Source organism: Pantoea sp. XY16 (genome assembly GCF_025153065.1).
Classification (GTDB): domain Bacteria; phylum Pseudomonadota; class Gammaproteobacteria; order Enterobacterales; family Enterobacteriaceae; genus Pantoea; species Pantoea alfalfae.
The window spans coordinates 114682-227119 of record NZ_JANZNP010000010.1 but is presented as its reverse complement, the minus strand read 5'-3'; the positions used below and the strand labels follow the sequence as shown (position 1 = coordinate 227119).

Genomic DNA, 112438 nt, shown 5'->3' with positions numbered 1-112438 from the left:
CCAGAACGTCTTGATCTCCTGCGGGGTAAAGTCATTGGCCATCGTGATGGCTACGGCTTCCTGCGGGCAGAAGGTCAGAAAGATGACCTCTACCTCTCCGCAGAGCAGATGAAATTCTGTATGCACGGTGACGTAATCCTGGCGCAGCCGCTGGGTGCCGATCGCAAAGGCCGCCGCGAAGCGCGCGTGGTCCGCGTGCAGGAACCGCGCAACAATCAGATCGTTGGCCGCTACTTTACCGATGCGGGTGCCGGCTTTGTGGTGCCTGACGACAGTCGCCTGAGTTTTGATATCCTCATCCCGCCTGAAGAGACGATGAATGCCCGCATGGGTTCTGTGGTGGTGGTTGAGCTGGTCCAGCGTCCGAACCGTCGCACCAAAGCGATCGGTAAAGTGGCTGAGATACTGGGCGATGATATGGGCACCAGCCTGGCCGTTGATATGGCGCTGCGTACCCATGAAATTCCGCACACCTGGCCGCCAGAAGTGGAAGCTCAGGTCAGCAAGCTGAAAGAAGACGTCCCGGAAGAGGCCAAAAAAGGCCGCGTCGATCTGCGCAAACTGCCGCTGGTCACCATAGATGGTGAAGATGCCCGTGACTTTGATGATGCGGTCTACTGCGAGAAAAAACGCGGTGGCGGATGGCGTCTGTGGGTCGCTATCGCCGATGTGAGCTATTACGTCCGTCCGGGTACGCCACTGGATGACGAAGCGCATCAGCGCGGCACCTCAGTCTACTTCCCGTCGCAGGTTGTGCCGATGCTGCCGGAAGTCTTGTCGAATGGCTTATGCTCGCTTAACCCGCAGGTCGATCGACTCTGTATGGTGTGCGAGATGACCATTTCGACTAAAGGTAAGCTCACCGGCTTTAAGCATTACGAAGCGGTGATGAACTCCCATGCGCGTCTGACCTATAACAAAGTCTGGAACATCCTGCAGGGCGACAAAGAGTTGCGTCAGCAGTATGCACCGCTGGTCAAAGATCTTGAAGAGCTGCACAACCTCTACCAGGTACTGGATGCTGCACGTGAAGAGCGCGGCGGTATCTCGTTTGAAACGGAAGAAGCGAAGTTCATCTTCAACGCCGAGCGCCGTATTGAACGTGTTGAGCGCGCGTCACGTAATGACGCCCACAAGCTGATCGAAGAGTGCATGATCCTGGCGAACATCGCCTCAGCACGCTTCGTTGAGAAAAATCAGGAACCGGCACTGTTCCGCGATCACGATCGCCCGACCGATGAGAGCATCAAGAGCTTCCGTACCGTGCTAAACGAGCTGGGACTGACTCTGCCAGGCGGCAACAAACCGCAGCCTGTCGACTATGCGGCGCTGCTGAAGCAGGTTGCCGATCGTCCTGATGCAGAGATGCTCCAAACCATGCTGCTGCGTTCGATGAAGCAGGCGGTTTACGATCCGGAAAACCGCGGTCACTTTGGTCTGGCACTCTCATCGTATGCGCACTTTACTTCGCCAATTCGCCGCTACCCGGATCTGACGCTGCACCGCGCCATCAAATATCTGCTGGCAAAAGAGCAGGATGAAGGTAAAGGCCTGGTACAACGCGCCATCAAATACCTGATGCCGAGAGAGCGCAGCGTCGCCAAAGATATGACGACAGCAACCGGCGGCTATCACTACGAGATGCCGGAGATGCTGCAACTGGGTCTGCACTGTTCCCTGACCGAACGTCGCGCCGATGAAGCAACCCGCGACGTCGCGGACTGGCTCAAGTGTGACTTCATGCAGGACCAGGTTGGCAACGTCTTCAACGGCGTTATCTCCAGCGTGACCGGATTTGGCTTCTTTGTCCGCCTGAGCGATCTGTTCATCGACGGACTGGTCCACGTTTCAACCCTCGACAACGATTACTACCGTTTTGACCCGGTAGGTCAGCGTCTGATTGGTGAATCGGGCGGCCGTACCTATCGTCTGGGTGACACCGTTGAAGTACGTGTCGAAGCGGTCCATATGGACGAGCGTAAAATCGACTTCGCTCTTATCTCCAGCCAGCGTCAGGTGCGTGGTGAGGGTAAAACCGCGCGTGATCGGGCGAAGCGTGAAGACAACGCGCCAGCGAAGCGTCGTCGTAACGTGAACAAAAAGTCCAACTTCGAGCCGGATGCTGCATTCCGGGGTGACAAGGGCAAACCAGCCGTGGCGAATACCGAGAAAAAAAGTAAAAACGTCTCGGAAAAAACCCGTAAAATCGCCGCCGCCACCCGGGCGAAGCGCGCCAGAAAAAAAGCTGAGCCTGAAGGCTGAGCGTAATAGAGTGCGCATACCCGCCCTTTATTTCCGCAGAAAGGGCGGTCATTTATTCATTTCCAACCACTGAGCAGATCGATGAGCGAAATTATTTTTGGTATCCATGCCGTGCAGGCGCTGCTGGAACGTGATCCACAACGTTTCCAGGAAGTCTTTATCCTCAAAGGCCGCGACGATCGTCGCCTGCAACCCGTGGTCACCGCGCTGGAAGCTCAGGGGATCGTGATTCAACTGGCCGAGCGTAAGTGGCTCGATAGCCAGGTTGAAGGCGGTGTGCATCAGGGCATCGTGGCACGGGTAAAACCGGGTCGTCAGTATCAGGAAGGCGACCTGCCGGATCTGCTGCAGAGCCTGGAGAAGCCTTTCCTGCTGGTGCTGGATGGGGTTACCGATCCGCACAACCTGGGTGCCTGCCTGCGCAGCGCCGATGCGGCCGGTGTTCATGCGATTATCGTGCCCAAAGATCGTTCTGCTCCCCTGAATGCCACGGCCAAAAAAGTGGCCAGCGGTGCGGCAGAGAATGTGCCGTTGATTCGCGTCACTAATCTTGCGCGTACACTGCGCCTGCTGCAGGAGTACAACATCTGGGTGGTCGGCACCGCAGGTGAAGCGGACCATACCGTCTTCCAGAGCAAAATGACCGGTCCGATGGCGCTGGTAATGGGCGCGGAAGGCGAAGGCATGCGTCGTCTGACCCGCGAGCATTGCGATGAGCTGATCAGCATTCCGATGGCGGGCAGTGTTTCTTCACTCAACGTCTCGGTCGCAACCGGTGTCTGCCTGTTTGAAGCAGTGCGTCAGCGCAACGCCTGATCCCCGATGTGATCCTCGCCACAAATTAGTTTCTGTACCAGGCATAACTGCGCGTCATTCGTATATACCCAAAGGATTTCGGGTTGCATTGAGGCGGCAAGAGAACGAATCCCGATGAGCTTACATGAGTAAGTGATCCGGGTGAGTGAACGCAGCCAACAAAAATGCAGCTTGAAAGACGACGGGTATACTTACTGAGTGACATCCGCGAGGAGTGGTTATGACCTGGACAACACACACCGTTTTTAATCAGCCCCATCCTCTGAGCAACAGTAACCTGTTCCTGTCCGACACGCCGCTTGGTGAGGCACTGTCACGCGAAGGCGCCGGATGGGATGGGGAATGGCTGGCGTCAGTCGGCCGCCAGCTGGGCAGCGCCGAGTCGCTGGAGCTGGGCCGACTCGCCAACGCTGAACTGCCTGAACTGCTGCGCTACGATGCCCGTGGCGTGCGCCTGGATGAGATTCGCTTTCATCCTGCCTGGCACCTGCTGATGCAGGGCGTCTGCGCCAGTCGTCTGCACAATCTCAGCTGGCAACCGACGGTGCGTGAACAGGCCAGCGTAGCGCGCGCTGCACGCTTTATTCTGCACGCACAGGTAGATGCGGGTACGCTCTGCCCGGTGACCATGACGCACGCCGCCATTCCGCTGCTGCAGACTTATCTGCCCGCCGCGTTTGAAAGCTGGCTCGATCCGCTGCTCAGCGACCGCTACGACACGCATACACAGCCTGGCGACCAGAAACGCGGATTGCTGATCGGGATGGGCATGACAGAAAAGCAGGGCGGCAGCGATCTGCTTACCAGCACCACCCGTGCCGAGCCGCTGGGTGCGCGCGGCGCGGGAGAAGCCTACCGACTGACCGGTCACAAGTGTTTCTTCTCAGTGCCGCAGAGCGATGCGCATCTGGTCCTGGCCCAGACGCCCGAGGGATTAAGCTGTTTTTTCCTGCCGCGTCTGTTGCCCGATGGGTCACGCAACGCCATCCAGCTTGAGCAGCTCAAAGATAAGCTGGGCAATCGCTCAAATGCCAGCTGCGAAGTGGAATTTCGCGACGCGACCGGCTGGCTGCTGGGTGAGGAGGGCGAAGGCGTACGACTGATCCTGAAAATGGCCGGTATGACGCGCTTTGACTGCGCGCTCGGCAGTCATGGCCAGATGCGGCGTGCCTTCTCAGTGGCGATCTGGCATGCCCATCAGCGTCAGGTCATGGGAAAAAATCTGGTGGATCAGCCACTGATGCGTCAGGTTCTGGCACAGCAGGCGCTGCAGCTTGAGGGGCAAACCGCCTTGCTGATGCGGCTGGCTCGTGCCTGGTCACAACCGGCCAAACCGCATGAGGTCGCCTTTGCCCGTTTATTTACGCCAGCGGCAAAATATGTGATTTGCAAAGCGGGTGCGCCGTTTGTGGCGGAATCGATGGAAGTGCTGGGGGGCATCGGCTACTGCGAAGCGAGTGAGCTGCCGCGCCTCTATCGTGACATGCCGGTCAACAGCATCTGGGAAGGATCGGGCAATGTGATGTGTCTTGACGTTCTGCGCGTACTCGCCCGTCACGCAGAGGTGACTGAGATGCTGAGTCAGGAGTTTGAGGCGGTAAAAGGGAGTAATCGTCATTTCGATACGCGCTGGCGTCAGCTGCGACTGAGGCTTAAGAACGTTCCCGAAGAGCAGGCGCGCGACGTCACCCACGCGCTGCTGCAGCTGGCGACAGGCGCTCAGCTACTGAAATACAGTGAGCCACCGCTGGCGGATGCGTGGTGCCAGCAGTGGCTCGACCAGCGGGGTTCACACCCGTCTGAGGCTGCAGTAACTGACCGGTTACTGGCCCGCGCCTGTGGCCGGTGAGGCACCATACAGAATTGCGCTGGCGTACCATAAACCGGGCATCACGGTTTCGCTTAGCATCACGATCTGATAGTAAGCCGCGCCAGCCTGATTAGCCTGGGCGGCGATGGCCCGCTGGGCATCATCCGGTGAGCCATGCACGTTAACGGTAATGTTACCCAGCTTCGGCAAACCGCCACTCTGTGCCCGTGAAATTTCCTGCGCCTGTTGGGTTGGCGCAGGCGGGGCTTTTGGCGTGGTTTCAAGCGCGGAACAGCCTGCCAGCAACAGACTGATTATCAGTAAGTAAGCGGAACGCATAGCCAAACCCCTGTTCAGGACGAAACAATAAGTGTATGTCATCGTCCTGAATGACGTCAGGATTTAAGGCTGAAAACGCTGACCAGCTGAGTCAGGTGATGCCCTTTATCACTCAGGTTCTGTGCGCTGTGTTCTGCCTGTGCCACCAGTTCACTGTTCTGATGGGTTGCCTGGCTGATCTGGTTCATCGCCAGATTCACCTGGCCGATACCCGCCGCCTGCTCCTGCGCTGCCACGTTGATCTCGCCCATCAGCGCCTGCACCTGTTCGATGTGGGTCACAATGTTGGTCATCGCATCACGCGTCTGCTCAGAGAGCTGGTGTCCCTCCGCCACGTTGCTGATAGAGGTGGCAATCAATCCATCAATCTCTTTGGCGGCCTGCGCGGAACGCTGTGCCAGCGCACGCACTTCTGCAGCCACCACAGCAAAGCCACGGCCCTGTTCACCGGCTCGTGCCGCTTCAACGGCCGCATTCAGTGCCAGAATATTGGTCTGGAAGGCGATCGACTCAATCACATGGGTGATATCCGCAATGCTTTGCGATGACACCTTAATGGCCGACATGGTGTTAACCGAGTGCACCACCGTCTGGCTGCCATGACTGACGATATCGCTGGCTTCGGCCACCAGTGACATCGCCTGACGCAGGCTGTCAGCGGTGTGTTCGACCGTGGCACCAAACTGCTCCATGCTGGCAGAGGTCTGCTCCACGCTGCTGGCCTGACGCCCGATCTGCTCGCTGATGTTATGGCTGCTGGCCGCGATGGTGTCCGTGCCGTCGCTGATCTCCTGCGCCGCGCCGCGCACCTGGCCGACGATTTTTTCCAGCCCATCGCCAATGCCGTTAATCGCAATAATCAACTGACCGACTTCATCACGACGGCGGGTATCCATATGGACCTGCAGATTTCCGGCGGCATACTGCTCCGCCAGATGGATCACCTGCTGTAGCGGACGGGTAATCGCCCGGCGGCTGTACCAGACAAACCCCAGTGCGAAGATCACCACCAGAATCAGTCCGGTAATCAGGAACAGGTTACGGCTGTGGGTAATCGGGGCGAGCAGGCTGGCACGGTTAACTTCACCGGTAATCACCCAGTTCCAGCCCGGCAGCTGCTGCCATGCCAGCATCTGCTGTTTACCGTTGATCTCCACCTGCTGCATACCCTGCGGCTGCGTCAACAGGGGCTGAAGTGTCGCGTCATCCCAGTCTGGCCGTTTCCCTTCATTTTGCTGATCGAACAGATACTCGCCCTGATTCTTGCCTGGCGTGCCGTTGAGCACATAGAAATGGCCGCTGTCGCCCAGCCGTCGCGCCAGGATTTTCTCGCGCATCAGGGCATACTGCTTATCAATGCCAACACCGACAAACAGGATGGCGACGACTTTGCCACTCTCATCTTTTACCGGCTGATACTGCGTGATGTAGCGATGGCCGAACAGCGTGGCCAGGCCGCGGTAGACTTCGCCCTGGTGAACACTCTTCCAGGCGGCACCGCTGCGGTCCAGCTGCGTACCGATGGCGCGACTGCCATCTTCTTTTTTCAGCGAGGTTGAAACACGGACAAAATCATCACCATCGCGCACGAAAATGGTCGCCACAGCGGCAGTGCGGTCGGTGAAATCGTCAACCGCGGTCTGATCGAGGTTCAGCGTTTTTAATCCGGCACGCAGCACCGGCGTCGAAATGGTACCCACCTGCACCCGCGAGCTTTCATCCAGGCTAAAGCGCCTGGGCAGGAAACTGGTAAATAAATCGGTGTAGTGAGCCACCTCTTCGGTGAGGGTGGCGTTAAACATGGTAGTCATTTCATAGATGCCCTGCACCTGGTTGTGCATGTCATCAATGGCGAGATTTTCCAGCTGGCGCGAGGCGTTGTGGCTTTGAGTCAGGGTCAGTACCAGCAACAGCAGCGCTACGCTGAGAGACGTCAGTACAGACAGCTTAACTCCGAGACTCAGTCCGCTGAGAGAGAGACGCTTCATAAATTACCTTTGATCAAGTTAGGGGAATACACGATCAACGGCACGCTGCGGAAAAAGTTTAGCGTGGAAAAGCATAACTAAGCGCAGCGGGGAATTTCGCAAATTAACCCGCAGAACGTACACTTGAACGGCACGCCTTGCCCCCGCTCAGGAGAGACCATGATTGAACTCACCACAGAAACGCTGGCCGGTATCGAATGCCTGCACGCCACGCCTGCCGGACAGCGGAATCAGCCGCTGCCGACCGTACTGTTTTATCACGGCTTCACCTCATCAAAAGAGGTCTACGCCTACTTCGCCGTTGCGCTGGCGCAGGCGGGATTTCGTGCAGTCATGCCGGATGCCGAGCTGCACGGCGCGCGTTTTCACGGTGACGCCGAAGCACGCCTGGGCCACTTCTGGGAAATACTGAAGCAGAACATTGATGAGCTGCCGCTGCTGGAGACTGCGCTGCGTAATAAGAATCTGATCGCTGACGGGCATTTCGCCGTGGCAGGTGCGTCGATGGGCGGGATGACGGCGCTGGGTGCGATGGCGCGTTATCCACAGATTCAAAGTGTCGCCTGCATGATGGGATCGGGCTATTTTATGCAGCTCAGCGAGTCGCTCTTTCCGCCGCTGGTGGCCGACACGCCAGAGCAGAAGGCGCAGTTTGCGGCCCGCATGGCACCGCTGGCGGACTATGATCCCTGCAATCGTCTGCAGGCACTGGCAAACCGACCGCTGCTGTTATGGCACGGCGAGGCGGATGAGGTGGTGCCCTGGGCGGAGAGCGTCCGACTGGAGCGCGCACTGCGTGAAAACGGGCTGGCGCAGCATCTGACCACGCTATCGGAAAAGCAGATTGGGCATAAGATCACCCCATCCGCATTGACGGCGCTGGTCAGCTTTTTTAAAGATCAGCTTTGAAAAATGAACGGGCGTAGAAGAACTCTGCCGCCCGTAAACTTACCGGCACTTACCAGTGTGCAGACGATTTTTCTGCTGTTCTGGCAGGCGCATTGACCGGGTTTCTTTCCGGCGTATCCAGACGGTTAACGTAGACATAACCCGATGCCGCTTCGCTGCTGTGACTTCTCATCTGCTGCGCACAGTCAGCATAGCTGGCAAGAGCGGGTGGAGACAGGAAGAGACCCAGTAAAGTGGCGATGACGAACGTTTTCATGCCCGACTCCTCACTTCAGGGAACACACTCTGAATGACGCCACGAAGCGAATCGTCGCGTCTTTATTCAGTTTAGCGACTGAGCATAGTATCGCCAGATCGTTCTTCTGAACCTCTTCGTCAGCGTTTTTGAACAAAGCGGCATTAACCCGCTGTATTCACGCCATTAGCACAAAAAGCCACGGTATCTGGCACGCTATCGGCAATTTGTTTAAATGTGCGCTTGAGTTCACGGGCCGTCACCAGTATGATTACGCGTCAATTTTTCAGCCGCATTCTCAGGCTGTGTCCCACAAACGCTCGTCACAGCGAACCTTTGTGGGACACAGCCTATAACGTTCCTTGCTTCCATGGGCCGCGGTTGACCCCGACAGGAGGCTGAATAATCCGTAAGGAGCAATTTCGATGCGTCATTACGAAATCGTATTTATGGTTCATCCTGACCAGAGCGAACAGGTTCCTGGCATGATCGAGCGTTACACTGGTGCTATCACTGGTGCAGAAGGCACGATTCACCGTCTGGAAGACTGGGGCCGCCGTCAGCTGGCTTACCCGATCAACAAACTGCACAAAGCGCATTACGTTCTGATGAACGTTGAAGCGCCGCAGGAAGCGATCGATGAGCTGGAAACGAACTTCCGCTTCAACGACGCCGTTATCCGTAGCATGGTTATGCGCGTTAAAAACGCGGTAACTGAAGCATCGCCGATGGTTAAAGCGAAAGATGAGCGTCGTGATCGTCGCGAAGATTTTGCTAACGAATCCGCTGATGAGTCAGATGCTGGGGATTCTGAAGAGTAATCCATCGTGACGGTCAATCGACTTCGCCTGTCAGGCACTGTGTGCAGGACACCGGTTCGAAGAGTTAGCCCGTCAGGAATTCCTCACTGTCAGTTCGTGCTTGAGCACCGCTCAGTGCAGGAGGAGGCCGGGTTTCACCGGCAAGCCTGGTGTCGTATGCCTGTTATTATTAGCGGCAGCGCCCATCAGGTGATTACTCAACATATAACGGTCGGCACGCAACTCACACTCGACGGTTTCATTAGTTGCCATCAGGCACGAAATGGCCAGAGCAAAGTGGTGTTCCATGCCGAGCAGATTGAATTGATAGATTCTGGAGACTAGCCTAATGGCACGTTATTTCCGTCGTCGCAAGTTCTGCCGTTTCACCGCGGAAGGCGTTGTTGAGATCGATTACAAAGACATCGCAACGTTGAAAAACTACATTACCGAAAGCGGTAAAATTGTCCCGAGCCGTATCACCGGTACTCGTGCAAAATACCAGCGTCAGTTGGCTCGCTGCATCAAGCGTGCGCGTTACCTGTCTCTGCTGCCGTACACTGATCGTCATCAGTAATCGGCAACTGTCCATTAACGACTTTAAGAGGATAAGGTAATGCAAGTTATTCTGCTTGATAAAGTAGCAAACCTTGGCACCCTGGGTGATCAGGTTAACGTTAAAGCGGGCTACGCTCGTAACTTCCTGGTACCACAGGGCAAAGCTGTTCCTGCCACCAGGAAAAACGTTGAGTTCTTCGAAGCACGCCGTGCTGAACTGGAAGCCAAACTGGCTGACGTTCAGTCTGCAGCAACTGCACGCGCTGAGAAAATCAATGCACTGGGCACGGTAACCATCACGTCTAAAGCAGGCGATGAAGGTAAACTGTTCGGTTCAATCGGTACCCGCGACATCGCTGATGCAGTGACTGCAGCAGGCGTTGAAGTTGCTAAGAGCGAAGTTCGTCTGCCGAACGGCGTTCTGCGCACTACCGGTGAACATGAAGTAAGCTTCCAGGTTCACAGCGAAGTCTTCGCTAAACTGAACGTGAAAGTTGTTGCTGGTTAATCCTGATTAACTAAGCACGACATCAACGCCGGCCCTGTGCCGGCGTTTTTGTTTTTATACCTTTGTTTATCCGCTGTTCGCATTACTGCGCGCGAATAAAGCTGCCATCGGGCTGACGGGTAAACAGCACCGGGCCGTTAGCGCCCTCCACCGTCAGACCTGTTACTGCACCCTGCGCATCCTGACGGATTTTTACCTGCTGACCACTTTTCAGTGTGCTGAGCGGCTGATCGCTACCCTCTACCCGCGCCATCGCAAACACATCATTGACCGGCAGACTGTTGTCACGGAACAGCTGCGCCAGCGTCTGACCGGAAGCGATGGTGAGGTTACGCCATTCCCCCTGAGAATCGGCTTTTGGCGTCTGCTGAGATTGTGAGGATGAAGGCTGGCGGGTACCGTTGTTTTCATAAATATCCGCCTGCATCGGTACCTCCTTCTCAGCCGAGGGTGTAACAGGCTGCTCAACCGGATAGCGCAATGTACTGGCGGGCCAGAGAAACGCCACCAGTATCACCAGCAGGGCAGCTACGATGCCCCGGCGGTGCGACGCTGGCAGCGGATCCATCCAGCGAATGTGGTCGGTAAAATGCCAGATACGCTGTAGCCAGCTCGGCAGGCGGGATGACGCGTCTGAAGCCATTCGGGGTTCCTCCTCTCCGGCAGGCTGCTGCGGCCTGCGTGCGGCCAGCCAGGTCTGTAGCCGGGTTACAATATGTTGTGCACGCATCCTGCGGCGGCGTGGGGCAATCTGGCCCATGTTTACTCTCTTATTCAGGTGCTACAGACGGGGTGATCCCCATCGATAGTTATAGTATGGGCAATACCGGCGCGAAGTGCCTGCCAGCATTGATAAATTTGACGGCTCTATTGTTTCTCTTTCATCAGTAAAAGTCATCTGCGACGCAGGGCATTTTACGCCAGCGGCCTGCACTGCTATGCTGCCGGTTCGAATTTATCCGAGAGTGAAAGGAACGAAGATGACTACCCCTTCTTTCGACAGCGTCGAAGCACAAGCAAGTTACGGTATTGGTTTACAGGTTGGCCAGCAGTTGCTGGAATCTGGTCTGCAGGGTCTGCAACCAGAAGCACTGCTCGCGGGTCTGCGCGACGCGCTGGAAGGGAACTCACCGGCCGTACCGGTTGACGTGGTTCATCGCGCACTGCGTGAAGTACACGAACGTGCAGAAGGCGTGCGCCGTGAGCGCACCGAAGCCATGGCAGCAGAAGGTCAGGCGTTCCTGCAGGAACATGCGCAGCGTGAAGGCGTGAGCAGCACCGAATCAGGCCTGCAGTTCAGCGTGATTACTCAGGGCGAAGGTCCAATCCCATCACGTCAGGATCGCGTACGCGTTCATTACACCGGCAAACTGATCGACGGCAGCGTATTCGACAGCTCGGTTGCCCGTGGCGAACCGGCTGAATTCCCGGTAAGTGGTGTTATCCCTGGCTGGATCGAAGCACTGACCCTGATGCCGGTTGGCTCAAAATGGGAACTGGTGATCCCACAGAACCTCGCGTATGGCGAGCGCGGTGCGGGTGCCTCTATCCCACCATTCAGCACCCTGATCTTCGAAGTCGAACTGCTGGAAATTCTGTAATACCCGGACGCTGCAACCAATCCGGTTGCAGCGTTTTTCTCCCGCCTTATTTTTGCTGTAAATTCACCTGCCACAGCGCAAAGCCAATCGCATCTGTGCCTTTGGGCTGAAGCGGATATTGCGCATGCTGCTGAATAAAGTTGGTCGCCTTATCACCCGGTGCCGTTTCAAACTGAATATTGAGCGGGGTGGATGCGGTAATCGGTGCCAGACGCCAGTTATTGTCCGCCTTCGGCTGCACTTCACCGTGTGCTTTGGTTTCCGCGCTGATATAAGCCGCAACCACTGCCCGGTTCTCGTCCGGCGAAGCAAAGGCAATGTACTTATCCCCGGTGCCAGCAAACTTGCCGCCGTAAGCGCGATAGTTATTGGTCGCGACCAGGAAAGTGGCCTGCGGATCGACGGGCTTACCCTGCCAGGTAAGCTGGCGGATACGTGAAGCATCCGGGTGGATCAGTTTACACTCCGCGTCGTAGCGCGCGGGTTGAGTCACATCGATCTGGTAATATACCCCATCGATCACATCGAAGTTATAGGTGCGGAAATCCCAGTTGATCAGCGACTGCGTTTTGCTGCTGTGTGGATCGATCTGGTTAAACTGGCCCGCAGAACACTCCAGCCACTCTTTGACCTGTGCGCCTGTGACTTTCATCACCACCAGCGTATTGGGATAGAGATAAAGGTCGGCGGCGTTACGGAAGGTCAGCGCGCCTTTCTCCACTTCGGTGTAGCTTGATGGGTCGTTTTTACGTCCGCCCGCTTTAAACGGCGCAGCAGCGGAGAGTACCGGCAGTCGGCCCAGATCCGGATCGCCCTGAATAAAGTGCTCCACATAGGCGCGTTGAGCATTATTGACGATCTGCACGGTTGGGTCGTCCTGAACCAGCGACAGATAGCTGTACATCACATCGGCGGACTTGCCGATGGGTTTCGCCACAAACTCCCGTGTCGCGCGGTGATCGTCAGCGAGCACTTTTACCAGCGTCGGATCCTCTGCGGCCAGTGATTTCTTTGCGGCGATGTCATAAATTGGCCGCGCCTGTGCTTTGCCGCTGCTTACCTGCCAGTGTCCATCTTCATTGCTCAGCACCAGATCGACCACACCCAGATGATCGCCCCACATGCCTGGCATCACTGCCGGAATCCCGTTCAGCGTGCCGTTAGCGATGTCTGCACCCTTAATGGCGGCGAACTCCTCACTGGGGAAGACTGCATGTGCATGACCAAACAGGATGGCATTGATGCCTTCTACCTGGCTGAGATAGTAAACCGAGTTTTCCGCCATCGTGTGATACGGCTCGCTGCTCAGGCCGGAGTGAGGGATAGCAATAATCAGATCGGCACCCTGCGCACGCATCTCAGGCACGTAGCGGCGTGCCGTTTCGGTGATGTCATCGACCCGTACCTTGCCCTGCAGGTTGGCTTTATCCCACACCATGATCTGCGGCGGCACAAAGCCGATATAGCCAACTTTCAGGGTCTGTGTTTTCCCCTCACGATCAACCACCGTGGTGGATTTGATGATATATGGGGTAAACAGCGGCTTGCCGCTCTTCACATCAATCACGTTGGCGTTCACATAAGGAAAGCGGGCGCCTGCCAGCGCTTTTTTCAGGTAGGGCAAGCCATAATTGAATTCATGATTACCGAGGTTGCCGACGCTGTAATCCAGGGTGTTGAGCGCCTTATAAACCGGATGAATCTCGCCATCACGTAACCCTTTGGCCGCCATATAGTCACCCAGCGGGCTGCCCTGGATGATGTCACCATTATCGACCAGCAGACTGTTCTTCACCTCCTGGCGCGCAGTGTGAATCAGCGTGGCGGTTCGCACCAGCCCAAACTTCGCGGTTGGCGTGTCTTTGTAATAGTCGAAATCCATCATATTGCTGTGCAGATCGGTGGTTTCAAGTATCCGCAAATCCACCGTTGCGGCCTGGGTGGCGACGGAAACGCTCAGGGCCAGTAACATCATTCCGGGCTTAGACATGCTTGCTCCTGCTGCAAATTAAATTAAGGCTCTCAAAATAATGTAAAAGCATGACAGATAGTCATTTTAAATCGTGATGGATATAACGTTTTGGTGCATCAGCCAGCGGCGGATTCTTATACGCCGGAGGCACATCGGCGCAGGCGTAGCGATAAGCGTATAACTATGGTATTGATATATCTATAAATTGATGGGTCAGCCTGCCTGTGCATGAGCACCGCAGGCTGAACTGCTAAAATGTCACTAGCTGGGGTGAACCTATCCCGCAGCAGACAGACACAACGAGGTGAAAAATGTTAGAGCAAATCTGCCAACTGGCACGCGAAGCGGGCGACGCGATTATGCAGGTCTATAACGATGCCGCGCCGCTTGACGTTTCTCACAAATCGGACGATTCACCGGTGACCGCCGCAGATATCGCGGCGCACCACGTTATCATGCAGGGCCTGAAGCAGTTATCGCCTGAAATCCCGGTGCTGTCAGAAGAAGATCCCCCTGCCTGGGAGGTGCGTCAGCACTGGCAGCGTTACTGGCTGGTCGATCCGCTGGATGGCACCAAAGAGTTCATCAAGCGTAACGGCGAATTTACCGTCAATATTGCGCTGATCGAAGCGGGCAAGCCAGTGATGGGCGTGGTTTACGCGCCGGTGCTGGGCGTAATGTACTCCGCAGCAGATGGCAAAGCGTGGAAAGAGGAGGGCGGTCAGCGTGAGCAGATTCATGCCCGTGACGCGCGTCCTCCGCTGGTGGTGGTAAGCCGCTCACATGGCGATGACGCCGAGATGAAAGAGTACCTGAAACAGCTGGGTGAACATCAGACCGTCGCCACCGGCTCTTCTCTGAAATTCTGCCTGGTGGCGGAAGGGAAAGCCCAGCTCTATCCCCGTTTCGGGCCAACCAACATCTGGGATACCGGCGCGGGTCATGCCGTGGCGATGGCCGCTGGCGCCCATGTTCATGACTGGCAGGGTAAAACCCTGGACTACGCGCCGCGCGAATCCTTTCTTAATCCTGGCTTCCGCGTCTCACTGTTTTAATGCTGTCTGAATTTGTAGGCTTATGAAATGCCGACGGTCGCTCTGTGACCGCCGGGATTTCAGCGATTACTCTTTCAGCAGTGAGGCCAGCAGCGCCATCACTTTTGTCACTTCATCCTGCGTCAGCGATCCATCCTTCACAAATCTCACCTTGCCCTGTTTATCCAGTACCACAATGGCGGAACCGCCCGACTGTAACTGCCAGGCATGCTGCACATTGCCCTTGCTGTCGATGACAAACTGCGACCAGGGATATTGCTGCTTGTTGGTCTCAACGCTGCTGCGCACAAACATGCCGGTGCCGGGAATGGCGTCATCGGTATTTACGATAGTGGTGGTCTGATAGCGCTCGTGCGGCAACTTCGCGGCTTTGATCGCCTCTATCAGTGCCGCATTCATCTCTTTAGCGGAGGAGCGGCCAGCAATATGCTGGACCACGCGAACTTTTCCACTAAGCTGCGCGCTATTCCAGTTTTTGTAGCTAAACTTCTTCTGCTGTAATAACAGTTCGCCCTTATCGTTGACGCCAATGGCGGGGACTCGTGATCCCAGCCTGAGGTCATGGGCCATCACGCTTGCTGGTATCAGCAAAGACAGCGCCACCGCGGTCAGAATGTTTCGCATTGCTATTTCCTTGAGTGATCGGACCAGTTAGTCATTTTACTGCAATAGTAAGCAGGGATGATGCGCCTGTCATGGAAAGGTGTCAGGTTTGTTATGGACACCACAATTCCTTAACCAATGAAGGTTTATACTGTCTTGTATGACGCTGATAACAGAGTGTTCTGTAATGATGTGTCAATTCAGTAAAAAAATTCACTTTTCGGAACACCAGTCGATTTTAGTGTTCTATAGTTATCGCGAATTCGCGCTTCATGGGCTGGAACCAAATTTGGAAACGGCGAAGCGTGCTTTAAAAATGTACAGGAGTTAGTCAGTATGAAGATCTTCCAGCGCTATAATCCGCTACAAATAGCGAAATATGTAAAAACGCTGTTCAAAGGAAGGTTGTATATCAAGGACGTTGGCGCGTTCGAGTTCGATAAAGGGAAAGTCTTAATCCCGCGCGTTAAAGACAAACAGCATCTGAGCGTGATGTCAGAAATTAACCGCCAGGTCGTTCGTCTCAAGCTTGAGTTCAACTAATATCAAGGGCGCCGATGGCGCCCTTAGTGTCTGGCCCGTCAGACTATTTTATTTGACAGTCTGAACCTGGCCCTGAGTCATTCTACTCTTCTTCGCTTTTCGTCATGCTCAGTACCGGCGGTCGTTCGTCGATGCGGGTCACCAGCAGCTGGTCGATGCGATAGCTATCAATATCCACCACCTCGAACTTGTAGCCAGCAAACTTCACAAAATCAGTACGCTTCGGAATCTTACGCAGCATATACATCATAAAGCCGCCGATGGTTTCGTAGTTGCCTGACTGCGGGAAATCATCAATGTCCAGCACGCGCATTACGTCATCAATGGGTGTGCCGCCCTCAACCAGCCATGAATTTTCATCGCGCGCCACAATCTGCTCTTCCATGCCCTGGCCCACCAGGTCACCCATCAGCGTGGTCATCACGTCATTCAGGGTAATGATGCCCACGACCAGCGCATACTCGTTCATGATCACCGCAAAATCTTCGCCAGCGGTTTTAAAACTTTCCAGCGCTTCGGAGAGGGTCAGCGTGTCCGGCACAATCAGCGCAGAGCGAATCTGCAGGCCGCTGTTCAGCGCCATACTCTGATTGCCCAGCACACGCAGCAGCAGCTCTTTAGAGTCGACATAACCGACGATATGATCGATATCACCGCTGCAGACCAGAAATTTAGAATGCGGATGCTCAGCGATTTTGGTCTTGAGGCTGGTTTCATCTTCATGCAGATCAAACCAGACGATATTCTCACGCGAGGTCATGGAAGAGGGAACGGTTCGTGATTCCAGCTCAAACACGTTTTCAATCAGTTCATGCTCCTGCTTACGCAGCACGCCCGCCAGGGCACCCGCTTCAACGACGGCATAGATGTCGTCAGAGGTGATGTCATCTTTGCGCACCATCGGCAGTTTGAATATACGGAAGAAGACGTTGGCCAGGCCGTTAAACAGAAACACCAGCGGACGCATCACCAGCAGGCAGAAACGCATTGGGTTGATGATGCGCAGCGCGATGGTTTCCGGGGCGACCATGCCGACCCGTTTCGGCGTTAAGTCGGCGAACAGGATAAAGAGGCTGGTGACGATGGTGAAAGAGCAGATAAAGCTGAGCTGCTCTGCCAGTTCTGGCGAGACAAAGCGGTTAAACAGGCCGCTGAAAACCGGTGAAAAGGCGGCGTCGCCGACAATACCGCCCAGGATGGCGACGGCGTTAAGGCCAATCTGCACCACGGTGAAGAACATGCCCGGCGTTTCCTGCATTTTAAGCACACGCTGCGCATTAACATTGCCTTCATCGGCCAGCAGTTTGAGTTTGATCTTACGGGCGGCCGCCAGCGATATCTCTGACAGAGAAAAAAAGGCACTGATTACGATCAGCAACAGAATGACAAGTAAGCTATCTAACATATGAGATCCAAAGGGTTATCCACTTGTCATTTTTGGCCTGGGCAGCGTGGGTAAGCGCAAACAGAGTTGGTTTATCCGTGAAACACAGCTATCCGTGCCAAAAATGTCTGCGCCTGTTCGACAGGAAAAAAGATGTCGGGGCAGAAATGAAAACAGGCGGAATGCCTGTGGTGGCAGATTATAGCAGGAGCGCTCATTGTGCCGCCAGAGGGCAAACCGCCGCATCGGACAGCATTAGCGTCCAGAGCAGCCGGTTATCGGCTCGGATTTATCTGGCTGAGTCATCTGAAATTGATCATTCCACTCCTCAGGAGTTGTATCGCGATCCTCATTTACCGACAATACCCTGTTATTTGACTTAGATGTCAGCGTTGCGCCGCCGTTTACCATAAAGTGCGGCTATGATGAGGGTGTTGCCGTTGCGGTAGTGCGGGCAAAGATGATTAATAAGTGCCCCGCGGAAAAGGGGCCGGCATGATTAACAGGAGTACAGGTGCCACGATTTTATGTTTATTGCATGGCTGGCCTGCTGCTTGCCGCGCCCGCCCTTGAGGCGGCGACAGTGCGATTACAGGTAGACGGCTTAACCGGGGATCTTCAGAGAAATGTCAGGGCGCGCCTGTCGACCATCGGCAGCGATGAGGTCTCTAACGATGGCCGTTTTCGCGCGCGTGTTTCTGTTGCGATAAAAGAGGGGCTACGTGCACTCGGTTATTATGAGCCCACCATCGATTTTGAATCCCGCCCCGCGCCTGCGCAGGGCGGACGCCCGGTATTAGTGGCCCATGTCACCCCTGGCGAGCCTGTCAAAATCGGCGGCAGCACCATCGTCGTTGAAGGCGATGCGCGCAATGATCCCGATTACAAAGCCTGGGTGAAGCAGGGACGGCCCAAAGTGGGCGCGCAGCTTAACCACGGGCAATATGACAAATTCAAAAGCGGTTTCTCAAATCTTGCGCTGCGTAACGGCTACTTCGACGGTACGTTTAAAAAAAGCCAGCTCGGCGTCTCGGTAGAGCGGCGTGAAGCCTTCTGGGATATTGATTACGACAGCGGCGAGCGCTATCGCTTTGGCGACGTCACGTTCCAGGGGTCGCAGATTCGCGAAGAGTACCTGCAGAATCTGGTGCCGTTCAAAGAGGGGGATTACTACAGTTCCCGCGATTTAGCCGAACTGAATCGTCGCCTTTCCGCCACCGGCTGGTTTAATTCGGTGGTGGTCGCGCCGGAATTCAGCAAGGGACGCCAGACCAAAGTCCTGCCGCTGAATGCCGTGATGTCGCCCCGCACCGAAAATACTATTGAAACCGGTGTCGGCTACTCCACAGATGTCGGTCCGCGCCTGAAAGGCACCTGGAAAAAACCGTGGATCAACGACAGCGGCCACAGCCTGGCGGCCAGCGCCTACGTTTCTGCGCCGGAACAGCAGGTCGATCTCAGCTACAAAGTGCCGCTGCTGAAAAGCCCGCTGGAGCAGTATTACACCTTCTCTGGCGGTCTGAAGCGCACCGACCTCAACGACACGAAAGCCGATACCACGACGCTGGCGATGTCGCGCAACTGGGACAGCAGCAGCGGCTGGCAGAAGGCCGTTAACCTGCGCTGGAGCCTGGACCACTTTACGCAGGGCAGCGTGACCAACACCACGATGCTGCTCTATCCCGGCGTCAGCGTAAACCGCACCCGTTCGCGTGGCGGTCTGATGCCGACCTGGGGCGATTCACAGCGCTACTCGGTGGACGTCTCTGATACGACCTGGGGTTCGGACGTTGACTTTCTGATCCTGCAGGCGCAAAACGTCTGGATCCGCACGCTGGGCGACAGCCATCGCTTTGTGGCGCGCGGCAATCTTGGCTGGATCGAAACCAACGACTTTGACAAAGTGCCGCCGGATCTGCGCTTCTTTGCCGGGGGTGACCGCAGTATTCGTGGCTACAAATACAAAAACATTTCCCCGCGTGATGACGACGGCAAACTCACCGGTGCATCCAAACTCGCCACCGGATCGTTGGAATATCAGTACAACGTCACCGGGAAATGGTGGGGCGCGGTGTTTGTCGACTCGGGCGAAGCGGTTAACGACATCAAGCAAAGTAACGTCAAAACCGGTGCGGGCGTCGGCGTACGATGGTCTTCACCGGTTGGCCCCATCAAATTTGATATCGCCAGACCTATCGGGGATGACGAGGCACATGGATTACAATTTTACGTAGGGCTGGGGCCAGAACTATGAAGCTGTGGAAAAAGGTCCTGATCGGTATTCTGATCTTTCTGGTACTGCTGTTGGGCGGCGCGGCATTTTTAATCGGTACCACGCCTGGGCTGCATTTAGTGCTGAAAGGGGCATCGCGCTGGGTGCCCGGCCTGTCAATCAAACAGGTCGATGGCGGCTGGCGTAACCTGACGCTCAACGGTCTGCGCTATGAAATGCCAGGCGTCAGCGTGGATGCCGGGCAGATTCATCTGGCGGTGGATCTCAACTGCCTGCTGCACTCCTCCGTGTGCGTTAACGACGTCTCCCTGCACGATATCAGCGTGGTCGTTGACAGCAAGAAGATGACACCTGCTGCACCTGCGCCGGAAGAGGAGAGTGGCAGCACTAACCTCAGCACGCCATACCCGATTACGCTGCGTCATCTTGGCCTGCACAACATCAATGTCAAAGTGGATGACACGGCGATCTCGCTGCTCGACTTCACTACCGGCCTGCAATGGCAGGATCGCGCGCTGACGCTGAATCCGACCCATATTCAAAGCCTGCTGATTGCGCTGCCGAAAGCGGCGAAAGTGGTCAATGACGAGGTAGTAGAACCGAAAGTCCAGGAGCCCCATCCTGCCGAGAAACCGCTGGGTGAAACGCTGCAGGCGATGTTTGCCCAACCGCTGCTGCCTGCGCTGCCCGATTTCCGTCTGCCGCTGGATATTGAGGTTCAGCAGATTCTGGGCGAACAGCTGCGCATTACCGGCGATACCGATATCTCCGTCAGCCGGTTGCTGCTGAAAGCTAAAACCGCCGATCGTCAGATGCAACTCAGCACGCTGGAGGTGGACTCGAACCTCGGCAACCTGAAGGGTAGTGGTCAGGCGACGCTGGCGGATAACTGGCCGGTCGATTTCTCCCTTAACGGTACAGTTAACACCGATCCGATTAAAGGCGAAAAGCTGGCGCTGAAACTGAATGGCGCGATGCGCGACGAGCTGAAGATGGGGCTGAACCTCTCCGGTCCGGTGAATGCGCAGCTGGACGCCACGACCCAGCTGGCGGTGGCGGGACTGCCGCTGTCACTGAAGCTGACCAGCCCGCAGCTTCGCTGGCCGTTAACCGGCCCGGTACAGTACCAGGCGGATAACCTGGACTATCAGTTCAAAGGCAAAGCCACTGACTATGTGATGTCACTGCAAACCGCCGTGAAGGGCGAGTCCGTACCACCAGCCACTATCTCGCTGACGGGTAAAGGCAATGTTGAGCAGTTCAGCCTGGATCGCCTGCGCGTGGCTGCATTGCAGGGCAACATCGATCTCACCGCGCTGGTGGACTGGAGCAAGGCGATCAGCTGGCGCAGTGAGCTGACGCTGGCCGGGATCAACACCGCGAAACAGTATCCTGACTGGCCGGCGCGGCTGGATGGAAAAATTACCACCCGCGGCAGCCTTTATGGCGGCAGCTGGCAGTTGAGTGTGCCGCAGCTTCAGCTGAAAGGAAACGTGAAGCAGAACGCCGTGACCGCTGACGGCTCACTGACCGGTAACAGCTACAACCAGTGGACAGTGCCGGGCATTAAGCTGGCGCTGGGACGCAACCATCTGGATGTCAAAGGGGCGTTGGGTGACAGTCTGGATCTCGATGCCAGCATCGACGCACCGCAGCTCGATAATGCACTGCCCGGTCTGGGCGGTGTCGTCAACGGCACCCTCAAAGCGCGCGGCACCCTGAAGGCGCCGCAGCTGCTGGCCGATCTCAACGGTCGTGGTCTGCGCTGGCAGCAGATGCAAATTAATCGCGTTACGCTGAATGGCGATGTGCGTTCCGGCGAACAGGTGGCGGGTAAACTGCAACTGCGCGTCGAGCAACTGAAGCAGGATGCGCTGAACATCAGCCTGCTGACGCTGAATGCGGATGGCAACGAGCGTCAGCATCAGCTGAAGCTGAATGTGCAGGGCAAACCGGTCTCTGGCCAGCTGGCGCTCAATGGCAGCTTTGATCGCCAGACCGAACGCTGGAGAGGCTCGCTGAACGATACCCGCTTTGATACGCCTGTCGGCGAGTGGCGTCTGACCCGCGCGATGGCCATCGACTATCTCAACAGCCGCCAGACGGCGACCATTGGGCCGCACTGCTGGCAGAACCCGAATGCACAGATTTGTGTACCAGAGCCGGTAGAAGCCGGGCCGGAAGGCAAGGCGCATGTCGTGCTGAATCGCTTTGACCTGGCGATGGTGAAGCCGTTTATGCCGGATGCGACCCAACTCAGCGGCCTGTTCAGCGGTGATGTGCGCGTCAACTGGACGGCCGACGGCGCGCTGCCGACCGGAACCGTGGCGCTGAAAGGCAATGGCGTGAAAGTGGTGCAGGATGTGCAGGGCAATAACCTGTCCATCGCCTTTGATACGCTGAACCTCAATGCCGCGCTGCGTAATGGACGCGCCCAGCTCGACTGGCTGATCCGCATCGCTAATAACGGGCAGCTGGATGGCAGTGTGCAGATCGACGATCCGCAAAACCGGCGCACGCTGGGTGGCAACGTTAACATCCGCAATATCTCGCTGGCGATGCTCAATCCGGCCCTGATGCAGGGTGAGAAAATCAAAGGCAGCCTGAACAGCAGCCTGCGTCTGGGTGGCAGCATCCAGCAGCCACAGGTGTTTGGTCAGCTGGGTCTGACGGGTGTCGATGTGGATGGCAACTTTATGCCGGTCGATCTCACTGCCGCTAACCTGAATCTGGTGTTCAACGGAATGAGTTCGACCCTGAACGGGCTGGTGCAGACCGGGCAGGGCAACATCAACCTTAGCGGTAACGCGGACTGGAGTCAGCTTGATAACTGGCGTGCGCGCATTGCGGCGCAGGGCAGCCGGGTTCGCGTGACCGTGCCGCCGATGGTGCGTATGGACGTCTCGCCGGATCTGGTATTTGAAGCGACGCCAGCCGCCTTTAACCTTGATGGCCGGGTCGACATTCCGTGGGCGCGCATCACGGTGCAGGAAGTGCCGGAAAGCGCCACTGGCGTCTCGTCGGATGAAGTGATGCTGGATAAACAGCTGAAGCCAATCGCACCGCAAACCGCCGCGATTCCGATTAACAGTAATCTGGTGATCCATGTCGGTAACGATGTGCGGCTCTCAGCATTTGGCCTGAAAGCGAAACTGAATGGCGATCTGAAAATGGTGCAGGATCGGTCAGGACTGGGCTTAAACGGTCAGATCAATATCCCATCAGGTCGCTTCCACGCCTACGGTCAGGATCTGATTGTGCGTAAAGGCGAACTGCAGTTTGCTGGCCCGCCGGACCAGCCTTACATCAACCTGGAAGCCATCCGTAACCCGGATGCGACTGAAGATGGCGTCACTGCCGGTCTGCGCGTCACCGGCCTTGCCGATGAGCCGAAAGCAGAGGTCTTCTCCGATCCGGCGATGTCGCAACAGGAAGCGCTTTCCTACCTGCTGCGCGGTCAGGGACTGGGCAGTGACGGCGACAGTAACGCCCTGACTTCGGCTCTTGTTGGCTTAGGGGTTGCACAAAGTGGGCAGGTTGTGGGTAAAATCGGGGAGACATTCGGTGTCAGTAATCTGGCCGTTGATACTGCGGGTGTTGGCGATAGCCAGCAGGTGCAGGTCAGTGGCTATGTACTACCGGGTCTGCAGGTAAAATACGGTGTTGGCATATTTGATTCACTGGCGACGTTAACCTTGCGTTACCGCCTGATGCCTAAACTCTATCTGGAAGCCGTGTCCGGTGTGGATCAGGCTCTCGATTTGCTCTATCAGTTTGAGTTTTAGCAATGCGAATAATTGTCTACGGCAGTTTACGGCGCAAACAGGGAAACAGTCACTGGATGACGAATGCGCAGTGGCTGGGTGATCACCAGATTGAAGGCTTTGAGCTTTACAGTCTGGGGCATTATCCCGGCGTCATAGAGGGCAATGGAGCGGTACAGTGTGAAGTGTACCGCATTGATGCCTCAACCCTTGCGGAGCTGGATGCGCTTCGCACCAAAGGGGGAGAGTACAAACGTTATCTGACTCAGACGCCGTTTGGCAGTGCATGGCTTTATGTCTATCAACGCTCAGTGGCAGGACGCCAGCGCATTATGAGTGGTGACTGGCTGAAGCGCGATGAGGAGCCAGAGGCCTGAACAAAAACACCGTCCAGTTGGACGGTGTTTTTTTTTTCGACTCACAAACCGGCAGCAGGATTACTTCTTCTGTGCGCGCTCGTAAGAGGCGATGATTTCGGCTTTAGCGGCTTCGGCGTTATCCCAGCCATCCACTTTCACCCATTTACCTTTTTCCAGATCTTTGTAGTGCTCAAAGAAATGGGTGATCTGTGCACGCAGCAGTTCTGGCAGGTCGTTCACATCTTTAATGTGATCGTACTCTTTAGAGAGCTTGGTGTGCGGAACGGCAACCAGTTTGGCATCTTCGCCAGACTCGTCGGTCATTTTCAGCACGCCAACCGGACGGCAGCGAATCACTGAGCCTGGGACCAGTGGATACGGGGTCGGAACCAGTACGTCAACCGGATCACCATCCAGAGAAAGGGTGTGGTTGATGTAGCCGTAGTTGCACGGATAGAACATGGCGGTAGACATGAAACGGTCTACAAACAGGGCACCAGACTCTTTATCAACTTCATATTTGATCGGATCAGCATTCGCTGGGATCTCAATGACAACGTAGATATCTTCTGGCAGGTCTTTACCTGCTGGCACCTGGTTCAAACTCATCTGGCATTCCTTCAGTAGTCGTATGTTGAGTGTCGGCTATTATAGCCAACTGACTCTGAAAGTATGCCCTCTTTTTGGCGTTTCGGAATGCGCCCAAACGCTACTTCGCCGCCACAAACAGCGAAACAATGCCTGCGGCAATCAGTGGCCCTACCGGCACGCCGCGGAAGAACGCTACGCCGATCACCGTGCCAATCAGCAGTCCCCCGATGACCGACGGCTGCACGCTCATAAAGTTCACGCCACGACCGCCCAGCCAGGCGACAAAAATCCCCACCACAATCGCCACAATCGATTTCCAGTTGGCAAACGATTTGAGCAGCGCGGAGGCGGGCAGTGAGCCGCTGGCCAGCGGGGCCATCACCGCCACGGTAAGAATAATGATGCCTAAAGTAATGCCCTGTTTCTCCACATAGGGAAAGAACTGCGCCAGTGGGGTAATTTTAATCGCCAGCAGCACCAGAATCGAAATCGTGACCGCGTTGTTGTGAACGAAATAGCTCAGTACGGCAAGGGCAATCAGAATCAATGTCGAGGCGTAAGCAGCCATGGTTTCTCCCTGAAGGTGAATGAGCGCGCTGACTTCAGCCAGCGCAAAAGCCGGTTATCGATCAGCAGTCATCGGGATTAGCACAGCTGCCTTTACCAAGTGACTGCAACATCAGTGCCTGATTGCGCACCAGGCTCAGGCTCTGAGCGCTCAGCGCCACGCTGCCCAGCGAGCCTTGTGTAGTGAGCTGGCTGCGGCTCGCCTCAAGCCAGCTGTCGCGGTAGCTCAGCCAGGCACGCTGCGCGGCACGCAGTTTGTTTTTAGGTTCACCGGAGAGGGTTTTCATCAGTGTGTTGTACTGCTTATTCATCTCCTGATCCCAGGCCCGATTGGCCGCAGCGTAGCACTGGTTCATGGCAAGGGTAGTCGAGGCGTCATTGAGGCAGCGGTCGGGCGAGGCGTCTGTCGGCAGATCCTCTGCCAGCGCCGCCGTGCTGAGGCACAGCAGCATCAGAAGTAATCCTGGTTTCATTCTTTTCTCCGGATAACGGATAAGCGGCGATTAGCTTGATGGATGTTTCCGTGATGATCAAGTTGTTAACACTAATCAGAGTTAAAGTTTCGCGCCGTTACTGCCGATACTTCATCCGTTTTAGGGCCGCTGGAAAATTCGCCTTTTCTCTTACACGGAAATTATCAGGATGAAACAGATATCACTTCGCACGGGGTTGCTGGCATTGCTGGCATTTATGACACTGCTGCTGTTGGCGGTGAGTTTTATGGGTATCGTGGCAATTAATAAAGGGAATCGCTCGCTGGATGTGATCAACCGTATTCAGGGGATCGAGCTGAACAGTCTTTACCAGAGTAATTCAGATCTGATGCGGGCCCGCGCTAATGCAGCGCTGGCGGTGCGTAAAATTGAAATCGGTATGCTGGAAGAGGGCGCGGCAGTGACAAAGCTGTCGCAGGCGGATGTGGTGTCATCACAGCGAAACCTGAAGCGCTTTGTGGATGCCGGAACGGTGACGGCGCACGGGAAAATGCTGGCGGACGCGATTTCAGCCAGTTACAAAGCCTATCTCGACCAGGGCATCAAACCGATGATGGACGCGCTTGATAAGCAATACACTGACGAATATTACCAGCTGCTGGAAGGCAACCTGGCGACGCTGGCGGCAAGCTACAACAACGCTGTCACAGACTTCAGCCAGTTCGCCGGACAGGTCACCGAGGCCCAGCTCGCACAGGCGGCCTACAATGAAACCAAAATGAAAATTCTGATCGCTGTGGCAGGCGTATTAACACTACTGCTGCTGGTGCTCGCCTGGCAACTGCTGCGCCGGATGCTGCTGCAGCCGCTGAATCTGGCGATTGTCCATCTTGAACAGATCGCGGCTGGCGACCTGTCGCAGGCGCTGCCGCCGTCCAGCAACAACGAGCTGGGCAGGCTTAATCATGCACTGAGCGGGATGCAGCAGTCACTGCGCACCTCGGTGAGTCAGGTGCGTGAAGCGAGTATGCAGATCGACATCGGCAGCCGTGAACTGGCGGCGGGTAACGTCAATCTGTCGCAGCGCACCGAAGAGTCCGCTGCCTCGCTGGAGCAGACGGCGGCCAGCATGGAGCAGCTTACGGCCACGGTCCGTCTTAACGCCAGCAACGCTCAGCAGGCGCATCAGCTGGCTAACGCGGTCTCTGATACCGCCGATCGCGGCGCTGAAGTGGTCTGCTACGTGATGGAAAAAATGCATGAGATTACCGATAGCGCCAATCGTATCGGCGACATTCTCAGCGTGATTGACGGCATCGCCTTCCAGACCAACATTCTGGCGCTTAACGCCGCCGTCGAAGCGGCGCGAGCCGGCGAACAGGGGCGTGGCTTTGCGGTGGTGGCGAATGAGGTGCGTACGCTGGCGCAGCGCAGTGCTAACGCGGCCAAAGAGATCCGCACGCTAATCAGTGATTCACAGTCGCGGGTCAAAGAGGGGACGGAGATGGCGACGCGCGCCGGGGAAACCATGGATGAAATTTCTGGTGAAGTGATGCGCGTAACGGCACTGATGAAAGAGATCTCGATGGCCTCCGACGAGCAGAGCCGTGGCATTGAGCAGGTCAATCTGGCGGTCACGCAGATGGATGCAACGGCGCAGCAGAATGCGGCACTGGTAGAGCAGGCCACCGCCGCGACCCAGTCGCTGGAAGCGCAGTCCGGCCAGCTTCAGGCGACGATGGCGCAGTTCAGATTGCAGACGGCGTAAAAGCAAAAAGGGCGCGAAATCGCGCCCTTTTTATATCTCTTATTAAACCACTACCTGATTAACCCTGACGGCAATCCGGGAACTCGGCCAGGAAACGCTCAACGTCGTTCACCATCGCCTCGTTACCGCAGTAGAACGGGCAGCGCTGATGCAGCGTGACCGGTGGAATATCCAGAATACGCTTCTGACCGTCGCTGGCTTTACCGCCCGCCTGCTCGGCCAGGAAGGCCATCGGATTGCACTCATACAGCAGACGCAGCTTGCCCTGTGGGTGGCTGGCGGTGCTTGGATAGAGGTAGATACCGCCTTTCAGCAGGTTACGATGGAAATCCGCGACCAGCGATCCGATGTAACGTGAGGTATAAGGACGGTGCGTTGGCAGATCCTCTTCCTGACAGAACTTCAGATATTTCTTCACACCCTGCGGGAAACGAATGTAGTTACCTTCGTTAATGGAGTAGGTGTAACCCGTTGGTGGATAGGTCATACGTTCGTGGCTGAGGCAGAATACACCCAGAGACGGATCGTAAGTAAACGCATGCACGCCTGCACCGGTGGTATAAACCATCATGGTGGAGGAGCCGTAAACCACGTAACCCGCAGCGACCTGCTTGTTGCCTGGCTGCATGAAGTCCGCTTCAACAACCGGCGTACCCGGTTCGCTGACGCGGCGGTAGATAGAGAAAATGGTGCCGACAGAAACGTTAACGTCGATGTTAGAAGAACCATCCAGTGGATCCATTAACACCACGTACTTACCGTTTTCTTCACCTTCAAAGATCACAAACTCGTCTTCTTCCTCAGAAGCGATACCGGCGACGATGCCGCGTGCTTTCAGTGCTGCCTTCAGTTTCTCGTTGGCAAACAGATCCAGTTTCATCTGCTGCTCACCCTGAATATTCTCGACGCCGCTGGCACCCAGAATATCCACTAAACCGGCTTTGTTGATGTCGCGGTGGATGATTTTGGCACCCAGCTTAATAGCGGAAATCAGCGCTGTCAGTTCACCTGTAGCGTGCGGAAAGTCATGCTGCTTCTCGACGATAAATTCGCCCAACGTTTTCATAACACATTCCCTGAATCTTCGATGGAGTGGCAGCACGCGTAACAGTCTGCCAACGGATGCGTACGCAGTTTAGCCGATTGAACTTCAAAAACCATAGTCCTAATCCGTTTCTTCCGTCTGCGAGCGGCGTTACACTGTGCGCCGAACTTTTGAGTAATGGATCATGTTATGCGCATTCACATCCTCGGGATTTGTGGCACTTTTATGGGTGGTCTGGCGGTGCTGGCTCGTTCACTGGGTCATCAGGTGACCGGTTCAGACGCCAACGTTTATCCGCCAATGAGTACACTGCTCGAACAGCAAGGTATTGAATTAAAAGAAGGTTATGACGCCAGTCAGCTTGATCCGGTGCCTGACTTAGTCATTATCGGCAATGCGATGACGCGGGGTAATCCTTGTGTGGAAGCGGTGCTGGAACGCAACATTCCCTACCTCTCTGGCCCGCAGTGGCTGCACGATTTCGTGCTGCGCGATCGCTGGGTGCTGGCCGTGGCCGGAACCCACGGTAAAACCACCACAGCCGGCATGGCAGCGTGGATTCTCGAGGCCTGCGGCCTGGAACCCGGCTTCATTATTGGTGGTGTGCCTGGAAACTTCGATGTCTCGGCAAAATTAGGAAAAAGTCCATTCTTCGTGATTGAAGCGGATGAGTATGACTGCGCGTTTTTTGATAAGCGTTCCAAGTTTGTCCATTACTCTCCCCGAACCCTGATCCTCAACAACCTTGAATTTGATCACGCCGATATCTTTGACGATCTGCGGGCGATCCAGAAGCAGTTCCACCATCTGGTGCGGATCGTGCCGGGGCAGGGCAAGATCCTGCTGCCGGAACATGATCCTAACCTCAAACAGGTGATGGCGATGGGTTGCTGGAGCGAGCAGGAGAGCATTGGCGAGCACGGGCGCTGGCAGGCGAAGAAGCTCACCAACGATGCGTCTCACTGGGAAATCTGGCTCGACGGCGAGAAAGTCGGGGAAGTGAACTGGGCGCTGGTAGGCGAACACAACATGCATAACGGTCTGATGGCGATTGCTGCCGCGCGGCATGTCGGTGTGAAGCCGGAAGATGCAGGCCAGGCGCTGAACACCTTTATCAATGCACGTCGCCGGCTGGAGCTGCGTGGCGAAGTAAATAACATCAAAGTCTATGATGACTTCGCTCACCATCCGACGGCAATTCTGGCGACGCTGGCTGCCCTGCGCAGCAAAGTGGGCGGCAGAGCACGCATCCTGGCCGTGCTGGAGCCTCGCTCCAATACCATGAAGATGGGCGTCAGCAAAAACGACCTGGCACCGTCGCTGGCGCGTGCTGATGAGGTCTTCCTGTTCCAGCCGCACCATATTCCGTGGCAGGTTTCAGATGTCGCAGAAGCGTGCATTCCGCCTGCACACTGGAGCGCGGATATCGATGCCCTGGTAGAAATGGTGGCAAAAGCCGCTCAGCCAGGTGACACGATTCTGGTGATGAGCAACGGTGGGTTTGGCGGCATTCATCAGAAGCTGTTGGACAGGCTGGCCTAAAAACAGGCACCCGTTTCGGGCGTTTCAGACTGATGACAAACCCTAATCAGGGTGAATCTGGCAGCAACGCAGTTGCCCAAGGCGAAGGGAATTCGGTCAGAAGAGGAAAGCGTCCCGCGCTACGGATGACGCGGGCCGGGCGTGTCATCGATGACAGCTTTTGCGTCTTTCCGAACTGACCGCGTTCTCTTTGCAGGCTCGGTCTTACCGCTACAGGGCCGAACTTTATCAACAATCTCCGACGCCCATATCGGGCGTTTTTTTAAACGTAGTATTCCCCATAATATTATCTTCTCAACAAATACCACATATTTTTGAATTTGATCTGCTCACTCTTCCTTCAGTTGCCATATTTTCTCTATTAGTGTCTGAAACAGAAAGGCCACACCTGTCGGTTATTTTTAGCATCGTCTCTGTTGTAGCCGGGAAATAAATAATAACCAGAAGGATTCAGGTTAAAAAAGAACAGGTTTTATTTATGTGGCATCTTATATTAATACGGTTTTTAAATATAAGTTAACTTTGGGTTAAATGAGTTCGGATAATTCATTGCCCTGATGACTGAGAATAAGGATGTTTTTTATGGGAAAAAGTACAACACGATCATTGACTCTGGGCGTTACGCTGTTATGCACTTCCGCAGCAGCACTGGCAACGGCCACGGTGGATTACCGGCACGAATACCGTCTTCGCGACCGCACGCACTATGACAAGCTGGGGCTGAGTACCACGCTGCCGGATAATATGTTTCTTGGCGTCGAAACCAAATTTAAAACCGGTGGCGCCGATCCAAAAGATAAATATTATAACGACACCGTGTTAAATGTGGTGGAAGTCACCTTTCTGAAGTCCTATTACTGGGGTAACTGGACGCTGTCACCTTTTATCCAGCCGGAATTTAACTCCTCGCGCACCGAATGGAAGTTTGGTGTGGCGCCCTGGTATAAAATTAATGACCGCTGGTCTGTTGGCGGATTATATCGCCTTGAACTGACCGATTATGCCCATGACGATCAATGCCGCACCGGGGGGATTGATTATTGCGATACTGACCGGCATCGCACGGCTAACCGTTTTGACCTCTATCTGCGCAATAAAACCGATCGTCTCACCACCACCTATAAGCTGGTATATAAGCACGCGGATGCGAAACTGTTTGCTAATAAGCATGATGACTATGAACAGGAATTACAGTTCGATTATGCGCTTGGCAACGATCGCGTCTGGGTGCCTTACGTCACCTTTGGCGATATCGGACGTTCTGCGACATCGAGCGAACGCCAGTTGCGGCTGCGCACCGGTATTCTCTATATCTATCGGTAAGGGCTGCCGGGAGGCGGGCGAAACTGCCCGCCATGGCATTACTGCGCTTCGGCCAGCTCGCGCAGATACTGGAAAATCTGACGGGCAGACTTCGGCGGCTTGTTGCCCGCTTTCTCTTTCTGCGCGTTACGGATCATGCTGCGTAACTGCTGACGATCGGCATCGGGATAAAGCGCAATGACGTCGCTCATCGCCTCATCGCCTTGCTCAATCAGACGATCGCGCAGCATTTCCAGTTTGTGGAACAGCGCAACCTGCTGGTTGTGGCGATTCTTTAGCTTATCCAGCGCAATGCGGATCGGCTCCACATCAATACTGCGCAGCAGTTTACCGATCAGCTGCAGCTGACGGCGGCGACCCTCTTTCTTGATGCGCTGTGCCAGTTCGATCTCGGTGCGCAGGCGTTCATCCAGCGGGATTTTATCCAGCGAGTTTTTACCCAGATCAACCAGTTCGGCTCCCAGGCGCTTTAGCTCTTCTGCATCGCGTTTAATTTCACTCTTACTGACCCAGATAATCTCTTCATCTTCTTCTTCGTCATTATCTGGCACATCGTCGAGCCACTCATCGGGCTGTCTGGTCATTTCCGGGCTCCCAAAAAAAAGAGGCTAATCCTACCAGTTTATCGGGTGACTGCGAAATTGTTCTCTGACTCTGATAGACTCAAATCATTCACACATAAGATTAGACGGCAGGTCGATGAACGTATCTACTCAGGTTGCAGAACAGCGAAAAGTACTGGAGCAGGCCATTGCGCAGGCACTTGAACTGGCTAAAGCAAGCACTGACAGCGCGGAAGTGGCTGTCAGTAAGACCACCGGCATCGGGGTCAGCACCCGCTATGGCGAAGTGGAAAACGTTGAATTTAACAGCGACGGTGCGCTGGGCATCACCGTTTATCATCAGAATCGTAAAGGCAGTGCCTCATCGACCGACCTCAGCCCGGATGCGATCAAGCGTACCGTGCAGGCGGCGATTGATATTGCCCGCTACACCTCACCCGATCCCTTTGCCGGTCTGGCCGACGCAGAACTGCTGGCCTATGATGCGCCGGATCTGGATCTCTACCATCCGTGGGAAATTGACGCTGATCGTGCCATTGAACTGGCCGCGCAGGCGGAACAGGCGTCACTGCGTGCCGACAAGCGTATTACCAACACCGAAGGCGGTAGTTTCAACAGCCACGTCGGCATCAAAGTCTTTGGCAACAGCCACGGAATGTTGCAGAGCTACTGCTCAAGCCGCCATTCGCTCTCCAGCTGCGTTATCGCTGAGCAGGATGGCAACATGGAGCGCGACTACGCCTATACCATTGGCCGTGCATTTGAAGATTTGAAAAGCCCGGATTGGGTAGGTGCAGAGTGCGCGCGCCGTACGCTCTCCCGTCTGGCCCCGCGTAAACTTCCGACCATGAAAGCCCCGGTGATTTTTGCCGCTGAAGTGGCGACTGGCTTGTTTGGCCATCTGGTTGGTGCGATCAGCGGCAGCAGCGTTTACCGTAAATCGACTTTCCTGCTGGATTCAATGGGTCAGGAGATTCTGCCGGAGTGGCTCACTATCAGTGAACAGCCACACCTGCTGAAAGGGCTCGCCTCTACGCCGTTTGACAGTGAAGGGGTGCGGACTCAGGCGCGCGACATCATCAAAGATGGCGTATTGCAGACCTGGCTGTTGACCAGCTATTCCGCCCGTAAACTGGGTCTGACCAGCACCGGCCATGCTGGTGGTATTCATAACTGGCGCATTGCGGGTCAGGGCCACAGCTTTGACGACCTGCTGAAGCAGATGGGTACCGGGTTAGTGGTGACCGAACTGATGGGCCAGGGCGTCAGCGCCATTACCGGTGACTACTCACGCGGTGCAGCCGGTTTCTGGGTTGAGAATGGCGTAATTCAGTACCCGGTCAGCGAAGTCACTATTGCCGGCAATCTTAAAGAGATGTGGCACAACATGGTGACCATCGGTGACGATATTGAAACCCGCAGTAATATCCAGTGCGGTTCGGTGTTACTGCCTGAGATGAAGATAGCGGGACAATAAAGATGAATTCCTGAAGCAGCCTGTTGGCTGCTTTTTTTCATCACAATAAAAAGGAAGTAATGATGCGTAAGCATGTGATTGCAATGTTGTCGGCTTCTCTGTTGTTCTCCAGCGTCAGTCTCTATGCGGCAGATCTGGAGCAGGATATGGACACGCTGAATGCGAACCTGAAAATCGTTAAGAAAACGGACAGTGCGCAGGAGATGCAGCAGGCGTTAACCAAAATGCGTGCCGCGGCGCAGGATGCCAAAAAGTCGACGCCCGATAAGCTGGAAGGTCAGCCTGCTGACAGTGCGCAGATCAAAGACTATCACGCTGGCCTGGACTCACTCATCGCACAGATTGATGTGGTCAGCACGCTGGCGAAAGCTAACAACGTGGACGGCGCAAAGCGCGAAGCCGCTAAATTTGATGACATCCGTAATACTAACCATAAGAAATTCCGCTAATCCGACCGCCGGTCAGCCCGACCGGCAGTTTTTACCATCACTTCTGCTTATTACCGCGCCGTAAACTACCGTCTGGCAGTCTGGTCGCCGCACAACATTACCGCCTGGCGAAGCTAACGCCATCATTTTGCGCATTTTGAGACGCAGATCGCACTAAGCATGCAGCCTGCGATCTGACGCACAACCTTCACTTCAATTTCCACTTGCTGCTGGAAATGTTGCCTCTCCACAGCCGGGGTGATGACCGCTAATTTATTTCTAACGCGAATTATCCGGTTTAACAGGAGTAGCAAGGTGAGCAATAACGGCGTCCCGGTGTATGAAGCGCCACCGGAGAAAGTGCAGCAGCTGGCTGACAGCGTAATGACGCAGATTGCGGCGATCTATCAGCAGCATGGCATTCAGCCCAATGCGGTCCAGCAGCAGATGCTGCAATCGCATGTCGGAGCCATGGCGTCACGCTCGCTGAGCGGCGAGCCGTTACCGGAAGTGGAAGCGGAGTTGTTTGAGGATATTCCGCCGGAAACGGTCGCGCTGGCGCAGCAGGTTGTCGACCTGTTTGGCAATCTCCCCCGCGAAGAGGCCTGGCTGCTGTCAGTGCATATTGAAGTCGCGCGATCAAACAAATAGAGAGGAACACACCATGGTAACAGTAGTGATTGGCGATCGTTTAGGTAAGGGCCAGAAAGTGGCCGCGGGCATCGAGAAAGCGGGTGGTCGTGCCGTCGTGGTGCCAGGCGTGGCCGCTGACATGAAGCTGGGTGACGTGATGAAGGCAGAGAACGCTGATTTCGGCATCTCGTTCTGCGGCAGCGGTGGCGCGGGTGCTATTACCGCGCAGAACAAATATGGCTACAAAGCAAAACATGGCATGCGTTCTGTCGACGAAGGCGTCACTGCCATCAATGAAGGTGCCACGGTGCTGGGCTTCGGCTTTATGGATAAAGAAGAGTTAGGCGAGCGGCTGGTGCAGGCCTGGAACAAGAAGCACGGCAGCTGATTATGAAAGAACACTACGTTACCCAGGTGACGGTCGAGGGCAAAGGCGACACCAAAGCGAAAGCCTTTGCCGATGCCCTGAGTCGGGTGCAGAACCAGGTCCTGCGCGCGACGCAAAAAATTCTGCTGCGCATTGAACCTCAGGATGTCCGGGTGCTGCGCGCGCAGGAGAGCGTCAGAACCGAGAAGTTTCTCTTCTTCTTTCTGGCGCGCCAGCGGAGGAGCTTCAGCGTCACGCTGGAGATCACCGTCAGCGTCACCGTTTTCGACACCGAACAGGTGACGTTCACGGCGGCATCATAAAACAGAACCTGTTCACATCAGCCCGCCGTTTGTCCGTTCCACTGCTGTTGCGATAGCGCGGCGGTCAGGCCAGGTCAATGCGGCGTCGCGGATAGGGCGGGTAAAAACGACAACAAGGTACAACAACATGTTTTTAATCATTTTGTTTAAGTCGTTGATCATTGGCGGGCTGGTCGGGGTCGGCGTCGGTGCGGGTGCTGCGCGCATGTTCCATGCGCCCACCACCCAGGGCATGGGCGCCTTTCGTACGCTGGGCGAGCTGAATTCGTGCGAGGGCGATCCGGCATCCCACTTCTCCTTTGGTCTTGGCTTCTTTTTCAATGCCTGGGCATCGTCTGTCGCAGCCGGTTCATTCACGCAGGATGTGGATCACCGCATCATTCCAAACTGGGGCGCGGCCGCTTTGATGGTGAAGAACCGTAATGTGGCGGAGACGCTGCACGATCCGAAAAAAATGGCCATCGCCTGCGGCATCATCGGCATGATCGTGGTCGCCTTCCTCAACTCCACTGCCTCTGCTGTGCCGGCTGCACTGCAGGTGACCGCGGTCAAAGTACTGGTGCCCGCCGCTAACCTGCTGGTGAATACCGTCATGCCGGTGATCTTCTGGCTGGCGGCGATTGATGCAGGCAAAAAATCAGGCTTCTGGGCCACCATTTTTGGCGGTCTGGCGCAGCTGATTATGGGCAACGCCGTGCCAGGTCTGGTGCTGGGTATCCTGATCGGTAAAGGCGTGGAAGAGAGCGGCTGGAACCGGGTCACTAAAGTGATGATGACCGCCATCGTGCTGCTGTTTGTGCTCAGCGGTTTCTTCCGTGGTTTCGACATGAAGCTGCTGCAGTCCTTCCAGCTCGGCATTCCCGGCTGGCTCGACATGATCCATAACGCAGTCAGCGGCAAATAAGAGGCGATGCGATGAACGAAAATAAAGGCTTCTGGTACGCCGACTGGTCTTTCCCAATCTTTGTTGGCCTGCTCTCCTCGGGCGTTTTTGCCGGAACCCACATGTATTACCTCTATGGCATCGGCGCGTTTAACGAAGTGGCGTTTGTTTCGATGCTGCGCGCGGGCATGGAGACCGGCGTCTACGGTGCAGTCGCCGCCTTCGGTGCCAGTTTCCTGTTTGCCCGCATCATTGAAGGTTCGCTGGTGGGCATTCTGGATATCGGCGGCGCGATCCAGACCGGCGTCGGGCTGGGTGTTCCGGCACTGCTGCTGGGGGCGGGCATCGTCTTTCCGGTGGCGAACTTCGCGGCTTCGCTGGCGACCGGCCTGGTGATCGGCGTGGCGATTGGCTACCTGATTATTCTGGCGCGTAAATTCACCATCAATCAGAGCGACTCGACCTACGGCGCAGACGTGATGATGGGCGCGGGTAATGCTTCGGGCCGCTTCCTGGGTCCGCTGATCATCCTGTCCGCTATGGCAGCCTCCATTCCGATTGGCCTGGGCTCACTGCTGGGTGCGCTGCTGTTCTACCTCTGGAACAAACCGATTACCGGCGGTGCCATCCTCGGCGCGATGATTCTGGGTGCGCTGTTCCCGATTGCTCTCTGAATCTCACCGGCAGCCCGGCAGCGGGCTGTCGTTAAGGAGAAACCATGTACGACTTGATTATCCGCGCAGCAAGACTCTGCGATGAGCAGGTGGTCGACATTGCGCTGCAGGATGGCCGCATTGCCGCTATCGGCAACGTGCAGGGCAAGGCCCGGCACGAGCGCGATCTGGCGGGCCGCTACTACGTCAGCGCTGGCTGGATAGACTCACACGTTCACTGCTATCCCAAATCACCGATTTACCATGATGAAGCGGACGCGATTGGCGTGGCGCATGGCGTCACCACGGTAGTCGATGCGGGCAGCACCGGCGCAGAACACATTGACGATTTCTACCAGCTGACGCGTGCGGCGCAGACTCAGGTCTATGCGCTGATCAATATCGCCCGCACCGGCATCGTCACCCAGAATGAGCTGGCCGATATGACGCAGATCGACGGCGAAGCGGTGCAGCAGGCCGTAGCACGACTGCCCGATTTTATTGTCGGCCTTAAGGCGCGCATCAGCAGCAGCGTGGTGGGTCAGAACGGCGTCCAGCCGCTGATAAAAGCTAAGGCAATTCAGCAGGAAAGTGGCGGTCTGCCGCTGATGGTTCACATCGGCAATAATCCACCCAATCTCGACCAGATTGCGGATCTGCTCACCACGGGCGACATCATCACGCACTGTTTTAATGGCAAACCCAACCGCATTCTGACGCCGCAGGGTGAACTCAAAGCGGCGGTAAAACATGCCATTGTACGTGGCGTAAAACTCGATGTCGGCCACGGTAGCGCCAGTTTCAGCTTTGAGGTTGCCCGCGTGGCGATTGCGCAGGGCATTCTGCCCGACACCATCAGCTCTGACATCTACTGCCGCAATCGTCTGGCCGGACCGGTTCACAACCTGGCGCATGTGATGTCGAAATTCTTCAGCGTCGGCATGACGCTGCCGCAGGTGATTGACTGTGTGACGGTCAATGCGGCGGCAGGACTGCGCCTGCTGCGCAAGGGCCAGCTGAAAATTGGCTACGACGCCGACCTGACGGTTTTTAGCGTCAAAGAGGAAACCCGGCCCTTTATCGATTCAGAAGGTGAACAGATCGCCGGTGAGAAGCATCTTGTTCCGCTGGCGGCCGTCGTCGCTGGTACGTGGTTCGCGACAAAAGAAGGAATAGCGCATGAACTCGGTATATGAAAAGTATGGCCTGAAGCCGGTAATAAACGCCTCTGGCCGTATGACGATCCTCGGCGTTTCAACGCCGTCCAGTGACGTGATCGATACGGTGAAGTACGGCCTCGACCACTACTTTGAAATGAAAGATCTGGTGGATAAGACGGGTACTTATATCGCCGGTCTGCTGAAGGTAGAGAACGCGCTGGTGGTCTCCTGCGCCTCGGCCGGTATTGCCCAGAGCGTGGCGGCGGTGATTGTGAAAGACAACGACTGGCTGGTGGACAACCTGCACGCCGCACCGCTGACCATCCCGCACCAGATTGTCGTGCCGAAAGGGCACAACGTGAACTATGGCGCACCGGTCGGCAGCATGGTGGCGCTGGGTGGCGGGCAACTGGTGGAAGCAGGATATAGCAACGAGTGCTCACCCGCCCAGCTGGCGGCGGCGATCACGCCACAGACCGCAGCGATCCTCTATGTGAAATCTCACCACTGCGTGCAGAAAAGCCATCTCGATGTGGCACAGGCCGCGGCGGTTGCGCGTGAGCATGGTGTGCCGCTAATCGTCGATGCGGCAGCGGAAGAGGATCTGCAATGCTACTACCAGGCGGGTGCTGATCTGGTGATCTACAGCGGCGCAAAAGCGATTGAAGGGCCGACCAGCGGACTGGTCATTGGCAGACACCACTACGTTGAGTGGGTCAAACGCCAGACTAACGGTATAGGCCGCGCGATGAAAGTGGGCAAAGAGGGGATTCTCGGGCTGACCCAGGCGATTGAAAACTATCTGTCTCAGCCAAAAATCAGCGGCGCGCAGATGGTGGAAAAAATGACGCCGTTTATTGAGCGGCTCAACAGCCTGAATGGCGTGACGGCCCGCATCGTGTGGGATGCAGCCGGACGCGATATCGCCCGCGCTGAGATCGCATTTGACGAAGCCGCGATCCAGCAGCGCACCGGCGATCTGGTGCAGGCGCTGAAAAAGGGCGACGTCGCGATCTACTTCCGTGGCTACAAAGCCAACGAGGGGATCATTGAGGCGGACGTGCGCAGCGTCAGCGCCGATCAACTGCACACGATTTTCACCCGCATTCAGGCACTGTTAAACGGAGAGAAACACGCATGACGCTGACCCCCAACTTTTATCAGGATCGCATCTGCCTTAACGTCCTGGCGGGATCAAAGGAGAACGCCCGCGCCATCTGGCAGGCAGCAGAAGGGCACGTGCTGGTCGGCGTGCTGTCAAAAAACTACGCCAGCAATGACGCTGCTATCGCGGATATGCGTGAGTATGCCGCGCTGATCGATAATGCACTCTCGGTGGGGCTGGGCGCGGGCGATCCTAATCAGTCACTGATGGTGAGTGAGATTTCGGCGGTGCTGCAACCACAGCATGTGAACCAGGTCTTTACCGGCGTTGCCACCAGTCGTGCGCTGCTGGGCCAGTCACAGACCATCGTGAACGGTCTGATCTCGCCCACCGGCACGCCGGGCCGGGTCAAAATCTCTACCGGACCGCGCAGCGCAAAAGAGCAGGACGGGATCGTGCCCATCGAAACGGCGATTGCGATGCTGCAGGATATGGGCGGCAGCTCGGTGAAATATTTCCCGATGGGCGGCCTGCAGGCAGTGGATGAGTACCGCGCTTTGGCGGAAGCCTGTGCAAAACAGGATTTCTGGCTCGAGCCCACCGGCGGCATCGATCTGGACAATTTCGGCGAGATCGTGCGCATTGCGCTGGAGTCGGGCGTCAGCAAAGTGATCCCGCACGTCTACAGTTCGATCATTGACAAAGCCAGCGGAGAGACCCGCATTGAAGATGTGCAGCAGCTACTGGCCATCTGTAAAACGCTGCTGGCCTGAAGATCGACACGATCAGCCTGCGGCAGGCCGATCGCGCGACATGGACGTTGCGTGACGATCGCCGTAGGCTGATGTTCCCACTCTCTGTCTGCAAACAGGTAACGCTTGTGAGATTTCCCAATCAGCGCCTTGCGCAACTGTTCGATGCCCTGCAAAACGAAACGCTGCCTCAGGATGAGCTGGCGCGGCGTTTTGCCGTCTCGACCCGCACTGTGCGCACCGATATCACGGCGCTGAATGCGCTGCTGGCAGAGCATGGCGCGCAGTTTATCCTGAGCCGTGGCGCGGGCTATCAGCTGAAGATTGAGGATGTTCAGCGCTTTCAGCATCTGCAGCAGCACACCGCGTCGCCGCTACGAGTGCCACGCACCTCGCCAGACCGGGTTCGTTACCTGCTGACCCGCTTTCTCACTGCGGCTTATTCGCTGAAACTTGAAGAGCTGGCCGAAGAGTGGTTTGTCAGCCGCGCCACCCTGCAGAATGATATGGCGGAGGTGCGCGAATGGCTGGGTCGCTATCACCTCACCATTGAGAGCAAGCCACACTACGGCATGAAGCTGTTTGGCAGCGAAGTGGCAATTCGTACCTGCCTGACCGACCTGTTATGGCAAATCGATCAGGCGCAGCCAGAGAGTCCGCTGCTGACGATTGAAGCGCTGAACAGCGGCATGCTGGAGACGCTGCGCCCGCTGCTGCAAAGCTGTTTTGCTCAACACAACATTCGCCTCAGCGATGAAGGTGAACGCTATCTGCGGCTTTACTGCGCCGTGGCGGTGCGTCGCATCAGCGAGGGCTATCCGCTTAACGATCCGGGTGCCGAGGAGATTGGCGATGAAGTGCGGGAAGCGGCGCATCAGTTGATTAATCTGATGCGCCCGCTGGTCAGCAAACCGATTTCACCGGCGGAAGAGAACTGGCTGCGGGTCAATATTGCGGCGCGACGCATTCAGGCGATCGCGCCCAGCGCCATCAATGCGGATGATGCCGACGCGCTGGTGGATTATCTGCTCAGCTTTATCAACACGCACTACAACTTCAATCTGCAAAACGATCAGCAGCTGCGTGCTGACCTGCTCACCCACATCAAAACTATGATTACCCGGGTGCGTTATCAGATCCACATTCCCAACCCGCTGCTCAGCAACATTAAGCAGCACTATCCGATGGCCTACGATGTCACCTTAGCGGCGGTGACCAGCTGGGGGAAATATACTCCATATGTTATCTCCGAGAATGAGATCGGCTTTCTGGTGCTGCATATTGGCGTCGGGCTGGAGCGCCACTATGACGTGGGCTATCAGCGTCATCCGCAGGTGTTGCTGGTGTGCGACAGTGGTAACTCTACGCTGCGCATGATAGAGGCGATGCTGCTGCGCAAATACCCGCAGTTACAGATCACGGCGCGCCTGTCACAGCGCGAATATGAAGCGCGAAGTCGTATTGACGAGGATTTTGTTATCTCGACCATCCGGCTCAGTGAAAAAGAGAAACCGGTGGTAGTGATGTCACCGTTTCCCACCGGTTTTCAGCTGGAGCAGATTGGCAAGCTGGTGCTGGTTGACCGGACCCGGCCCTACATGTTGGCGAAATTTTTTGATGCCCAGCACTTTCATATCGTTGACAGGCCGATGACCCAGTCTGAACTGTTTCGTCAGCTGTGCGATCAGTTGGAACTGGAGGGCTTTGTGGATGCGGCGTTCTGTCCGTCGGTTGAAGAGCGTGAAGCGATTGTCAGCACCATGCTTGGCGAAGGGATTGCGCTGCCGCATTCGCTGGGACTGCTGGCAAAGAAAACCGTGGTCTATACCGTGCTGGCACCGCACGGCATCGCGTGGGGCGACGATACCGCCTATGTCATCTTCCTGTTGGCGATCAGCAAAAGTGAATATGAAGAAGCAATGGCAATTTACGATCTGTTTGTGACGTTCCTGCGTGAACGGGCGATGACCCGCCTGCGGGACAGCAGCGATTTTAACAGCTTCAGGGCGGTGGCGATGGATTGCCTGAGCCGGTCTTAGCTTCGCCCTGAAACCACGATACTTAGTTTTTCTTCGCCAGCAGGCGCGGGATCTCGCGCAGGCACCAGGATTTGGCTTCGCCCATGCTGTCACGTCGCCACGCCATAATAATATCGACCTCGCGGGTATACTCCGGGCTCACTACCCGCAGACGACCTTCAGCAATATCCTGCTCGACTAATGAATAGGGCATGGTTGCCACGCCCAGACCCGCCAGCAGCGCACGGCGCTTATCGTCCATGCTGCTCACGGTCAGGCGCTGCTGCTTATCCAGCAACTGCACGGTCAGCACCGGCCGTTCGCGCGCAGTATCCGCGACTGCAATGCCACGGTATTTCACCCGCGTCACTTCAGACTGCGGTTCCGGCTCGTTATGAATCGGGTGATCTGCACTGGCGACGTAGACGCTCATCATGGTGTAGAGCTTGCGGGTATTGATCTCGGTGGAGGCGCGGAAATGCATATCGGGGGCAATCACGATATCGGCGCGGCCCTGTTCCAGTCGTTCCCATGCGCCCGCCAGTACTTCTGTGACCAGCGAAAACTGCGTGTTAGCTTTGTCGGCCAGACGGGTCACCAGCGGAAAGAGTGCATCAATGGGCACCAGCGCTTCGGTAACGATAGTCAGATGGGTTTCCCAGCCACGCGCCAGCGCTTCCGCATCGGTGGTGAGCTTGTCGGCCGCTTCCAGCAGTACCCGGCCACGCTCCAGCAGCATGCGCCCCACGTTGGTAAATTTGGTGCGGTGACCGGAGCGGTCAAACAGCACCACATCCAGTTCTTCTTCCAGCTTTTGCATAGTGTAGCTGAGGGCAGAAGGTACACGCCCCAGTTCATCCGCTGCTGCTGCAAAACTGCCACGGCGATCGATCGCATCCATAACGCGTAACGATTCAAGGGTTAACGCACGCTCTTTAGCCATCCCGGTTCTCTGTCAGGAAATTTGAACATGCCGGGCAGATTAACTGGCTAACAATCCGGCGTCCAGACTTTTACCATGGGTGCATAAAGTCCGTGGCCGATCCTCGTCACCGGATGCCGGAGGTAAATAATGATAACGACACGCAGTGCGTCCGCCTGTGGTCAGGCCGATTTCGGCTGGTTGCAGGGCCGCTACAGTTTCTCTTTTGGCCACTATTTTGATCCCAAACTGATGGGGTACGCATCGCTGCGCGTACTGAACCAGGAAGTGCTGGCGCCGGGTGCCGCTTTTCAGCCGCGCACCTATCCGCAGGTCGATGTGCTGAACATCGTGCTGCAGGGTGAAGCCGAATATCGCGACAGCGAAGGCAATACGATCAGCGTGCGGGAAGGGGAAGCGCTGCTGCTCTCTGCTCAACCCGGTGTGAGTTACACCGAAATTAATCTGAGCAAAGATCGCCCGCTGACACGCATGCAGCTCTGGCTGGCTGCCTGTCCGGAGCGCGAAAATCTGCGGATGCAGAAAATAGCCCTCACGGAAGGTCGCTTGTCTCAGCTTATCGCCTCGCCGGATGGCGTGGACGATAGTCTGCAACTGCGTCAGCAGGTGTGGATCCACCAGGTCGAGCTGGCACCGGGCGAACATTACTCGCTGCCGATACAGGGCCCGCGCGCCTATCTGCAGTCGATTCATGGCTCGCTGGAGGCGATGTCCGGCACGGATCATCAGGAGAAGCTGGGCTGTGGCGATGGTGCGTTTTTACAGGAAGAGAAACAGTTGCAGCTGACAGCAAAAACCGCGACCCGCGCGCTGGTCATCGACATTCCGGTCTGAAAATCGGACCATAAAAAAGGCGGCCATGGCCGCCTTTTTTGCGTTTCAGGAGTTACTTCAGCATGGTGAAGGCCGTAGTGACGTGCTTCACGCCACTGACGCGGCTGGCAACATCGGCCGCAGCCTGCGCTTCCTGTTGTGTCACGAGACCCAGCAGGAATACTTCGCCATTCTCGGTCGTCACTTTCACGTTGGAGGATTTCACCTGATCGCTGCCCAACAGCTGCGATCGGATTTTGGTGGTAATCCAGGTGTCGGACGACGTAGTGCCTAACGTCACTTTCTGGCCGATGCGGATCTCGTTATAGACTTCGGTTGCGCCATCGACGCCCATGGTGATCTGTTTGGCACGATTGGCGATATCCTGCGAAGGTGCCTGACCGGTCAGCAGCACTTTGCCCTGATAAGCCGTGGCGATGACGCGTGCATCGGTTTTAATCTGCTGATCTTTCGCCAGCGCGTTAGTGACGCGCAGCTCCAGAGTGCCGTCATCAACCTGCGTACCTACCGAGCGTGGATCGGTCGCCGTTTTGGTGGCAACCGCTGCGCCGCCAGCCACAACCGCAACGCAGCCCTGAAGCAGCATGGCGGTTAACAGAATAGCTATAGCATTCAATGCTTTCATTCGTGCTCCTTCGGTCATTCCTGATGGGGAAAGAGAGTGTTATCGATCAGATCGCATAAGCAATTCACGGTCAGCATATGCATCTCCTGGATACGGGCGCTACGGTGCGATGGAATGCGGATTTCCACATCCTGCGGCCCCAGCAGTCCGGCGAGCTCTCCGCCATCATACCCGGTAAGCGCAACGATAGTCATATCGCGTGTTACCGCTGCTTCGACGGCCTTAACGATATCGCGGGTGTTGCCCCGGGTTGAGATAGCCAGTAGTACATCGCCTGCGTGTCCCAGCGCGCGTACCTGCTTGGCATAGATCTCATCGTGCAGACGATCATTACCAATCGCGGTCAGCATCACGTTGTCTGCACTTAATGCCAGCGCCGGTAAGCTGGGACGCTCAGTCTCAAAACGGTTAATCATGCTGGCGGCGAAGTGCTGTGCATTGGCGGATGAGGCACCGTTGCCACAGCTGAGGATTTTATTGCCATTCAGAAGCGACTGCACCAGCGTCATGGCTGCGCGGGAAATAGCGTCGGGCAACGCCTCTGCTGCGGCAATCTGAGTCTGAATACTTTCGGTAAAACACGCTTTAATTCTTTCCTGCACACGACCACCTGGTTCTAAACGTCTGCATTAAAGGCATTCGGCAGCCACTCGAGCGCCGTGCCGGTAATGGCGATGATGTCGAAACGGCAATTCACTGTTTCAAAACTGCCGCCGCGTTGCGCCAGCCAGAGAGCAGCGGCGCGCAGCAGCTTTTGTTGTTTATTCCGGGTAATGCTGGCGAGTGCGCCACCATAACGCGCATCGCGCCGGTAGCGGACTTCAACAAACACCCAACAGTGCCCGTCACGCATAATCAGGTCAAGTTCACCGTTGCGAAAGTGAACATTGCTGGCGACCCATATCAGGCCTGCCTGCTCCAGATAGTGTCGGGCATTTTCTTCATGCCCGGCACCAATCTGACGGCGATTTAGTTGGCCGGTGCGATTTCGCCCCGACGATACTGGTTCCATGTCAACTTCCTGTTGATCACACAATCCGTGTCGGCGCTCAGCTTGCCGGTATTACCATCCAGCGTAAAGCCAGCAGACTGACGCATCTGGTTAAAGTGGTTCGCCAGCGTCCAGGCATCCATTCCCATGGCATAGAGACGCACCAGCGAGTAGTCATTATTGAATGACTTCGAGGTCTGCTGCATCAGGCCAGGGTTGCTGCCGGAGAGCAGCGGAATATCGCTGAACTGCAGGCCATCCATTTCCAGACGGAAGTCCGGTCCTGCACCTGCCTGCGCGCTGCGCGAGCTGGCATAGAGCGAAATGTTGCTGCGACTGCCAGTGCGCATGGCAATCATAGGTTTGATCAGCTGCAGTTCATCCTGCGTGGAGACGATGTAGACCGCATCGACGCCGCCACCGCTGCTGGTGCTGACCACATCTGGCGTGCTCTGTTGCGGTGCTGGAATGGTGAGGCCTGCAATCGAAACGCCCTGTGGCTCGGCAGGTGCAGCGTTCACAGGCGTACCCGATAAGCTGATGCCCGCACCGCTGTTGATGCCCTGTTTCAGCTCAGATGTCGTGCCAAAGCGTTGCTGCATGACGGTGCTGCCCCCCAGCGTCTGCCACTCCTGAGCAAAAGCGTTGGTGACGCGATCGCCCAGTCCACTGCGCGGCACCAGCAACAGCGGCTGGCGTTTGCCCTGATCCCAGATATGGTGCGCGGCATCGCGCGCTTCGTCTTCAGGAGAAAGCGCAAAGTAGCAAATATTCGGATGGTTCTGGATCTTTTCCGGCTCATTAAGCGCCAGCACATTCAGTGGCGTCTGGCTGTTGGCGACCTTCTCAACGTTGCTCTTCAGCAGCGGGCCGACCACGATAGTCGCACCATCCTGCTGGGCCTGCTGCATGACCTGCTCAATAGGCTGGCTGCTGGTGTCATAAACCTTGATCTGGGCGTTGCTGGCCGGTGCGGCTGCAGCAGGCTGAGACTGAGACTGAGACTGAGACTGAGACTGGGGCTGTGACTGAGGTTGTGTTGTGGTGTCAGCAGACTGCTGCGGCGCGCTGATGGGATCGGCAGCCGATCCCGCGGCGGCAGGTTGCGTGCTGGCCGTCGCATCTGCAGAAGCAGGCTGGGCAGCCGCTGGCTGGGCGACCGGCGCGGTTACGCCATTCTTCGCGTCGTTAAAGCCTTTCTGAATCGCATTCGCAAAGACCTGCGCCTGGCCATTCAGCGGCAGCAGCAGGGCGATGATGCTGGTAGAGGCTTTAGTGTAGTTCTGCATCTGGCTCAGCTGCGTCGGCAGCGTTTTAGCCGCCGGGTTCTGCGGATAGCGGGTCTGCCAGTCTTTGATGCCGGACTTGAGCATCTCCGCATCCTGGGCGTTGGCACGCCAGACCGCGAGCAGATCGAGCCAGCCCTGCAGCACATTTTCGTCGGCATTAATCACCAGGTTGCTGGCCTCCTGTGGTGACATCTGCGTCAGGGTCTGCCAGGTGGCGTCAATGTTGGCCTGATGATCGGTGCCTTTCAGCAGCGGCTCCTGCGCAATATAGGTGCGCAGCAGTGAGAGTGAAGGGCGACCCTGGGCGCTGGCGATCTGCAGACTGTAATAACGTGCCAGCTGATCCTGCGACAGCGAACCGGTTTTCACCTGTGCTAACAGGGGTTCAGCCTCTTTGGTTTTCTGCTGTGAAATCAGCAATTGCGCTCTCAGCAGCAGGGATTCCTGTTGCTGCGTCTCTGAGAGCTGCTGCGGCAACTGGCTCAGTTGCTGGGTCGCTTCAGGATACTTTCCTTCCTTCAACAGGGCGCGGATTGCGAGTAATTGCCAGTCGGTCTTGCTATCATCGCTGCTTTGCTGCGCTTGCTGCAGATAGTAAGCGGAGCTGGCGGTGACTGGCCCCTGAATATTGACGGTTGAGGTTTGCGGCCCCTGACCGCTACACGCGGCTAAAATCAGCCCAGCAAGAATGACAGGCAGAAAGCGTCCTGCTTTATGACGAACGACTTTTGAAGGAAGCATACTGTATCCAGTGATGTTTTTTTCAAGATGCTCAATATTAAATCGGCAATTCGGATGAAACAATGAAACAACTCGATCGGGCAGAGATTTCTGCCAGCACGCTCTACATCGTTCCAACCCCGATTGGTAATTTGGGTGATATCACCCAGCGGGCGCTGACGGTGCTTTCGAGCGTCGATCTGGTCGCTGCGGAAGATACACGTCATACCGGGCTGTTGCTACAACATTTCGCCATCAATGCGCGACTCTTCTCACTTCATGACCACAACGAGCAGCATAAGGCTGAACTGCTGTTAACGAAGCTGCAGGAGGGTCAAAGCATAGCCTTAGTTTCCGATGCTGGCACGCCGCTAATCAACGATCCGGGCTACCATCTGGTGCGTCGCTGCCGTGAAGCGGGTATTCGTGTGGTGCCGCTGCCCGGTGCCTGTGCTGCCATTGCCGCGTTAAGTGCTGCAGGACTGCCATCCGATCGTTTCTGTTACGAAGGGTTTCTGCCCGCTAAAACCAAAGGCCGCTGCGATGCGCTGCGGGCGCTGGTGCAGGAGCCACGCACGCTGATTTTCTATGAGTCGACTCATCGTCTGATCGACAGCCTGCAGGATATGGTGAGTGAGCTGGGCGCCGAACGCTACGTGGTGCTGGCGCGCGAGCTGACTAAAACCTGGGAGTCGATCTACGGTGCACCGGTTGGCGAGCTGCTGGCCTGGGTGAAAGAAGATGAGAATCGTCGCAAAGGCGAAATGGTGCTGATTGTTGAAGGGTATAAAGTCGATGATGAAGATGCGCTACCGGCCGATGCGCTACGTACGCTGGCGCTGCTGCAGAAAGAGCTGCCACTGAAACGCGCGGCTGCGCTGACCGCTGAGATCCATAGCGTGAAGAAAAATGCTCTTTATAAGTATGCGCTGGAGCAGCAAGAGGCGTGACAAACGCTGGCGAATCGCCTATTATCCTGCGCCGAAGCTGACCAGACAGTCGCCGCTTTGTCGTCGTCCTCACTTGTGGGGAGACGGGCAGAGGGGAGGAAAGTCCGGGCTCCATAGGGCAGGGTGCCAGGTAACGCCTGGGAGGCGCAAGCCTACGACCAGTGCAACAGAGAGCAAACCGCCGATGGCCCAGAAATGGGATCAGGTAAGGGTGAAAGGGTGCGGTAAGAGCGCACCGCGCGACTGGCAACAGTTCGTGGCACGGTAAACTCCACCCGGAGCAAGGCCAAATAGGGGTTCACAAGGTACGGCCCGTACTGAACCCGGGTAGGCTGCTTGAGCCAGTGAGCGATTGCTGGCCTAGATGAATGACTGTCCACGACAGAACCCGGCTTAACGGTCAGCTTCGACTTTTTATCAAAAACCCCGCTTCGGCGGGGTTTTTGCTTTGTGACGTGCGGTGGTTTGAAGGTCAGCGGTGAGATCGCGCCTGCAAAGGAAACAGGGTCAGATCGGAAAGTCGCAAAATCCGTCATCCCTGGCGCGGGACGCTTTCCTCTTCTGACCCTGTTCCCTTCGCGTTTAGATTGTCATTGCGGTCAGATTGTATCTGCTCCCTGCGCGATATGCAGGCAGCTTAACCGCGGCCGTGCGGCTCATCCCAGTCAAACGCCGGGCCCAGCGAAATGACGCCGTTCGGGTTGATGGTCTTATGGCTGCAGTAATAATGATGGCGGATATGTGGCAGATTAACCGTCTCTGCGATACCCGGCATCTGATAGATATCACGCAGGAAACCGCTGAGGTTTCTGTAGTCACTGATGCGATGGCGATCGCATTTAAAGTGGGTCACATAGACCGGATCAAAGCGCACCAGCGTGGTCCACAACCGAAGATCCGCTTCGGTCAGCTGATCGCCAGTGAGGTAGCGATGCTGGCCCAGGATCTGCTCCAGCCGCGACAACGAATGGAACAGCGCCGTGACGGCCTCATCGTACGCGGATTGCGACGTGGCGAAGCCTGACTTATAGACGCCGTTGTTCACCGTGTCGTAGATCCAGCCATTCAGCTCATCAATCTTCTCGCGCAGCGCTTCGGGATAGTAGTCACCGGCACGGGCGCCCACCGCATCAAACGCACTGTTGAACATGCGGATGATATCCGACGACTCATTGCTGACGATGGTATTCTGGTGTTTGTCCCACAATACCGGCACGGTTACGCGGCCACTGTATTGCGGATCGGCGTGCAGATAGAGCTGATAGAGGAACTCATTCTGGTAGAGCTTATCGCCGGTCGCATCCTGAAAACTATCATCGAAGGTCCAGCCATTCTCCAGCATCAGCGGATGCACCACGGAGACATCGATCATGCTATCCAGGCCCTTCAGCTGGCGCATCAGCAGCGTGCGGTGCGCCCAGGGGCAGGCCAGCGAGACATAAAGATGATAGCGGTCGCGTTCGGCGACAAATCCCGCTTTACCTGCCGGGCCAGCACTGCCATCCGCGGTAACCCAGTTGCGGAAAGCCGACTCTGAACGCTTGAAGCGTCCGCCGGTAGATTTAGTGTCGTACCAGGTGTCATGCCAGACACCGTCAATTAACTGTCCCATAATGGCTCCAATGCAAACAGGGCGGGGAAATGTCCCCGCCCTGCTAAGTATATGTGGCATTACGCTTTATGTGAGATTAGCGCGCAATCGCTGGCTGTGCTTTTCTTTTGCTAATCAGGCGATCAAGGCTATATGCACCCGGACCCACCAGACCTAACACCAGGAAACCCCCGGCGATAGAGAGGTTCTTCATGAACATCAGCTGGTTCACGCCTTCGGCAAAGTTACTGTGAAACAGAAACGCGGTCAGGATGGTGAAGCCTGCAGTGAACAGGGCAGTGAAACGGGTCAGGAAACCAAACAGGATGGCCAGACCGCCGCCAAACTCCAGCAGGATAACCAGCGGCAGCATAAAGCCCGGGACGCCCATTGCTTCCATATATTGCTGAGTGCCAGCATAACCGGTGATTTTGCCCCAGCCAGCCGTAATGAACAGGATTGGCATCAGGATGCGAGCCAGTAACAAACCAACGTCTTCGAATTTTTTCATCATTTACTCCAGCGCTATCAGGAATGCAGGGCAAGCTGCCCGCAGGGTTTATGCCCGCTGAAAGCAGTTCTGCATTCATTGGGTTGATAGCTGGAGATGATAATCGCGGCGTGGAAAGGTTGTAAGCGAGATATACTGTCAGTGTTCTTCAGAAATTCTGATGAAGAAAGCCGGCTTTTCAGGACCGGCTTTAAGCAGAATTAACGCGGGGGCAGAGCAGACTTGATCATGCGCCAGGTGCTCCATGCACCGAATCCCCGCTTTGCCCAGCGCAACAGCTTGCTGGGACTGCGAATGGAGTAAACGGCCAGCGCGCTGCTGCCAATGGCCAGATAGCGACGTAAGCTGAGGAAAGTAAACCAGCCGCGATCGTAGTGGGCGGTGCTTTCCAGCCAGTCACGCCGCGCAGCGCTTAAATCCAGCCGCTGCTGCTGCACATGCTTAAGCAGTTCATGGATGCGTTCTTCACGCTCGCGGCGACTCATCAGCGCTGGTCCTCAAGCAAATCACGATCTGTTTCCAGCTCTTTGCGCGTGTGGCGCAACAGCGTGGACTGACGTGATTTGTGAAGCGTCCAGAGTCCGAAAATAACCGCCAGCAAAAACAGCGTACCGGTCGTGATGCCAATCGCCATCAGACGATATTGTGCATCCACTGCCCAGATGATCAGGACCATCAGGCTCATCAGACCAAATGCAGTGAACAACATTGTCAGGCCAGTCATCAACAGCATCTGTATCAGATTCGCTTTCTCATGCTCAAGTTCCACCACTGCCAGACGAACGCGTGTCTCAACTATGCCAACCAGCGTGGTAACGATACGCTGGCCGATGTTAATGACCCCTTTAGCCGGGCCGTGGTTCTGCTGTGAGTCTGCCATGGTTAGCGACGCGAAATGAGCATGCCGAGTGCGACGCCAATCGCTGCACCGATACCCACACCATGCCATGGATTTTCACGCACGTAGCCTTCAGCTTTCTGCGCCGCTTCGCGCGTAGTCGCAGCGATGCGCTCGCCTGATTCGCCCAGCCGCTCACGAGAGCTATCCAGCGCCACACGCGCTTTATTGCGAAGTTTATCCAGCTCACCTTTGGATTTTTCGGTGCTGCTGCTCAGCACTTCTTCCAGCGTATCAGCAAGGTTTTTCAGTTCAGCACGTAAATGTTCCGATGATGTGTCTTTAGACATAAAATACTCCTTTAACATCAGTTGGTTAATTCCGATTAATAGGGCTCCGCCTGTAACTTTTTCAGCTCCCGGCGCGCTTCATCCAGTTTTTGTTGTCGCCTGGCAATCTTCTCCCTGTCATGGCCCTCTTCACGCTCTTCCCTGAGTGCGTGCTCACGCTCAGCCACTTTCTGCTTCTGAGCATTAATTCTTTCCAGATGGGCCGCTTCCAGCTTTTTATCACTGCAATCAGCCCGGACTTCGGTCAGCGCGCGCTCCAGGCCGTTAACCCGGCGCTGGTTGTTATGCTTCTGTGCCATCCCGATTTCACGCTGAATATCCTGTTCTTTCTGTTCACAAAGCGATTCTGCTGCCAGCAGCGAACCCGACAACGAAAGCAGCGCGACGCCCAGTAATACTTGATATTTCATCGGTCCTGAACCTTCCATTGCGATCTGATTCCTCATCACACGCGTAATGTTATGCCTGCGCGTGCTGAGAATCGACTCTCAGTTAAGCATAGACATCGATAGTAAAAAGTTCAAAGAAGACCGGGAGATAGGGCGCCTTTCAGACTGCCACACCCTGCCGCGGCGGCCTGAAAGCAAAGAGAGGAGCTTATTACGCCAGAGAGAGGTGCTGAGCGTGATCGTGCTGGGCCACGATAAAACCCTGTGGCAACAATCGGCGCAATACCTTCTGTGCGGCCAGGCTCTGCTCTTCGCTGTCAAAATGGATAATCAGTGCGTCACCCGCAGGCGTGATGCTTTTGATACGAATACCCTGCGCACTTAATTGCTGATAGAGATAAAAGCCATCAGGCAGCGTTGCACCAGCATGAGAAACCCGAATTTTCACTACCGTCTCGTGCTGCATCAGAGGAGGAACCACACAAAGCGCGGTCAGCGCAAGTGCGCCAGCGATCAACCACGGTATCCACCGTTTAGGAATAGCCTGCAGCAGTTTCATTACTCGGCTTTCCCGTTCTGATTCGCCTGACGCTTACGCCATAACACGACCAGCGATCCCACCAGGCCAAAGACCAGTAGCGCCAGTGGCAGCATCATCAGGAAGAACATCATCTCATCTTCATAACGACGGAAAATCGGGGTTTTACCCAGCGCAAAGCCGATAACGGTCAGAATGACTACCCAGAGGAAGGCGCTCACCCAGTTGAAGAACTGAAAGCGGGCATTACTGAGGCCTGACAATCCGGCGATGGTCGGCAGCAGCGTTCGCACAAATGCGATAAAGCGGCCAATCAACAGGGCAGACAGACCATGGCGATGGAACAGACTGTGCGCGCGTAGATGATACTGGGCGGGAAGGTGAGAGAGCCATTTCTGTACCGTAGGCGTATTGCCCAGCCATCGGCCCTGAATGTAGCTCACCCAGCAGCCAAGGCTGGCCCCAGTAGTGAGAACCAGAATCGTTAACGGGAAACTCATGGTGCCTTTGGCAATCAGAACACCAACCAGAATCAGCAGACTGTCACCCGGCAGAAATGCGGCAGGAAGAAGACCATTTTCTAAAAACAAAATCATAAACAGCACGCCGTAAATGGCCCATACCAGCGTGGGGTCGGAGAGAGTTTCGTAGTCCTGTTGCCACAGGGCATGCAGCAACGCTTGCAAAATATCCATCAATCATTCCTGAACATCATTGTTAAATATGTCCCACAGGGACTTAAACGCAGACCGGCATTTCGTTATAAATTTTAGGAGCGCAGCCTGGGCGGGGTTTTCCGGATCCTTCCAGAATTGATTGTTAAATCAGCGACTTTATAAAACCCTGTCGCAAAGGGTAATAAAAGGGCGATAACTGTAACAAAAATCGCCTGTCTGAGACAGGAAAACTCTCTGGCAAACAGGAGTTTTACCTTGTGAAACGGCGTGTAAAAAGGAGCTTTACATGACCTGACACTATTGCAGATTAACTGACCATCTCAGGGTGTTTTCAGGCACTTTTAGCGAGCGTTGTTGGATCCATCAGGCAGGATGACCGGATTTTCACCAAACATGTAACGATCCACGTTAAATTCAAAATCATCCGCCGTTGCGTTGAACAGCATCTGTTTAGTATTTTCCAGATGTTGCCACATCGCCAGTTTGCTGGCGGCGGGATCTTTACGCATCAGGGCTTTGAGAATCTGATCGTGGTCGTCGCACCAGCTGAGAATGCTGCGCTGGTCGATATGTTCGTGAAGTTTAAGCCAGTAGGGATTGTGCAGACGATGCAGCCACATTTTTTCAACGATGGCGGCCAGGGCACTGTTTTGGGTGGATTGTGCAATTCGCACATGAAACTGCATGTCCCACTCGGAGTCACGGAAGTGATCCTCCTGGCGGGCTTTTTCCTGGATCGCCATCAGATCGATAATGTCCTGACGCGTTACCTGGGTGGCAGCGAATTCCGCCACGTTACTCTCAATCAGCTGGCGCGCCTGCAGTAATTCAAACGGACCAAAAGTGGCAAACTCAAGCTGGCTGCTGGTAGCGGCGATGCGGTTCTGCTGCTGGCTGGCGATAACATGAATACCCGATCCTTTGCGAACCTCAACATAGCCTTCAACTTCCAGCATGATGATCGCTTCGCGGACGACGGTGCGGCTCACTTCCATCTCTTCAGCAATCAGGCGCTCGGCAGGCAGTTTTTCACCCACCGGGTAGATCCCGGTTTCAATGCGGCTTTTCAGCTCGCTGGCCAGCTGTTGATAGAGTCGACGGGATTCAGTGATGTCCATTGCACAATCCTGGTAGCAGACAGATAAGTTGTTATACCACTTCAGGGCGTGCGAGGAAATGGGCTGGCGCAAGCCAGCCCGGCGGGTTAACTGCGAACGGCGCTGGCTGACGGAATAACCGCTTCAGTATTCAGCTCTGAAACAGGTTTATTTTTCAGGACCGTCCAGATAACGACAGCACCCAGCAGATCGAACACTGCCAGCGCGGCAAAGAGCGGGCTGAAGCCCAGCGTATCGGCCAGGGCGCCGACAACCAGCGCAAACATGGTACTGGCGGTCCAGGCGGCCATGCCGGTTAAGCCGTTCGCTGTCGCAACTTCGTTGCGGCCGAAAACGTCTGACGACAGGGTGATCAGTGCGCCAGAGAGGGCCTGATGCGCAAAGCCGCCGACGCACAGCAGGCCAATGGCGACGTAAGGGTTGGTAAATAGCCCGATGGTGCCTGGCGCAATCATTAATACCGCACCCATTGTCACCACCATCTTGCGGGAGACGATCAGGTTAACGCCAAACCAGCGCTGAAACAGCGGCGGCAGATAGCCACCCAGGATGCAGCCAAAATCCGCAAACAGCATCGGCATCCAGGCGAACATTGCAATCTCTTTCAGATTGAAGCCGTACACCTTGAACATAAACAGCGGTATCCAGGCGTTGAACGTTCCCCACGCCGGTTCTGCCAGAAAACGCGGCAGCGCGATGCCCCAGAACTGACGGTTACGGATAATCTGCAGGGCCGACATTTTGTGGGTGTTGTTGGTCTGATGCTGCGCTTCCTGACCAGAGATAATATAGTCACGCTCTTCATCGCTCAGCTTCTTTTGCTGTTTGGGGTGCTTATAGAACACCAGCCAGCAGAGTGCCCACGCCATGCTCAGCACACCGGTCATGACAAAGGCCATCTGCCAGCTATGCGCCACGATTGCCCAGACGACCAGCGGCGGAGCCAGCATCGCACCGATAGACGAACCGACGTTAAAGTAGCCTACCGCAACCGAACGCTCTTTGGCCGGAAACCACTCACTGCTCGCCTTCAGTCCGGCCGGGATCATCGCCGCTTCAGCCGCACCGACGGCACCACGCGCCAGAGCAAGGCCGCCCCAGCTGCCCGCCATCGCCGTAGCGGCACAGAAAATCGCCCACATAATAGCAAACACCGCGTAGCCAACTTTGGTGCCAAGCAGATCCAGTACATAACCTGCCACCGGTTGCATCAGCGTGTAGCAGGCTGAATAGGCCGCAATGATGTAGGAGTACTGCTGCGTGGTGATATGCAGCTCTGACATTAGTGTCGGGGCCGCCACGGCAATGGTGTTACGGGTCAGATACCCTAATACCGTACCGAGCGTTACCAGCCCAATCATGTACCAGCGTAACCCTTTGATCTTACGCATCCTCTACCTCTTCCAGTTCTGTATGCGGTCTTGCCGCTGTTGTTATCTGGAGCGGGACAGCACGTGATGCAGCTCTGCTCACGCCCGCAGGTTCTGTATGAGCAACCCTGTTATGACCTTGCCCTTTGTGAGTCGCTAACGACCTCACGATGGGGCCAGAGCCTAACTTGTTATACAACTTTAAAAGTTGAGAGCCATCACAAAAACCCTTTCTGCACTGTGGGATACTGGAAACCTGCGAAATGACAGCCATTTAGCGCGCTGCGGACGACAGAAACGTCCATAACGGTAGTCAGTCACCGCCGTTTATGTGAGCAGGATCTCAAATAAATCCGTAACGAACTAAAATTGGTATGATAACTTTGGGCCATCAGTGGTTCAGTCGATGAGGAAGCATGTATGTCACGTTTCATGACCGAAGATTTTTTGCTGGATACCGAATTCGCCCGTCGTCTCTATCACGATTATGCAAAGGATCAGCCGATTTTCGACTATCACTGCCACTTGCCGCCGCAGCAGATTGCCGAAAATTATCGCTTCGCCAACCTTTATGACATCTGGCTGAAGGGCGATCACTACAAATGGCGGGCAATGCGCGCTAACGGTGTGGCTGAGGCGTTCTGTACCGGCAACGCCAGCGATCGTGAAAAATTTGACGCCTGGGCGCGCACCGTGCCTCACACCATCGGCAACCCGCTCTATCACTGGACCCACCTGGAGTTACGCCGGCCTTTCGGCATCACCGATACGCTGCTTTCTGAGAAAACCGCCGACACCATCTGGCATCGCTGCAATGAACTGCTGGCGCAGGATAGCTTTACCACGCGCGGCATCATGCAGCAGATGAAGGTGAAGATGGTCGGCACCACCGACGATCCGCTGGATGATCTGCGCCATCATCGCGCGCTGGCAGACGATGCCAGCTTCAGCGTCAAAGTGCTGCCGAGCTGGCGTCCGGATAAAGCCTTTAATATCGAAGCCGAAACCTTTCTGCCGTGGATCGCGACGCTGGAGCAGCTGACTGATATCAGCGTGCAGCGTTTTGACGATCTGCGCCGCGCACTGCATCAGCGGCTGGATCACTTTGCGGCTCACGGCTGTAAAGTCTCCGATCACGCGCTGGATGTCGTCTGTTATGCCGAGGCGGATGACGCCACGCTGGATGCAATCCTGGCGCGTCGTCGCAGCGGTGCCGCGCCGAACCCGCAGGAAACGGCCCAGTTTAAAACGGCGGTACTGGTCTGGCTGGGCAGCGAATATGCCCGCCGTGGCTGGGTGCAGCAGTATCATATTGGCGCACTGCGCAACACCAATCCGCGCCAGTATCAGCTGCTGGGGCCGGATGTGGGCTTTGATTCCATCAACGATCAGCCGCTGGCGGAACCGCTGGCGCGACTGCTGGGCGCACAGAATCTCAATAACGCGTTGCCAAAAACCATTCTTTACTGCCTGAACCCGCGCGACAACGAAGTACTGGCGACGATGGCGGGTAACTTCCAGGGCGAAGGCCAGGCGGGCAAGATGCAGTTTGGTTCAGCCTGGTGGTTCAACGATCAGCTGGATGGCATGCAGCGTCAGATGACGCAGCTGGCGCAGATTGGCCTGCTGAGCCGCTTCGTCGGGATGCTGACCGACAGCCGCAGCTTCCTCTCCTACACCCGCCACGAATATTTCCGCCGTCTGCTGTGCCAGATGATTGGCCGCTGGGTAGAGCAGGGTGAAGCGCCAGCCGATGAAGCGCTGTTAGGTCAGATGGTACAGAACATCTGCTTCAACAATGCCCGCGACTACTTTGGCATTGAGCTGGGAGCCTGATAATGAAAAGGCTAAACCGCCACGACTTTCCGGGCGCGGTCTATCGCGAACGGGTGATCCAGTTTGGCGAAGGCAACTTCCTGCGCGCCTTTATTGACTGGCAGATTGACTGGCTGAACGAACATCAGGGCACCGATGCGGGGGTTGTGGTGGTGCGGCCGCGCAACCGTGAAGTCAGCGACAGCCTGAATCAGCAGGATGGCCTCTACACCACGCTGATCCGCGGGTTAAACGATCAGGGCGAACAGGTCAGCGAAACCCGGCTGATCCGCAGCCTGAATCGTGAAATCCAGCCTTATCAGCAGATTGGCGAGTTTATGGCGCTGGCCCGTAATCCCGATCTGCGTATGGTCTTTTCCAACACCACTGAAGCGGGCATCGCCTTTGTCGGCACGGACCAGCTCACCGATCAGCCCGCCAGCAGTTTCCCTGGCAAACTGACGCAGCTGCTGTGGGCGCGCTATTCGCACTTCAGTGGTGCCAGCGATCGGGGCTGGCTGGTGGTGCCGTGCGAGCTGATTGACCATAACGGCGACACGCTGCGCGAGCTGGTGCTGCGCTATGCCGACCACTGGCATCTGCCATCCGAATTTAAAACCTGGATTCATCAGCACTGTGCATTTTACAACACGTTAGTGGACCGCATCGTCACTGGCTTCCCGGCGGAAAGCGAGCAGCTGCAACGTGAGCTGGGTTATGAAGATCGCTATCTGGTGGCGGGCGAAGTCTACTACCAGTTTGTGATTCAGGGGCCGTCGGCGCTGTTCAGTGAGCTGAAGCTGGCGACGCTGTCGCCGCAGGTCCGGCATGTGGATGATATTGCGCCCTATAAAGCGCAAAAAGTGGCGATCCTCAATGGTGCGCATACCGCGATGGTACCGGTGGCGTATCTTGCCGGGATTGAAAGCGTCGGCGAGGCAATGGCCGATCCGGCCATTGCCGGATTTGTCGATAACCTGCTGCGTCACGAAGTGATCCCGACGCTCGATCTGCCCGCCGATGAACTTCACGCCTTTGCCGATGCGGTTCAGCGCCGTTTCCGCAATCCGTTCATTCGCCACGCGCTGCTGTCGATTGCTCTCAACGGCATGACCAAGTTCCGTACCCGTCTGCTGACGCCACTGCTTGCCGCGCATCAGCAAACTGGCGAATGGCCGACACACATCACCTTTGCGCTGGCGGCGCTGATCGCCTTTTATCGCGGTGAGTCAGCCGGCAAAAGCTGGCCGTTACAGGATGAGCCGCAGTGGTTACAGCGCTACGCCGATGCCTGGAAAGCGGTTAATGCGGACCAGATGTCGCCGCAACAGCTGGTGCATGCTGTGCTCAGCGACGCGCAACACTGGGGCAAAGATTTAACCCGTCAGCCCGGACTGGCTGCGGTGGTCACCCAACACCTGCAAAATATCATCGCCCACGGAATGCGTGAGGCGCTGAGCCAACTGAGATAACGCTATGCAAGACGCAATTAAAATTGATCCCCGCGACAACGTCGCCGTGGCGTTACGTGACTTAGAGGGGGGCGCCACGATTGAACTGCCGCCACTGAGCGTGGCGCTGCAACAGGCCGTGGGACGCGGGCATAAATTCGCCCTGCAGCCCATCGCGCAGGATGAGCTGGTGATCAAATATGGGCTGCCGATTGCCCATGCCACACAGCCTGTGGCCGCCGGTGAGGTCATCCATTCGCAGAATGCCCGCACCAATCTCAGCGATCTGGATGAGTATGCGTATCAGCCCGAGTTTGTAACGCTTTCACCGCAGCCAGGTGACCGGGAGGTACAGATCTACCGTCGCGCCAGTGGCGAAGTCGGCATCCGCAATGAGCTGTGGATCCTGCCGACCGTTGGTTGCGTCAACGGGATTGCACGTCAGATCCTGCAGCGTTTCCTGAAAGAGACCCGGGACGCAGAAGGCATTGACGGCGCATTCCTGTTCAGCCACACCTTCGGCTGCTCGCAGCTGGGGCAGGACCATGAAAACACCCGCACCATGCTGCAGAATATGGTGCGCCATCCCAACGCGGGCGCGGTGCTGGTGATTGGTCTTGGCTGTGAAAACAATCAGGTCGATGCCTTCAGAGACACCCTCGGCGCGTTTGAAAGCGACCGGGTCGAATTTATGGTCTGCCAGCAGCATGACGACGAAGTGGAAGCCGGGCTGGAGCGTCTGCATGCGTTGTATAAAAAAATGCGCCATGACCGGCGTGAACCGGGCAAGCTTAGCGAGCTGAAGTTTGGTCTGGAGTGCGGCGGTTCGGATGGTTTGTCTGGTATCACCGCCAACCCGTTGCTGGGGCGTTTCTCAGACCAGATGATCGCCAATGGCGGCACCACCGTACTGACCGAAGTGCCGGAAATGTTTGGCGCAGAACGCATCCTGATGAGCCGCTGTCGCGACGAAGAGACCTTCGGCAAAACGGTGGCGATGATCAACGACTTTAAACAGTACTTTATCGATCACCAGCAGCCGATCTATGAGAATCCGTCACCGGGCAACAAAGCGGGCGGTATCACCACGCTGGAGGAGAAGTCGCTGGGCTGTACGCAGAAAGCGGGGCAGAGTCAGGTGGTCGATGTGCTGAAGTATGGCGAGCGGTTAAAAACGCCGGGGCTGAATCTGCTGAGTGCGCCGGGCAATGATGCGGTCGCCACCAGTGCGCTGGCCGGCGCCGGTTGCCACATGGTGCTGTTCAGTACCGGACGCGGCACGCCGTATGGAGGATTTGTGCCGACGGTGAAGCTGGCGACCAACACGCCGCTGGCGGAGAAAAAACCGCACTGGATCGACTTTAATGCCGGACGGTTGATCGAAGGGATGAGCATGGATGCGATGCTGGAAGATTTTGTCGACAGCATTGTGGCGATTGCCAGTGGTCAGCAGACCAACAATGAGAAAAACGATTTCCGCGAGCTGGCGATTTTTAAAAGCGGTGTGACGCTTTAAACAAAACGACCCGCTAAAGTGCGGGTCGCTTGAGATCGTTGATAAAGTCCGGCTCTGTGGCGGTGAGACCGAGCCTGCGAAGGGAACACAGTCAGATCGGAAAGTCGCAAAGGCCGTCATCCATGACACGCTCGGCCCGCGCCATCCTTGGCGCGGGACGCTTTCCTCTTCTGCCCGTGTTCCCTGCGCGTTGAGTTTATCCGTTGCGGCTGGATTAACCCTGATGTGGGCATGGCAGCAGCCTTAAGCGATCCGTAATTATTCATACGGGTCGCCTTTTTTATGTTAACTGAATCAGGCCCGGCTTGTTTCGCGCTCCGCTTCTGCCTGACAGACAGCGGCAGTAAACAGAATATCGGTTGAGGAGTTCAGTGCGGTTTCCGCCGAATCCTGCAGGACGCCGATAATAAAGCCCACGGCCACCACCTGCATCGCCAGATCATTCGGAATGCCGAACATATTGCAGGCCACCGGGATCAGCAGCAGCGAACCGCCCGCTACGCCCGATGCACCACAGGCACAGAGTGACGCCACCAGACTTAGCAGAATCGCGGTCGGCACATCAATGCTGATCCCCAGCGTATGCACCGCCGCCAGCGTCAGCACGGTAATGGTGATCGACGCACCCGCCATACTGATAGTCGCGCCCAGCGGAATCGACACCGAATAGGTATCCTCATCGAGATCCAGACGTTTCGCCAGTGCCATATTCACCGGAATATTGGCGGCAGAACTGCGGGTAAAGAAGGCGGTCACGCCGCTTTCACGCAGGCAGGTGAAGACCAGCGGATAAGGGTTGCGACGGATTTTCCAGAAGACCAGCAGCGGGTTCACCACCAGCGCCATCAGCACCATGCAGCCCAGCAGCAGCGCCAGCAGATGGGCATATTGCCACAGCGCGCCAAAGCCGGTTGAGGCCAGAATCGACGCCACCAGACCGAAAATACCGATCGGGGCGCAGCGGATGACGCAGCGCACCAGCCAGGTTACCGCCTCAGAGGCATCGTTGAGAAAGGCACGGGTGCTGTCACTGCTGTGACGGAACGCCAGCCCCAGGCCAATGGCCCATACCAGAATGCCGATATAGTTAGCCTGCATCAATGCAGTGATCGGATTCGAAACCATGCTCATCAGCAGTCCACGTAACACTTCGGTGATGCCGGAAGGGGGAACGATTTCCGTGCTGCCCACCGCCAGCGTCAGCGTCTGCGGGATCAGATGGCTGAAGACCACCGCGACGACTGCCGCGAAGAAGGTGCTCAGCAGATAGAGCATAATAATTGGCCGGATATTGGTTTTCTGGCCTTGCTGGTGGTTGGCGATTGAGGCGATGACCAGCATCAGAACCAGCAAGGGCGCGACCGCTTTCAGCGCACTGACAAACAGTTCACCCAGCAGACCGACCGCCAGCGCGGCATCGTGTGAAATCCAGGCGAGCGCCACACCGGCGATCAGCCCAATCATGATTTGCTTCACCAGGCTTCCGGCGAGCAGCGTGCCCAGACGTGCGGAGAGAGTTTTCTGCATAATATTTTCTATATTTTGTCGCGGATGTAGTTTCAGACGCGATGTTTTGCATCGGCTAAAACGGTTTGCCCGGCGGAGTATAAGGAAAAGATCGGACGAGAAAAGAGAAAGTTCTGTTGCTGTGGGGTATGTCGGATTTTTATTATGCTGAATAGTGGAAGTGTGACAGAGAGATGAAATGGCGTGGCAGGCTGCCGCAAAATAAAACAGGGGCATCCGCTGCCCCTGCAGGTAATTATGGTGTGAGCTTTTTCTGGTCTCTTTTGCGGTTAACCCAGGCGTTGATCAGCAGGGTAGACGCCAGAATGGCACCGACTACGCCCAGTGAGATCCCGACCGGAATATGGTAGAGGTCGACAATCAGCATTTTGAAGCCGATGAACACCAGCACAATCGCCAGGCCATACTTCAGCATTGAGAAGCGCTCTGCCACGTTCGCCAGCAGGAAGTACATGGCACGTAATCCCAGAATCGCGAACAGGTTTGAGGTCAGCACGATAAACGGGTCGGTCGTGACGGCGAAGATCGCCGGGATACTGTCGACGGCAAAGATCACGTCGCTGAGCTCCACCATAATCAGCACCAGCAGCAGCGGCGTCGCAAACAGCACGCCGTTTTTGCGGGTGAAGAACTTCTCGCCGTCGAGATCATCGGTCATGCGTAAATGCTTACGCAGCCAGCGCACCACTGGCTTGTCGCCCACCGCACCGTCATCCTCTTTCGCCAGCGCCATTTTCACGCCGGTAAACAGCAGGAACGCACCAAACACATAGAGGATCCAGCTGAACTGCGTGACCAGCCAGCTACCTGCGAAGATCATGATGGTACGCAGCACGATAGCGCCTAATACGCCGTAGATCAGTACCCGTCGCTGCAGGTTGGCCGGAATAGAGAAGTAGCTGAACAGCATCAGCCAGACGAAGACGTTATCCACCGCCAGCGCTTTTTCCAGCACGTAACCGGTCAGGAAGGCGAGCGTCTGCGTATTAGCCACTTCACGTCCCGCGCTGCCCTCCAGATACCACCAGAAAGCGGCGCTGAACAGCAGTGAGACGGAAACCCAGATCAGCGACCAGACAGCCGCCTGTTTGAAAGACATGGTCTGCGCGCCGCGACGTCCCTGCAACAGCAGGTCGATAGCCAGCATGATCAGCACCACAACCGCAAAGCTGCCCCACAGTAAAGGCGTACCCACAGTTTGCATATTCGTATCCTGTCTTAAAAATAAAAAAAACGGCTGAAGTCAGAAGACGTCAGCCGCTTATTTTTGTGTAAGCAAACCTCGCCTTCCGGCAAGGTCTCACTTACAACACAGAAATGGATTCCGGGTTGCCTGATGACCGGATGCCTGCGCATCGTAGTGACGATCAATCAGCTTACAAGTTACTCCCCTTTGCAGGAGGGTAAGTTACGGTTTAGCCGCACAGGAAGCAACTCCTCACAGACATATTTAGAAATATTTACACAGCAGCATGATCGGCAGGGAAGATCACGCCGGTCTGACGCCGGATTTCGGTCAGCAACGCGGCGGTAATGCGCGAAACCTCAAGCCCCGGATGGTCCACCTGGCGCTGCTCAACCAGCCGGGCAAAAACGGCCGCTTCGTACAGCATGATGTTGATATGTTGCGGCTGGCTCAGCGCCTGCTTTTCCGCGCCCCGCGGCACAAAGGTCAGCTGCTGGCACTCCGATAGCTTTTCAATCACCAGCGCGCCCGCTTCACCCTGAATCTCGCTGGGCAGGCTGGAATCACTCACCTTCGAATGCAGAATCGTCACGTCGAAATCACCGTAGCTCAGCACCACCACGCCATGTGCATCCACGCCGCTCGTCAGCAATGTCGCAGTGGCCTGCACACTATCTGGCTCGCCCCACAGCGTCACCGCCGAGGCCAGACAGTAATACCCGATATCCATCACCGAGCCATTCGACCAGCGCGGATCAAAAGTATTGGGGTTCTCGCCGTTGAGATAGCGCGGGTAGCGTGAAGAGTACTGACAGTAATTCAGCAGCGCTTTTCGCAGTTTACCCACGTCAGGCAGCGCCTGCTGTAGACGCAGGAAATTCGGCAGGCTGGCGGTTTTAAATGCCTCAAACAGCACCACCTGATGCTCACGAGCGCAGGCGATCATCTTCTCTGCTTCGGCCAGATTTGAGGCCAGCGGTTTTTCGCAAATAACATGCTTGCCGTGCGACATAAACAGCAGCGCCTGCTGGCAGTGCAGGGCGTTGGGGCTGGCCAGATAGACCGCATCGATCGCCGGGCTGGCGGCCAGGGCGTCCAGTGAGGTAAAGGTCTGTTTGCAGGGATAATCGGCGATAAAGGCGTCGGCCTGCTGCTGAATGCGTGAATAGACCGCGCAGAGCTTCATCGCTCCGGTTTCATGAGCGGCATCAATAAACTGGCGTGTAATCCAGTTTGTTCCCACAATGGCAAAACGAATCACGTCATCTCTCCGGCAGCGGTAAAGCGGCAGAGTAACATCTCACCGACGCGGTGCAAGCGCGCCGGGCAGGCAGGGATTGATCCTGCGATCCGCATTCCAATACTATGCGGAAGCAATAATAAACAGGCATCAACCAGGGAGCACAGGTGAAAGCAAGTAAGCACGCATTAAACTGGACCACATTGCTGATTGCCATTCCGGTCGGGTGTGCGGCGTCGCTGGTGACGCTGGCTTTTCGCGGCGTCATTGAACTGATCAACCATCTGCTGTTTGCGCGCAGTGGCGACATTACCGAATCCCTGCATCTCTGGCCGTGGATCTTCTGGCCGCTGCTGGTGGGCGCGGGCGGCGTGCTGGCGGGCTTTTTCCTGCGTTATGCGGTTGCCATTGAGCAGCAGCAGACGGTGAAAACGGATTACCTTGAAGTGATCAACGCCCGGCTCGATGCGGTGCCGACCAAAACCTCGCTGTTCCGCGCCCTGTCGTCGATTGCCAGTATCGGCAGCGGCGCGTCGATCGGTAAAGAGGGGCCGATGGTGCAGCTCTCAGCACTGTGCGGCAGCGCGATTGGCCGCCTGTTACCGTCCTCGCTTAACCTGAAAAACAGTGACGTCGTGGCGATGGCGGCCGCGGCGGGCCTCTCGTCGGTCTACCATGCGCCGCTGGCGTCGGCGATTTTCGTCGCGGAGATTGCCTTCGGTATTTCCGCGTTGCAGCGGCTGATCCCGCTTATTATCGCCTCGGCGACGGCGGTGATGACTATGTGGACGCTGGGCTTCCGCAGCGCGCTCTATCCGCTGGCGGACGCGAATTTCGCTATGGATCTGAGCAGCCTGCTGATGACGGTGGTGATCGGTCTGAGCGCCGGTCTGGCGGGCTGGATGCTGATTAAGTGTATCGCTCGCAGCAAAATGCTGTTCAGCCGGGTCGCCTCGCTGCCCGTGCGTCTGGGCGCGGGCGGAGTCGCCGTAGGCTTACTGGCGCTGATCTCCACCGATATCCTCGGCAACGGCTACGAGGTCATCGTCAAAGTGATGGCGGGCGACTATCTGCTGCCGGGCCTGTTGCTGCTACTGGTGCTGAAAACCCTCGCCACCAGCCTGTCGGTAGGATCGAACGCGGTCGGCGGACTCTTCACGCCTTCGCTGCTGATTGGCGCACTGCTTGGCGTCATCATCGCGACGGTGGGTGCGGCGCTGCATCTGCCGCTCGGCAATGTGCTGCTCTATGCCGCCATTGGCATGGCGGCAGTGCTGGCGGCGGTCAGTCAGGCGCCGTTGATGGCGATGCTGATGGTGCTGGAGATGACGCTCAACAGCAGCCTGTTGTTCCCGCTGATGATCGCTACCGTGCTGGCGTCGATGGTGGTTTATCGCCTGCAATCAGTCAGTACCTATCCGGTGGTGAGTCATCACTTCAGCCGTTCAGAGGCGAAATATGATTTCGATAATATGCGCATTGCCGAGTTGATTATTCCCGGCGCGGCGCTGCAGCCGGAAGAGTCGGTAGGGCAGGCGCTGGCGGTCAGCTCGCTTAAGCGTGAACGCTACGTCTATGTCATTAATGCCGCAGGCGCTTTCCTCGGCGTGGTCTCAATTCATGAGATTTCGCGCCGGGTGCTGGCGCAGGAGATCACCCTTGATTCACCGGTGCAGTGCGTGATGGATCAGGATTTTCCGGTGGTGTTTGAGAATCAGAGTATGCGTGAAGGGTGGGAGGCGTTTGCGGCGGTCACGCTGGAGCGACTGCCGGTGCTTAACAATCCCCAGGAACGACGCTTTCTGGGCGCGCTGACCAAAACCAGCCTGATTCAGAAAGCACAGGAGTTTCTTTAAGCCGCGTTACCGCGCATCGCCTGATCAGTCATCCAGAGCCGCGCATCAAATTCGAGCTGGTGGTAATCCGGCTCCATATGGCAGCAGAGCTGGTAGAACGCCTTATCGTGGTCTTTCTCTTTCAGGTGTGCCAGTTCATGCACCACGATCATTCGCAGAAACGGCTCTGGCGCAAGGCGGAAAAAGGTCGAGATGCGGATCTCCGCTTTCGCCTTGAGTTTGCCGCCCTGAATCCGTGAGATGGCCGTATGCAGGCCAAGTGCGTGCTTCATCACCTTAATCCTGTTATCCCACATCACTTTGCTGATGGGTGGCGCGTTGCGCATATAGCGATTTTTCAGCGCCTGGGTGTAGTCATATAGCGCTTTATCACTCATCACGTCGTGAGTGTCCGGATAACGTTCCTGCAGAAACGCACCTAAGCGCTGGTGGGTAATCAGCGTCTGAACCTGCTCAAGAAGGGGGGCAGGATAACCCTGAAGGTAGATCAGTGAGGACATTAGGGATTCCAGGCGAAAGACAGTATACTGCGCCCCCGTTTTTGGGGCGAAAATCAACCAAAGTGTACCACGCCGGAGAATTCATGAGCCAACTTGAACTGAACGATCGCACACTGATCCTGCATCGCTTCCCGCAGATGCGTGACGAAAGTCCATTACAAGCCTGGGATGCGGCTGATGAATATCTCTTACAGCAGGCGCTGCCGGCAGGACCGGTGCTGGTCTTCAACGACAGTTTCGGGGCATTAACCTGCGCCCTGAGTCCACGCACCGTCTGGCATGTCAGCGACTCCTGGCTCAGCCAGCAGGCCGCCCGTCAGAACCTTTCCTTTAATGAGCTGGATGACAGCGACGTACACTTTGTTGATAGCCTCGCGGAATTGCCGGCGGCTCCGGCGGCAGTGCTGATTAAGGTGCCGAAAACGCTGGCGCTGCTGGAGCATCAGCTGCGTGCCATTCGCGAAGTGGTCACACCCGATACGGTGATTCTGGCGGCGGCGCGCGCCAAAGAGATCCATAACTCTACCCTTCAGCTGTTCGAACAGATCATCGGTGAAACCAAAACCTCACTGGCGTGGAAAAAAGCGCGTCTGATTTTCAGCCAGTTCAGCAAGCCTGCAGTGCGTGAGGCGACGCCGACGCTGGTCTGGCCGCTGGATGGCACCTCTTATCAGATCCACAACTATGCCAACGTTTTCTCGCGCTCGTCGCTGGATATCGGCGCACGGCTGTTTGTGCAGCATCTGCCGGAAAACATTGAAGGTGAGATTGTCGATCTGGGCTGTGGCAACGGCGTGGTAGGGCTGGTGGCGCTGGAGCAGAATCCGCAGGCCGAAGTGCATTTCCTTGATGAGTCTTATATGGCGGTCGCCTCCAGCCAGCTTAATGTGGAAGTGAACCGTCCTGACGATCTGTCGCGCTGTCAGTTCCTGGTGAACAACGTGCTGAGCGGCTATCCGTCAGATCGGCTGCACGCGGTGCTGTGCAACCCGCCGTTCCATCAGCAGCACGCTGTCACCGATCATCTGGCGTGGCAGATGTTCCGCGATGCGAAACGCTGCCTTCAGTATGGCGGTGAGTTGCGTATTGTCGGCAACCGCCACCTTGATTATCACCACAAACTGAAGAAGCTGTTCGGCAACTGCACGCTGATCGCCTCTAACCAGAAGTTTGTGGTGCTGCGCGCGGTGAAAATGCGCTAGTCAGACCGTTAAAGCCAGCTGCGTTGCCTGCGCAATCGCGCGGCGCGCATCCAGTTCCTGCGCTACGTCTGCACCGCCTATTACCGTCACTACCTGTCCTTTTGCACGCAGCGCGGCTTCCAGTTCGCGTTGTGGCTCCTGTCCGGCACAGATAATCACGTTATCGATCGCCAGCAGCAGCGTTTCGCCGTTACGCCGCAAGTGCAGGCCGCTATCATCAATCGCCAGATACTCCGCGCCGCCCCACATCTCCACGCCGCGCGCCTGCAGGCTGGCGCGATGGATCCAGCCGGTGGTTTTTGCCAGCCCGGCGCCGGGTTTCCCTGTCCGGCGCTGCAGCAGCCAGATTTGCCGTAACGCGGCAGGCGGCTCAGGTTTCACGATGCCGCCGCGCTGCGTCAGGCTGTGGTCGATGCCCCATTCGGCGTAAAACGCCGCCCGATCCTCATCATGTGAAGGCTGTGACAGATACTCCGCCACATCAAAGCCAATCCCGCCCGCGCCGATAATCGCCACCCGTTTACCCACCGGGCGCTTATCACGCAGCACCTCAAGGTAGCTCAGCACGCTGGGGTGATCGATGCCTGGAATATCAGGCGTACGGGGCTGAATGCCGGTCGCCAGCACCACTTCATCGGCGTCACTCAACTGATCCGCCGTGACCCGACAGCCGGTTTTGACCATCACGCCCGCTGCCGCCAGCTGATTGCGGAAATAGCGCAGCGTTTCGCTGAACTCCGATTTGCCGGGGATCAGCCGGGCAATATTGAACTGGCCGCCTATCTCCGGCGCGGCCTCATAGAGTGTCACCTGATGGCCGCGCTGTGCCGCCTGCAGCGCAAACGCCATCCCGGCGGGACCGGCACCCACTACTGCCAGCCTGCGCGGTGCGGTGCTGACGATAACCGGCATCAGCGACTCATGGCAGGCGCGCGGATTGACCAGACAGGAGGTGATCTTCCCGGCAAACACCTGGTCGAGACAGGCCTGGTTACAGGCAATGCAGGTGTTGATGCTGTCCGGTTCGCCGCGCTGCGCTTTGCTGACAAAGGCGGGGTCGGCGAGGAAAGGGCGCGCCATCGAGACCATATCGGCGCAGCCCGACTGCAACAGCTCTTCGGCAACGGCGGGGTGGTTGATGCGATTGGTGGCGATCACCGGCACTGACACATGGGCGCGCAGGCGCTGCGTCACCCAGGCAAAGGCCGCGCGCGGCACGCAGGTGGCGATGGTCGGGATGCGCGCTTCGTGCCAGCCAATGCCGGTATTGAACAGCGTGACGCCGCACTGCTCCAGCTCGCCCGCCAGCAGCAGCGTCTCCTCCAGCGTGCTGCCTTCTTCGATCAGGTCGAGCATCGACAGCCGGAAGATGATGATAAAGGCATCGCCGGTTGCGGCGCGAACCGCGCGGGTAATCGCCAGCGCGAACTGCATCCGCTGGCGGAAGTCGCCGCCCCAGCGGTCGGTTCGCTGATTGGTGTGCTTCACCAGAAACTGATTAATCAGGTAGCCTTCGGAACCCATGATCTCCACGCCATCGTAGCCCGCCCGCTGCGCCAGACGGGCGCAGCGGGCAAAGTCATCAATGGTCTGTTCAATCGCCGCCTCGCTCATCGCCTGTGGCGTGAACGGGTTAATCGGGGCCTGACGTGCCGAAGGCGCAACCAGATCGGGCTGATAGCTGTAACGGCCAGTATGCAGGATCTGCAGGGCGATTTTGCCCTGATGCTGATGTACCGCCTCCGTGATCTGCCGATGCCAGCTGCACTGCGCTTCGTCGATAAGCATCGCGCCATGCGCGGTGGTGACACCCTGAGCATTAGGCGCAATGCCGCCGGTGACAATCAGTGCAACGCCTTCACGCGCCCGCTCGCCGTAGAACGCCGCCAGCCGCGCTGCGCCATCCGGATGCTCCTCCAGACCGGTGTGCATTGACCCCATCAGAAAGCGGTTTTTCAATTGGGTAAAGCCAAGATTCAGCGGCGTAAACAGCGCAGGATAATCAGGATTGACGGGCATGATAGTCACTCACAGTTAAGTGGTCGGATGAGTTAACTCTAGCCACTTCTGCGTTAAAAAAAAGTGAAATAATGTCAGGGTGTGAGTGAAATCATAAACATCGGTGGGGAAGTGCTGATGAGCGGGAGCAGGGAGGTTGTGCCTTACGCAGCACAACTATCCGTGGCCTTTAATGTTTCTGACTCTGAAACGCTTAGCGCCGTCGGATCCACGAATAGCGTGAGCGATAGCCGCTGCCATGATGAGTATTAAAGCGGTAGCTTGATCCGCTCTCCGCCATGCAGTAGGTGCAGACGTTCACGTTATCGATCTGCGCGGCCGGCACACCCGCCTGCACCAGCAAATGCGTCGCCAGTGCAGGCAGATCGAACCAGACGCCCTGCTGGCGGGCAGCAGCCTGAGTGCGTTGCGCCAGCGGATTGACCGGCGGGTTCCGGTGCCAGCGCAGCCCGCTGGCAAACGCCGGGTTCTGCGCAATCTCTGCAAGCTGCGGTTCAGCCAGCTCATAGCAGCAGGGCCCCATTGCCGGGCCAATCGCCACCACCAGGTCCTGCGGGTTGCAGCCCTGCTCGCCCAGTTTTTCCACGGCGCGGGTCAGCACGCCCGCCAGTGTTCCCTTAAGTCCGGCATGAACTGCCGCCACGATTCGTTTATTGCGGTCGGCGAACAGCACCGGCAGGCAGTCGGCGGTATAAACCGCCACCGGGCGCGTTCCGCTACCGATCACGCCATCCGACTCGCAGCTTTTCGGCGGGGTGTTCTCAATGTCGGTGACTACAGTCGCGCTGTGGCGCTGATGTCCCCAGGCGGCATCGGCGGGAGGCGGCTCACCGGCGGGCTGAAACGCATAATCGAGCCACTCCAGTGAATCGAGCAACGGCGAGCGCGGGATCACGGCCATAAGAATCTCCTGTTATAACAGCGTGCGTTAGGCTGCCCACAGCTTACGTTAACTGCTACATTTTTGAAGCTTCTCCTCAGACCTTTCTCACCTTAAGGATGAAATGATGAAAACTTCCGCAAAAATCGCTGCATCCGGACTGGTCGCGCTGCTGCTGACCGGCTGCGCCTCGTCAACACATCAGACCGCGCAACAGCAGCTCGGGCAGCAATCGGTGCTGGCGGTAAACTGGTTCCAGCAGTCAGGCGAATATCAGGCACTGACCTGGCAGGCGTTCAATACCGCGCGCATGGCGTTTGATCAGGCACCGTCGCTGACCGGCAAACCCAAAGCGGTGATTGTCGATCTGGATGAAACCATGCTGGATAACAGCGCCTACAGTGCATGGCAGGCGAAGAACGGCCAGCCGTTCAGCAGCAAAACCTGGTCAGCCTGGACGCAGGCGCGTCAGGCGAAAGCAGTGCCGGGTGCGGTCGAGTTCGCGCGTCATGTGACAGAGAAGGGCGGCACGCTGTTCTATGTGTCGAACCGCGATCAGAAAGATTACGCCGCCACGGTCGCCAATATGCAGCAGCTCGGCTTCCCGAACGTCAGTGATAAAACGGTACGTCTGAATACCGACAGCTCCAACAAGCAGGCGCGTTTCGATGCCATCAAAAACGCGGGTTACAACGTGGTGCTCTATGTCGGCGACAACCTCAACGATTTTGGTGGGTCGACCTGGCATAAGGGTAATCAGACGCGTCGCGATTTTGTGAGTCTAAATCACCAGCAGTTTGGTACGCAGTTCATCGTTCTGCCGAATCCACTTTATGGCGACTGGGAGAGCGGAATGGCGGAAAACTACAATAAACTGACACCGGAGCAGCAGTTGTCGGTGCGGGAATCACGGCTGCAAAGCTGGAACGGTAAATAATTCGTCAAGAAAAAGAGCCTGCTCATTCAGGCTCTGTTCAGAACTGGTCCTGATTTACTTACTGCCGTCACTATTCTGCTGCAAATTAAATTAATCATCTCTTGCTTCATTCTTCTCTTATTACAGGCATATTTAACTGGCTGTCAGCAATTAAGCCGGTGGATTGTGCTAATGGTTAGTTTTTTAATTAAGAGTATTCCTGGAAAAAAGCCCACCGGTTGGTATGGCAGTGAATATCCCCTCATTTATTAATTGTATTTATTTGTCATCAGTAACTTTAGTTTATTTTTATTACTATTTTATCTGTTTGATTTTATTGCCTTAATAAGGTGGTTGGTTTATTTGCCCACATTCCTGCTGCTGAATTAAATTTACTTAACCCTGACCTTTACTGACTGTTAGTTGACAATAGCGGCATTGTTAAATCGCTGTGAAATATTACGCGTGCATTGAAATTAGTTAGCGTCTATAACCTTTTTCTGTGACTCAGTTCTTATTAACCTGGCGGCTCACGCTTTATTTGTGAGCCGATACACTTTGTGGTTAGCCAGGATGCGACATCCCGGTAGTAGAGAGAAGATGATTGTGACGACACTTAAACCCTTATTAGCGAAAAATCGCAGTTGGGCCTTACAGCGCCGCCAGCGTAATCCGGATTATTTTAACAAATTCCTTCATCAGCAAAAGCCACACTCACTCTGGATTGGCTGCTCTGATAGTCGCGTTCCGGCAGAAGTCTTAACCGGCTCCCATCCCGGCGAACTCTTTGTGCATCGCAATATCGCCAACATGGTGATTGAGGACGATGACAATTTACTGAGCGTGCTGCAATACGCACTCTTCTTTCTCGGCGTTAAACGCATTGTATTAAGTGGTCACTATGGCTGCGGCGGCGTAGAAGCCGCGCAAAATCTGCCGGGCAGTGTGCTGGACGGTCAGGAGAGCGCACTGGCGAGACGCATTCAGACCCTGCGTAATGATATTCAGGCGGGTCTGACAGACATTCCCCTCTCAGACGCGCCGCCGGGTGAACAGCTCGATCGGCTGGTTGAGGCCAACGTTCAGGCGCAATTCGCCCGGCTGGTGAAATCTGAACCGGTCCGGCAAATCTGGCAATCGGGCCAGGAACTGGAGGTGTTTGGTTGTGTTTATGACCTGCGCTCCGGCCATCTCAAAGAGCTGATTCATCAATCTGCAGAGGAGCCTTCATTATGAACCTCGATACCCTGCGTCGCGATATTCCTGCGGGTCTGGTGGTTTTCCTGGTCGCCTTGCCGCTCTGCCTTGGCATCGCACAGGCTAGCGGATTACCTCCGTTTGCCGGTCTGCTGACCGGTGTGATTGGCGGTCTGGTGGTGACGTCACTAAGCCCATCCCGGTTTGCCGTGAGTGGCCCGGCGGCGGGGCTTGTCACTATTGTCGTCGCCTCGATGGCTTCACTGGGCAGCTTCTCTGCTTTTCTCACTGCGCTGATTATCGCCGGGGCACTGCAATGCCTGTTTGGCCTGCTGCGCGCCGGACGGTTTATTTCGCTGGTGCCGGGTAGTGTCATCAAAGGAATGCTGGCGGCGATTGGCCTGCTGCTGATTATGCAGCAGATTCCGGTGGCGCTGGGCGCCGCTGGTGATGCAGAGCTGGTGTCACTGGTGACCGGCCAGATGACTTTCTCGCTGCCAGCGATAGCGGTGGCGGGTGTCGGCCTGGCCATTCTCTGTCTCTGGACGACCGCGCCGGTGAAACGGATCAAAGCGCTCGCCTGGATCCCTGGCCCGCTGATTGCGGTACTGATCGGCTGTCTGGCGACGGTAGCAGGAGGGCGGCTCTTCCCTGAAATGACGCAGGGGCTGGCGCGCATTTCGTTGCCTGCGTTTGACAGCGTTTCCGCACTGATGGCTGAACTGGAAACGCCCGACTGGATGGCCTGGCAGAATCCGCAGGTCTGGGTAGTGGCGGTGACTCTGGCACTGGTTGCCAGTCTGGAAACGCTGCTGAGTCAGGAGGCGCTGAAAAAACTGCGCCCTCAGACGCCCGCGCCGTCGCCCAATAAAGAGATGTTCGCGCAGGGTATCGGTAACCTGGCGGCGGGTTTTCTTGGGGCGATGCCGATAACGGCAGTGATTGTACGTAGCTCGGTCAACGTCAGTGCGGGCGCGCAGACGAAGCTCTCGATCTTCATTCACGGCGTGCTGCTGCTGATTTGTGGCATGTGGTTCAGTGAGATGCTGAATGCCATTCCGCTGGCCAGCCTGGCTGCCGTACTGCTCTATACCGGTTATAAGCTGGCGACACCTAAACTGTTTGTTGAGCAGTTCCGGATGGGCGCACAGCAGTACGTGCCGTTTCTGGCCACCATCGTCGGCATTATCACGCTGGGTATGCTGGTTGGTATTGGCATCGGCATCGCCACACAAATCCTCTACAGCATCTATAAGAGCCATCGCAACGCGCTGCAGCTTACCCGTTATGATGACCATTACGTGCTGCGCTTCCAGCAGAACCTGACCTTTATGCACAATCCAAAGTTGCAGGGATTGCTGGATGAGATCCCGGAGAACAGCGTGGTTATCGTCGATAACGACAATGCGGAATATATCGATCCGGACGTTAAAGCGGTGCTGAAAGATTTTGGTGATAACGCCGATAAACGCGGCATTCGCCTGAGTCAGTGGCCGGTTGCGGTAAAATAGCGCTTAGCGCAACGGTAAAGGGGTTTAAAAGGAAAAAATCGGATATCTCGGATATCCGATTTTTTTATTTGCGAGGCATAATAAGTTCCCAATTTCTGCTGTCATCGGATGGGGTTAGCCACTGCAGGATAACTTTCCTGAATCATCCCACGAAATGAGGCTTTATCGCCGGATGAGATTGAGGGTATTCAGGATTTAATCATTCTGACACCACGCGCCTGTTCAGGCTGGCGTGGACAGCCAGCCTCTCTGCGACAAGGTCCGGATGTATGCGCATACAGCTGTTTGAAGAGCACAACGCTAAGAAGAACGCATTTTTGCTGTTTTTAATCACGCTGCTGTTTTGCTTTATCGGCGGACACCTGCGTTTCCCCCAGGAGCTGTCTCTTTTCTGGCCGGTCAACGCGATCGTCACTGGCGTTATCGTCCGTAATCCTTTTCTGCATCAGACCCGCTCTTACCTGGCCATCTTTGCCGCGATGGTGTTTAACGACACCGTATTTTCCGGCTGGGCGCTTTCTGCATTTACCCTCAACCTGGCGAATATTCTGTTTGTGCTGGTGGCCGCCACGCTGCTGGTAAAGCATCTTCAGCATGACTCCGGCAGCGAGCGTATTACCAGTGCGCTGCGTATTTTTCCTGCCTGTCTGCTGGCCGCGCTGGCCTGTGCCAGCTGGGGAGCGCTGGCACAGCAGGCTGATTTTGATGCCGGACTGGCGGTGGCATGGGGTGACTGGTTCAGTGAGCAGTTATCAACCGGGCTGATGCTGCTGCCCTTTTTGCTGACGCGCGACTGGTCGTCGCTGTCGCCCCGCCAGTTTCTGCAGTTCCGCAAGCTGGCACCGGTCATCGCCGTGATGGTTTCGCTGATGATCGGCGCGATGATGGGCGGCGCGGGCAGCCTGACGCTGCCAGTTCCGGCGCTGGTCTGGTGCGCCATTGTGTTGCCGATGCCGCTGACCAGCCTGGTGATCCTGCTGACCGGTATTACTGAAATCATTCTGGTCTCTCATGGTGTGATGAACATTCAGGGCGACGATAATCTGTTGCCGCTCAGCCATCTGACCTCTGCGCGACTGGGTGTGGCAACCATCGCAATTAGTCCGCTGATCGTGGCTGCAAGCATGGATGCAATCCGCCAGCTTAATCAGCGTCTGGCGCTGCGCGCGAATTACGATTTCCTGACCCGCCTGCTGTCACGTTCCGGTTTATATGAAAGCCTGCGTGCGGAGCCGATTTTCCCGGACCGTAAAGTGGGCGTGATCCTGCTGGATGTCGATTACTTCAAGGCCATCAATGACAATTTTGGTCACGATGCGGGTGACAGCGTGCTGGAAGAGATCGCCCGCCGGATGCAGTGCGTGGTGGGTAAAGCGGGGCGCATCTGTCGCTTTGGCGGAGAGGAATTTGTGGTGGTGCTGTTCGACCAGAACGCGGAAAAGCTCTATTTTCTGGCGGAGGCAATCCGGCAGAAGATGGCGAAAGAGAAGTTCTGGTTGCAGGGTAGCACGGCTACGGTGACCGTCAGCCTGGGGCTGGCCCATGGCAGTGCCGATGAGGCGACGGAATGGCACCGCGTGATCAACCGGCTAATCTCTGCGGCGGATAAAAATCTCTATCTGTCGAAGCGCAATGGCCGTAATCAGACTTCGCCGGTTAACTACCGCACGATTACCAGCGACGTGGCATAACGCCACGTCACCGGGTTCGATCAACTGACGCTGCTTTTCAGGGTGCTGGCCTGCTGATGGCGTTCAATCGCCAGGTCGATCAGACGGCTGATCAAATCCTGATAACTGAGTCCGGCCGCCTGCCACAGTTTCGGATACATGCTGATATTGGTGAAGCCGGGCAGGGTATTCACTTCATTGACGATAATCTCGCCGTCATCGGTCAGGAACACATCGACGCGCGCCATGCCAAAGCACTCCAGCGCGGAGAAGGCTTTGATGGCGACGTCACGGATTGCATCGCTGGTTTCCGCTGCAATGGCTGCCGGAACCACCGTCTGCGCACCACTTTCAGAGATATATTTAGTGTCATAAGAGTAGAAAGCGTCATGCACCACCACTTCGCCACACGGGCTGGCTTCCGGCGCATCGTTACCGAGCACCGCGCACTCGATCTCCCGGCCTTTGATACCCTGTTCAATCAGCACCTTGCGGTCAAAAGAGAAGGCCAGCGCCAGCGCCGCATCAAATTCTTCCATGCTATCCACTTTGCTGACGCCGACTGATGACCCCTGGTTGGCGGGTTTGATAAACAGCGGCAGGCCAAAGCGGGCAATGACTGCCTCTGCATCCAGGAGGGCGCGTTGTGCCTGAGTAATGCTCAGCCATGGCGCGACGTTGAGGCCGGCATCACGCAGCAGGCGTTTGGTAAAATCCTTGTCCATGCTGACCGCAGAACCCAGCACGTCGGAACCGACGAAGGGTAACGAGGCCATGCGCAGCAGGCCCTGCAGAGAGCCATCTTCACCCAGCGTACCGTGCACGATAGGGAAGATAACGTCGATCTGCGACAGCGGATGGGCGTTGTGGCGGGTGATGATCTGCTGCTGAGTCGTGCCGGGCACCAGCGCCACATCTTCAGCGGCGTGATTCAGCGCGATTAGCGCCGGATTTTCTGCGTTAAGTAAGAAGTTTGACGCATCGTTAAGACGCCAGTGTCCCTGCTTATCGATGCCCAGCAACACCACGTCAAACCTGGTTTTGTCGATCGCCTCAAGGATATTTTTGGCCGACTGCAACGACACCTCATGCTCAGCCGATTTGCCGCCAAACACGATCCCTACCCGCAACTTTGTCATCAATTTTGCCCACTGAAAAAATCAAAACCACAAGATAGCATGGGGTTTGCGCGGGAAAACAGGGTGGGGCGAGAGATAATTGTGAGCAGGTGATTAACCCTCGCCATTCACCCGATCGCTGTCGTTGAGCTGCCCGTAGCGGCGCGGGTGGCAGCTCAACGGCCCGCTCGCAAAGGCCACTTAATCTCCTCTTTAACCTGATGCAGGCGGGGTGTCTGGTTTAACTTAATCTGACGCAGAGCCCAGCCAGACTTCAACCTGATGTTCCTGGCTATGGCTTTCCAGCGCTATTTCGTCGCCGTCACACCGTTTGCCATCCAGCCACAGCTGATAGGTGCTGCCACCGCGAGTAACCCGGATGTTGTAGATCCCTTCCCCCTCACGGTAGACAATTTTTATCTCTGACCATTCAGCGGGAAGCTGTGGCCGGACAGACAGCGCGTTGCCGCGCCGGATTATCCCAAGCAGACTCTCACTGATAAGCTGATAGGCCCAGCCTGATGAACCGGTATACCAGGTCCAGCCGCCTCGCCCGCTGTGGCCTTCGGCTGCATACACATCCGCAGCCATCACATAAGGTTCCGCTTTGTAGATCGCCATATCCTGTTGATTGCCACTATGATTAACCGGATTAATCATTGAGAGTAGGGACCAGGCGCGCTCTGTTTCACCCATCGCCGCAAAGGCCATAATCGCCCACAGAGCCCCATGGGTGTACTGACCGCCATTTTCCCTGACGCCCGGTAAATAACCGCGAATGTAGCCCGGATTTGGCCCTGCGCCATCGAAAGGCGGAGTAAGCAATTTAATCAGCCGGTTATCCTTATCAACCAGATGCTGATAAAGTGCCGCCATCGCTGACCGGCATCTGGCGTCCTCGCCTGCGCCAGAGAGTACCGACCAGCTCTGGGCAATGGCGTCTATCCGGCACTCACTGTCAGCATGTGAACCGAGCGTCTGACCACTGTCAAAAAAGCCGCGCAGATACCATTCACCATCCCAGGCCGCATGGTTAAGCGCGGTTTTGAGCGCCTGCGCATTGTCCTGACAGTGCCGGGCGGTATCGGTATCGCCGAACCGCACAGCCAGCGCGGCAAAGCGGTCCAGAACCGTATAGAGGAAGAAGCCGAGCCAGACGCTTTCACCCTTGCCGGCAATCCCGACGGTACTCATACCATCGTTCCAGTCCCCGGAGCCCATCAGCGGGAGGCCGTGCTGACCGAAATTAAGGGCGTGGTTAATCGCGCGAACGCAGTGCAGCCATAGCGTTTCATTAATCTTACTGACGCCCGGAAGCTCATAGACAGACTCTTCGTCCTCTGCCAGCAGGCGACCTTCAAGGTAGCTGACGGGCTGTGACAGCAGCGCAATATCATCGGTTGCCTGCACATAGCGGCACAGCGCATAGGGCAACCACAGGTAGTCGTCGGAGCAGCGGGTTCTGACGCCACGGCCAGCAGGCGGATGCCACCAGTGCTGTACATCTCCCTCGATAAACTGGCGGGATGCACACAACAACAGCTGATCGCGCAGGCGCTGCGGGGCTGCGTGGGTCAGCGCCAGCGTATCCTGCAACTGATCGCGGAAGCCAAAGGCACCACCGGATTGGTAATATCCGCTGCGCGCCAGCAAACGGCTGGCCAGCGTCTGGTACAGCAGCCAGCCGTTTGCCAGTAAATCGACCTCCGTTGCCGGTGTCTGGATTTGCACTTTAGTCAGTAGCTGGTGCCAGTGCTGTTTAACCCTGGTCAGCTCGTTCTGAGCCTCCCCGGTGGAGAGGAACTGCTGCATCAGCGCGGTCACTGCACCCTCATCTTCCCCGACGCCGAGGGCAAAAACAAAACTGCGGCTGTCGCCGTCAATCAGTGTCGTCAGCGTTTGCAGCGCGGCGCAGGGATCCATTCCTGCCCCGGTGTTACCTGACAGACCACGAACATTCATCATCGCGGGCTGCCGTGTGGTGCCGTTACGACCCAGACACTCAAGCCGGTTGCCGCTGTGCGCAATCCGGGTTCCTGTGACGGCAAAAAAAGCGGTCCGCGCAGAGCCTGTGCTGTTATAAAAGTTTCTGGCCAGAACCGCGCTGCCTGTGGCAATAGCGGCAGGGGACGTCACCACATGCCTTGCGGAGCGGCTCGCCAGCTCACCCAGAACCCATTCGACGTATCCGGTAATCGACAGATTACGCGTTTTGCCAGAGAGGTTACTCAGCGTCAGCAGGGAAAGTCTGACCGGCGCCTCCTCTGCCACGAACACCGTCAGCGTGCTGCTGATGCCATACTCCGTGTGTTCAAACGTGCTGTAACCGAAGCCATGACGGGTCAGATAATCCCCCTTGCCGCGAACCGGAAGCGGCGTGGGCGACCAGACATCACCCGTCTCTTCATCACGCAGATAAAGCGCTTCGCCAGAGCTGTCACTGACGGGGTCATTATGCCAGGGCGTCAGGCGATATTCATGCGCGTTTTCATACCAGCTATAGCCCTGGCCACTCTCGGAAATGACGGTGCCAGACTGGCTGTTGGCCAGCACATTGCACCACGGCGCAGGTGTCTGTTGCTGGTCGGAAAGAATGATGTGATATTCGCTGCCGTCCTCGTTGAAGCCACCAGTGCCATTAAAAAACTGCAACCGCTCCGGCGAAAAGGTGACGGCTGCAGGCTGCGGCGTCTTACTGACCGATGGAAACGCAAAAGCAGGCGGGGTGCGCACCGGTTTTAACAGCGTGCTGAGTTGATCGGCGAGGCTGCCGTTTCGGCCTTCCAGCACGACCGCCGCGACGCTCAGCAACAATTGCAGATCGTCAGCGGAAAAACTTTCGCTTTTGCGGATAAAGATGCCGCCAGGTTTGTCTGCCTGCTGTCGTTCGTCTCCGGCAGGGATCAGAGTCGTGAGCTGATTGAACAGATTCTGCTGGTAGCCGCCCTGGTCGCTGTTCAGGATGAGCAGATCGACCATCAGCCCTTTTTGTCGCCAGTACTGATGCGCCTGAATGAGGGTGGTGACCAGGTCGAGCTGATTAATGTTTTCTATCCGAACCAGAAGAATCGGCAGATCACCCGAAATTGCATGACGCCACAATGACTCCTGGCCCAGCCGGTTCTGCATCAGCGCGTCTGATTCGCCACGCATTTCGGCGCTGGAAAACAGTACGGCACTGGCCAGCTGATTAAACAGACTGGTATCTTCGGTGCGGATATTCAACTGACGCAAGGCGACCTGACTGTGGGACCACGCCAGTTCAAACACCCGATCGGCGCTAATGTGGTTACGGTACTTCTCAATCAGCGCAATAGTTGTTTCACGCTGAAGTGTCACACCGTAAAGCATATCGATGGTGACGGCCTCTCCCGCTTTTAACGTCACTGACTGGCGAATTGATAACACGGGATCTAACACCGCTCCCTGCTGACCTGTTAATTCACTGCCCGGCATCAGCGCCTGAGCATCGGCTGGTATCCTGCCACGCCCGAGAAAACCAGCCCGGTCGGTTTCAAAAGAGGTCTGGCGGCCGGTATTGCCATGTATCGCCATCGCGTGAAACATCCATGCCGTCACTTCTTTCTCTTCACGTGGCCGTCGGTGAGCCAGGATCGCTTCCAGCCTGTCAACGATCTCAGTCTGGACGAACAGATTACTGAACGCAGGGTGGGCCATATCGCTGGCTGCTGGTGCCAGTACCACTTCGGTGTAGCTGGTGATATCGAACGGGCGGGTCTGACGGGAACGGTTAGTGACCGTGATGCGTCTGATCTCCACATCATCTTCCGGGGAGACCACGATATGCGTGTGAATGCTGAAGGTGGTGCCTGAAGCGTCAAACTCAATCCCGGCATCAGTAAAACGGGTTTTATAATGCGGACGCTCGCAGCAGGTCGGCTGATAGCTGTGAGCAATCACTTCGGCGGATTGCTGATCGGTAACGTAGCAGAACGTTCCGTAGTTGTTGCTGGTGCTATCCGCACGCCAGCGGGTGAGTGCCAGCCCCTTCCACTGGCTGTAGCCCGTCCCCGAGTGCGTCACCATCAGGTGATAATCTGCGTTTGAAAGCAGCTGCAGTTGTGGCTGGTGCGGATCTGAACCACTGAATTCTCGCTGGTCGGTAATGCTGCGCTGTTGTTTAGGGTCACTGTTTTCGACAAAACTGCGGCGTGGGGTATAGAGCTCAATATCATCAGGCACTTTTTCCTGAAGCAGCAAACGCGAAGACTGAAACAGTGCGCTGGCCATAAAGCGCGCGACCATTGGCGCATCCAGCAGCTGGTGAGAGAGTGCAAGCAATCCCATCGCCTGATGATGGGCCATATACGATTTGACGATCGAAAATGGCTGACCGGGAGCCAGTCGGTCCGCGGTGAAATCCAGCGCTTCGTAATAACCGTAGTCACCGCTGGCACCCATTTTTTTAAGTCTTATCAGATTAGCCGTCGCCTCCTGCGGCAGCACCATCAGCGCCAGCAGCGTCGCATAGGGCGCAACAACATGATTGTCATTCAGGCCGCGTTTCAGACCCAGTTCTGGCGTGCCAAATGCCCGATACTGGTAGTTATGATTGACGTCAAACGCAGCGTAACCCGATTCCGAAACGCCCCAGGGCGTATCGGTGCTGTTACCCGAGGCAATCTGTTGCCTGACCGCCGATAACGCCATCTTTTCCAGTAGCGTGTCGGGGTAAACCGGCATGACCAGGTGCGGCATCAGGTATTCAAACATTGAGCCGCTCCATGACATCACGGCGGGCTGGTTATTCAGCTGAGTAAATAAGCGACCCAGCACAAACCAGCTCTTAGCCGGAAGCTGACTGGTGGAGATAGCAAAGTAGTGCGTCAGGCGGACTTCTGAAGGGAAAAGGTCATATTTGCTGGCGTCCAGCAGACCGCTGTCCATGTTATAGCCCACGCTGAGTAAAGACGTGGCTGGATAATAGAGAAAGCGGAAGTCCATACTGGCGTGATCGTTAAGGCGGCTGTCCAGCTCCAGCAGGGCAGCCATACGTTCGCGGGCGGCCCATATCACCGCCTCTGCCTGTTTTTCCGGGAGTCCGGGGCGGTTCAGGTTCAACTCAGCGAGCCACAGCAATGACGGAATGTCGGCAGGCAGTGGCGCATCCGGGCTAACCCAGCTGAAAAGGAGGGACCACTCCTGAGTAAAATCGACCAGCTGCTGGTGGAAAAGCGCCGGCCAGTTTACCCGTGTTGTCGGAAGATAAGTCTGTTCTGCCACCACGCTTAACGCCAGCAGAGCCTGCATCCCGGCGTGAAAATCGGCGGGCGAAGCGTGCTGCATCAGGCTTAATTGCGCATCGATTTTTTCCACAATGTCGCTGCGGGTGTCGCTCAGTTGGTCTTTAAGCAGTGAGAAGGTATCGGAGAGACCTTCCAGGATACAGGGAAGAGACATCACCGGCTGGTATTTCCACTGCGCCAGGCCAGCCTGAAGGGTTACAAGGTGAGCCGCCATATTACCGCTGTCTACCGTTGAGACGTAGCGTGGGTTCAGCGGTTTTAACGTCTGGGTGTCATACCAGTTATAAAGATGTCCTCTGAAATGCTCCATTCGGTCAAGAGTATCGAGGGTGTCGAGCGTCCGGCTGATGACCCGATTCTGGCTGATATAACCAAAATCCCAGGCCGTCAGGTTTGCCAGCAGCGACAGGCCAATGTTGGTCGGTGACGTCCGGTGGGCCACCCGCGACTCCGGAATCTCCTGCAGATTATCCGGCGGCAAATGGTTGTTGTCACTGCTGGCAAATTCGTTAAACCAGGCCCAGGTTTTACGCGCGGTGCGACGCAAAAAGATGCGCTGTTCCGCTGAAAGGCTGCCTGGCTGAGCGCGTTTAGGCTGGCTCATGCGGCTCAGTAACGCGGGGGCGACCGCCCACAATAAAGCGAGCGCCAGTGCAACATGCGTCATCGACGGCATGCTCAGGCTGGTCAGGAATACCAGAACCGCGCCTACTACCGGATTAATCCACATGCAGCGGTAGAAGTGGCGCACATCAGGCTCGACAGGTTTCTGTGATGAAGCGCTTTTCCACTCGTTCAGGTAGCGATGGCTGATAGTCAGGCGCCATAAGGTCACGATAATCGCCTTCAGCGACCAGTAACTCTCGTGAGGCAGGATGGCCAGCGCCAGGCCAGCGCGGGAGAGGCGGTTAAAGGCATCGGTGACCAGCATGGATAAATGCTGTCGCCAGGTACGCGTTTTACTTTTCGTCACCCCATCGATCACCAACGCTGGCAGTCCCGGAAGCAGCAGAAAGAGCATGATGCATCCGACCCAGAATATCGGGTTTGGTACTATCGTGCACAGCATAAACACCAGCATCAGCAGGGCAGGTGCTACCAGGCTGCGGCGCAGATTGTCTGTTAATTTCCAGCGGGAAAGCGCACTGAGTGGGTTTTTTTGACGGCTGCAATCTTCCTGCCGCACCTGCAGCCGTAGCCAGTTCAGGAGCTGCCAGTCGCCCCGCACCCAGCGAAATCGTCGGGCAACATCACTCAGGTAACTATCCGGATATTGTTCATACAGGACGACGTTACTGACCACACCGGAGCGGGCATAGCATCCCTCCAGCAGGTCATGGCTCAGCACCAGATTTTCCGGACAGGTATTGCGTATCGCCCGGCTAAAGACAGCGACATCGTAAATACCCTTGCCGACAAATGAGCCTTCACCAAACAGATCCTGATAAATATCGGATGAGAGTGAGGAGTAAGCATCATTCCCCGGAATGCTGCTGCACAGCCGGGCATAGCGGCTCTGACCGTTAACTGGTATCTCTTCAGCCAGACGAGGCTGCAGGATGGCATAGCCTTCAACTACCCGATTTTTGACATCGTCGAACACCGGCGCATTGAGCGGGTGGGCCATGACGCCAATCAGCTTATGCGCTGTCTCACGCGGCAGTATTGTGTCGCTGTCGAGAGTAATCACATATTTAACGCTGTGCAGTTGCGTCTGCGTGGCACCTACCGTGACGCTGAAGGCGTTTTCTTCACCCTGAAGCCAGCGATTCAGGGCATGGATCTTACCGCGCTTGCGTTCATACCCCATCCAGACGCCCTGAGAAATATTATGGGTGCGGTCACGGTGTAACAGGGAGAATAGCGCAATGTCCGATTTACCCCCGCTGTAGCGCCGATTCAGGGCTTCCGTTTTCAGCACGGCGTAACGGATAAGCGCGGCGTCATGATGATGGTCCTGTTCGGCGCTATCGGTAAAGTCGGTCAGTAACGCAAAACTGATATTCGCCAGGGCGTTACCGAGATAGCAGATTTCCAGAGAGCGTAACAGGGCGTCTGTGCCCTCATTGCTGCTGAGCAAACAGGGGATAACCACCAGTGTACGGTCATGCTCTGGTATCGCCTGAGCATAATCGAGTCGTGGCAGGGGAAGGGGATGGCGGCTGCGGGTGGTTAACTCACTCAGCAACTGTAAGGCTAACTGGCTGCTGACAATGATGGCGGGCAGCACCAGCAACCACAGTAAAGATGCCATGCCCGCCTGATGGGTGCTGTAGAGCATCTCGGCGGTAAACGCGGTTGTCAGCAGTAAAAGGCTGCCTAACCAGGAGAGTAAAGGAGTCTGGCTCAGATGCTGCCGGCTCTTGTTCAGCCACGTCACCTTAACGTCAAGCTGCTGTTCCAGTTGCTGAAATCCTTTATCCAGCAGGTAATAGCCGACATGCTGCTGACGCAGGGGAAGATCAGGCTGGCTGGCCAGCGTCAGCACAGCCTGGGCGACTTCACGTTCATCAAACCGACTGTGTCGTGCCAGACGTTCAATCACATGGCGGTAGTCATCACGACTGTCAAAATGCATCAGCGGGTATGTCCCGGTGGGATCCTGCTGCAGGACTTTCTCAACCAGGCTGACGGATTCGACAAAGGCCTGCCAGTCAATTTCGCCGAGTTGCCGCAGGCCGGTAATAGTGTTGCTGACAGAGAGCTGACTCAGGGCCAGCTGCCGGTTGAACTGCTCAATGACTTCCGAGGTTTTCCGGCCGGTAATTTCCAGCTGTTGTTCAACCCAGGTTAACGCCAGGGTATTGTTCTGGCCACTTAATCGCCGTTCAAGTTCAGCGACGAAAGCGCCGGAAACCTGCGGGTTCTGGCGGGCCATATCAGCGATGAGCAGAATAACTTTTGACGCATCTTCGGCGGCAGTGGATAGGATATCGCTGATCCACTGCTCCGCTTTATTACGTTCCTGATGTACCCTGGCCACGTCATCCGCAATCCGGGACAGATTGTTGATAAGCGCAAAACGTAACATGGCAGGCAGGGCCCACAGTTCGCCGAGCAGCAGGGGCGTAACACGCTGGTAGGCAGCGATAAAAGGATGTAGAACGCTGGTTTCCAGGCGGCCATCACTGTGCTTAATCATCTCCTCGGCGATAGCCTGGATGCGAAGGTAATGGGCCGACTCCTCCAGCATGGGCAATCCTTTACCGAATTTGGCCGGTAACAGGTGCCGGACCAGGCGGATCTGCTCTTCAATGATGTAAAAATTATCGAGTATCCAGACGGCCGCTGGTGTCTGGCTGCGCTTATCGCCTTCACTCAGGATTTCTGCGCTGCGCGTCAATGACTGTTCATTATCTGCCAGCTGCTGCAACAGTCGGTAGGACCATTTCCCACCCGACAGATTATGCGTTTTCGCTAATTTTTCGCCGTAGTTATCCATTTGTTCAGCCGAAAAAACATCTGGCCGATGGGCCTGATAAATACCTTCTGTCGGGAACAAAGGAAAATGCTCATCGGATAATTCACTTTCCCGGCTGAACCACGTCGTCAGTTTTATTTTCACACTCATTTCCTTGCGCTTGCGCAGCAGCTGGATCCGGAAAAAAAGAAAGGATGACAAAAAAGGAGCCAAAAGAAGGGCTGGAGGTGATAAAAAGGTGTAGATGGTATTGATTATAGTCCTGTTTGCGTTATTCGTAGCTATCCTGATTATCCGGCTGACGTTCTTTTATGGCGATTAAATAACGTTAAAAAAATAAACAGCTGCCTTCTCCTCACCTTAGCCCTTTTTAACATCATAGCCGACAGATAAAAAAATTAATTTACCTCCACTGTGTTACGCTGATGGCAACATTTCAGAGGATAACGACATGACCTGGTTGAGCTTTCTCTTCGACGCGCTACACAGCAGCGAAACCAATACACAGTGTCCGGTGTGTAAAAAGTTTTCCAGACAGTCTGTAGCTAAAAAGAATAAAGGACAGGCAGTTTTATGCCCTCACTGTAAGTCATTGTATGTTATATAAAGTCCGTCGTCTTTTTATGTTGTGATCACCAGGCATCAGCAAGTTATACTGTTTAACCTTATCCCTCATTGAGGCAATATCTTCGTAACATGTATTTCAATGTGCTGATAACTCTGCATTATCTTTCATAATCGGTGAAATAACGCTTTGATTCACCCTGGTCGAGAAATTCGAATGGTGAAAGTTGAATGATATCTGATCCTGCAGACCACACGTCATTAACTCTTGAAATAATATCGCCTTCCTGAAGCGACAGGAGGTTGTTAATGCGTAACACAGAAAATCTGCCATTTTCAAATTCGACTTGATACAACGCAAATTTCTCCAGCGGCATGATGGTTCTTCCACGAATTACCCGGCAGCAGAGTTCAGCACTCGATGAACTTTTCATGATAAACCTCTAATCTATTCATAATCTTCTGTTCAATAAATTAATCTGCAGCATTGTTAATCTGAGCTCAGCGCACACGTTGTGCAGATTTCAATTGGCCCGTTTTGACTGCATTTGTTCATATCCGTAAATATAGCGGGTTTATGAAAATAATCTGATATACCCTCTGCAGAGTTAAAAAGTGACTCCGGGGTATCCGTCGGGTTATCAGAGTGAGCATGAGTGGCGTCTTTTACAGGGAAAATAGTGGATATGAGAGTGTGAGGTTAATCAGGGAAAGGGTGAGGGAGAGGTGAAACGGCTGACGCGGCAATATACTGAAGCCTTCATCTCCCTGACGTAGCTTACCTGGCACGGCCCCGACCAGTTGGGCTATGCGCACTAAGGCATCACCACGCCGCCTGTTGAGTTCGCGAAAGGCCGAACTTTCCATCTGATGAAGTCGGACATCAATCAGCAGATTTCCGGCCTGCCGGGTTAGCTGTCGGTGGCTTAACAGAAAAATTTCAGATTTTTATAGGAAGAGAGAAACAAGGAAGTGAGATTTGAAGGATAAAAAAAATCACCGTGAAAGGTGGCTTTAATCTGCTGATTTTACAGCTAAAATTTGGTGGCCCCTGCTGGGTTTGAACCAGCGACCAAGCGATTATGAGAACGATGTTCATTCATTGTAAATCAATAACTTACTGATTTTTATGAAAAGTTAAAAACGAATGCTATTGAATGTTATTGTACTTCTGAGTCCTGGGGGGACAAAAAGGGGGCGATTTTGGCCATTGGGTTTAGTGTCGTTGCCTCTTGCAAATGGCTGGGAGCAAAATGTGCATAACGCATAGTCATTTTGATGTCAGTGTGTCCCAGTATGCGTTGAAGTACTAAAATGTTCCCTCCGTTCATCATAAAGTGAGACGCAAAAGTGTGCCTCAGGACGTGAGACAGCTGGCCATCAGGGAGATCAAGTTCTGCACGTTTTACCGCGCTGCGAAACGCAGAGTAACAAGTGTCAAAGTAGCGCCCAGCGGTCTCAGGCTTTGGAATACTGTCATATACTGTCTGGGATATTGGCACTGTTCTATTGCGATTACCTTTAGTTTTAATAAAGCTAATTTTCAGATTTCTGATTTGTTTTGTGGTCAGAGATTCAGCTTCATCCCATCTTGCACCAGTGACTAAGCAAATATGCGCAACATGGTAAACGTGGGGGTTACGGCTATTTTTACATTCTGCCAACAAACGAGTTATTTCTAAATCTTCCAAATAAGCGAGTTCCGACTCCTCAGATTTAAAAGGGCGAAGCATCTCTAAAGGATTATCTTGTTTCCAATGACCCAAGCGTTTTAACTCGTTAAATACGGCGCGGAAATAAGCTAACTCAAGATTCATTGTGCGGGGCGATATTTTCTTTACTCGCTGGGTTCTGGCTATTTCACCAGACATTCTTTTTTTTCTATAAATTGAAAACATTGTTGAGGTAAATTCATGTGCGAGCGGGCTTCCCATGTTTTGACAGGCGAATTCCATTGACCTTAGTCGCTTTTCTCCGTCATCCAGTGTTATACCGTGCTCGTCATACCATGTCTGCACTAAGTCGAAAAGCTTGCGTCTGTCTTCTTTACCTTCTAGCCAAGGTTTAGACGCAAGACTCTCCATGATGTAATTCTCGTAACTTATGGCCTCGCCTTTAGTTGCGAATGATTTGCGGATTCGCTTGCTCGCTTTGCCTTTAGGTTTTCCCTCAGGATAAAAATCTAAAAGCCATTTACCGTTACTTTGCTTCTTAATTGACAATTTAATTAAACTTTTTGTTGAAATTATTCTTAATTCTTTCTTGGATGTCTCTGATTTCTGGTAAAGCGATACCAATCATCTTCGGTGAGTACTTTTTATCGTCTGTGCAAGCTTGTCTGAGTTCGGCGACCAAACTATCAGCTTTTTGTTGACCATCATCCATTTTGACTATTGCGTTACAAATAAACCTTACATTTTGAACCATGCTAACAAACTTATGATAAGAAACGGTTTTTTCGTGGTCGTCATATTCTTTTGTAACCAAATCAAGCATTTGATCATAGATTTCGTCAAGGCCCTTATAAAGCGAATCAATTAGCCGATTAAGCTCCGCATTTGACGCATGACGCGAAGTGTTGCGGCTGGCAAGATAGGAAGAAATTATCCAGCCTGCAATAGTTGCCAGCAATGAAAAGAAGGGTACCCACTTAAACCACTCTATAGGTTGCTCGGGTGTCATGAGGTGCGCCCTGATAATGCCTCGCTAATGTACTTCTTAACCTCAACCACAATCGAAGGGTCATCTTCACACTTAAGATGATCCTTAAGAAAAACCATCCTTTGAGTGGCAATACCTTTTCTCACTAAACCTCCAAAAGCCTCCTCAAGGAACGATGAGCCGTATCCATAAACGCCGTCGAAATCAACAGCAACGTCTCCCTCTTTCAGAGCGGGTGCGAGAATATCATCGCGAAATTCCTCGCCACTATAGTCACCTAACTTTTTATATCTAGGTCCTGGATACTTCGAAAATTTCTTTACTTCGATGATTTTCATGATTTTTTTCCTTGAATAGGTAAGTCTAAGCTACACTCAACTATGGTTCCATTTATTGATAGTTTATGATCGAACCATGTCTCAGGTTTAGCTTTCCCTCTGTTAGTGTAGGAGTAAGAGCCCCTGTTCGAATAGACTGCCAGTTTCGCATTGGGAATTTTCTCAATGACTGATTGTAAATCTGGCCCGCCTTTACCTCTATAATCCAGCTTAGTTGCAGATTTTTTCAACTGTAATGAAGCTCTTATGAAATCACTATCACTAGTTAGCGCATGTCCTATGTACTCAGTTATCCTTGAGAAAAACGTCGAGCTTTGAGTTTTAGGAAGCGTTTTTGAAATTCCTAATCCTAAATCACACACCAAAGCTATCAGCTTGTTGTTCATAATTGTTGCAATACACCACCACTTGGTCTTAGGCACACTTCCGTGATAGAGATCTGGCCTATAGGCATGCTCAACCGAGTTAGACATTGCTTCAACTAATGGGCGATAGAGTGCTTGATGATTTTGCCCAGTGCTTTCTGTTACTTTCTCTAAAAGCTCGCCAACTTTTGCACTTAAAACCTGTGAGCCTCGAGTAGCTTCCCAGCAGTCGACCATAGGCAACTGTCTCATTTCTCTCTTTACCTTCCCCAACGCAGCATAGATTCCAAGCCAGTTCATAACGCTATCCACTACAGGATACCGATTTTTATCGTTCTGGTTAATACGTGTCGCTGGAGGACGAGTAACACTATATTTCACATATGGTGCTTCAGAGTTGAGACGCTCCAAATTTGCAAGCAGATATAATCCGCCAGAAGCAGTGACCATTTTTGTTTCTCTGAAGCATAAATGAACTTGAGCTATTTTGCTGATTCGCCCTTTTTTGGCAGCGTCTTTAATTTTTTGTATGAAATCAACAAATGTGTCACGATAATTTATCTTTGATAAATCTAAAACCGATGGGGCTACTATTTTAACCCTTCCGGTTTCATACTTATTTCCATTTCTTGCTTTTTTTGTTTTTCTATTTTTATTGTAATTAGAAATGGTTTTTCTTAAGCCGCGTTTCAGAGCTGCTCTTAAAATTGATGGGTCATTCCTTTTTTCAATCAATTTCATTTTTCATTTCCTTGAGGAGAACATTTTCTAAATCACTGTGTTGAAAATATTTAGCTCGTGATGCTCAATACTACTCGACCCAAAACATTAATATCATCTATGCTGCAATCAAAGGCCATTCCCACGCCACTTACGCGCACTTTTTTAATTGGAATGCGCACAAGATTCCTGATGCTGACTTTACCTTCAATATTTACTAGCCATTCACCATCGAACACCTCTTCATATTTGCGATCAATGATGTACTGGTGTTTATCATCTATCAAACAGAAGGGATCTGATGGCAATGGAACGCCAGGCCGAAAGAAGGCTTTATCGAACAAAACATAGCCGGAATCAAACAATTGGCCATCCACAAGTTTCTTCCTTGCAAACTTCATGATGTCTGTTTCGTCATTGTCAAACTTTTTGCCGTGTCCGGTCGTCAGCCACTCTAGGGAGGCGCCAGTTTCAGCAGCACATCTAACAACCATATCAGCCGGGAACGTCCCACGCTTAAAGCGTGCGGATAAACTACTTGCAGCCATATCAAAATGGTCAGCCAGTTGAAGTTTCTGAGCGAAGCCATAGGCCTCGGTAATGCGGTCTAGCACATCACTACTATGACCAGCTTGTTCAAACGGGAATTTGCTCATCGACTTTCGCTCGATTAGTTTTTTGCAAAATGGTATTGCAAATTTGCATAAATCTAATTAGAGTCTCTCCGTAGTTTGCTAAATGTTGAATATCACTGAATGTTACAGCATTCAGCCGAATCGGGGAGTTTGCCTTATGCGTCCTAATATTACAATCACCATTCCCACACCTTACCTTCCTCTTGATGAATACTGCCGCCTAACAGGTACGGCGATGGGCACTGCACGAGACATGATCCGCGATGGCCGCCTTCCAATCCGTAGTAAAGGTGATAAGCCTCGTTCACGCGTAGAAGTGAACATGGCCGCTCTTACCGTTGAAGCTTTAAGCGAATGCAGAATTTCGCTTCAAGCGTAGTTCAGGCTAACAATTCGTAAGGTGCGAATCATGTACGATTATAAAGTTTCAGTACGAAACCATCTTGATGATGCCTGCCGCCAGTTTTCGCTGGCACATAACGTTACAGACCTGGCAAAAAAAGTAGGAATGCAACCGGCCACACTGCGAAACAAGCTGAATCCTGACCAGTCGCACCAACTGACATTACCTGAGTTGCTGGCGATCATCGATCTAACTGAAGACCCAACCATTCTTGACGGTTTCCTACGTCAGATTAATTGTCAGCCTTCTGTGCCGGTTAACAACGCCAAACCTGAAAACATGCAGTTTTGCGCATTAACTGCTGTGGCCAGTGTCGGGGTAATCGCTGGGGAAGCGGTTTCAACGGAAAAGATGACCGTTGCACGCCGCAATCAGATTCTTAACAGAGCCAGTGATGCTATCCGCAGCCTGTCTTTACTCGTCTATTCCGTTGAAAGTCGTTTTCAAACCGTGCCGGTGTTGGCTGCTGCCGTTGATGTGGTAAGCGCCTCAATGCCTGGCATCGTTGCATGAGGTGAACATGTTCGTATTCGTGAATCTGCTAAAGCGCCAGTCGCCATCGAAGCAGCTGCCTGCGTATGGCCACGGCACCATCCAGCTGCCAAACGGGCAGCGCTGGAATCCTGCTTTTACCCGTAAAAATCATGAGGCAAAGCATGAATGCAAACGATGAAAAATGGCTGGGGGTGCTGCGCCAGATGGTTTCTGGTCATAGCACACAGGCGTACAGCATATGGGAGCGGCTTAGCGAACATCAGCGCGGAATTATTCTGCACGCCGCAGGCTTAAAGGCGCGTCATTGTCGTTATTCATGGAGCCAGTTCACTGACCACGAGTTACACCAGATTAAGCGCGGCCTGCAGCGTCTGAAATGCATGGTTGAAATGTTCAAGGGGCTGGGGCCGCTGGCGTTTCAACAGGAAAAGAAACCATCACCGAGCGTGCTGAGCGCGGCGCGATCAGTGCCCACTGTACCGGGTACACCAGTACATGAACTGATAAAGGCGCGGCAGCAGCTGCGTAAACCCGCTGACAATCGTGCCCACTGAGGAAATGTTATGAACATCATCACCGTAGAAAAAAAAGGGCTGCTTGAAGATTTCCGCGACTGGGGCGTTAACCCGGATTATGCAGAGTTCTTCATCAGCAAATGCGACGCCGAAGGCAGCACTGTTGCACTCAGGTCTTTCGTCTTCAATGACACGATCCACTTGGACGACAAAATACAGTGGCTGCTGGTAAGTTCTGCTTTCTGGTGTCGTGCGTTTCGCGAGGCAGAAACCCACACGCAGCAGACAGAAGCAGTAAGCGCAATCCGCGCGATTTACTTTGCAGCTGGCTTCCTCGGAGCATCGCCCGTTGTGGCGCTTATCCGGTCATGGTGGAGCGTATCTTATGAATTGCATCTGTTGTCATCCCCTAACCAATCACAGATGCAGATGAAGTCCTTCCGTTCCTCAATTCTTAATTCGCTGCTTAAACGCTAATAACCCGCCGCACGATTTTCGGCTTTCTATCGGATAGCCGGGGATTCGTGCGCTCTTAATTGGAGAAAACGCCATGAGAATGACCCGTCAGGATTTAAAAAAAGAAGCGGCCGGCAGCACTGAATTGGTACAGGAGCTGTGCAAGCAGGCGCATGTTGAAGGTGGCAAAGATATGGCAACTAAGCTGTCTGGCCGCCTTGATCGTCTCGCTACGCACGCAGCAAATAAAGGGCTGTCTGCTGTTGAGATTGTTGAACTGATCCGGCAGGAAGCTGAAGCCATTGACGGTAAAGGCGGTGCGCTATGGCAGTGAAACCACCATTTATTATTGCCGTGCGGGGACTAGCGTGAATCTGGCTGAATCTGTAAGCCTCAATGGTCAGTATCACGCCGTAAATAAAATGCGGCGTGAGTTCTTTTCGCCTGGAGCACCGCAGGGCATCACTCACACAGAGCTTAAACTCTGGCACTGTGATTCAACCGATCATGAGTGGCGCAGCCAGTACCTGCACAATATTCCGGATTACCTGTCCGGATATTTTGGCCAGCGATATGAAACACTTCTAAAGTCACCTAAAGGCGGTCGCCGCCGTGCCAATACGTTCTTACGCAACACCATCGGTAAGAGCGTATTGCCACGTCTGAAACTTGTTAACGCAGCGTGGCAGCGTGATTACTCAACCGGTATGCCTTCACCTTTCAAAGATAACCTTGATGATCTGCCGGGCTATGACCGGGACCGTGTGCGTGATCTTGCTTATAACATTGCCAGTCACTTAGGCGAGGCTTTTCACTCCTGGGCTGAAATGACCGCGCCCGATGATAAACCTGATGAAGACGAGCTGAAGCAGCGCACGGCTCAGGGTTATGTATTTCTGGCGCAGGAAGCACTGAAATGCGGTACTACACCGCCTTTCTGGCTGTCAGTTAAAAAGACAGGCAGGATTAAACGTCGCCACGCTGAAAGCGCTATTCTGCGCATGATGTCACCTGAATGGTGGAGGGTTCGTCTGCAGCGTCGTCGTGATCTGCACCGCGAGCATATGGCTATTGCCGTGGGGCAGGTCCAGAAGGCTGCAAGTCCCTACGTTTCACGCGGAACACTCGGAGAGTGGGCAGAACAGAAAAAGCGTAACCGCGAGTTTTTCAAAAAGTTTGATCTGGTTAATGAGGATGGTGATCGCATTGCGCTGGCCGATATGGTCAACCGCAGCAATGCTAATCCGGCTATTCGCCGCTGTGAGCTAATGGCGCGTATGCGCGGGTTTGAAGATATCGCCAATCATGAAGGTTATGCCGGTGATTTTTACACGATTACTGCGCCGTCACGTTTTCACGCCGTACACAGTAAAGGGGGATTCGTTTCACAGTGGAACGGTGCAAACCCGCGCGACACTCAAAAATATCTCTGTTCTGTCTGGGCTAAAATCCGGGCTGCGCTGTCCCGTGCCGGTATTCACGTTTTCGGCTTCCGCGTTGTGGAACCGCATCACGATGGAACGCCACACTGGCACATGCTGCTTTTCATGCGTCCAGAACACGTTGACGAAGTGCGGGACATTATGTGTTACCACGCGCGGATTGCTGACAGTGAAGAACTGAACACAGAAAAAGCGTTAAAAGCACGTTTTCATGTTGAGCCAATTGATCCCACCAAAGGCAGCGCAACGGGCTATATCGCAAAATATATTTCTAAAAACATCGACGGCTATGCGCTTGATGAAGAAAGCGACGGTGAAACTGGCGGTAACGCGCGTGAAATGGCAAAACCCGTTTCAGCCTGGGCATCACGCTGGCGTATCCGTCAGTTTCAGCAGATTGGCGGTGCGCCGGTGACGGTGTGGCGTGAACTGCGCAGGCTTGGTGACCAGCAGATTGAGCAGCCGGAAATGGATGCGGTTCTGGCATCTGCAAGCGTGGCTGTTGACTGGGCTGCATACACGCAGGCGCAGGGCGGTCCGCTCGTTGCCCGGTGCGATCTGGTTGTGCGTCTGGCTTATGAAATCACCGAATGCGGTAATGAGTACGGTGAAGACGTTCAGCGGGTGCAGGGGGTTTATTGTCCGCGTGCTGCCGGTTCGGAAGTGCCAACACGTCTGGTTAAGTGGGAAAAGGTCGCCAAACTGGCCGAAGCGTCAGCGGAGGCTGGCTTTTCTGGCGGCAACGCCGCCCCTTGGAGTTCTGTCAATAACTGTACGGGGCCGAAGCGCCGCAGGTTAGAAGTGGAGCTGAAAGGCAGGGGGTTTGAGGGCAGTGATGAAGAAATTGACCGACTCTTAACCGGGGCGGCGATCTCTTTCAGGGGGCATGGTCTTGTGAAGTATCAGGCGGAGCGGTTAATAGACGTTGCTGATACCAATGAAAACGAGTGCTGGCCGGGCTGGTCTTCGGGCTAATTCAAGGTGTTAGCGCATGTTTATAGTAGATAAATCCCAAAAAAGGATTCATATTTCGTAATGAATATTATACTGTATGGTTATACAGTGTTTAATGTAAGGGAGGTTGAAATGTCTGCGTCGTTAAGTCAGATAGTTAAGGTGGAACGGATTGATTTTATAGTGAAAATGATGACTCATTCACTGGTGGAAGATAAACGCCGCGCATTACTTGATGAATGGCTGGGTGAACTGACGGAAGACCTTTTAGCTGACCTGAAAAGCGAAGCGAGGAGAAGCGCCCCAGTTAGTGAGGGGCGTTCTTATTAGGATGCCTGCAGAAGTTTTAAAGTCAGCTGTTTTTGTTCTGCTGACATGCCGCTGATTACCTGCTGAATCAGTAAATCGCCTTTTTTGGCGCTAGGGCTGATTGTGTGGGAAAACGTCAAATTCATAACAAAAGTATGTCCACATTCAACGTCTGCACATGAGCAATAAATATCAGCAATATCGCGATGTTTGCGATTTGTTTTACGGATGACCGCCTTTGATTTGCACTCTGGGCACTCAATTTTTAACACGCGCATATTTGCGGCTCCGGCGTTGTAAGTTTGCCTGGATTTTATCCGATTACGCCTCATGCCGCATCCTTGTTCTTTGATTGCTGGGCAAATTTCAGGTGAAGGTGTTCCGGTACTTCCGGATCACCGTTCACCGCCATCATGAGGCGGCGCTGGAGTGGGGCAACCTCGTTTTTCTTATAGGTGGCTTCCACCTTTTCCGGGTCACCCAGGCCGGAAGTGTTCTGCGGAATAATCCCCGCAAGGCCAGCCGGAAAGCGGTGCGCGTTCAGCACGTCCTGCGCGCTGATATTCTTCACGTTGGCAAATTCATCTTTCGCGCCAATATCCCCCATCTGGATAAACTGCACGCCTTCTTTATCCCCGCCGGGGATGTTTACCAGAATGGTGCTGAAGTTGCCGATCCCCTTGCTGTTGGCCAGCTGCTGCTCTATCTCTTCTTCCACTTCATCCGTCATGTTCGGGTCTGTGGTGTAGAGAATGCCGCCGGTGTGCGCGCCGTTGTGATAATACCGGCGGCGGAAAATTACTGCTTCGCTGTTGAGCAGGGCGGAATGAATGCCGCCGATATAATCCGGCAGGCCGTAAATCTGCTGCTGCGGGTCATACATCCGGATAAAAATCACATCCTTTTCGGCGTATACCAGCGGTTCACCTTTCTGCAGCACCACAAATTCACCGTCCCTGCGGCGGCGCATATACAGGCCGGGCATGGGTTCCAGGGCAACAACGTCGCCCCAGCCGTTGCGGATTTTGACGAGCGCCAGATCCCCGAACGTCAGCAAATCCATCGCGCCAGCTTCAAGGCTGTCAAACGTCAGACCGCCGCCCAGATAATCCGACAGCACCATGTTTTTACGCGCGTGCAGAATGCCACCGTGCTGGCCGTTGAGGTTAACCAGCTGCGCCAGCGCGAGGCGGTCAATCGGCAGGCTGTAGTGATCAAAATAGTTGTCATACCACACATCACGATAATCGGTGCCGGTGGTCAGGACTGGTTCAGGCTTGCCGAAGCGCAGCACGGACATTTTGCGCTTACCTGCCGCCTGCTGTGCGCCGCTGGCGCGTTGCTTATATCGTTTTTTCATGCTGCCTTCTGAAACTTCCATTTGGATTTAGGTTTGTGCTCGTAGTTGAGCGGCTCGTTGTCCAGACCGTGCATAATTGCCCAGGCTGCTTCTGCGTGGCCGGTTTCAGCCGTGCGATCAGCGACGAAGGTCACCGCGCTGCCTGATTTCGTGACGGCGCGCCGGATAGACATAAACGACGCGGCCACTTCCTTCAGATCCGCATCCCATTCAATGCGGCCGCTTTCAATGACGTCTGCCGCCTTAAGCACCAGGCGATTCTTAGTGCTCAGGTCGTAGCGGATAGGTTTAAGCACGCGCATGGCAAAGGGGTGAATGTTGTCGTAAACGCCCTGGCCAATGCCGGTCACGTCTACGCCCAGATAGGTGAAGTTGTACCGGGTAAAGAGTTTTTTGATTTCGCTGGCCTGATGACGGAAGTTCATGCCGCGCCAGTTGATGATGGCCAGCACGCGGAATTTCTCACCGGCCAGCACCGGCGGGGCCATAATCACGAATGTAGACAGGTCGCCGGAACGGGCAGGGTCATAACCGCCCCAGACAGGACGATCGCCAAACGGGCGGCGCGCTTTCGGGTCGTGGTCCTGCCAGAACGTGATATCAGTGCCGCATTTTTCCAGGTCGGAAAAGCTGAACACCGCGTCTTTACTGTCAACGAAGACGCACATGTACAGCATATCGAACGTGTCTTTGCTGTAGCGGTTGCGCAGCTTGTCGATGCTGGCGAGGTTAAAGCCGTTAGCAATCGCGTCTTCCATCGTGATGACGTAGCGCCACTGGCCATCGGGGCAGAGGCGTCCGCCGTCGCGCATGGCGTTAAACGTGGGAAACACCACGGCGGCGCGCTTTTTACTGCCTTTTTTCCACTCCTCACCGGTCCAGAACGGGTAAGCCTGATGAGTTTTGGCTGACGGCGTTGAAAAGTAGGTGGTGCGCCATTTGTCGTGTGTGGCCATCGCAGACGCCACTTCATTCAGCCGCGCGAAGTTCGGCACCCAGAAATATTCGTCACAGTAGAGGTGGCCGCTATATGACTGCGCCGTATTCTTATTCGTGGACAGAAAGCGCAGCTCTGCGCCGTTGCTCAGGCGGATAGGGTTGCCGGTGAGCGTGATGCCGAAGTATTCCTGTGCGATGTTGACGATGTATGAGCGGAAAACCTCCGCCTGCGCACGCGAAGCGGAAAGGAAAATCTGCGGGTCACCGGTCAGCACGGCGTTTTCAAACGCCTCAAAAGCAAAATACCAGGTCGCACCGATCTGGCGGCTTTTGAGGATGTTGCGCACCTGTTGGCCAATGTTCAGGCGCAGGTGTTTCTGGTAGCCAAACAGGTGTTCTTCAGCCCATAAGTTCAGGTCATCTTCCGTCAGTCCGGATACGTCGTTTTTATTGTATTTGCGCTTACTGCGCGGCTGATCACCTTCCTCTTCGTTGCCGCTGCCTGCAGATGCCGGGCGCGCGGCGGCCAGCTTCTCTTTGTGTTTGTTATGCTGCGCGCGCAGCTTTACTGAATGGGCAACCAGCTGATCCAGTTCTTTCAGTTCCAGTTCTGTTTTGCCATCGCGTCCGGTCAGCAGCTGGATGCGGCGCTCAATCGCATCTTCCGTGCTTTCGTGGCTCAGCATGTCTGCCCAGCCTTCCTTTTCAGCCCAGTAATAAATAATCCGCGCATTCGGCAGATTTAATTCACTGGCAATTTCCTTCGGCGTATACCGCCTTAAATACAGGGCGCGCGCAACGCCGCGTAATTCATCACTGTATTTAGCCATCAAATATTCATTCCTTTATTTGCCTGAACGCTATTATGCCGATGCAGAGTAAATAAAAATCCCGCTTTGATTCTTTATGGTTCGATTAATTGCTGTTATCCGAACACAGTGGAATTTGTCAGGGTGCGGCAGGCGTTTAATTCATTAATAATGGCTCTGCTGTTACGGAGGGCAGGAAAATATATGTCACAGTTATGTACTGACTGGCTGTGTATTGCCACCGAGGGAGATACGGTTGACCGCCGGGAATTAAAACGGGAATGGTTAATTGATGCTGCTGAAACATATGACCCTGAATTATACGCCGCACTTATTTGGCCGGAGCATGAACGCGATTACGGAAATGGGGGCTGCGTAAAACAGGTGATGTGGCAGGAAGGTGATGACGGGCTGGTAAGGCTTTACGCAAAAATCAGTCCGAATATGAGCCTGATTGAAGCCAATAAACGCGATCAGCTTCTTTATTTTTCGGTAGAACTGACCGAAGACGGAAACTTTCGCGGCACAGGGCGCAGCTATCTCGAAGGGCTGGCGGCAACGGACTCGCCTGCCAGCGTGGGCACTTCACGTATGCGCTTTAGCCAGCGCAAAAAAATCAAACCCGGCTGCTATCGCTATAAGTTTGGCCGGAATGGAAAAGTGGAACAGGAAACAAAAATGAAAAACTGGCAAAAGCTGTTTGGCATTCAGCCTAAAAAATTCGCTGAAGATGACGTGAATACTGACGCGCCTGAAGACAGCGACAAATTACAGGCGCTGGCTGAAGCCCTGAATAATCTGGAAGGCCGTGTGTCTGCAATCGAAACGCAGCTGGCTTCCACGCAGGAAGATGTGGATACCATTGCCGAAGTGGTGGATACGCAGGAATTTGCAACGCTGCGTGAAAACATCGGGGCAGTCATTAAAAACTTTGGAAAGCTGGATAACAAGATTACCCAGTTGCCGAAGCGTAATCCCGGCGATAAGCAGGAAAGCCGCAAATTTAAATTCATCTAATTTCGCCTTCGTCAGGGAAGTTTCTATAAATCGCATTATTTGCGAGAGGGTTATTTATGAAGTTAAACAAACGCGCACTGGCATTCATTGACGCTTTCTCTGCCGGTCTGGCAGAGCATTACGGCGTGACGAATCCGGCCCGCGCATTCAGCCTCACCGATCCGCAGGAAACCAGCTTACGTGCTGCGCTGCTGGAGTCCGTAGAGTTTCTTGATCTGATCACCATCGCGGATGTGGACCAGTTAAGTGGTCAGGTCGTTCAGGTTGGCAAATCTGGATTACATACCGGGCGCGTGGCTGGCGGGCGTTTTCGTCGCAAAGTCGGTGTAGACGGCAACGATTACAAGCTGGTCGAAACGGATTCATGCGCCGAACTTCAGTGGGATTTGCTGTCGCTGTGGGCAAACGCCGGTGATGAAGGTGAGTTTTTCCAGATGGTGCAGACGTTTTCAAACCAGGCGTTTGCGCTGGACATGCTGCGCATCGGCTTTAACGGCAAAGAGGTGGCGACGACAACCGATCCGGATAAAAACCCGAACGGCGAAGACGTGAATATCGGCTGGCATCAGCGCATGAAAGGCTTCAAAGACGGGTTCCAGATTATGACCGATGCGGTCACCCTGGACGATGCCGGTGATTATCGCTCGCTGGATGCGATGGCCTCTGACCTGATTAACGCCAAAATTCCGGCACAGTTCCGTAACGATCCGCGTCTGGTGGTGCTGGTCGGGGCCGATCTGGTTGCGGCGGAGCAGTACCGCCTGTATCAGAAGGCGGACAAGCCCACGGAGAAAATCGCCGCGCAGATGCTGGGCAGCACCATTGCCGGGCGCACCGCGATTATTCCGCCGTTTATGCCGGGCAAGCGCATGGTGGTCACGCCACTGTCAAACCTGCACATCTACACGCAGCGCGGCACGCGTCAGCGTAAGGCGGAGTTTGTGGAAGACCGCAAACAGTACGAAAACAAGTACCTGCGCAATGAAGGTTACGCCGTTGAGGAGCCGGAGCTTTATGCGGCCATTGACGAAGATGCGGTGACCATCGGCAAGGTGACCGAACCGGCAGAGGGCTGATTATGAGTCTTTCACCCGCACAGCGACACAGCCAGCGCGTGGCCATGCAGCAGCAGCAGGCGCGGCTTGAGGAAGTGAACACCACGGCCAGCCTTCACCTGCAGATGCAGCAAATCATGGAAGACGTGGCGGTATTACGCAGCCTCGATACCACGGCAGAGCGCGTGGCAATGAAGCGTGATGTGCTGCTGCCGAAGTGGATGCCCACGGTCGAAAGCTATCTCGAACTGGGCCGCGTGTATGCCAATCCGGTGTTTGCGTACTGCGTCGTCTGGCTGTTTGACGTAGGCGAGTTCGATCAGGCGCTGGACTGGGCAGACATTGCCATTGCGCAGGAGCAGGCCACGCCGGAAAACATCAAATCACGATTCCCGGCTTTTGTGGCCGATCAGATGATGAACTGGGCAGAGCAGGCCGGCCAGGCGGGTGAAGACTTAGAGCCTTATTTCTCGCGGACGTTTGAGAACGTTACGCAGCGCTGGCGGCTGCACGAGGAGATTACCGCTAAGTGGTTCAAATTCGCGGGGCTTCTGCTGCTGCGTGATGAATCAGGACAGGCGCGGGCGGCGGCGTCAGATAGCGTCGAAACGCTGTCTGAAGCTGACCGGCTGCTGGCGGCCGCCGAGGCGAAGTATCACAGAGCAGGCGTAGGCACGATGCGCAAAACGATTGCGGCGCGCATCCGGGCGCTTACGGCTGAATAACGACTACCGCAAGCCGGGTGGGCGCGGATGAGGGCAGAACACGCAGTGTGATGCGCCGTGGATTCCGGTCAGCCCACCTTTTTACGGGGGATTTTATGTTCAGTGGCAAGCCGATTGAATACCAGGACAGCCCGCTGACCAATGACGGATTCTGGCCGGATATGAACCTGTCAGACTTCCAGCGCAGCCGCAGTATTCCGGCTGACGTAGACGCGGAAACAGTGGCGAATGCGCTGCTTACGGCGGCAGCGGAGGTAAACAGCGGGCTTGCCGGTGTCCAGGAAAAGCACCGGGCGGCAGGATACCAGACCGCTGCTGACGTGCCGGGGGTCAGCATGAACGGCATCAGTCAGCTGGCGGCGCAGTATAAAAAGGCGGTGTATGCCAGGGCAAAAGCGGACCTGATGGGTGAGTTTGCGTCTGTTGGCCGCCGCGAGTCGCATCCGGGACAGGAGAGCGATGAAACGCGCAAGGGATTGCTGGCGGAGGCGTCGGTGACTATCCGCCTGATTAAGGGGCTTAAGCGCGCCACGGTGAGGCAGGTATGAGCACAGAAAGTCAGCTTGAATCACTGACCAGCTTTATTAAGTCAGAAATGCCACAGCGTGCCATGCAGTCATTCACCAGTGAAATGACGGGACTTAAAACCATTCCCGCCGCGCGTGATATGGGGCTGGGGCAGGTGCAGCTTTCGGTGATCCGCTATGACGCAGAGCTAATCTGGGAGCGCTTCCCGTACCGTGAGTGTGATCCGCGTCTGCTGATGGCGCTGCTGGAAGTGTGGCAGGCGACTGATACAGAGGACCGGGATTTATTCAGCCAGGTCGGCATCACGAATGCCGATCCGGACTGGGACATTGAGCTGATTGACGAGGAAACCGCAATTGTGACCGTTACGGTGCCGATGGCGGAACGGCTGATTATCGTGCCGGACGAAAACGGGCCGGTTCCTTATCAGGGCGGACGCTACCGGCTGGCCGATCCGGAAATCTGGACGGCGCTGAGCGCGATGATTTACACGGAGGTTGAGGAGTGATTTTCGGGGCGGAGATTAACGCCGCGCAGCTGCGTGACATGCGCCGCGAGATTGCAAAGCTGGAGCTGCCCGACAAAAAGCGCCAGCGGCTTATCTGGCGCATGGCGAAATATGGCGTGATCCCGGCGGCAAAGCGCAACGTGCGTAATCAGCAGTCACCGGACGGCACGCCGTGGCAGGCAAGAAAAACGCGACGCAGGGGGAAGATGCTGCGCAATCTGCCGAACCTGCTGCATATCCGCGAAATGCCCGAAATTGAAGCCGTCCGGCTTTATCTGCAGGGCGGCGGATACCGAAATGAGGACAAAGCAGTACCGGCAGGGACCGTGGGTTACGCGCAGCAGGAAGGCATGAAAACCAGCGTCAGGGCGCGCGGTAAGGGTCGCACCGCACCGGCAGGGAAAATGGCCACGCTGGCGCAGGCTAAACGGCTGCGAAAGCTGGGCTACAGGGTAAGGCGCGGTAAGCGCTGGCGTAAGCCGCCGTTTAAGGAAATTACCGAAACGATGGGATATGCGCAGGCCGGTCTGCTGATCCGCAAGCTGACAGGGCGGGCGGCAAAAACGGTATGGACTGTCGATGTGCCGTCCCGTCCGTTTCTTGGGATGGGCAGCGACGATTTCAATAAGGCGCTGGCGCGCCAGCTGCAGGCCATTGGCTACGGCTGGGACGTTAATGCGCAGGATATCAGGGGAAGGGTATGAGCTGGCCAAATGTAACGGTCAATCAGCTTAATCAGCTGCAGGGTGAAACAAAGGATATTGAGCGCGTCGTGCTCTTTATCGGACGCGGCGCAACTAACGCCGGGAAGACGCTGGCGGTTAATACGCAGACCGATTTTGATGCGCAGCTGGGTGCGGCGGATTCGGTGCTGAAAAGTCAGGTTATGGCCGCGCTGGAAAATGCCGGTCAGAACTGGTCCGCATTCGTTCACGTCCTGGCCGAAGATGCAGAGCTGTCGGCATGGGCAGATGCCGTACTGAGCGCGCAGCAGGTGGCATCCGTGGAAGGGGTCGTGTTGTGCGCGGATGTTCCGGATAAGAAAGAGATTAACGCTGCCGCCTCGCTTCGCAGCGCGCTGCTGGCGAAGTTCGGACGCTGGGTGTGGTTCATTCTGTCAGTTGGCGGTCCGGAGACTGGCGAAGCCTGGGCGGATTATCTGACGCGCATGAGTAAGCTGCAGAGCGGAATTTCTGCGTCAGCGGTGCAGCTGGTTCTGCGCCTGTGGGGCAATGAGCCGGGCGTGCTGGCAGGTCGCCTCTGTAACCGCGCCGTGACCATTGCTGACAGCCCGGCGCGCGTGAAAACCGGGGCGCTGGTAAGTCTGGGCAGTGACAGCCTGCCGGTAGATGGCACTGACAAAGTGCTTGAGCTGGCCACGCTGCAGGCGCTGGAAAAGCTGCGTTTCAGCGTGCCGATGTGGTATCCGGATTATGACGGGCTTTACTGGTCCGACGGGCGCACGCTGGATGTGGAAGGCGGGGATTATCAGGTTATCGAGTACGTGCGAATTGCTGACAAAATTGCACGCCGCGTGCGCCTGCTGGCCATCGCCCGAATCGCTGACCGCACGCTGAACAGCACGCCGGGCAGCATTGCCGCCGCGCAGCAGAGTTTTGCGAAGCCGCTGCGTGAAATGTCGCAGTCAGTCCAGATTAACGGCATCCGTTTCCCCGGTGAGGTGAAATCGCCGCGCGACGGTGACGTATCAATCAGCTGGAAAAGCGCTAAACAGGTGGAGATTTATATCGTGATGCGTCCGGTTGAATCACCAAAGGAAATTACCGTGGGGCTGCTACTGGATACCAGCCTGGACAGCACTGAGGGGGCAGCATGAGTCAGCGCATCAGCGGTCAGTCATTCGATGTAAACATCGACGGGGAATTACTTCACGTCGAAAAAATCTCACTCGATATCACGGACAGCACGGCGGCGGCGTCCACGCGCGGCGTCCCTGACGGACACGTAGCCGGGGAAGTCGCTGCAGAAGGTGAGATTGAGCTGAGCAGCAAAACCTTTCAGCAGCTGACCGCGAAGGCGCGTGCCGCCGGGTCATGGCGCGGCATCGATACGCTGGACTTTCTGTTTTATGCGAAGGTCGGCAGCGAAGAAACGAAGGTGGAAGCCTTCGGCTGCAAACTGGTGCTGAGTAACGTGCTGGATATCGATCCGAAGGGCGGCGCTATCAGCACGCACAAGGTGAAGTACTTCGTGACCAGTCCGAAGTTCGTGAATATTAATGGCGTGCCGTATCTGGAAGCGGCGGCAACGGAAAGCCTGATCAGCTAACGGGGATACGATGCAGGACCATGAAAAAACACTGATGCAGCTGCTGGTGCTCGGCGGGATTATCGCGCTGGGCAAGGTGCTGGCCAGTAATGAAAAAATCACGCCGCGCCTGATTGTGGGGCGCGTCATTCTGGGGTCGGCCATTTCGGTCGCGGCAGGTGCGGCACTGGTGCAGTTCCCGGATATGTCGCCGCTGGCGGTGAACGGGGTTGGGGCGGGACTGGGGATTCTGGGTTATCAGTTCTGCGAAATGTGGTTGCGCCGCCGTCTGGGTGGCGACGATAAGGAGAAGTGAAAGTGACGCTATCGGAAAAGCAGCAGTTATTTACCGGGCTGATTGCACAGCTGATCACCTGGGCAAATGATCACGGGATGCGCCTGACGTTCGGGGAGGCATACCGCACGCCGGAGCAGGCCGCGCTGAATGCGAAGAAGGGCAGCGGCATCGCCAACAGTCTGCACACGCAGCGGCTGGCGGTGGATTTTAACCTGTTTGTTAACGGCGAGTATAAAACCCGCACCGAGGATTACCGGGCGCTGGGTGAATACTGGGAATCACTGGGCGGCAGCTGGGGCGGGCGTTTTAAGTCGAATCCGGATGGTAACCACTTCAGCCTTGAGCATAACGGTGTTCGCTGATGGCCAGAAACGTGCTGTTTTTGCTGGCCGGTCTGGGGCTGGCGTTTCTGGCAGGTTGGACCGGCGCGGAGTGGAAGCGCGACAGCATGGAGCTGGTCGCAGAGCGTGCCGCCGGGATTGCCGCTGACAGGGCGCGTGATCAGCTGCAGGGCGTGGCAAGCGAATCCGCCAGGCAGCTTGAAAACAAACTGGAGGAATTAAAAGGTGCGATACCGGCAGGCATCCGCGCTGAACTGGATAAGCCCGTTTTCAGTAATGATTGCCTGTCTGGTGATTATTTCAGGCTGTACAACGCCGCCAGTGAAAACGCAGAGCATACCCTATCAGGAAAATCTAAAAACAAAATGTCCCGTTAATCTTCCCCGATTAAACGGCACCAACGGCAGAGCCGCAGCAGAATTATTAATTCAGTGGATTGATATTTATTCAACCTGCGCGGCGCGCCATAACCAGCTTATTGACGAAATTAATTTAAGAGAGAAGAAAGCATGAGTGATAAAAAAATTGAAATGACCATCGCAGGCAAAGACGTTTCTTTTACGCCGAACGTCACCGCCTATAACAAATATATCAACGAAATCACGATGGGAAATAAAGTTTCCCCGGCGCATAACTTTCTGGTCCGTATTGTAACGCCGGAAACAAAAGACGCGCTGCAGGAATTACTGGCGCTGCCGGGTGCGGCATTACAGATTGTGGGCAAGGTGCTGGAAGAATATACGCCTGAGCTGGAAATCACCGTAAAAAACTAAGTGAGCGGGTCCGTAATATTGACGCCAACGGACTCGAACAGTATCTGATCTTACGCCGTCGCTGGCTGCCCGGAGAGGATGACAGCGCGGATAACCTTGCCGCCGCGCTGTGGCTTGATAACCGGCACTGGGAAAACCAGCGCATTGCCATAGCAAACGGCATTGCGCTGGCGTTTAAGGGAAGCGAATGAAACAGCTGGAATTTACGTTATCGCTGATCGACAAGGTAACGCGGCCGCTTCGTCAGGCACAGGCAGGCGTCACGGAATTTGCAGACAAGTCCCGGTCAGCGTTTCAGCGCGTTGGTGTTGGCGGTGCGGCGTTGTGGGGCGTGGGTCAGGCCATCAAAGGTGCGCTGGGTCCTGCCATTGAAATGTATGACGCGCTGCAGGAGCAGACCGCGCGCGGCATCGACAGCACAGCGCTGCAGCAGGTTGAAAAGGACGCGAACCTTTTTGCGATGACCTACGGCAAAAGCGCCGTTGAGTTTGTGCAGTCAACGGCCAGCATTAACGCCGCCATTAGCGGCCTGACCGGTGACGAGCTGCCGAAGGTTACCCGGATTGCCAATCTTACCGCCGCTGCGCTGGGCAGCACGGCAGCGGAGTCGGCAGAGTTCATGGGCCAGATGTTCGGCAACTTCCGCGAGGATGCGGAGCGCCTGGGCAACGTGCAGTTTGCGGAGCAGCTTTCGGGGAAAGTGGCGTTTATGCGTCAGCGCTTCGGCGTGGAAATGGGCGCAATAAAGGATTTGATGGAGGGCGCACGCGGCGTCGGCACAAACTACGGCATCGGCCTTAACGAGCAGCTTGCCGTGATGGGGGAGCTGCAGCGCACGCTGGGTACAGAGGCGTCCGGTTCGTATGAAGGATTCCTGACCGGCGCTGAGGATGGCGCGAAAAAGCTGGGCATGAGCTTCAAAAATGAAGCCGGAAAGATGCTGTCAATGCCGGAAATCCTGATCAAGCTGCAGGCTAAATATGGCGCGAGTATCACCGGGAACGTGGAGGCGCAGAAGGCGCTTGATGACGCATTCGGTGACAGTTCAGCGGTGGTGAAACAGCTGTGGGGCAACGTGACAGCGCTGCAGCGTAACATTACCGAGCTGGGCGGCAACGACGGGCTTAAGCGCACGCAGGAAATGGCCGCGAAGATGGTTAAGCCGTGGGACCGGTTTATTCAGATTCTGGAAGCCATCCGCCGCGTGATCGGCCTGACCCTGATACCGGTGATTTATCCGCTGCTGAACCGCCTGGCGGATATGGGACAGACGTTTGCGCGCTGGATGCAGATGTTTCCGAACATCGCGCGCGTGGTCGGATATGTGGCGCTGGCCGTGCTGAGCTTTGCCGGTGCAGGCGCGGTGGCCAATATCGTGATGGGCATGGCCACGTTTGTCATGACCGGGCTGCGCGGCATAGTGATGGGGCTGCTGCTGGTAACGCGCCTTTACACCGGGGCGATCTGGCTGGCCAGCGCAGCGGTCAAGGCTTACGCGATAGTTATGCGAACTCTGCGCGGCGTACTGCTGGCCGTACGCATGGCATCGGTAATGACCGGCGTGGCCATTAACTTCATGAGCTGGCCGATTCTGCTGATCATTGGCGCAGTCGCATTGCTGGCCGCAGGCTGTTATCTGCTGATCGCGCACTGGGATGCGATTAAAGCCGCCGTGATGAACACCGAAGCCTTTCAGGTTGTATCCGGTGCGGTGGCCGCTGTAGCCGGTGTATTTGGTAAAGCCTGGGCGTTTATCAGCGAGGGCTGGAATAGCTTTGTGGCGCTGCTGTCCGGTTTTTCCGTGACGCAAACGCTGGGGAATATGGCCAGCGGGATAATGAACCTCTTCGCGAACCTGTGGGATAACATTAAAAAAACCGCACTGAGTTCACTGAACTGGATTATCAGCAAAATAAATAAAATCCCCGGTGTGGATATTGCGGAATTTGGTGAGCCTGCCGCACCGCCGCCGCGCGTCGAAAATAACCTGACAACCGGCGGGCAGTTAAAAGGTGTTGAGACAGGCGGGATTAATAAAACCATTTCCAGCAACAGCCGGAGCGTAACGGATAACAGTAAGCGCATCGAAAAAGTGGAAATTAATACAGGTGGTGGCATGACGCCGCAGCAGCTGATGGAGTGGCAGGAGCTGGCAGGATGAGTGAATTATTGTATATCGATCTTCTGATTGAAAACGGAAACTTTGTTTTAAATACCGGTAAAGAACCGGTCACCTGTAATAACCGCAAAAGTATTCAGCAGGATGTTGCACACGCAATTCTTGAATCCGGGCTGCTGACGGAGTTAATCGCGGAGCGCAGTCAGACGATGCGTGCGGATATCCTGACGCGGCTTGAATTACTGATTGAGGACGATGAACGGATTATCCCCGGCACCATTGAGCTGACAGAAGAAAGCCTGTCACGCCTCTGGGTGACGGCCAGTACATACGACTTCGGCGCGCTGTCTTACGGGGTGGACATATGACGGACAAACCGCAGGTGGACTTTACGGAGGTGGTGAAAGAAAGCGGGATGCCGGTGACGGAAGCGGAGCTGAAAGCGCGCTTTACGGACATTGCCGCACAGGAAGGGCTTATCACCAACACCTCGCGCATGTCGCCGTTCTGGCGGCTGGTCACGGCCATTATCACCGCGCCGGTGCTGTGGCTGACGGACGTCATGATCAACACGGTGCTGGTGAATATGTTCGTGGCCACGGCAGGCGGTCAGATGCTGCGCCTGCTGGCATGGGCGGTCAACGTCACGGCAAAACCGGCCAGCCGGGCTGAGGGCGTGATCCGGTTCACTAAGGAAAGCGCCGGGGCGGATGTGACCGTGCAGGCCGGTACACGTATACAGACTGAGCGCATTAATGGCGTGGTTTACGAGCTGGTGACCGTTGCTGACTTCACCATTCCGGCAGGGGTGGCCAGCGCGCTGATCCCGGTGCGCGCGTCAGATGTGGGGGCCGCATGGAACCTTGCGCCGGGCTATTACCGCATCCTGCCGGTGGCCGTCACCGGCATTGTGCAGGCGGAGAGTGAGGAAGACTGGCTGACCGTGCCGGGTGCAGATGAAGAGAGTGATGACGAGCTGCGCGAGCGCTGCCGCAATCAGTTTAACCTGGTGGGTAACTACCACACAGACGCTGTTTACCGCTCAATGATTGCCGGGGTAGTGGGGCTGAGCATTGACCGGATTTTCTTTCTGCACGATGCGCCGCGCGGACCGGGAACGGCAAATGCCTATCTTTTGCTGGATTCCGGCGTGCTGTCAGATCCGTTTATCACGGCGGTTAATGACTACATCAACACGCAGGGCCATCACGGCCACGGCGACGATATGCAGTGCTTCGCAATGCCGGAAACCCGGCACGATCTGAGTGTGAAAATGTATCTGCAAAACCCGGACAACATGACTGCCGAAAATCAGGCGCTGCTGATTAAAAATGCCGGAAACCTTATTCGCAGCGCCTTCCGTGAAAACGCGGACTATGACGTTAAAAAGACGTGGCCCTACGCGCGCTTTTCATTTTCGAACCTTGGACGTGAGCTGCACAGGGCTTTTCCGGAAGTCGATTCGGTCACCTTTTCGCTGGGCGATATCGTCAGCGATCTGAGCGTGCCGCGTCTTAACAGCCTGACAGTGAGTATTGAACATGACTGATTTCGATAAAAAGCTGGCCGGGCTGCGTCTGCCCACGTGGATGCGCAAAGGGGAGCCGGACAAACTTCTGAAAGCCGCACGCCGGTTCTGGGCGCAGGTTTATGGCTGGATTACGTGGCCGGTCAGCCAGTTTGATCCGCTGACCTGTTCTGAACCGCTGCTGAATCTGCTGGCGTATGACCGGGATATTACCCGCTTCAACGGTGAGCCGCTTTCGCTGTTCCGCAGGCGCGTGGCGTTTGCGTTTATCAACGCGCGCGATGCAGGGTCCGTGTCAGGGTTTATCAGCATTTTTGAGCGGCTGGGGATCGGGTATGTGGAGCTGGTCGAGCGCCAGCCCGGCATTGACTGGGACGTGATACAGGTGCGCGTTTCTGACAGCCAGATTGCGGACAACGCGCAGCTGCTGCTGCAGATTATCCAGCAGTACGGCAGGACGTGCCGCCGCTATCAGTTTGAGGTGATCACCTCGCAGCCGTTCGCCATCCGCGCAGGCTGGGACCAGGGTGAATATGTTGTTTACCCGGCGCGCATTGCTAAGGCGGACGTGGCCAGCGCGACGTTCAGCGCAGGAATTTAAGGGAAAATTATGTCACAGACAGTTATCACGACTGCATTTGAGCAGTGGAAAGCGCGCCAGGCGGAATCCGGTGAGCCGGTTTTACTGGATGGGTTCATTTTTGCGAACGTGCCGGACCTCGATCCGGCTAAGCCTGTAAACCGCAGCGAAGGCATCCCGCCAGAGACACAGATAGTTCACCGGCAGGCGGTCACGCGCAAAGGCGTGGTGAATCAGAATGCGGTGGTGCATTCGGTGGTACTGGGCGCGGACACGGGCGATTTTACGTTTAACTGGATTGGCCTGGTGAACAGCGCGACCGGGACGCTGGCCATGATTGTTCATGCCCCGGCACAGCAGAAGCTGAAAACGCGCGAAGGCCAGCAGGGCAACGTTCTGACACGTTCATTCCTGATGGAGTACAGCGGCGCACAGCAGGAAACCGGTATCAGTACGCCAGCGGAAACGTGGCAGATTGATTTCACCGCGCGCATGGGGGCGATGGATGAACGTCAGCGCCTGGAAAACATCGATATTTACGGCCCGGCGGCGTTTTTCGGTGACGGCTGGCTGGTCGGCAAAAGCGGCACGCAGTTTTTTGTTTCCCGTGGTGCGGGATACGTGGGCGGCCTGCGCGCGCAGCTGGATGCTGACCAGAATATTACGGTCGGCGTGAAGCCGGTAAAAGTATGGCTGGACGTGTGCTTTACCGGGACGCTGGCCAGCGTCTGGGGCGTGCAGAGCAAAATCACTGTGGCGGCTGATCTTGCTGATTATGAGCTGGACGGTGTTAAGCATTACGTGTCAGCGCTGGCAGGCATTGACGCTGCCGGTAATATCACAGACCTCCGCCCCAAAGGGTCGCTGGATAATCAGCAGGCCAGTGATGCGCTGAAAAAACATGAGCAGTCACGCAATCACCCGGATGCGACACTGAAAGAAAAAGGTTTCGTTCAGTTGAGCAGCGCAACGGACAGCGCCAGCGAAACGGCTGCGGCAACGCCTAAAGCGGTAAAAGCGGCAAACGATAATGCCAGTTCGCGCCTGAAGTCGTCAGCAAACCTGTCAGACCTTACTGATATCAATAAAGCCAGGGAAGTGCTGAAACTCGACAAGGTAGGTAACTGGATGGCGGTGCAGGCCAATGGCGGTCAGCGTTCATCCGGTAATCACCAGATGTTTATTGACTGGGGTACTGACGCGAAACCACATTTAACGGTTGACGCCTCCTACATTGGTGAGATGTTCACTACTCACAATCCGCCTACGCCCGCACAGACCAATGCCTATCCGATGTGGGGTGGCACCCTGAATGAAGAAGCCAGCGTTACTGTAATTTCTGCTACTAAAAATGGTAGCGCCGGACAGGCTATTTATGCGCCCATGTTTCGCTCCTGTATTAAAAACCGTGGCGGTGACATGGATTTCAAAGATGGCGCGTCGGCATGTTTCCGTATGGTTGAGGTTGTCAGCAATTATGCGTTTGCTGAAATTCTGGTAGATGGCTACGGGGGCGTTACTTCATTTGCATTCCGCAATGACGGCAGTTTCAGAGCACCTGGTCAGCTACATGCAGGAGGCGCATTTATTGCAGTCGATGGAAACATTTACGGCGGTGTATGGGGCGGATATCTGAATAACTGGATTGTCGGCAAAATCGGTGAGGTAAATAACACCCTTAACGGTGTAAGAGGCACAGCAAACGATGCGTGGAATAAAGCGCAGGATGCGCAGGTTAACAGGGTTGCAGATGTTGCCCTGGGTGGTGAAGGCGCATTCCTTATTGTTAAAAATGGCCAGCAGCGCGTTCCCGGTGGTTGCGTGATGACCGGCTGGAATTATGAAGGCGATAACCCAGGCGGGGATACGGTGTTTTACCGTCCCATTCAGAAGTATATCCCGTCAATGGGATGGGTAAATGTAGGACATACGGCATGATGTTAATACTCAAAAATTTCACGCAGTACATTCCGGAATATGCGGATTTAATGATCCCCGCGCTTTATTTTCAGAGTGAGAAAGGTGAGGACTGGTATTTTCACCGTATGCGCTTCAGCGATGACACGCTTAAAGTCTGCTTTGACAGCGACGGCGTGATCCGTTCTTTCGGGTTTGACGCATCGCGCCTTTACCCTGGCGGATATTCCGTTGCTGAAGTCGAAAAAGAAGCGGTTCCCGAAAGTATCTCGATTGATGGTTCATGGATGTTTGACGGTTCCGCAATCGTCCCGCGCACCTACACCCAGGCTGAAAGGGTTGAGCTGGCAGATAAAAAACGCCTGTCACTTATTGCTGATGCGGTTGCAGAAATGTCCCCGCTACTGGATGCGGTTGAG

Annotated in this window: 111 protein-coding genes and 1 other RNA gene (2 of these 112 running past the window's edge); 68 read left to right on the top strand and 44 right to left on the bottom strand. The window is 55.3% G+C overall.

All coding sequences use genetic code 11. From position 1 onward, the window contains the following. The 3 genes from rnr to N1689_RS15430 form a co-directional block, all read left to right on the top strand. On the top strand, positions 1–2262 hold the 3' portion of the coding sequence (gene rnr / locus N1689_RS15440) for a ribonuclease R (RefSeq protein WP_161734883.1). Its footprint begins 234 nt before the window's first position; only the last 2262 of its 2496 coding nucleotides appear in the window; its start codon lies beyond the left edge, outside the window; its stop codon occupies positions 2260–2262. 81 nt (positions 2263–2343) lie between these two features. After that, positions 2344–3078, top strand: coding sequence for a 23S rRNA (guanosine(2251)-2'-O)-methyltransferase RlmB (gene rlmB, locus N1689_RS15435; RefSeq protein WP_161734880.1), 735 nt, complete (start codon positions 2344–2346; stop codon positions 3076–3078). A gap of 220 nt (positions 3079–3298) precedes the next feature. Further along, on the top strand, positions 3299–4927 hold the full coding sequence (locus N1689_RS15430) for an isovaleryl-CoA dehydrogenase (protein WP_260059369.1): 1629 nt from the start codon (positions 3299–3301) through the stop codon (positions 4925–4927). Here the strand turns inward: N1689_RS15430 and bsmA are convergent. Together bsmA and N1689_RS15420 are read right to left on the bottom strand one after the other, a co-directional pair. Further along, positions 4901–5227, bottom strand: a complete 327-nt coding sequence (bsmA, locus tag N1689_RS15425) for a biofilm peroxide resistance protein BsmA (RefSeq protein ID WP_033734041.1) — start codon at positions 5225–5227, stop codon at positions 4901–4903. The genes N1689_RS15430 and bsmA overlap by 27 nt on opposite strands. Positions 5228–5283: 56 nt before the next feature. Continuing rightward, positions 5284–7215, bottom strand: a complete 1932-nt coding sequence (locus tag N1689_RS15420) for a methyl-accepting chemotaxis protein (protein ID WP_222924942.1) — start codon at positions 7213–7215, stop codon at positions 5284–5286. A gap of 159 nt (positions 7216–7374) precedes the next feature. Between N1689_RS15420 and yjfP the strand changes: the two genes are divergently transcribed. Beyond that, positions 7375–8124, top strand: coding sequence for an esterase (gene yjfP / locus N1689_RS15415; RefSeq protein ID WP_253420175.1), 750 nt, complete (start codon positions 7375–7377; stop codon positions 8122–8124). Positions 8125–8173: 49 nt separating this feature from the next. Here yjfP and N1689_RS15410 read toward each other — a convergent pair whose 3' ends face one another. Then, on the bottom strand, positions 8174–8380 hold the full coding sequence (locus tag N1689_RS15410) for a hypothetical protein (RefSeq protein ID WP_013359170.1): 207 nt from the start codon (positions 8378–8380) through the stop codon (positions 8174–8176). 404 nt (positions 8381–8784) lie between these two features. Here N1689_RS15410 and rpsF point away from each other — a divergent pair, with 404 nt between their 5' ends. Genes rpsF through rplI form a run of 4 tightly spaced genes read left to right on the top strand, consistent with a single transcriptional unit; the run spans position 8785 to position 10225 of the window. Next, on the top strand, positions 8785–9180 hold the full coding sequence (gene rpsF, locus N1689_RS15405; RefSeq protein ID WP_003855334.1) for a 30S ribosomal protein S6: 396 nt from the start codon (positions 8785–8787) through the stop codon (positions 9178–9180). 6 nt (positions 9181–9186) lie between these two features. After that, entirely contained in the window at positions 9187–9504 is a 318-nt protein-coding gene (gene priB, locus N1689_RS15400; RefSeq protein ID WP_013359169.1) for a primosomal replication protein N, read from the top strand. A gap of 4 nt (positions 9505–9508) precedes the next feature. Then, complete coding sequence (rpsR, locus tag N1689_RS15395) at positions 9509–9736, top strand: 30S ribosomal protein S18 (RefSeq protein WP_002210155.1); 228 nt, start codon at positions 9509–9511, stop codon at positions 9734–9736. A 39-nt stretch (positions 9737–9775) separates the two neighbouring features. Further along, the gene (gene rplI, locus N1689_RS15390) at positions 9776–10225 is read left to right on the top strand and encodes a 50S ribosomal protein L9 (RefSeq protein WP_161734864.1); all 450 of its coding nucleotides are present in this window, start codon (positions 9776–9778) and stop codon (positions 10223–10225) included. An 82-nt stretch (positions 10226–10307) separates the two neighbouring features. Here the strand turns inward: rplI and N1689_RS15385 are convergent, their stop codons facing one another. Beyond that, positions 10308–10985: a LysM-like peptidoglycan-binding domain-containing protein gene (locus N1689_RS15385; protein WP_305884805.1), complete on the bottom strand. Its 678-nt coding sequence runs from the start codon at positions 10983–10985 to the stop codon at positions 10308–10310. Between the two features lie 220 nt (positions 10986–11205). On the opposite strand from N1689_RS15385, the gene fklB reads away from it, so the two are divergent. After that, complete coding sequence (gene fklB / locus N1689_RS15380; protein ID WP_010256433.1) at positions 11206–11826, top strand: FKBP-type peptidyl-prolyl cis-trans isomerase; 621 nt, start codon at positions 11206–11208, stop codon at positions 11824–11826. A 46-nt stretch (positions 11827–11872) separates the two neighbouring features. On the opposite strand, the gene N1689_RS15375 is transcribed toward fklB, so the two are convergent. After that, positions 11873–13816, bottom strand: coding sequence for a bifunctional 2',3'-cyclic-nucleotide 2'-phosphodiesterase/3'-nucleotidase (locus tag N1689_RS15375; RefSeq protein ID WP_260059361.1), 1944 nt, complete (start codon positions 13814–13816; stop codon positions 11873–11875). A 293-nt stretch (positions 13817–14109) separates the two neighbouring features. Here N1689_RS15375 and cysQ point away from each other — a divergent pair, with 293 nt between their 5' ends. Continuing rightward, the gene (gene cysQ, locus N1689_RS15370; RefSeq protein WP_161734855.1) at positions 14110–14853 is read left to right on the top strand and encodes a 3'(2'),5'-bisphosphate nucleotidase CysQ; all 744 of its coding nucleotides are present in this window, start codon (positions 14110–14112) and stop codon (positions 14851–14853) included. Positions 14854–14919: 66 nt separating this feature from the next. Here the strand turns inward: cysQ and N1689_RS15365 are convergent, their stop codons facing one another. After that, entirely contained in the window at positions 14920–15477 is a 558-nt protein-coding gene (locus tag N1689_RS15365; RefSeq protein ID WP_161734852.1) for a YtfJ family protein, read from the bottom strand. A 315-nt stretch (positions 15478–15792) separates the two neighbouring features. On the opposite strand from N1689_RS15365, the gene N1689_RS15360 reads away from it, so the two are divergent. Beyond that, positions 15793–15999 (top strand): DUF1107 domain-containing protein, encoded by a 207-nt coding sequence (locus tag N1689_RS15360; RefSeq protein WP_003855513.1) that lies wholly within the window; start codon positions 15793–15795, stop codon positions 15997–15999. A gap of 82 nt (positions 16000–16081) precedes the next feature. Here the strand turns inward: N1689_RS15360 and N1689_RS15355 are convergent, their stop codons facing one another. Further along, positions 16082–17404 carry a hemolysin family protein gene (locus N1689_RS15355; RefSeq protein WP_013359164.1) on the bottom strand — a complete coding sequence of 441 codons (1323 nt, stop codon included), beginning with the start codon at positions 17402–17404 and terminating at the stop codon, positions 16082–16084. Between the two features lie 517 nt (positions 17405–17921). Between N1689_RS15355 and N1689_RS15350 the strand changes: the two genes are divergently transcribed. From N1689_RS15350 to N1689_RS15340, 3 genes are read left to right on the top strand one after another with little or no spacing between them, the layout of a single operon-like run. Continuing rightward, the gene (locus tag N1689_RS15350) at positions 17922–19637 is read left to right on the top strand and encodes an autotransporter assembly complex family protein (RefSeq protein ID WP_202604986.1); all 1716 of its coding nucleotides are present in this window, start codon (positions 17922–17924) and stop codon (positions 19635–19637) included. Further along, positions 19634–23401 (top strand): translocation/assembly module TamB domain-containing protein, encoded by a 3768-nt coding sequence (locus N1689_RS15345; RefSeq protein ID WP_260059359.1) that lies wholly within the window; start codon positions 19634–19636, stop codon positions 23399–23401. Before N1689_RS15350 ends, N1689_RS15345 begins: the two co-directional genes overlap by 4 nt. Positions 23402–23403: 2 nt before the next feature. Then, the gene (locus N1689_RS15340) at positions 23404–23757 is read left to right on the top strand and encodes a gamma-glutamylcyclotransferase (protein WP_013359161.1); all 354 of its coding nucleotides are present in this window, start codon (positions 23404–23406) and stop codon (positions 23755–23757) included. A gap of 60 nt (positions 23758–23817) precedes the next feature. Here the strand turns inward: N1689_RS15340 and ppa are convergent, their stop codons facing one another. The 3 genes from ppa to N1689_RS15325 form a co-directional block, all read right to left on the bottom strand. After that, positions 23818–24348, bottom strand: coding sequence for an inorganic diphosphatase (gene ppa, locus N1689_RS15335; RefSeq protein ID WP_033734022.1), 531 nt, complete (start codon positions 24346–24348; stop codon positions 23818–23820). Positions 24349–24448: 100 nt separating this feature from the next. Beyond that, on the bottom strand, positions 24449–24898 hold the full coding sequence (locus N1689_RS15330; protein ID WP_013359160.1) for a DUF441 domain-containing protein: 450 nt from the start codon (positions 24896–24898) through the stop codon (positions 24449–24451). 61 nt (positions 24899–24959) lie between these two features. Further along, positions 24960–25370 carry a lysozyme inhibitor LprI family protein gene (locus N1689_RS15325; RefSeq protein ID WP_161734841.1) on the bottom strand — a complete coding sequence of 137 codons (411 nt, stop codon included), beginning with the start codon at positions 25368–25370 and terminating at the stop codon, positions 24960–24962. Between the two features lie 169 nt (positions 25371–25539). Between N1689_RS15325 and N1689_RS15320 the strand changes: the two genes are divergently transcribed. Continuing rightward, positions 25540–27099: a methyl-accepting chemotaxis protein gene (locus N1689_RS15320; RefSeq protein ID WP_161734838.1), complete on the top strand. Its 1560-nt coding sequence runs from the start codon at positions 25540–25542 to the stop codon at positions 27097–27099. 58 nt (positions 27100–27157) lie between these two features. On the opposite strand, the gene fbp is transcribed toward N1689_RS15320, so the two are convergent. Further along, the gene (gene fbp, locus N1689_RS15315) at positions 27158–28165 is read right to left on the bottom strand and encodes a class 1 fructose-bisphosphatase (RefSeq protein ID WP_010256459.1); all 1008 of its coding nucleotides are present in this window, start codon (positions 28163–28165) and stop codon (positions 27158–27160) included. Between the two features lie 168 nt (positions 28166–28333). Here fbp and mpl point away from each other — a divergent pair, with 168 nt between their 5' ends. Together mpl and N1689_RS15305 are read left to right on the top strand one after the other, a co-directional pair. Then, positions 28334–29686: a UDP-N-acetylmuramate:L-alanyl-gamma-D-glutamyl-meso-diaminopimelate ligase gene (mpl, locus tag N1689_RS15310; protein WP_260059353.1), complete on the top strand. Its 1353-nt coding sequence runs from the start codon at positions 28334–28336 to the stop codon at positions 29684–29686. A gap of 582 nt (positions 29687–30268) precedes the next feature. Beyond that, a complete protein-coding gene (locus tag N1689_RS15305) occupies positions 30269–31009 on the top strand; it encodes an oligogalacturonate-specific porin KdgM family protein (RefSeq protein ID WP_260059352.1) in 741 nt (246 codons plus the stop codon). Positions 31010–31047: 38 nt separating this feature from the next. On the opposite strand, the gene yjgA is transcribed toward N1689_RS15305, so the two are convergent. Continuing rightward, positions 31048–31593 (bottom strand): ribosome biogenesis factor YjgA, encoded by a 546-nt coding sequence (yjgA, locus tag N1689_RS15300; protein WP_013359154.1) that lies wholly within the window; start codon positions 31591–31593, stop codon positions 31048–31050. Between the two features lie 115 nt (positions 31594–31708). Here yjgA and pmbA point away from each other — a divergent pair, with 115 nt between their 5' ends. From pmbA to N1689_RS15245, 11 genes are all read left to right on the top strand, one after another. Next, complete coding sequence (gene pmbA, locus N1689_RS15295; protein WP_161735387.1) at positions 31709–33049, top strand: metalloprotease PmbA; 1341 nt, start codon at positions 31709–31711, stop codon at positions 33047–33049. Between the two features lie 62 nt (positions 33050–33111). Next, positions 33112–33498 carry a cytochrome b562 gene (gene cybC, locus N1689_RS15290; protein ID WP_161735395.1) on the top strand — a complete coding sequence of 129 codons (387 nt, stop codon included), beginning with the start codon at positions 33112–33114 and terminating at the stop codon, positions 33496–33498. Between the two features lie 294 nt (positions 33499–33792). Next, positions 33793–34128, top strand: a complete 336-nt coding sequence (locus N1689_RS15285; protein ID WP_161735385.1) for a glycine dehydrogenase — start codon at positions 33793–33795, stop codon at positions 34126–34128. Between the two features lie 13 nt (positions 34129–34141). After that, positions 34142–34498 (top strand): SFCGS family glycine-rich protein, encoded by a 357-nt coding sequence (locus N1689_RS15280; RefSeq protein ID WP_010256477.1) that lies wholly within the window; start codon positions 34142–34144, stop codon positions 34496–34498. A 2-nt stretch (positions 34499–34500) separates the two neighbouring features. Next, positions 34501–34800: a DUF4312 family protein gene (locus N1689_RS15275; RefSeq protein ID WP_013359149.1), complete on the top strand. Its 300-nt coding sequence runs from the start codon at positions 34501–34503 to the stop codon at positions 34798–34800. Positions 34801–34927: 127 nt separating this feature from the next. Continuing rightward, entirely contained in the window at positions 34928–35704 is a 777-nt protein-coding gene (locus N1689_RS15270; RefSeq protein ID WP_161735383.1) for a DUF4311 domain-containing protein, read from the top strand. A gap of 11 nt (positions 35705–35715) precedes the next feature. Then, positions 35716–36357 (top strand): DUF4310 family protein, encoded by a 642-nt coding sequence (locus N1689_RS15265; RefSeq protein ID WP_010256482.1) that lies wholly within the window; start codon positions 35716–35718, stop codon positions 36355–36357. 44 nt (positions 36358–36401) lie between these two features. Continuing rightward, positions 36402–37532, top strand: coding sequence for an amidohydrolase/deacetylase family metallohydrolase (locus N1689_RS15260; protein WP_161735381.1), 1131 nt, complete (start codon positions 36402–36404; stop codon positions 37530–37532). Next, on the top strand, positions 37516–38637 hold the full coding sequence (locus N1689_RS15255) for a DgaE family pyridoxal phosphate-dependent ammonia lyase (RefSeq protein ID WP_161735379.1): 1122 nt from the start codon (positions 37516–37518) through the stop codon (positions 38635–38637). Before N1689_RS15260 ends, N1689_RS15255 begins: the two co-directional genes overlap by 17 nt. Then, entirely contained in the window at positions 38634–39374 is a 741-nt protein-coding gene (locus tag N1689_RS15250; RefSeq protein ID WP_260059347.1) for a 2-dehydro-3-deoxy-phosphogluconate aldolase, read from the top strand. The genes N1689_RS15255 and N1689_RS15250 overlap by 4 nt, the downstream gene beginning before the upstream one ends. A 107-nt stretch (positions 39375–39481) precedes the next feature. Beyond that, on the top strand, positions 39482–41392 hold the full coding sequence (locus tag N1689_RS15245; protein ID WP_161735376.1) for a transcription antiterminator: 1911 nt from the start codon (positions 39482–39484) through the stop codon (positions 41390–41392). Positions 41393–41414: 22 nt separating this feature from the next. Here the strand turns inward: N1689_RS15245 and N1689_RS15240 are convergent, their stop codons facing one another. After that, positions 41415–42314 (bottom strand): LysR family transcriptional regulator, encoded by a 900-nt coding sequence (locus tag N1689_RS15240; RefSeq protein ID WP_013359142.1) that lies wholly within the window; start codon positions 42312–42314, stop codon positions 41415–41417. A gap of 129 nt (positions 42315–42443) precedes the next feature. On the opposite strand from N1689_RS15240, the gene N1689_RS15235 reads away from it, so the two are divergent. Next, positions 42444–43148: a pirin family protein gene (locus N1689_RS15235; protein ID WP_161735374.1), complete on the top strand. Its 705-nt coding sequence runs from the start codon at positions 42444–42446 to the stop codon at positions 43146–43148. A 52-nt stretch (positions 43149–43200) separates the two neighbouring features. Here the strand turns inward: N1689_RS15235 and dolP are convergent, their stop codons facing one another. The 4 genes from dolP to N1689_RS15215 are packed head-to-tail and all read right to left on the bottom strand — an operon-like array spanning position 43201 to position 46794. Next, positions 43201–43773, bottom strand: coding sequence for a division/outer membrane stress-associated lipid-binding lipoprotein (gene dolP / locus N1689_RS15230; RefSeq protein ID WP_161735372.1), 573 nt, complete (start codon positions 43771–43773; stop codon positions 43201–43203). A 14-nt stretch (positions 43774–43787) separates the two neighbouring features. Beyond that, positions 43788–44375, bottom strand: coding sequence for a DnaA initiator-associating protein DiaA (gene diaA, locus N1689_RS15225; protein WP_003855538.1), 588 nt, complete (start codon positions 44373–44375; stop codon positions 43788–43790). 14 nt (positions 44376–44389) lie between these two features. Beyond that, positions 44390–44785, bottom strand: coding sequence for a YraN family protein (locus N1689_RS15220; protein WP_161735370.1), 396 nt, complete (start codon positions 44783–44785; stop codon positions 44390–44392). Beyond that, positions 44743–46794 carry a penicillin-binding protein activator gene (locus tag N1689_RS15215; RefSeq protein WP_260059344.1) on the bottom strand — a complete coding sequence of 684 codons (2052 nt, stop codon included), beginning with the start codon at positions 46792–46794 and terminating at the stop codon, positions 44743–44745. The genes N1689_RS15220 and N1689_RS15215 overlap by 43 nt, the downstream gene beginning before the upstream one ends. A 62-nt stretch (positions 46795–46856) precedes the next feature. On the opposite strand from N1689_RS15215, the gene rsmI reads away from it, so the two are divergent. Together rsmI and rnpB are read left to right on the top strand one after the other, a co-directional pair. After that, entirely contained in the window at positions 46857–47723 is an 867-nt protein-coding gene (rsmI, locus tag N1689_RS15210; protein WP_045139595.1) for a 16S rRNA (cytidine(1402)-2'-O)-methyltransferase, read from the top strand. A 33-nt stretch (positions 47724–47756) separates the two neighbouring features. After that, positions 47757–48135, top strand: an RNA gene (gene rnpB / locus N1689_RS15205) — RNase P RNA component class A. 225 nt (positions 48136–48360) lie between these two features. Here rnpB and N1689_RS15200 read toward each other — a convergent pair. The 10 genes from N1689_RS15200 to N1689_RS15155 all read right to left on the bottom strand — a co-directional run bounded on the left by N1689_RS15200 (position 48361) and on the right by N1689_RS15155 (position 55126). Beyond that, positions 48361–49335, bottom strand: coding sequence for a glutathione S-transferase family protein (locus N1689_RS15200; protein WP_253420123.1), 975 nt, complete (start codon positions 49333–49335; stop codon positions 48361–48363). A 76-nt stretch (positions 49336–49411) separates the two neighbouring features. Then, a complete protein-coding gene (locus N1689_RS15195; protein ID WP_161735393.1) occupies positions 49412–49825 on the bottom strand; it encodes a DoxX family protein in 414 nt (137 codons plus the stop codon). Between the two features lie 200 nt (positions 49826–50025). Beyond that, complete coding sequence (locus N1689_RS15190) at positions 50026–50310, bottom strand: YqjK-like family protein (RefSeq protein WP_260059340.1); 285 nt, start codon at positions 50308–50310, stop codon at positions 50026–50028. Further along, positions 50310–50705, bottom strand: a complete 396-nt coding sequence (locus N1689_RS15185; RefSeq protein WP_161735364.1) for a phage holin family protein — start codon at positions 50703–50705, stop codon at positions 50310–50312. The genes N1689_RS15190 and N1689_RS15185 overlap by 1 nt, the downstream gene beginning before the upstream one ends. Positions 50706–50707: 2 nt before the next feature. Beyond that, on the bottom strand, positions 50708–51013 hold the full coding sequence (locus N1689_RS15180; protein WP_089414886.1) for a YqjD family protein: 306 nt from the start codon (positions 51011–51013) through the stop codon (positions 50708–50710). Between the two features lie 35 nt (positions 51014–51048). Continuing rightward, positions 51049–51423 carry a DUF1090 domain-containing protein gene (locus tag N1689_RS15175; RefSeq protein ID WP_161735362.1) on the bottom strand — a complete coding sequence of 125 codons (375 nt, stop codon included), beginning with the start codon at positions 51421–51423 and terminating at the stop codon, positions 51049–51051. A gap of 190 nt (positions 51424–51613) precedes the next feature. After that, on the bottom strand, positions 51614–51961 hold the full coding sequence (mzrA, locus tag N1689_RS15170) for an EnvZ/OmpR regulon moderator MzrA (RefSeq protein ID WP_161735360.1): 348 nt from the start codon (positions 51959–51961) through the stop codon (positions 51614–51616). Then, positions 51961–52635, bottom strand: a complete 675-nt coding sequence (locus tag N1689_RS15165) for a DedA family protein (protein ID WP_098052313.1) — start codon at positions 52633–52635, stop codon at positions 51961–51963. Before N1689_RS15165 ends, mzrA begins: the two co-directional genes overlap by 1 nt. A gap of 323 nt (positions 52636–52958) precedes the next feature. After that, on the bottom strand, positions 52959–53735 hold the full coding sequence (exuR, locus tag N1689_RS15160) for a transcriptional regulator ExuR (RefSeq protein WP_150013533.1): 777 nt from the start codon (positions 53733–53735) through the stop codon (positions 52959–52961). An 86-nt stretch (positions 53736–53821) separates the two neighbouring features. After that, positions 53822–55126 (bottom strand): MFS transporter, encoded by a 1305-nt coding sequence (locus N1689_RS15155; RefSeq protein WP_253420116.1) that lies wholly within the window; start codon positions 55124–55126, stop codon positions 53822–53824. Between the two features lie 399 nt (positions 55127–55525). Here N1689_RS15155 and uxaC point away from each other — a divergent pair, with 399 nt between their 5' ends. Genes uxaC through N1689_RS15140 form a run of 3 tightly spaced genes read left to right on the top strand, consistent with a single transcriptional unit; the run spans position 55526 to position 59887 of the window. Continuing rightward, complete coding sequence (gene uxaC, locus N1689_RS15150) at positions 55526–56941, top strand: glucuronate isomerase (protein WP_161735354.1); 1416 nt, start codon at positions 55526–55528, stop codon at positions 56939–56941. A gap of 2 nt (positions 56942–56943) precedes the next feature. Next, complete coding sequence (locus tag N1689_RS15145) at positions 56944–58392, top strand: tagaturonate reductase (RefSeq protein ID WP_161735352.1); 1449 nt, start codon at positions 56944–56946, stop codon at positions 58390–58392. 4 nt (positions 58393–58396) lie between these two features. Further along, a complete protein-coding gene (locus N1689_RS15140) occupies positions 58397–59887 on the top strand; it encodes a UxaA family hydrolase (protein ID WP_161735351.1) in 1491 nt (496 codons plus the stop codon). A gap of 294 nt (positions 59888–60181) precedes the next feature. Here the strand turns inward: N1689_RS15140 and sstT are convergent, their stop codons facing one another. The 3 genes from sstT to N1689_RS15125 form a co-directional block, all read right to left on the bottom strand. Beyond that, complete coding sequence (sstT, locus tag N1689_RS15135; protein WP_061063447.1) at positions 60182–61414, bottom strand: serine/threonine transporter SstT; 1233 nt, start codon at positions 61412–61414, stop codon at positions 60182–60184. 235 nt (positions 61415–61649) lie between these two features. After that, positions 61650–62618 (bottom strand): TerC family protein, encoded by a 969-nt coding sequence (locus N1689_RS15130; RefSeq protein ID WP_161735347.1) that lies wholly within the window; start codon positions 62616–62618, stop codon positions 61650–61652. Positions 62619–62874: 256 nt separating this feature from the next. Continuing rightward, positions 62875–63861 carry a Gfo/Idh/MocA family protein gene (locus N1689_RS15125; RefSeq protein WP_260059329.1) on the bottom strand — a complete coding sequence of 329 codons (987 nt, stop codon included), beginning with the start codon at positions 63859–63861 and terminating at the stop codon, positions 62875–62877. Positions 63862–64007: 146 nt separating this feature from the next. Between N1689_RS15125 and N1689_RS15120 the strand changes: the two genes are divergently transcribed. Then, positions 64008–65696: a chloride channel protein gene (locus N1689_RS15120; protein ID WP_260059327.1), complete on the top strand. Its 1689-nt coding sequence runs from the start codon at positions 64008–64010 to the stop codon at positions 65694–65696. On the opposite strand, the gene N1689_RS15115 is transcribed toward N1689_RS15120, so the two are convergent. Beyond that, on the bottom strand, positions 65693–66196 hold the full coding sequence (locus tag N1689_RS15115) for a M48 family metallopeptidase (RefSeq protein WP_161735341.1): 504 nt from the start codon (positions 66194–66196) through the stop codon (positions 65693–65695). The genes N1689_RS15120 and N1689_RS15115 overlap by 4 nt on opposite strands. Positions 66197–66279: 83 nt before the next feature. Here N1689_RS15115 and rlmG point away from each other — a divergent pair, with 83 nt between their 5' ends. Then, complete coding sequence (rlmG, locus tag N1689_RS15110) at positions 66280–67398, top strand: 23S rRNA (guanine(1835)-N(2))-methyltransferase RlmG (protein ID WP_260059324.1); 1119 nt, start codon at positions 66280–66282, stop codon at positions 67396–67398. Here the strand turns inward: rlmG and N1689_RS15105 are convergent, their stop codons facing one another. After that, positions 67399–69417, bottom strand: coding sequence for an NADPH-dependent 2,4-dienoyl-CoA reductase (locus tag N1689_RS15105; RefSeq protein WP_260059323.1), 2019 nt, complete (start codon positions 69415–69417; stop codon positions 67399–67401). Between the two features lie 193 nt (positions 69418–69610). After that, the gene (locus N1689_RS15100) at positions 69611–70318 is read right to left on the bottom strand and encodes a polyphenol oxidase family protein (protein WP_260059322.1); all 708 of its coding nucleotides are present in this window, start codon (positions 70316–70318) and stop codon (positions 69611–69613) included. Positions 70319–70424: 106 nt separating this feature from the next. On the opposite strand from N1689_RS15100, the gene N1689_RS15095 reads away from it, so the two are divergent. From N1689_RS15095 to N1689_RS15080, 4 genes are all read left to right on the top strand, one after another. After that, complete coding sequence (locus tag N1689_RS15095) at positions 70425–71234, top strand: 5'-nucleotidase, lipoprotein e(P4) family (RefSeq protein WP_260059386.1); 810 nt, start codon at positions 70425–70427, stop codon at positions 71232–71234. A gap of 579 nt (positions 71235–71813) precedes the next feature. Next, the gene (locus N1689_RS15090; protein ID WP_260059321.1) at positions 71814–72449 is read left to right on the top strand and encodes a carbonic anhydrase; all 636 of its coding nucleotides are present in this window, start codon (positions 71814–71816) and stop codon (positions 72447–72449) included. Next, complete coding sequence (locus N1689_RS15085) at positions 72446–73921, top strand: SulP family inorganic anion transporter (RefSeq protein ID WP_161735332.1); 1476 nt, start codon at positions 72446–72448, stop codon at positions 73919–73921. Before N1689_RS15090 ends, N1689_RS15085 begins: the two co-directional genes overlap by 4 nt. Before the next feature lie 269 nt (positions 73922–74190). Then, positions 74191–75612: a diguanylate cyclase gene (locus tag N1689_RS15080; RefSeq protein ID WP_260059320.1), complete on the top strand. Its 1422-nt coding sequence runs from the start codon at positions 74191–74193 to the stop codon at positions 75610–75612. Between the two features lie 20 nt (positions 75613–75632). Here N1689_RS15080 and ddlA read toward each other — a convergent pair whose 3' ends face one another. Together ddlA and N1689_RS15070 are read right to left on the bottom strand one after the other, a co-directional pair. Next, positions 75633–76730 (bottom strand): D-alanine--D-alanine ligase, encoded by a 1098-nt coding sequence (ddlA, locus tag N1689_RS15075; protein ID WP_222924960.1) that lies wholly within the window; start codon positions 76728–76730, stop codon positions 75633–75635. A 225-nt stretch (positions 76731–76955) separates the two neighbouring features. Next, a complete protein-coding gene (locus N1689_RS15070; RefSeq protein ID WP_405038946.1) occupies positions 76956–85541 on the bottom strand; it encodes a GH36-type glycosyl hydrolase domain-containing protein in 8586 nt (2861 codons plus the stop codon). 307 nt (positions 85542–85848) lie between these two features. On the opposite strand from N1689_RS15070, the gene N1689_RS15065 reads away from it, so the two are divergent. Continuing rightward, the gene (locus tag N1689_RS15065; RefSeq protein ID WP_216844881.1) at positions 85849–86004 is read left to right on the top strand and encodes a YnfU family zinc-binding protein; all 156 of its coding nucleotides are present in this window, start codon (positions 85849–85851) and stop codon (positions 86002–86004) included. A gap of 118 nt (positions 86005–86122) precedes the next feature. On the opposite strand, the gene N1689_RS15060 is transcribed toward N1689_RS15065, so the two are convergent. The 6 genes from N1689_RS15060 to N1689_RS15035 all read right to left on the bottom strand — a co-directional run bounded on the left by N1689_RS15060 (position 86123) and on the right by N1689_RS15035 (position 90701). Next, entirely contained in the window at positions 86123–86395 is a 273-nt protein-coding gene (locus tag N1689_RS15060; RefSeq protein WP_260059318.1) for a hypothetical protein, read from the bottom strand. Between the two features lie 726 nt (positions 86396–87121). Beyond that, positions 87122–88183, bottom strand: coding sequence for a tyrosine-type recombinase/integrase (locus N1689_RS15055; RefSeq protein WP_260059317.1), 1062 nt, complete (start codon positions 88181–88183; stop codon positions 87122–87124). Between the two features lies 1 nt (position 88184). Then, positions 88185–88643 carry a hypothetical protein gene (locus tag N1689_RS15050; protein WP_260059316.1) on the bottom strand — a complete coding sequence of 153 codons (459 nt, stop codon included), beginning with the start codon at positions 88641–88643 and terminating at the stop codon, positions 88185–88187. Beyond that, positions 88640–88960 (bottom strand): STAS-like domain-containing protein, encoded by a 321-nt coding sequence (locus N1689_RS15045; protein ID WP_246760922.1) that lies wholly within the window; start codon positions 88958–88960, stop codon positions 88640–88642. The genes N1689_RS15050 and N1689_RS15045 overlap by 4 nt, the downstream gene beginning before the upstream one ends. Further along, positions 88957–90066: a hypothetical protein gene (locus N1689_RS15040; RefSeq protein ID WP_260059315.1), complete on the bottom strand. Its 1110-nt coding sequence runs from the start codon at positions 90064–90066 to the stop codon at positions 88957–88959. The genes N1689_RS15045 and N1689_RS15040 overlap by 4 nt, the downstream gene beginning before the upstream one ends. A gap of 50 nt (positions 90067–90116) precedes the next feature. Then, positions 90117–90701 carry a phage repressor protein CI gene (locus tag N1689_RS15035; RefSeq protein ID WP_260059314.1) on the bottom strand — a complete coding sequence of 195 codons (585 nt, stop codon included), beginning with the start codon at positions 90699–90701 and terminating at the stop codon, positions 90117–90119. 136 nt (positions 90702–90837) lie between these two features. Here N1689_RS15035 and N1689_RS15030 point away from each other — a divergent pair, with 136 nt between their 5' ends. The 8 genes from N1689_RS15030 to N1689_RS14995 all read left to right on the top strand — a co-directional run bounded on the left by N1689_RS15030 (position 90838) and on the right by N1689_RS14995 (position 95275). Then, the gene (locus tag N1689_RS15030; protein WP_246760926.1) at positions 90838–91059 is read left to right on the top strand and encodes a regulator; all 222 of its coding nucleotides are present in this window, start codon (positions 90838–90840) and stop codon (positions 91057–91059) included. Between the two features lie 30 nt (positions 91060–91089). Beyond that, a complete protein-coding gene (locus N1689_RS15025; protein WP_260059313.1) occupies positions 91090–91596 on the top strand; it encodes a phage regulatory CII family protein in 507 nt (168 codons plus the stop codon). Positions 91597–91603: 7 nt separating this feature from the next. Next, complete coding sequence (locus tag N1689_RS15020; RefSeq protein WP_182687419.1) at positions 91604–91756, top strand: phage filamentation protein Fil family protein; 153 nt, start codon at positions 91604–91606, stop codon at positions 91754–91756. Beyond that, on the top strand, positions 91740–92132 hold the full coding sequence (locus N1689_RS15015) for a hypothetical protein (protein WP_246760930.1): 393 nt from the start codon (positions 91740–91742) through the stop codon (positions 92130–92132). The genes N1689_RS15020 and N1689_RS15015 overlap by 17 nt, the downstream gene beginning before the upstream one ends. 9 nt (positions 92133–92141) lie before the next feature. Beyond that, the gene (locus N1689_RS15010) at positions 92142–92570 is read left to right on the top strand and encodes a hypothetical protein (protein WP_246760932.1); all 429 of its coding nucleotides are present in this window, start codon (positions 92142–92144) and stop codon (positions 92568–92570) included. Between the two features lie 73 nt (positions 92571–92643). Next, complete coding sequence (locus N1689_RS15005; RefSeq protein ID WP_143991422.1) at positions 92644–92883, top strand: DUF2732 family protein; 240 nt, start codon at positions 92644–92646, stop codon at positions 92881–92883. An 88-nt stretch (positions 92884–92971) separates the two neighbouring features. Further along, positions 92972–94966, top strand: a complete 1995-nt coding sequence (locus N1689_RS15000; protein ID WP_260059385.1) for a replication endonuclease — start codon at positions 92972–92974, stop codon at positions 94964–94966. Positions 94967–95026: 60 nt separating this feature from the next. Then, positions 95027–95275: a hypothetical protein gene (locus N1689_RS14995; protein WP_182687430.1), complete on the top strand. Its 249-nt coding sequence runs from the start codon at positions 95027–95029 to the stop codon at positions 95273–95275. On the opposite strand, the gene N1689_RS14990 is transcribed toward N1689_RS14995, so the two are convergent. The 3 genes from N1689_RS14990 to N1689_RS14980 are packed head-to-tail and all read right to left on the bottom strand — an operon-like array spanning position 95272 to position 98383. Continuing rightward, the gene (locus N1689_RS14990) at positions 95272–95586 is read right to left on the bottom strand and encodes an ogr/Delta-like zinc finger family protein (RefSeq protein WP_137241202.1); all 315 of its coding nucleotides are present in this window, start codon (positions 95584–95586) and stop codon (positions 95272–95274) included. The genes N1689_RS14995 and N1689_RS14990 overlap by 4 nt on opposite strands. Continuing rightward, a complete protein-coding gene (locus N1689_RS14985; RefSeq protein ID WP_260059312.1) occupies positions 95583–96614 on the bottom strand; it encodes a phage portal protein in 1032 nt (343 codons plus the stop codon). Before N1689_RS14985 ends, N1689_RS14990 begins: the two co-directional genes overlap by 4 nt. Continuing rightward, a complete protein-coding gene (locus N1689_RS14980; protein ID WP_260059311.1) occupies positions 96611–98383 on the bottom strand; it encodes a terminase large subunit domain-containing protein in 1773 nt (590 codons plus the stop codon). The genes N1689_RS14985 and N1689_RS14980 overlap by 4 nt, the downstream gene beginning before the upstream one ends. A 183-nt stretch (positions 98384–98566) precedes the next feature. On the opposite strand from N1689_RS14980, the gene N1689_RS14975 reads away from it, so the two are divergent. The 19 genes from N1689_RS14975 to N1689_RS14890 form a co-directional block, all read left to right on the top strand. Continuing rightward, on the top strand, positions 98567–99379 hold the full coding sequence (locus tag N1689_RS14975; protein ID WP_201252103.1) for a GPO family capsid scaffolding protein: 813 nt from the start codon (positions 98567–98569) through the stop codon (positions 99377–99379). 56 nt (positions 99380–99435) lie between these two features. Further along, the gene (locus N1689_RS14970) at positions 99436–100455 is read left to right on the top strand and encodes a phage major capsid protein, P2 family (RefSeq protein WP_201252104.1); all 1020 of its coding nucleotides are present in this window, start codon (positions 99436–99438) and stop codon (positions 100453–100455) included. A 2-nt stretch (positions 100456–100457) separates the two neighbouring features. Further along, positions 100458–101159, top strand: a complete 702-nt coding sequence (gene gpM, locus N1689_RS14965) for a phage terminase small subunit (RefSeq protein ID WP_260059310.1) — start codon at positions 100458–100460, stop codon at positions 101157–101159. 95 nt (positions 101160–101254) lie between these two features. Continuing rightward, positions 101255–101707, top strand: a complete 453-nt coding sequence (locus N1689_RS14960) for a head completion/stabilization protein (RefSeq protein ID WP_182687442.1) — start codon at positions 101255–101257, stop codon at positions 101705–101707. After that, positions 101704–102195, top strand: a complete 492-nt coding sequence (locus N1689_RS14955; RefSeq protein ID WP_246760942.1) for a phage tail protein — start codon at positions 101704–101706, stop codon at positions 102193–102195. The genes N1689_RS14960 and N1689_RS14955 overlap by 4 nt, the downstream gene beginning before the upstream one ends. Continuing rightward, positions 102192–102899 (top strand): hypothetical protein, encoded by a 708-nt coding sequence (locus tag N1689_RS14950; RefSeq protein ID WP_260059309.1) that lies wholly within the window; start codon positions 102192–102194, stop codon positions 102897–102899. The genes N1689_RS14955 and N1689_RS14950 overlap by 4 nt, the downstream gene beginning before the upstream one ends. Continuing rightward, entirely contained in the window at positions 102896–104032 is a 1137-nt protein-coding gene (locus N1689_RS14945) for a DUF2586 domain-containing protein (protein ID WP_260059308.1), read from the top strand. Before N1689_RS14950 ends, N1689_RS14945 begins: the two co-directional genes overlap by 4 nt. Next, on the top strand, positions 104029–104484 hold the full coding sequence (locus N1689_RS14940) for a phage protein (protein WP_137241211.1): 456 nt from the start codon (positions 104029–104031) through the stop codon (positions 104482–104484). The genes N1689_RS14945 and N1689_RS14940 overlap by 4 nt, the downstream gene beginning before the upstream one ends. A 10-nt stretch (positions 104485–104494) precedes the next feature. Continuing rightward, positions 104495–104779 carry a phage holin family protein gene (locus N1689_RS14935; RefSeq protein ID WP_201252111.1) on the top strand — a complete coding sequence of 95 codons (285 nt, stop codon included), beginning with the start codon at positions 104495–104497 and terminating at the stop codon, positions 104777–104779. 2 nt (positions 104780–104781) lie between these two features. After that, on the top strand, positions 104782–105123 hold the full coding sequence (locus N1689_RS14930) for a M15 family metallopeptidase (RefSeq protein ID WP_260059307.1): 342 nt from the start codon (positions 104782–104784) through the stop codon (positions 105121–105123). After that, positions 105123–105479 carry a hypothetical protein gene (locus tag N1689_RS14925; RefSeq protein ID WP_201252112.1) on the top strand — a complete coding sequence of 119 codons (357 nt, stop codon included), beginning with the start codon at positions 105123–105125 and terminating at the stop codon, positions 105477–105479. The genes N1689_RS14930 and N1689_RS14925 overlap by 1 nt, the downstream gene beginning before the upstream one ends. A 132-nt stretch (positions 105480–105611) precedes the next feature. After that, positions 105612–105875, top strand: a complete 264-nt coding sequence (locus N1689_RS14920) for a putative phage tail assembly chaperone (RefSeq protein WP_187494300.1) — start codon at positions 105612–105614, stop codon at positions 105873–105875. Between the two features lie 17 nt (positions 105876–105892). After that, positions 105893–106066 (top strand): DUF6890 family protein, encoded by a 174-nt coding sequence (locus N1689_RS22130; protein ID WP_405038947.1) that lies wholly within the window; start codon positions 105893–105895, stop codon positions 106064–106066. Continuing rightward, the gene (locus tag N1689_RS14915) at positions 106063–108036 is read left to right on the top strand and encodes a phage tail tape measure protein (RefSeq protein ID WP_260059306.1); all 1974 of its coding nucleotides are present in this window, start codon (positions 106063–106065) and stop codon (positions 108034–108036) included. Before N1689_RS22130 ends, N1689_RS14915 begins: the two co-directional genes overlap by 4 nt. Further along, entirely contained in the window at positions 108033–108362 is a 330-nt protein-coding gene (locus tag N1689_RS14910) for a DUF2590 family protein (protein WP_260059305.1), read from the top strand. The genes N1689_RS14915 and N1689_RS14910 overlap by 4 nt, the downstream gene beginning before the upstream one ends. Continuing rightward, entirely contained in the window at positions 108359–109543 is a 1185-nt protein-coding gene (locus tag N1689_RS14905) for a baseplate J/gp47 family protein (RefSeq protein WP_260059304.1), read from the top strand. Before N1689_RS14910 ends, N1689_RS14905 begins: the two co-directional genes overlap by 4 nt. Then, entirely contained in the window at positions 109536–110123 is a 588-nt protein-coding gene (locus tag N1689_RS14900; RefSeq protein ID WP_260059303.1) for a phage tail protein, read from the top strand. Before N1689_RS14905 ends, N1689_RS14900 begins: the two co-directional genes overlap by 8 nt. 9 nt (positions 110124–110132) lie before the next feature. Beyond that, complete coding sequence (locus N1689_RS14895; protein WP_260059302.1) at positions 110133–112040, top strand: phage tail protein; 1908 nt, start codon at positions 110133–110135, stop codon at positions 112038–112040. Next, positions 112037–112438: the 5' portion of a tail fiber assembly protein gene (locus N1689_RS14890; protein ID WP_260059301.1), read on the top strand. The gene runs 129 nt beyond the window's last position; 402 of the gene's 531 nt are visible here — the first part of the coding sequence; the start codon lies at positions 112037–112039; its stop codon lies off the right edge, out of view. The genes N1689_RS14895 and N1689_RS14890 overlap by 4 nt, the downstream gene beginning before the upstream one ends.

What these genes read in the sequence shown, in the direction of transcription:
- N1689_RS14920 (WP_187494300.1), top strand. Translation starts at nt 105,612, where the DNA reads ATGAGTGATAAAAAAATTGAAATGACCATCGCAGGCAAAGACGTTTCT.
- N1689_RS15065 (WP_216844881.1), top strand. Translation starts at nt 85,849, where the DNA reads ATGACCTGGTTGAGCTTTCTCTTCGACGCGCTACACAGCAGCGAAACC.
- gpM (WP_260059310.1), top strand. Translation starts at nt 100,458, where the DNA reads ATGAGTCTTTCACCCGCACAGCGACACAGCCAGCGCGTGGCCATGCAG.
- N1689_RS14910 (WP_260059305.1), top strand. Translation starts at nt 108,033, where the DNA reads ATGAGTGAATTATTGTATATCGATCTTCTGATTGAAAACGGAAACTTT.
- N1689_RS15175 (WP_161735362.1), bottom strand. Translation starts at nt 51,423, where the DNA reads ATGAAATATCAAGTATTACTGGGCGTCGCGCTGCTTTCGTTGTCGGGT.
- mpl (WP_260059353.1), top strand. Translation starts at nt 28,334, where the DNA reads ATGCGCATTCACATCCTCGGGATTTGTGGCACTTTTATGGGTGGTCTG.
- N1689_RS15250 (WP_260059347.1), top strand. Translation starts at nt 38,634, where the DNA reads ATGACGCTGACCCCCAACTTTTATCAGGATCGCATCTGCCTTAACGTC.
- N1689_RS15085 (WP_161735332.1), top strand. Translation starts at nt 72,446, where the DNA reads ATGAACCTCGATACCCTGCGTCGCGATATTCCTGCGGGTCTGGTGGTT.
- N1689_RS15140 (WP_161735351.1), top strand. Translation starts at nt 58,397, where the DNA reads ATGCAAGACGCAATTAAAATTGATCCCCGCGACAACGTCGCCGTGGCG.
- N1689_RS15275 (WP_013359149.1), top strand. Translation starts at nt 34,501, where the DNA reads ATGAAAGAACACTACGTTACCCAGGTGACGGTCGAGGGCAAAGGCGAC.
- ddlA (WP_222924960.1), bottom strand. Translation starts at nt 76,730, where the DNA reads ATGACAAAGTTGCGGGTAGGGATCGTGTTTGGCGGCAAATCGGCTGAG.
- N1689_RS14925 (WP_201252112.1), top strand. Translation starts at nt 105,123, where the DNA reads ATGGCCAGAAACGTGCTGTTTTTGCTGGCCGGTCTGGGGCTGGCGTTT.
- N1689_RS15050 (WP_260059316.1), bottom strand. Translation starts at nt 88,643, where the DNA reads ATGACACCCGAGCAACCTATAGAGTGGTTTAAGTGGGTACCCTTCTTT.
- dolP (WP_161735372.1), bottom strand. Translation starts at nt 43,773, where the DNA reads ATGAAAGCATTGAATGCTATAGCTATTCTGTTAACCGCCATGCTGCTT.
- rpsF (WP_003855334.1), top strand. Translation starts at nt 8,785, where the DNA reads ATGCGTCATTACGAAATCGTATTTATGGTTCATCCTGACCAGAGCGAA.
- N1689_RS15325 (WP_161734841.1), bottom strand. Translation starts at nt 25,370, where the DNA reads ATGAAACCAGGATTACTTCTGATGCTGCTGTGCCTCAGCACGGCGGCG.
- exuR (WP_150013533.1), bottom strand. Translation starts at nt 53,735, where the DNA reads ATGGACATCACTGAATCCCGTCGACTCTATCAACAGCTGGCCAGCGAG.
- fklB (WP_010256433.1), top strand. Translation starts at nt 11,206, where the DNA reads ATGACTACCCCTTCTTTCGACAGCGTCGAAGCACAAGCAAGTTACGGT.
- yjfP (WP_253420175.1), top strand. Translation starts at nt 7,375, where the DNA reads ATGATTGAACTCACCACAGAAACGCTGGCCGGTATCGAATGCCTGCAC.
- rsmI (WP_045139595.1), top strand. Translation starts at nt 46,857, where the DNA reads ATGAAACAACTCGATCGGGCAGAGATTTCTGCCAGCACGCTCTACATC.
- N1689_RS15355 (WP_013359164.1), bottom strand. Translation starts at nt 17,404, where the DNA reads ATGTTAGATAGCTTACTTGTCATTCTGTTGCTGATCGTAATCAGTGCC.
- N1689_RS15035 (WP_260059314.1), bottom strand. Translation starts at nt 90,701, where the DNA reads ATGAGCAAATTCCCGTTTGAACAAGCTGGTCATAGTAGTGATGTGCTA.
- N1689_RS15105 (WP_260059323.1), bottom strand. Translation starts at nt 69,417, where the DNA reads ATGCCCGTCAATCCTGATTATCCTGCGCTGTTTACGCCGCTGAATCTT.
- N1689_RS15165 (WP_098052313.1), bottom strand. Translation starts at nt 52,635, where the DNA reads ATGGATATTTTGCAAGCGTTGCTGCATGCCCTGTGGCAACAGGACTAC.
- uxaC (WP_161735354.1), top strand. Translation starts at nt 55,526, where the DNA reads ATGTCACGTTTCATGACCGAAGATTTTTTGCTGGATACCGAATTCGCC.
- bsmA (WP_033734041.1), bottom strand. Translation starts at nt 5,227, where the DNA reads ATGCGTTCCGCTTACTTACTGATAATCAGTCTGTTGCTGGCAGGCTGT.
- N1689_RS15005 (WP_143991422.1), top strand. Translation starts at nt 92,644, where the DNA reads ATGAGAATGACCCGTCAGGATTTAAAAAAAGAAGCGGCCGGCAGCACT.
- N1689_RS15040 (WP_260059315.1), bottom strand. Translation starts at nt 90,066, where the DNA reads ATGAAATTGATTGAAAAAAGGAATGACCCATCAATTTTAAGAGCAGCT.
- N1689_RS14915 (WP_260059306.1), top strand. Translation starts at nt 106,063, where the DNA reads ATGAAACAGCTGGAATTTACGTTATCGCTGATCGACAAGGTAACGCGG.
- N1689_RS14970 (WP_201252104.1), top strand. Translation starts at nt 99,436, where the DNA reads ATGAAGTTAAACAAACGCGCACTGGCATTCATTGACGCTTTCTCTGCC.
- N1689_RS14945 (WP_260059308.1), top strand. Translation starts at nt 102,896, where the DNA reads ATGAGCTGGCCAAATGTAACGGTCAATCAGCTTAATCAGCTGCAGGGT.
- N1689_RS14995 (WP_182687430.1), top strand. Translation starts at nt 95,027, where the DNA reads ATGAATATTATACTGTATGGTTATACAGTGTTTAATGTAAGGGAGGTT.
- N1689_RS15010 (WP_246760932.1), top strand. Translation starts at nt 92,142, where the DNA reads ATGAACATCATCACCGTAGAAAAAAAAGGGCTGCTTGAAGATTTCCGC.
- mzrA (WP_161735360.1), bottom strand. Translation starts at nt 51,961, where the DNA reads ATGAAACTGCTGCAGGCTATTCCTAAACGGTGGATACCGTGGTTGATC.
- N1689_RS15375 (WP_260059361.1), bottom strand. Translation starts at nt 13,816, where the DNA reads ATGTCTAAGCCCGGAATGATGTTACTGGCCCTGAGCGTTTCCGTCGCC.
- N1689_RS15260 (WP_161735381.1), top strand. Translation starts at nt 36,402, where the DNA reads ATGTACGACTTGATTATCCGCGCAGCAAGACTCTGCGATGAGCAGGTG.
- N1689_RS14895 (WP_260059302.1), top strand. Translation starts at nt 110,133, where the DNA reads ATGTCACAGACAGTTATCACGACTGCATTTGAGCAGTGGAAAGCGCGC.
- N1689_RS15190 (WP_260059340.1), bottom strand. Translation starts at nt 50,310, where the DNA reads ATGAGTCGCCGCGAGCGTGAAGAACGCATCCATGAACTGCTTAAGCAT.
- cybC (WP_161735395.1), top strand. Translation starts at nt 33,112, where the DNA reads ATGCGTAAGCATGTGATTGCAATGTTGTCGGCTTCTCTGTTGTTCTCC.
- N1689_RS14980 (WP_260059311.1), bottom strand. Translation starts at nt 98,383, where the DNA reads ATGGCTAAATACAGTGATGAATTACGCGGCGTTGCGCGCGCCCTGTAT.
- N1689_RS15365 (WP_161734852.1), bottom strand. Translation starts at nt 15,477, where the DNA reads ATGCGAAACATTCTGACCGCGGTGGCGCTGTCTTTGCTGATACCAGCA.
- N1689_RS15360 (WP_003855513.1), top strand. Translation starts at nt 15,793, where the DNA reads ATGAAGATCTTCCAGCGCTATAATCCGCTACAAATAGCGAAATATGTA.
- N1689_RS14985 (WP_260059312.1), bottom strand. Translation starts at nt 96,614, where the DNA reads ATGAAAAAACGATATAAGCAACGCGCCAGCGGCGCACAGCAGGCGGCA.
- N1689_RS14975 (WP_201252103.1), top strand. Translation starts at nt 98,567, where the DNA reads ATGTCACAGTTATGTACTGACTGGCTGTGTATTGCCACCGAGGGAGAT.
- N1689_RS15410 (WP_013359170.1), bottom strand. Translation starts at nt 8,380, where the DNA reads ATGAAAACGTTCGTCATCGCCACTTTACTGGGTCTCTTCCTGTCTCCA.
- cysQ (WP_161734855.1), top strand. Translation starts at nt 14,110, where the DNA reads ATGTTAGAGCAAATCTGCCAACTGGCACGCGAAGCGGGCGACGCGATT.
- N1689_RS15350 (WP_202604986.1), top strand. Translation starts at nt 17,922, where the DNA reads ATGGCTGGCCTGCTGCTTGCCGCGCCCGCCCTTGAGGCGGCGACAGTG.
- N1689_RS14990 (WP_137241202.1), bottom strand. Translation starts at nt 95,586, where the DNA reads ATGAGGCGTAATCGGATAAAATCCAGGCAAACTTACAACGCCGGAGCC.
- N1689_RS15330 (WP_013359160.1), bottom strand. Translation starts at nt 24,898, where the DNA reads ATGGCTGCTTACGCCTCGACATTGATTCTGATTGCCCTTGCCGTACTG.
- N1689_RS15240 (WP_013359142.1), bottom strand. Translation starts at nt 42,314, where the DNA reads ATGGCTAAAGAGCGTGCGTTAACCCTTGAATCGTTACGCGTTATGGAT.
- N1689_RS15015 (WP_246760930.1), top strand. Translation starts at nt 91,740, where the DNA reads ATGAATGCAAACGATGAAAAATGGCTGGGGGTGCTGCGCCAGATGGTT.
- N1689_RS15115 (WP_161735341.1), bottom strand. Translation starts at nt 66,196, where the DNA reads ATGTCCTCACTGATCTACCTTCAGGGTTATCCTGCCCCCCTTCTTGAG.
- N1689_RS15305 (WP_260059352.1), top strand. Translation starts at nt 30,269, where the DNA reads ATGGGAAAAAGTACAACACGATCATTGACTCTGGGCGTTACGCTGTTA.
- N1689_RS14960 (WP_182687442.1), top strand. Translation starts at nt 101,255, where the DNA reads ATGTTCAGTGGCAAGCCGATTGAATACCAGGACAGCCCGCTGACCAAT.
- sstT (WP_061063447.1), bottom strand. Translation starts at nt 61,414, where the DNA reads ATGCAGAAAACTCTCTCCGCACGTCTGGGCACGCTGCTCGCCGGAAGC.
- N1689_RS15045 (WP_246760922.1), bottom strand. Translation starts at nt 88,960, where the DNA reads ATGAAAATCATCGAAGTAAAGAAATTTTCGAAGTATCCAGGACCTAGA.
- N1689_RS15090 (WP_260059321.1), top strand. Translation starts at nt 71,814, where the DNA reads ATGATTGTGACGACACTTAAACCCTTATTAGCGAAAAATCGCAGTTGG.
- ppa (WP_033734022.1), bottom strand. Translation starts at nt 24,348, where the DNA reads ATGAGTTTGAACCAGGTGCCAGCAGGTAAAGACCTGCCAGAAGATATC.
- N1689_RS14935 (WP_201252111.1), top strand. Translation starts at nt 104,495, where the DNA reads ATGCAGGACCATGAAAAAACACTGATGCAGCTGCTGGTGCTCGGCGGG.
- fbp (WP_010256459.1), bottom strand. Translation starts at nt 28,165, where the DNA reads ATGAAAACGTTGGGCGAATTTATCGTCGAGAAGCAGCATGACTTTCCG.
- N1689_RS15095 (WP_260059386.1), top strand. Translation starts at nt 70,425, where the DNA reads ATGAAAACTTCCGCAAAAATCGCTGCATCCGGACTGGTCGCGCTGCTG.
- N1689_RS15145 (WP_161735352.1), top strand. Translation starts at nt 56,944, where the DNA reads ATGAAAAGGCTAAACCGCCACGACTTTCCGGGCGCGGTCTATCGCGAA.
- N1689_RS15060 (WP_260059318.1), bottom strand. Translation starts at nt 86,395, where the DNA reads ATGAAAAGTTCATCGAGTGCTGAACTCTGCTGCCGGGTAATTCGTGGA.
- yjgA (WP_013359154.1), bottom strand. Translation starts at nt 31,593, where the DNA reads ATGACCAGACAGCCCGATGAGTGGCTCGACGATGTGCCAGATAATGAC.
- N1689_RS15030 (WP_246760926.1), top strand. Translation starts at nt 90,838, where the DNA reads ATGCGTCCTAATATTACAATCACCATTCCCACACCTTACCTTCCTCTT.
- N1689_RS15320 (WP_161734838.1), top strand. Translation starts at nt 25,540, where the DNA reads ATGAAACAGATATCACTTCGCACGGGGTTGCTGGCATTGCTGGCATTT.
- N1689_RS15215 (WP_260059344.1), bottom strand. Translation starts at nt 46,794, where the DNA reads ATGCTTCCTTCAAAAGTCGTTCGTCATAAAGCAGGACGCTTTCTGCCT.
- N1689_RS15130 (WP_161735347.1), bottom strand. Translation starts at nt 62,618, where the DNA reads ATGCAAACTGTGGGTACGCCTTTACTGTGGGGCAGCTTTGCGGTTGTG.
- N1689_RS15025 (WP_260059313.1), top strand. Translation starts at nt 91,090, where the DNA reads ATGTACGATTATAAAGTTTCAGTACGAAACCATCTTGATGATGCCTGC.
- N1689_RS15385 (WP_305884805.1), bottom strand. Translation starts at nt 10,985, where the DNA reads ATGGGCCAGATTGCCCCACGCCGCCGCAGGATGCGTGCACAACATATT.
- N1689_RS15180 (WP_089414886.1), bottom strand. Translation starts at nt 51,013, where the DNA reads ATGTCTAAAGACACATCATCGGAACATTTACGTGCTGAACTGAAAAAC.
- N1689_RS15345 (WP_260059359.1), top strand. Translation starts at nt 19,634, where the DNA reads ATGAAGCTGTGGAAAAAGGTCCTGATCGGTATTCTGATCTTTCTGGTA.
- N1689_RS15020 (WP_182687419.1), top strand. Translation starts at nt 91,604, where the DNA reads ATGTTCGTATTCGTGAATCTGCTAAAGCGCCAGTCGCCATCGAAGCAG.
- N1689_RS14940 (WP_137241211.1), top strand. Translation starts at nt 104,029, where the DNA reads ATGAGTCAGCGCATCAGCGGTCAGTCATTCGATGTAAACATCGACGGG.
- N1689_RS15235 (WP_161735374.1), top strand. Translation starts at nt 42,444, where the DNA reads ATGATAACGACACGCAGTGCGTCCGCCTGTGGTCAGGCCGATTTCGGC.
- N1689_RS15270 (WP_161735383.1), top strand. Translation starts at nt 34,928, where the DNA reads ATGTTTTTAATCATTTTGTTTAAGTCGTTGATCATTGGCGGGCTGGTC.
- rplI (WP_161734864.1), top strand. Translation starts at nt 9,776, where the DNA reads ATGCAAGTTATTCTGCTTGATAAAGTAGCAAACCTTGGCACCCTGGGT.
- rlmG (WP_260059324.1), top strand. Translation starts at nt 66,280, where the DNA reads ATGAGCCAACTTGAACTGAACGATCGCACACTGATCCTGCATCGCTTC.
- N1689_RS15430 (WP_260059369.1), top strand. Translation starts at nt 3,299, where the DNA reads ATGACCTGGACAACACACACCGTTTTTAATCAGCCCCATCCTCTGAGC.
- N1689_RS15200 (WP_253420123.1), bottom strand. Translation starts at nt 49,335, where the DNA reads ATGGGACAGTTAATTGACGGTGTCTGGCATGACACCTGGTACGACACT.
- N1689_RS15100 (WP_260059322.1), bottom strand. Translation starts at nt 70,318, where the DNA reads ATGGCCGTGATCCCGCGCTCGCCGTTGCTCGATTCACTGGAGTGGCTC.
- N1689_RS15280 (WP_010256477.1), top strand. Translation starts at nt 34,142, where the DNA reads ATGGTAACAGTAGTGATTGGCGATCGTTTAGGTAAGGGCCAGAAAGTG.
- N1689_RS14955 (WP_246760942.1), top strand. Translation starts at nt 101,704, where the DNA reads ATGAGCACAGAAAGTCAGCTTGAATCACTGACCAGCTTTATTAAGTCA.
- N1689_RS15000 (WP_260059385.1), top strand. Translation starts at nt 92,972, where the DNA reads ATGCGGCGTGAGTTCTTTTCGCCTGGAGCACCGCAGGGCATCACTCAC.
- N1689_RS15155 (WP_253420116.1), bottom strand. Translation starts at nt 55,126, where the DNA reads ATGCGTAAGATCAAAGGGTTACGCTGGTACATGATTGGGCTGGTAACG.
- N1689_RS15185 (WP_161735364.1), bottom strand. Translation starts at nt 50,705, where the DNA reads ATGGCAGACTCACAGCAGAACCACGGCCCGGCTAAAGGGGTCATTAAC.
- rpsR (WP_002210155.1), top strand. Translation starts at nt 9,509, where the DNA reads ATGGCACGTTATTTCCGTCGTCGCAAGTTCTGCCGTTTCACCGCGGAA.
- N1689_RS15420 (WP_222924942.1), bottom strand. Translation starts at nt 7,215, where the DNA reads ATGAAGCGTCTCTCTCTCAGCGGACTGAGTCTCGGAGTTAAGCTGTCT.
- N1689_RS15220 (WP_161735370.1), bottom strand. Translation starts at nt 44,785, where the DNA reads ATGGAACCAGTATCGTCGGGGCGAAATCGCACCGGCCAACTAAATCGC.
- N1689_RS15265 (WP_010256482.1), top strand. Translation starts at nt 35,716, where the DNA reads ATGAACGAAAATAAAGGCTTCTGGTACGCCGACTGGTCTTTCCCAATC.
- N1689_RS15195 (WP_161735393.1), bottom strand. Translation starts at nt 49,825, where the DNA reads ATGAAAAAATTCGAAGACGTTGGTTTGTTACTGGCTCGCATCCTGATG.
- N1689_RS14905 (WP_260059304.1), top strand. Translation starts at nt 108,359, where the DNA reads ATGACGGACAAACCGCAGGTGGACTTTACGGAGGTGGTGAAAGAAAGC.
- N1689_RS14900 (WP_260059303.1), top strand. Translation starts at nt 109,536, where the DNA reads ATGACTGATTTCGATAAAAAGCTGGCCGGGCTGCGTCTGCCCACGTGG.
- N1689_RS15080 (WP_260059320.1), top strand. Translation starts at nt 74,191, where the DNA reads ATGCGCATACAGCTGTTTGAAGAGCACAACGCTAAGAAGAACGCATTT.
- N1689_RS15255 (WP_161735379.1), top strand. Translation starts at nt 37,516, where the DNA reads ATGAACTCGGTATATGAAAAGTATGGCCTGAAGCCGGTAATAAACGCC.
- pmbA (WP_161735387.1), top strand. Translation starts at nt 31,709, where the DNA reads ATGAACGTATCTACTCAGGTTGCAGAACAGCGAAAAGTACTGGAGCAG.
- rlmB (WP_161734880.1), top strand. Translation starts at nt 2,344, where the DNA reads ATGAGCGAAATTATTTTTGGTATCCATGCCGTGCAGGCGCTGCTGGAA.
- N1689_RS15340 (WP_013359161.1), top strand. Translation starts at nt 23,404, where the DNA reads ATGCGAATAATTGTCTACGGCAGTTTACGGCGCAAACAGGGAAACAGT.